This is a genomic window from Paenibacillus sp. SZ31, from assembly GCF_012912005.1.
Taxonomy (GTDB): Bacteria; Bacillota; Bacilli; order Paenibacillales; family Paenibacillaceae; genus Paenibacillus.
This window is the reverse complement of the sequence record NZ_JABBEA010000019.1, coordinates 1-112,225: the sequence shown is the minus strand read 5'-3', so window position 1 is coordinate 112,225 and position 112,225 is coordinate 1. Positions and strand designations below refer to the sequence as shown.

Below are 112,225 nucleotides of genomic sequence, written 5' to 3'. Positions count from 1 at the left end.
ATAGGCTGGGGGTGGAAGTGCAGCAATGCATGGAGCTGACCAGTACTAATCGGTCGAGGGCTTATCCAATAGCAAGTTGTAATTCGCGTGTTTCGTTTCGAATCTAGTTTTCAGGGAACAACACTCTGAAATGTAAGCACCGCGTTTGGTGGCGATAGCGGAGGGGTTCCACACGTACCCATCCCGAACACGACCGTTAAGCCCTCTAGCGCCGATGGTACTTGGACCGCAGGGTCCTGGGAGAGTAGGACGCCGCCAAGCAATATAAAGACACACTTGAATGATTTCGAGTGTGTCTTGTTGTGTTACTATTTTTCAGCGGAAAACAACTAACTTTATGGATGAGACGAAAATAAGATCCTTCACTTATTATGAAGACTTTCAATATTATTGATCAGACTATTAATACTGGTATGTATATTTCCATCTATTCGACTTCCAGCACTTGGTTTCGTTCAGCAACCTTTCAGTTGAATTTAACGTACATTTCAGTGGATTAGGGTATAGTGAAGCGAAGTAAAGAGGAGGAGAACCGCAATGAATATATCTTCTGCATCCAGTTCCACTACATCTTACATATCGACATCTTCAAGTTCAGATAATTCGAGTAGCTTGGAGAAACAAAAGACGAAGCTTGAGGCTCAATTGGAGAAAGTGCAATCCAGCAAGGACGATGAGAAGACCAAGGCGACTAAGACCAAACAGCTTGAACAGCAGATCAAGCAGATTGAGGCACAGATTGCACAGCAAAGCGCTCAAGGAGCCGGTACAACTGCTACTAAGGAAGCGCCACCTGCCCAACCACCATCCAATGGAATGGGCGTAGCTACCCCTAAGGAGATTGCAAACGCAACAACAGACAGCAATGGTCGATTTGATATACGTATCTAGTTACATCTAATTTAGGATAAAACAAAAGCCCTGACCGATCTATATTGATCGTGCAGGGCTTTTGTTTATTTGTTTGTTAGATTATTTATGAGGTCTACCTACATTCTATCTACGTTCCATTTATTTGCTATCTGTTGCCATTACGATCTGTTAACGTTACTCAGACTGCAACGCGTGTATTCGATCCGTTAGGGATCGTTTTCTATAGTACAAGGCTATGGTTGCGAGAACCAGCATTTCGGACAGCGGTACGGCAAGCCACACACCCGTGACACCAAAGAAGGAAGGGAGGATCGCAATCAACGCAATCATGATGATCATTTCACGCGCAGCTGTAATCCAGATGGCCATTTTGGCATTACCTACAGATTGGAAATAGGTGCTCATGACAAAGTTAACACCCATAAACACATAGGCAAATGTAAATATACGTAATCCGTAGACGGCATTATCTGTTACGCCGGTACTGAAGTTTCCGAAGATTTGCACGAAGTAAGGTGCACCAATTTGAACAACAATCAGTAATAGTAGACCGCATGCCAGAGCTGTTTTAGTAGCTAAACGTATCGTTTGTTGTACCCGTTGAATCTGTTTCGCACCGTGATAATAGCTGATCAGAGGTTGGGCAGCAGACGCCAGACCCAGGAACGCTAACAGTACCACACCATGAATATAGTTCAACACGGTAAAGGACGCTACACCATCCGTACCCGCAATGCGGTCCATGGAGATATTGTGAGAGACAGAGAAGACCGACATGCCGAGTTCAGCCAGAAAGCTGGGGAAACCAATGAGTAGCAGGGAAGCCAGCAATTTGTTGTTCCATTTGAACCGGGTGAACGTGAGATTATTTGTCTTTTTGAAAAAGTGAGTGAACAGGACAAGTAGCGCAAGAGACGCCGATACAATTGTACCGAGGGCCACACCGCGTACACCCCATTCGAGTACATATAATGTTATATAATTGATGATGATATTGGCTACAGCAAACGTAATCTGAGCGTACATGGATGTGTTGGGATTCCCATCGTTCCGAACAAAAACAGAGAGGGCATTTTCAATGGTGAAGACAAACCCGAACAACAACATGATATTCATATAGTCCGAAGCAAATGGGAAGGTCTCGGCGTTGGCACCGAGGGCGTATACCAGCTTGTCTTTGAACGTAAATGCAGTATATCCAATGGCCATCGTAACGAGCATAATGAGCATAATGGATTTGGTGAAAATTTGTTTGGCTGATGTGATATCTTTTCTACCCATAGCGTTGGAGTACAGGGTTGCCCCGCCCATACCAATCCACAGCGACATGGCAACAAAAAGCGTATAGACAGGTGAGGCAATGCCGATCCCGGCCATCGCGGTAGAACCCAGTTTGTGTCCAACCATAATGCCGTCGATAATAAAATTAAAAGCAACTACCAGCATCCCCAATACGGAAGGCACGAGGTAGCTCATAAAAGCTTTACCTACAGATTGCCCTTCCAATGGATGCGTCCAATTCGTATTCATAATGACCTCCGTTAGTAAACTGAATGTTCATTCTGTATTTATTAATACTGAACGTTCGTTCTGTATGATAACACGTCATGAATTCGCTTGGCAACTTTTACGTTTAAATATCGTTTATGTGGTAGAGTAGGTGGATATTTATAAGGCGGGAGGAATCTCTTGATGAAACAAAATAAGTACGATGAAGCTGAGTTTTTCCACAACTACAGTAAGATGGCTCGTTCCGTTCAAGGGTTGGATGCAGCCGGGGAGTGGCATGAATTGCAGACTCTTTTGCCTAATTTGAAGGACAAGCGTGTGCTGGATTTGGGATGTGGTTTTGGTTGGCACTGCCGGTATGCGCGTGAACAACAAGCGAGTTCAGTTATTGGTGTAGATCTGTCTGAAAATATGCTCCAGCGTGCTCGTGAAATGACGGACGACCCACAGATCCAGTACAAGCAGCTGGCGATTGAAGATATTGATTTTACAGCTGGACAATTTGATGTTGTGATCAGTTCGCTGGCTTTGCATTATATTGAACGGTTAGACACGGTGTACGCCAAAATCAATGACTGTCTTGTCCAAGGAGGCACGTTTGTCCTTTCCTCTGAACATCCCATCTTCACCGCTCGTGCTGCGCAGGATTGGCATTACGGACCCGAAGGTGAGATCCTGCACTGGCCCGTGGATGATTACCATGAGGAAGGGAAGCGTGTGGCAAACTTTCTGAATCAGGACGTAGTCAAATATCATCGTACACTGGCTACACATCTGAATGAACTGATTAAGGCAGGGTTTTCCATTCAACAGGTAGCTGAATCCAAGCCATCGCTGGAGATGATCGAACAGGTTCCAGGCATGAGAGACGAGAACCGGAGACCAATGTTTCTGATGATTGCTGCGGTGAAAGTATAACGATGAAAATGATTCGTTAGACCAGAGGGCAGAAAGAAACTGTTGAAGTGGAGCGTTCGCCTAAAAGCTTTCTGATAGAGATTACTAACTACGTAAACTTGAAGGAAAACAGCGTGTTCAGCGATGTAGAACATGCTGTTTTTTATTTTGCTACAATAATAAGAAATAATGTCCAAAATAGGGAACTAAACCACATTAGACTCAGTCATATTAAATGAGGTGAACAACAGTTGGATTATCAATTTCTGGCACAGGCTCAGACGATCGACAATTACACACTTAGCAGCATGATGGATGACTACGGAAATGACGTATGGAATTACGCTTATTTTCTAACTAAAAGTGCGGAACAGGCAGATGACTTGTCACAGGAGGTATTTATCCGAGCGTATTCGGGGATCGCTCATTATCGGGGAGAGTGCTCATTGAAGACGTGGCTACTGACAATTACTAGGAACACGACTTTTACATATCGAAAATCCAGATTTTTTCGCAGCAGTCTGTGGGGAGAGACATTATCTATTGAGACAGAGCGGGGGCTTTCGGGCCAGAGAGTCATGGTTCCATCTCAGTCTGCTCATCCTTCGGCAGAGATGGAAGTGATGCGCAAGGAGCATGTCCATGAAATCTGGGATATTGTTCTGACGTTGCCGAAGAAATTCCGGGAGATTCTTTTGCTGAATCTGAAGTATGAGCTTACGACAAGTGAGATTGCAGAGATGTTGAAAATCAGCTTAGGCACAGTGAAATCCAGACTATCCAGAGGTAAGGATAAGGTACGGAAACATTGGGAGGAGCGAAGCGAATGAGACACAAGGATGAGCAATGGGAAAAGGAAATCCGGAAGGGACCGTTTGCGTCGACTCCTTTTACAGAGGATCACAAGCGGAAGGTGCTTCAACAGGTGGAGTGGATGAAGAAGTCGGAAGTGGAAAGCAAGGGAGATAGGTCAGAAGGCATTTCCAGGTTGTCTAGACCGCAAGTAGGCAACGTTTCACACAAGCGTCGCTCTAGAAGAGGGCCTCTTGTTGCAGGCACGGCTGCGTTGGTTATTGCTGCTGGATTGTTCTTATGGATCTGGGATGATGGACAGCTGGTGAAGCCCGTGATCGAACAGGTCTATCCGACGGCAGCGTTACAGTTATCCGATGCTTTGAACACGAATCTGCTAACCGACAAGATGAAAAGAAATGTTGCGACTACCATGCGAGACGATTTGGGTAAACAGCTGAAGATTACGAAAGTGGAAGACTTGCCTGTGTCCGGCAGAATATATGTAGAGGCTGGAAAAGAAAATGAGAAGGAGTATGCGCAGATATGGCTTGATGCGGCAACAGGCAATCTGCGTGAAGTACAGATGAGAGGTGAGATGCTGGCGAGCGAGCTGGAGCACCGTTATCTGCGCCAGATCCCATCGCTTTTGCAAAGTATAGGCAGCACACCAACGCTTAAACCTGTATCAGTCCAACGTTATGTGAGTATGAAGCAAGGGGAATTGGAGCCGATATCGTATACGACATTAACATTAGTGGATGAGAATAATTATGGAGAGATTGTATGGCAGCAGGACCAACCCGTATCCATTTCAGGCGATCTTAGTCCTGATCAGGTATCTCATTCAGTATTGGCGGATGCCGAGGATGCCGTTAAGGCAGTATTCGGTGAAACATCTCTAAAACTTAGGGGTGTAAGTCGTACCAAAGATGATGAAATTGGGAGAGATATAATTAATCTTAGTTTCAATGATCATTACTTAGTTCAAATGACTGTAGGAGAAGAAACTAAGGTTTACTCTATTGTTGGGGAAAATTCTTATCGAAATGATTTTACCAATTGGGATGAAGTAGAGGTGTACCATCAGAAGATTTATAATGTGAAGGAATCTCTCCTTAGGGGAGAGGTAGAGCCGATGATTAAAGAAGTATTTAACGTCGACCTCCAAGGATACAGTCTTCATAGGGAAACTGATAACCCAGGGATGGCCATATTCGAACTAGAGTCGACTAAAGATGTTATACGGGTTCGCTACAATGAAGATGTAAAAATTACGATGATTACCAGAGGCGAGCTATAGGGCTTGATTTTATGTGTTACAATTTACTTCATAGATGGAATGGGCATAAGGAGATAACGATGAAATATTTGGTGAGTTCATGTCTGGCGGGGGTAGCCTGCCGTTACAATGGAACAGCGAGCCTGGATGAGAAGATTCAGGAACTTGTGGAGCAGGAGCAAGCGAAGATGGTGTGTCCGGAATTGCTCGGTGGATTCTCCACACCCCGTGAACCAGCTGAGATTATCGGTGGAACGGGCAAAGATGTGCTGGCAGGCACGGCGAAAGTGATCGAGAAAAGTGGCAAGGACGTCACAGAGATGTATATCAAGGGAGCCTATCAGACATTGGAATGGGCTAAAAAATTGAATGTGTCGTGTGTTGTGTTGAAGGAGTTCAGTCCGTCCTGTGGCACGAAAACTATTTACGATGGAAACTTTGCCAATCACAAAGTACAGGGTGAAGGTGTCACTTCCGCGTTGCTTCAGCAAGAAGGGTATTCCGTCATTTCGGAAAAAGAATTCATGGAACAATTATAAATTTTCTGTGTGAAAATATGCCGTCTAGGAGAAAATGTATGATCCTTCAGCGGCTATTTTCCTTGTCTGGACACAATACTTACTTTTAGAAACTGAGAAACAATAATGTGCGTACTTTTTATTTTCGGATATAGATTCTAAACTAATACTAAGCATATCAAAAATGAGAAACTAACGATTGAACATACAACAATACTATAAAGAGAAGGACGTGGAGCTTCATGGAAGATAAAACACAGGCAAAGAAAAAGGAAGATATCTTGAAGGCATATCATTTCCGGCATGCAACGAAGATCTTCGATGATACTCGCAAAATTGCGGATGAGGATTTCCAATTTATACTGGAAACAGGTAGATTATCTCCAAGTTCCATTGGGTTTGAGCCATGGAAATTCTTGATTGTTCAAAATTCGGATCTGCGCAAACGTCTGTCTGAATTCTCGTCTGGCGCTCAAAAGCAATTGGCAACGGCAAGCCACTTTGTTATTATTTTGGCCCGGTCGGACGCCAGTTTTAATTCCCCCTATGCCGAATACATGCTGAAAGAGATTAAGGATATGCCTGATGACGTATTTGAGCTAACAAGTGCGGCATATGGAAAGTTCCAAAATAACCAGAGAATTCTGGAGAATCCGCGATCACTATTCGACTGGGCATCCAAACAGACGTATATTGCACTCGGCAATATGATGACGGCAGCAGCTCAGATCGAAATTGATTCCTGTCCGATCGAAGGTTTTAGCCGTGAGGATGTCCATCGTATGTTGGAAGAAGAGGGTTTACTGGAGGATGGCGCATGGGACGTCTCGGTGATGGCAGCCTTCGGTTATCGGGCAGAGGAACCCAAACGTGAGAAATCCCGACAATCTGTTGAAAAAATCACCCAATGGATTAACTAAAATTAGTATGAATCCAACAACCGTGATCTAACCTTATAGGAATAGAATCAGATCGAAACAGCCCGATATTTTCCACATTAAAAGGATGGAAAGGGCTGTTTTTGTTTATTTAAAAAAGCACTTGAAATTACATAGATGTCTATGTATAATAAGGTCATGCCAAAATACAACGCAATTGCACTGATTGCAAGAATCAGAGATCATGTCAACAAACGGATTGTTCACGAATTGGAACAGCATGAAGTGACAGGCATTGTCCCATCTCATGGGGATGTATTAATGTTTTTGTACCGGGAAGAGACGCTCTCGATCAAGATGCTGGCGGAACGCGTTCAACGCACGCAACCAACAGTAACTGTACTGGTCAATAAGCTGGAGAAGCTTGGATATGTCGAGCGCAGTAAGAGTGCCGAAGATAGCCGAGTGACGATGATTCGCCTAACCGAACAGGGGAAGCGACTCGAACCGATCTTCCATCAGGTATCAGAGCAGATTAATGACATCATCTATAGTGGCCTGTCCGATGAACAGTCGGAGCAATTGGAGAGCTTGCTATCCATTATTGTCCGAAAGTTATAATGAATGAACTCTTCTGTCTGCAACCCTTCCAGATTTGACTAAGGTGGAGGCAGAGGAGATAAATATTTTTTTACCCATATACATAGATATCTATGTATATGGGAACGTATCAAAGTAACCCCATTTTCGCAACCTAACTCAAACCAAACCTGGAGGGATTAACACTATGAAACACCTTATCGTATATGCTCACCCGCACACAGACAGCTTCAATAACGCAATCCTCAATACTGCTGTAGAAGCTCTCGAAGCTCAAGGCCATGAAGTGGTCGTTCGTGACTTGTACAAACTTGGATTCCAACCCGTACTGACTGAAGCTGACACTGCTTCCATGCGTGCAGGACAGACACCACAGGATATCGCTACAGAGCAACAGTTTGTTACGGATGCAGAAGCCATTACATTCATCTATCCGATCTGGTGGACAGGTCTTCCTGCCATTCTGAAAGGGTATGTTGACCGTGTATTCGCCTATGGTTTTGCTTATGTAGCGGGTGAAGCGGGAATCGAGAAATTGCTGACAGGCAAAAAAGGCCTCATCATTAATACACATGGTACTCCTAGTGAAATCTACGATCAGATTGGCATGACTGCTGGACTGAAATTAACTTCAGACGTAGGTATCTTCAACTTTGTAGGCATTGAAGCCGTAGATCATCTGCTCTTTGGAAGTATTGGATACCTGGATGCACCAGCATATCAAGCGATGTTGGATCAGGTTAAACAAACGGTTACGACCAAATTCTAATATGGATTTAGATTCGCTATAAGAATTCCATATGATACCAGACCGACTCGATTATGAGTCGGTTTGTTTGTTTCATGTGTTTGCAAAATGGATGAAAGGGGGTATAATCGTACCCATGGAACCTATACTTATATTCAAAGCATTATCGAACGAGACACGTAGACAAATCTTGTTGTGGCTCAAAAACCCGGAGCAACACTTCCCACCGCTGGAACTATCTCAGCATCCGGATGGTGGCAAGAACGGAATCTGTGTCGGCACGATTCAAATGAAGGCTGGACTGGCTCAGTCGGTTATATCCAGTTATCTGCTGACTATGCTCAAAGCAGGGTTACTGCTCTCCGAGCGAAGAGGACAATGGACGTATTATCGGCGCAACGAAGAGACGATCCGTCAGTTTGCCGAGTACGTGCAGAACGAGTTATAAGCCGGATGCCGGAACGGAAGCTAGGATGCACATGCAGGCAAGGATTCCGTCCGGATGTAAACGGCTAGTTTATGATCACATCTTATCCAGTCGCGATTTAATTAATCTATATATCTGGATATACAAAAATATAATCATCGAGGAGATTAAACAATAATGACTACAGAAAATACGGCTTCATCCCATAAAGAACATATTCATGACGTTAAGCTTTCCATCCTGGATCTGGCTCCCGTCGTTGTAGGTGCAACGCCCGCTGATGCTTTGCGCAACAGTTTGGATCTGACACAGCATGCAGAGCGTTGGGGATATTACCGTTATTGGGTAGCTGAACATCACAACATGCCGGGTATTGCTTCTTCCGCAACTTCGGTCGTTATTGGATATCTGGCTGGTGGAACCAAGACGATTCGTCTGGGTTCAGGAGGCATCATGTTGCCCAACCATGCACCGCTAGTTATCGCAGAGCAGTTCGGTACATTAGAGTCCCTGTATCCTGGCAGAATTGATCTGGGACTGGGTCGGGCACCAGGCAGTGACCGCCGTACATCGCTGGCGCTGCGCAAAGATCTGAACAGCGGAGAAGATTTCCCGGAACTGCTGGCAGAACTCAGAGCATACTTTGATGCTTCGGCGACATCGTATCACGCGCCTGTTCGCGCTGTACCGGGAGAAGGACTGAATATTCCGATTTACCTGCTGGGTTCCAGTGATTTCAGCGCACGTCTGGCGGGTCAGCTGGGATTGCCATTTGCTTTTGCCAGCCACTTCTCGCCCGATTACACCCGAATTGCACTAGAAACATATCGAAATAACTTCCAACCATCTGACAGCTTGAAGGAGCCGCATGTGATTGTGGGTGTTAACGCTGTTGTTGCGGATACAGACGAGGAAGCAGCATGGCTGGGTACAACGATGCAACAGCAGTTCCTGAACATTATTCGCGGCACAACCGGGTTGGTACAGCCTCCGGCAGAGATGGAAGGCAAATGGACGGATCGTGAGAAAGCAGGTGTTGAGCAGACGCTGAAAGCAGCTGTTAACGGTTCACCAGAAACGGTACGTGGACAGCTGGAATCCTTCATTCGGCAGACGCAGGCAGATGAGCTGATTATTACGTCGATGATCTATGATCATAAGGCACGTCTGCACTCCTATGAATTGATCGCACAATTAGCGGGAAAAGCTTAATCTTCATTTTCAGCGTAAAAGCTGGTTTGATGGTAAGCTTATAGCTACAAATTAACGGTTCGTCTCCCAGTGAGGCGAGCCGTTTTTGAATAGGGAGAATTTGCAAATGATTGGTGTGGGGCAGAAGACTCATTTTGGGGTAAAATGACTTTACCGGTTTAATTTGAAACGGTTAAACAGCACCATACGTATAAATCCAGAGTGTTATACATATGTTGGCTTGTACAAGGTGATTTTTTACATGCAAGGGGCATTCATCTAGAGTTATAGTTTAGTTTTGATTAAGGATACATGAGAGAGGACGACACGCCTATGGAGCAACCTGAGCAATCCCGCGTTTGGCCGGATCGGTTCAAGCGATTTTTTCTTAACAACAAGTTTGTCCTATTTCTGCTAATTCTGCTGCTGGTAGGACTGAATGTGATGGTTCTGACCAAAGTATCTTTTGTTCTTCATCCGCTTGCAGTACTCATCAAGACCATTGTGCTACCTATTATTCTGTCGGGCATACTCTACTACCTGCTGAATCCGATTGTGGATGTGATGGAAAGGTGGAAAATCAAGCGTGGCTGGTCCATTCTGATCCTGTATCTTGCGATTGGAGGCATTCTGACCGTCGTCGTGCTGGCAGTCATTCCAGTGCTTCGCAATCAGATTATGGGGCTTATCGCGAATTTCCCCACGTACAGTGAGACGGTAAGACAGCAATTTGAGGAATTGACGGGTAGTCAGCTGTTCGGTCAGGTCCAGGAAACGCTCAACATGAACTGGCAGGATCTGTGGAGAACAGCTTCCCAGAAGGCCGCGGAAATTCTTGACTCAACCTGGAGCACATTGGGTGGGTTCCTTGGAGCTTTCACTGAGATCGTACTGTCCATCGTAACGGTTCCGTTCATTCTGTTCTATCTGCTGAAAGACGGCAAGAAGCTGCCATCGAAAATCCTGTCTTTCTTGCCGATTAAGAGCCGTACGGGTGCAATGCATGTGCTGGAAGACATCAATCACCAGATCAGTTCATTCATTCGTGGACAGATTATCGTCAGCTTCTGCATCGGTATTCTGCTCTACATCGGTTATATGATCATTGGTCTGGATTATGCCCTGATTCTTGCCATCATTGCATCGTTCACGAGTGTTGTTCCGTACTTGGGACCTGCAATTGCGATTACCCCTGCGTTGATCGTGGCTTTGGTCACTTCGCCGGTGATGCTGCTGAAGATGGTTGCCGTATGGACAATCGTGCAGTTAATTGAGGGTAAATTCATCTCGCCACAGATCATGGGTAAAACGCTGAAGATTCATCCGATCACGATTATCTTTGTCATTCTGACTTCGGGTAATCTGTTTGGAGTCGTGGGCATTCTGCTCGCTGTTCCAGGATACGCGGTGCTGAAAGTATGTGTATCGCATATCTTCAACTGGTTCAAGGACAGATCGGGCCTGTATGATCCGAACAAGAACAATCTTTTGTAATGGAGTGGCAAGCACCAATTGAACGGTAATCAGAAGGAGTAGTTACTTTATATCCATTCTGTACAAAACGGTATCCTTACCAAGAAGAACCCCCGTCCATCGGCATATAGCCGAGAGGCGGGGGTTCTTCTTCATGAACAAGCTTGGCTGCTGCCTAGCTGTGTTTAATATGCTGGAGCGTTTGCAGGAAGATCTGCTCAATATGAGTATCGTCAAGAGAGTAATACACAGTCTTGCCTTCCTTGCGCCGCTTGACGATCCGCATGTTGCGGAGTGAGCGTAGCTGGTGTGAAATGGCCGATTGACCCATATCCAGCAGAACCGTCAGGTCATGAACACATAATTCCTTCTGTAACAGCGCATCAATAATACGTAGACGTGTTGGATCACTGAATGCCTTAAACCAATCCGCCATCTCGGTAGAGGTCTCCCGATCTATGAGTGAAGTGCGAATCGTCTGCACGTCGGCTTCAGTACCCGAGCAGGCTGCATCACATTCGCTTGGTGCTTTAACCGGTTGTTCCATTTCCTATCACCGCCTATGTTAACAACTATACCTCTATTATATCCAAAACCCGCCTAAAGCGAAATGATTACTATTAGCATAATCTGTATGAAAAATCAACAACGATTGTTGACACTCATGTTTAGGCGCGCATATAATAGGGGTAACCAAACATATGAATGAGTGCTCATGTATTGAATACATTTGAAATATAACATCGTTTTTGTACTGCAAAGGGGAGAATTCACATGGGAACCGGACAGGAACAGGTGAAAAGGGAACTGCTGCTTGATGGATTGGATTGTGCGAACTGCGCATTGAAGATTGAAAATGGCGTCAAAAAAATTAAAGGCATCAGTGAATGCTCTGTCAATTTCGTTACCAAAACGTTATCGATGCACACCACTTCCGATATGGATGAGCAGGTAGTGGAAGAAGCCAAACGCAAAGTGCTGCGGCTAGAGCCGCATATACGCATCTCGGAAAAAGGAAAACATGTGAACGGACATGTGCACACTCATACAGGGAGTGCAGCTGGCACGCATAACCACAGTCATGACCATGCAGGACATCATCATGGACATTCACATGGCAAACACTCGCATACACATGATCACTCAGATTCAGAGGGACACACACATGGTCATGTGCATGAGCACGGAAGTCATGCTGGGCATGATCATAGCCATACGCATGAACATGGTGCTGGACAGACGAAAGTATTACTTGCTCGTCTTGCTGCTGGTTCTGTGTTGCTCGCAGCTGCCATCTGGTCGCCGCTGGAGGGCTGGGCGCAATTTGCTCTCTATGCGCTCGCTTATCTGATCGCCGGGGGAGATATTGTGCTCCAGGCTTTCAAAAACATCATCCGCGGTCAGGTATTCGATGAATACTTCCTGATGTCCGTTGCTACCTTGGGTGCCTTTGCTATTGGAGAGTATCCGGAAGGGGTAGCGGTCATGCTCTTCTATCAGCTTGGGGAGCTGTTTCAGGGTATGGCGGTTAATCGATCACGCAAGTCCATTCAAGCACTCATGGACATTCGGCCGGATTACGCGAATATCCTGACGGGTTCGGGTGACGAAACCCGGCGTGTATCTCCTGAAGAAGTACAGATTGGTGATCGAATTGTGGTGAAAGCAGGCGAGCGAGTACCGCTGGACGGTATCGTAAGAACTGGACGTTCTATGGTGGACACTTCTGCTCTGACAGGGGAATCGGTACCTCGTGAGTTGGAGCCAGGTAGTGATGTACTAAGCGGTTTTGTGAACAAAAACGGTATGTTGACGATTGAAGTGACCAAAACGTTTGGTGAATCAACGGTATCCAAAATTTTGGATCTGGTGCAGAACGCGAGTAGCCGGAAGGCGAAAACAGAACATTTTATTAGTAAATTCGCTCGTTATTACACACCGGTTGTTGTTATCCTTGCTGCCTTGATTGCATTTGTTCCGCCGTTGATACTTAGTGGTGCAACATTTGCTGATTGGATCTATCGAGCCTTGGTCTTCTTGGTTATCTCATGCCCTTGTGCGCTTGTGGTCTCTATTCCCCTTGGATTCTTTGGTGGCATCGGAGCGGCTTCACGTAACGGTATTCTCGTCAAAGGCAGTAACTACCTTGAAGCGTTGAACGATGTGAAAGTCGTTGTTTTCGATAAAACGGGTACACTAACCAAAGGTGTATTTAAAGTAACAGCCATACGTCCCGAAGGTGGACGTACGGAAGAAGAACTGATGAAGCTGGCGGCCATTGCCGAAGCGAATTCCAATCATCCGATTGCCGAATCCATTCGTGCAGCTTGGGCCAAAGATATCCCAACGCAAGGTGTGGAGGGCTATGATGAAGTTGCCGGACACGGGATCAAGGTGAGCGTCGATGGTCAGGAAGTGCTGGCAGGCAACGCCAAACTAATGGAGCAGGCGGGTATATCGTATAGCACACCAGAGACGGTAGGAACGATAGTCCACATTGCTCAGGCTGGGGTATATGTTGGTCATCTGATCATTGCCGATGAAGTGAAGGATGATGCAGCTGCTGCCATTCAGGCGCTGAAGAAACTCGGCATCCGCAAAACGGTCATGCTTACAGGTGATGCCAAAGCCGTGGGTGAAGCAGTAGGACGTGAGTTAGGTGTGGATGAGGTCTATGCTGAATTGCTGCCACAGGACAAAGTCGAACGGCTAGAGCAACTGGAAGCTGCCAAGTCTCCGAAGGAGAAGATGGTGTTTGTCGGTGACGGTATCAACGATACACCTGTGCTGGCACGCGCTGACGTGGGCGTAGCGATGGGGGGACTCGGCTCGGATGCCGCGATTGAAGCGGCAGACGTGGTCATCATGACAGATGAACCGTCAAAACTAGCGAGCGCTATCCGCATTGCAAAGCGTACACGAATGATTGTATGGCAAAATATCGCGTTCGCTCTGGGGGTTAAGGCGATCTTCCTGCTACTGGGTGTGTTCGGTATTGCCACCATGTGGGAAGCGGTATTCTCCGATGTCGGTGTTACGGTATTGGCTGTCCTGAACGCCATGCGTGTACTTCGTGTGAAGAATATCTAAGTTTACGAAACGAATTAGGCGGCTCTTCGTATATACGTAGAGCCGTTTTTATATTTTTCAAGGCATTATGTTGATGAGAAGTTATGTAGAGAAGGGGAGAATGTTTTGACAGGAGCAGTAGTAGGAATCATCATCGGGGTGTGTTATTTCATTCTGGGGTTAATGGTGTTCAAAAAACCACCGAAAATGATTAACGGAATATATGGGTACCGGACCCCGCGTGCAATGAGTAATCCCGAGCTATGGGACGAAGCGCAAAAGTATAGCGCCAATCTGATGATGCAGTTTGGTGTAATTATTACGATATTCGGCATAATCGGGTTCTGGCTTACGGATGTACGAGCTTTGGTTCTGAGTCTGGTTGCTACAGGATTCTATACGTTTAGACTTTTTACCAGAGTGGAAGGCCGTCTGAAGCAAATGCAGCGTGCACAACAGCAACAGAATGAGCAGAACGTTTAAGGTAAGATTAGTGAATAGGTTTAGAGAAGAGGACTCGCGTGCGAAGCGGGTCTTTTTGTGTTAAAGATAGCTATCGAAGCGATGTTAAATTCGCTAAGACTTCATATATAAAATCTAACGTTGACGTTAACGTTAATATTATATATAATTATGTACATAACATTATAGACATATAAAAAGAAGAAGAGGTGAAGGAAATGAGTTTATATAAAATCGACGACGTAGCCAAGGAGTGCGGTTTGACCAAGCGAACCATTCGGTATTATGAAGAGATTGGTGTCATGCCTTCACCTCAGCGGACAGATGGCGGGACGCGGTTGTACACTCGGGAGGATATAGATTACCTGAAAAAGGTGGTTCGCGCCAAAGAGGTACTTGGATTCTCCCTTCAGGAGCTACATACCTATGTGGCAACGGCAGATGCTTTGAACGAACAACGTTTTGACTACCGGCAGACGACCGAAGTGAGAGAGCGGATCGAGAAGCTCAACACGATCGAGACAACGCTGGATGGTCAGCTGCAACTGATTGAGCAGAAACTTCAGAGCATACATGCCGTACAGACTGAACTGGAAGAGCTACGTGAACGCGTTCGGAGCGGTATTCAGAAGTTACAGGCACATGATCGGCAGGGTGATGAAGACGGCTAACCGAATTAGCATCTAATGTTTAATAAACAAAACTGTATACACATAATCGCTACATGGAGTGAGTACTAGTACCTGTGGCGATCCTGTACAAACACCGGATGTTCCGGTGTCATTTGTGCCGTTTTGTTACCTCTATTCATGAAAATGAATGCAATTTTTCATCGTTTTCACGGTCATTTTCAAATATAAAGATTAACCATATAAATTATTCACAGGAGGAATTACGTATGAAAAGAGAGCCATCATTACCGGACGAATTGCCGGCATCACGTGGGGGCCTGTTATCCCAACCGCGAGCGGTATGGGCGGTCGCTTTTGCATGTATCATATCCTTTATGGGTCTGGGTCTGGTTGACCCGATTCTGCCTGCCATTGCAGATCAGCTGCATGCTTCGAAAAGCCAGGTGTCACTGCTATTTACCAGTTATAACGCTGTAACTGGGGTAGCGATGCTGATTACAGGTGTCGTATCCAGCCGGATTGGTGTGAAGTGGACGCTGCTCAGCGGTATACTGCTGATTATTATCTTCTCGTTCCTCGGCGGTACCTCAGACACGGTAGGTGCACTGGTCGGTTACCGTGGCGGTTGGGGACTCGGTAATGCCTTGTTCATCGCAACGGCGTTATCCGCCATTGTGGGACTGTCCACGTCGGGGACAGCCAAAGCGATTATTTTGTACGAAGCAGCGCTTGGTCTCGGAATTGCAGTTGGTCCACTGCTTGGTGGTGAGCTGGGTTCCATCTCTTGGCGCGGCCCGTTCTATGGGGTGGCTGTTCTGATGGCGATTGCCTTTATCAGCATTACATTTATGTTGCCCAAGATGGCCAAACCGAAAACACGCAGTTCTTTGTCCGATCCGTTCAAAGCATTAAGTTATCCTTCACTGAAAACATTGGCAATTACCGCCTTTCTGTATAACTTTGGTTTCTTTACCTTGATGGCCTATTCACCATATGTCATGAATCTGGATGAGCACGGCTTGGGTTATGTATTCTTTGGCTGGGGACTGATGCTGGCGATTACGTCGGTATTTGTCGCTCCAAGATTGCAACGCCGATTCGGATCGGTGCCGTCCATGAGTGTCATGCTTACATTGTTCGCGATTGATCTAGTTGTTATGGCAGTAGGTACTGTGATGGGTTCACCGACTACCGTCATTGTGGCGGTCATTGTGGCAGGGATCTTCCTTGGGATTAACAACACGTTGATTACAACGGCTGTTATGGAAGCTGCACCTGTGGAACGTTCTGTTGCTTCCGCTGCATACAGCTTTGTTCGTTTTCTGGGTGGCGCACTTGCTCCATGGCTTGCGGGTAAATTGTCCGAGTGGTTCCTGCCGGAAACGCCGTTTTATTTTGGCGCATTAATGGTTCTGGTTGGAGTCGTGGTACTGCTGGTGCGACGTCATCATCTGCGGGATATTGATTCCGCCATTACATCTCACTAATTCACAGGAGGAATTGCAATGCCGAAACGTATATTGGTTGCTGTTGATGGTTCGGATCATGCGCATAAGGCTTTGGAGCAAGCACTGATCCTGGCAGAAAATATGAAACAACCCGCAAGTCTGTTGATCGTGCATGTTAATCCTGCTATTTCTATTAATGAACCTGCATTGGGTGTTGAACTGGAAGCTCGGATTGCCGAAGAAGGGCAACATATTATAGAACCAGTGAACAGACAGTTGTCTGGACGGGACGTTGCGCATGAAACGCTGCTGATTGCAGGTGATCCCGTTCATGAGATCTGCCGTGTGGCGCGTGAACGAGATTGTGGAATGATTGTGATGGGGACAGGCGGGAAAGGCATGCTGGCAGAGATGATCGTGGGCAGTGTCAGTCATGGTGTGTTAAAACATGCAGAATGCCCCGTCCTGACGGTTAAATAAAACGGCAGATAAATTTAGCCTGTATGATATAGGCCGTATAAAAGCCTGTTTAACGACGTCTAATGGTGACGTCTGGAATCCTTTACTGGGTTGATGGCACGGAAATAGTGTATAAATAGATTATATAAATTGAACTGAACTTTTACATGAGACAGCGATTGGAAGATTGTTCTGTCATCAAAGTGGCGGTGTAACATTCTTTAGTTCAATAGGTTCGAAAAGAATGGAGGATGCAGCATATGAAAAAACAACATCTGTTTATCGGTGGCAAACCTACCGAATCCGTAGATTATAAATTACTTCAAGCACCATACTCCGGGGAAACGCTGGCAGAAGTCTCGTCCGCTTCAGCAGAGGAAGCGGAGGCTGCTGTTGCAGCTGCGGTGCAGGCTGGGAAGGAATTGCGCCAGATGCCTGCACATCAGCGTGCAGATATTCTGTACAAGTTGTCCTCCATGCTTGAAGAACGCAAAGAAGAAGCAGCGCGAATCATTGCGCTTGAGGCAGCGAAGCCGATTACCGCAGCGCTGGCCGAGGTTGACCGTACGGTGGAAACGTATCGTTTTGCCGCCGAAGAAGCCAAGCGACTGACCGGAGAGACGGTTCCGATGGATGCAGCCAAAGGTGGAGAAGGGCGCATCGGGTATACGATGCGGCAACCTCTAGGCGTCATTGGCGCAATCACGCCGTTTAATTTTCCCATGAACCTGGTAGCTCACAAGGTAGGTCCAGCGCTGGCAGCGGGCAATACGATTGTTCTCAAACCTGCGGAGCAGACGCCGCTGTCTTCCTATTACATCGCTAATCTGCTTCAGGAAGCCGGATTGCCGGATGGTGCACTGAACGTGGTGAGCGGTGATGGTAAAACGATTGGTGATGTGCTTGTCGAGCACCCCCGTGTTGCTCATATTACGTTTACAGGCAGTCCAGCGGTAGGCACGAGCATTCGTAGCAAAGCAGGACTGAAACGCGTGACATTGGAGCTTGGGTCGAATGCAGCGGTGATCGTGGATAAGGATGCAGATCTGGACAAAGTGGTTCCTCGATGTGTGACGGGAGCTTTCACGTATCAGGGACAGGTATGTATCTCACTACAGCGGATTTACGTACATCGTGATATTTCGGATGAATTCATCCGGCGTTTCGCTGAAGCGGCCAAACAAGTGGTGGTCGGAGACCCGCTCGAGCCGGATACGGTAGTCTCTGCGCTGATTACCTCCAAGGATGTACAGCGTACGCTTGACTGGATTGAAGAAGCCAAACAGGCTGGGGCCGAGGTAGCAGCAGGTGGTCAAGCTGAAGGAGGCGTTCTGCGTCCAACCGTGCTGGTTAACGTTCCACGTGATGCCAAGGTATCCTGTCAGGAAGTGTTTGCACCCATCGTGGTGATCAATACTGTGGATTCGGTTGAAGAGGGCATTGAATATGTCAACGATTCCATCTATGGACTTCAGGCGGGTGTGTTCACAAATGATATTCATACGGCCCTCCATGCTGTAGATCAGATCGAGGCAGGAGGAGTTATGATTAATGATATTCCAACGTTCCGGGTCGATCACATGCCTTATGGTGGTGTGAAGCAGAGTGGTATTGGGCGTGAAGGTGTAAAATATGCGGTAGAGGAAATGACGGAATTGAAGTTTGTCATGTTTAACAAAGGATGATTCACTTCATTTCTCGTGCTTAACATTTGGTATGCCAATGAAAACATAACAATATGATCCTGTGCCATGATCATGGTACAGGATTTTTTCATATGTAGATGTTGGAAAACTGTTTCAAAAATACATACCGATTCTTTATTGACTGCGGGTTCACATCTGATGAGACGGGTATAAATAGTTAACATATCGCAATTCATTTGATTAAATGCCGCTCATATCACCTAAGCATGATGTACCCATCCAGAGCGTGAGCGGAATGAAGCGGTACAGCATTGCCTAAGTCTTATAATCTCTCACTATTCAAATAAAATGCAGTATGAAATAAGCCTGAACTCTGGAGTTGCAGGACAGGCAGGAGGTGTATTCAAATGGCATATTCCATGGTTGATGTATCCGGAATGTCAGGCGTAAGTCTGAACGAGCTGAGCCAGTATGCGGAGACAGGTCTTCTGAATCCGGCTTTTGGGGATATAGATGAGGACATCTATTATGAAAAGCAGGAATTGCTGAGACTCCAGCAAATCCTTTTCTGTAAGGAAGTAGGTATGAAGGAGAATGAGATTGCCCCGATGCTCCGGGATAATCCTCAGGATGTCATACGCATCATGAAGCAGCATCGCATTGATATTCTGGAGAAGGCACTCCGTCTGCATGGATTGATTCAGACACTGGACAAAACGATCTCTCATTTGCAAGGTGAACAGGAAATTGATGAACATGATCTTTATATCGGTTTTGTAAATAAGGGGCGTCACCAGTTGCTGAATGAATCGGGTTCTGAAGCTGTAGTCACTAATGATATGAACCATGTGCAGACAGACGGTGCTCAGAGGTCCGACATCCAATCTTCCAATTCATCCACATTACCTGAAAATCAGGAGTTGAAGTCAAAAGAAGATTATCTGGATTCCCAGGCGAAAATTGATCAAGTTCATCTGGACTTGCAACAGGCCATTGAGGACGGATTGGAGCCCGGTAGTGCAAAAGTACAACAGATTATTGGCAGGCATCTTGAATGGATCAAAGGTTATTATACACCCACCGCTGAGATCTATCGGGATTTGGCCAATCTGTATGTAGAGCATAAAAATTTCCGTCAGATGTATGATGGTTACCACCCGAGGCTGGCTGAATTCCTGCGGGATGGGATGATGATTAAAGCGGAACATGATTTATCCTAGATGCATAAAGTAACATGGGCGAGCAAGAACATGGGTGTGAATCATAATGGATAACAAAGAGCGCAGACCTCTGAGAGGACTGCGCTCTTTGTTATTACGGGTTCTTCATCATCGTGTGTGATGAGACTCCGATCACCTTATTCATCATTTCCTAAAGGGGTATGGTTGCCTCCAACTGCTCTGTGAGCAGGCTTACGGCTTTCTCCAGGAAGACGCGGTCTTCGTCGTCAAAACGGTTTTTGATCGGGCTGTCGATATCCAGCACCCCGTACAGTTCGCCGTTTTTGATGATCGGTACGACAATCTCACTGTTGGATGCTGCGTCACAGGCAATATGGCCTGGGAAAGCATGAACATCGTCAACGACCATGGTACGTTTTTCGGCAGCAGATGTACCGCATACGCCACGTCCTAATGGAATTCGGATACAGGCAGGCAGTCCTTGGAATGGCCCGAGGACCAGTTCTTTTCCATCATACAGATAGAAGCCGACCCAATTGGTGTCGGTCATGAATACATTGAGCAGCGCAGCAGCGTTCGCCAGATTGGCAATCGCACTAGGTTCATCGCGGATCAGAGCACTTAACTGTCCCAAGACGGCGGTGTGCTGCTCACTTCGTGTTCCTTCATAGGAAACAGCTTGAAACATGGTAAATCACCCTCCCGAGCAAAATGGTACTTATTTTCAAGATAGTGCAGAGGATGCGGTTAGTCAAGCGGAGGATTTCGGAAAGGGAAGGGAATACCAGAAGAATCCTCCTGTTTCTCAGCTTCTTGGGTGGGGTAATTACTTACCAACCACGGAGGGCTATAACCCGGGAAGGAGCTTGGCTTATGCATGCAGAGGTACAGAATCTTTTTGTACGGATACATCTACTACATTTCGCGCAAAATCAGGATTTGAACGTTAGCGAGGCGCTGCCTTTATTGGAAGAGCGGGGATATCGCGTTGGAGAGCGGGAGATCAAGCAGGAGCTTGAACACCTGACACAGGAAAACTTCCTGACCGCCCACGGGGACCAATGGAGCCTGACCGGGACTGGCATTGAAGAGTTCAAGGAAATCACGGCTGTGTTTGGCCGGGTTAGCGATGAATTACTGGGAAAGGGCAAGAAAACGTCAAAAGCTTAAAGTTCATTCGGACAAGCCCTGATGTAACTCACTTAAACTTGAATTGATCCATACGTACAACAAGACCGGGAGCGACAATGGCCCGGTTTTTTGACGTGTGTTCATGACTGAATAGTTGCCATTCGGCGCAGGTTATGATTAGATGACTAGTGAATCTTATGGTCTGCAGAGATAGATCGGATCGGAGTGTCTTATATGTATAAATGCAAAGGGAGAATTCCCGAAATGGAGACTGCGCGGCTTCGTCTGCGCAAAATGCGTCGCCGGGATGCGGCCCAGATGTTCGCATGCTGGTCAGATCGCGAGGTGACCCGTTATATGAATCTTGCGCCCATGATTGGGACAAGCGAGGCGGCGGACATGATTGGACTGCTTAATCATATGGCAGGGGAAGAGGATGCGATTCGGTGGGGGATCGAACTCAAGGAGACAGGCAAGCTCATCGGCAGCTGTGGATTCAACACATGGCAGCTTGAAGGCGCATTCCGGGGTGAGATCGGTTATGAGCTGGGACGTGACTACTGGCGCCACGGTTATATGACGGAGGCTTTCTCGGCATTGTTGCCCTTCGGATATGAGACCATGGGACTTAATCGGATTGAAGCGCTGGTTGATCCGCGCAATCTCGCTTCCGGCGAGTTTCTGACGAACCGCGGTTTTACGCGGGAAGGGCTGCTGCGTCAGGTGCAGCATACATCCACCGGATACAAGGATATGGTGATGTATTCAATGTTGTATGATGAGTTCCTTCGCAAGAAAGGTAAATAAAAGAGAGAAACGAAGAGAGAAGGGTTTGTGTGAATGCAACCGGAGGTTTGAAGCGCAGTTTCATCTTGACGGGGCTGTTGCTCGCGACATTTCTGTCAGCGATTGAAGGTACCGTGATTGGCCCGGCGGGACCAACCATTGTCAGTGAATTGGGGAGTGTACAGCTGCTGAGCTGGATTTTCACCGCATACCTGCTGACGATGGCTGTGAGTACACCCATTTTCGGCAAAATCAGTGACCTGTATGGACGAAAGCCTGTATTTCTGATTGGCTGTGCCTTATTTTTATTGGGTTCACTCCTGTGCTGCCTATCGCAGAACATGGAGCAATTGATTATTTTTCGTGCCATTCAAGGGATTGGTGCGGGTGCGGTAGTTCCTGTTACGTTTACGATTATCGGGGACATCTACGCCATTGAAGAACGTGGCAAAATTCAGGGCTGGATTAGCTCCGTGTGGGGTATTTCCTCTCTGGCGGGTCCGCTGCTTGGTGGTTATTTTGTAGATAATCTGGGCTGGCAGTGGATCTTTGGTTTTAATGTGCCATTCGGCCTGCTCGCGATGTGGTTTGTATTTCGTTATTTGAAGGAAGATATCTCTCCGCGAACGGCCAAAATTGACTATGTCGGTGCGCTGACCTTCACGGTGGGCATTACCGCGTTGCTATTTGTTCTGTCAGCGGGTGGGCAATATTATGCCTGGAGTTCTCCGTTGATTGTAGGACTGAGTGTGGTTGCCGCTCTGTTTATCATTTTATTTTTCGTGGTGGAAAAAAGAGCTCAGGCCCCGATGGTTCCACTACATCTGTTCCGAATTCGTGACATCCGTGTGGCGAATATCGCCGGACTGCTAACCAGTACTCTGATGATCGGCCTGACCAGTTATTTGCCGCTCTGGGTGCAGGGGGTTCGGGGAGGTAATGCGACGGAATCCGGGCTGCTGCTCGCGCCGATGTCGGTGGGTTGGCTCATTGGTAGTGTGATGGCAGGCCGCCTGTTGATGAAAATTGGATCACGTATGACCGCATTGATTGGATTAACCGGAATTGCGATCGGATCGGGTGGACTCTTTCTGGTGGGCGGGACATCCCCGCAGGCTGTACTATTCATATTGACCTTTATATATGGTCTCGGTTTTGGATTTGCGTTCACGATCTTCACCATTATTGCGCAGTCTTCTGTAGGGTATAAGGAGCGTGGTTCCTCTACAGCACTGCATACGTTCATGCGTACGTTGGGACAGACGATTGGTGCAGCAGCTTTTGGTACTTGGTTGAACTATCGGATCTCCACGTTATCCAGTGAGCAGAATCTGGCGGATGCCGGAATTTCGGAGAATGATCTGAATGAACTGCTCGCACCACATACGGATGCTGCTCTATCGGATGACAAATGGGGGCTGTTGCGTAACGTGCTGGAAGGAAGTTTACATTCTCTGTTTGTGATTATGTTTGTTATTGCATTGGTGTCGTGGGTAACGACGCTTGCTTTACGCAAACGTTTAATTGTACCCGAAGATGCAGATGCTCCACCGCAGCCACAAGGCTCAAAGTAAAAAGAAGATATACGAATAACCGGATTCGCCGATGTCAGGCAAATCCGGTTATTTTTGTTGATGGCACGCGTGCAATGAATGGTCTAGCTACTCGCGGATAAACGGTCTGCACTGTGTGCTAGCCTTCCCAAGAGTTCGGATAGCAGTTCCTTGTCTTCCTCGCTCAGTCCACTGACAGCACGGTCGATCTTCACCGCATAACCTGGATAGATGTCATCCATGGTGCGCTGACCTTCTTCGGTCAGTTCCACAAAGATGATACGTCTGTCTTGCGGACAATGCTTACGGAGTAACAGTCCTTTTTGCTCCAGCTTATCAATCACATAGGTCACATTTCCGCTTTGCAGCAGAAGCTGTGCACCAACCTGTTGAATCGGCTGAGCTCCTTTCATATATAACACTTCAAGCACCCCATATGCGGTGGGGTTGAAGCCATGCACTTTGCTTCCGGATACAGCGTGTTCATTCACGCTCTTGAATGTCTGGGCCAAGGTGCGGTACAGATGAAGTGAACGTTCGGCTCCAATTTCTTGTAATTCCAGCATGCTGATCCCGCCTTTTCAGATTAGTTTTATAAGTTGAAATGATGAAGTTACAACCTACCACTACGAGGACAGAACAACCTTCCAATCACTGTTATCCCCAGATTTTTTGAATATTCTTCAAAGGTAAAATCCGGTGATAAAGGTGAACGCTACGCTTTTTCAGGTTATTTCTGTCCTCTCCGTTATGCTGTTCATGTAAAAGATAATTTCAACTTATATGAGTTGGGTTATTATGTGTGACGATTCAGGTTGTCGCCATGCTCTTATTGTAAACCTCTGTTTCCACGAAAAACATGCGATATGTCACAAGATCTGCATTTTTAGCATTTAAAATTTGATCATTCATCATGAATGAAAATCATCCTTCAGATGTCACTTCTTCTCCGCCTCTGGCAGGAGGTTGAGTCAAGCCTTGCTCTCTTATAATGAGTTCATATTATGAATTCGGAAAACAATGGAGGAGAAGAAGGATGACAAGTGAGTTAACGTTTGAAGCACAACGACCATTGAGGAATAACCGATCTTTTGTAACATTGATGGTGGCACAGGCCATCTCCAATCTGGGTGACTGGCTGCATCTGCTGGCGATCCTGACACTCGTAGGTATCCGCTGGAATGCAACGCCATGGGAGATTACGTTTGTGATGTTGTCCGCTGCATTACCCATGCTGGTGACTGGACCGTTTGCAGGTGCACTCGCGGATCGGATGAACCGCAAGTGGCTGATGATTACTGCTGATGGCGCGCGGATCGTCATCGTGGGTGCGTTAATTTTTGCCGACCAGATCTGGCACGTCTACATACTGCTTGTCCTCAAATCATTGTTTGATATCATCTTCTCTCCTGCCAAAAACGGAAAGCTGAAGGAAATTGTACCGCATGAACAGCTTGCGCAAGCGGTATCCATCAGCTCGGTGATCGAACAAATGTCCAAAATTATCGGTCCAGCGCTTGGTGGACTGCTGGTAGCCGCTTTTGGCATCACCTGGTGTTTCATTCTCGATTCAGCGTCTTTTCTGATCTCCGGCATCATTTTATTGTGGATTCCTGGAACTCGGGTGATCCAAACCGCAATTCATAACGTAACAGAAGTAGAAGAAGAGACAGCTGGGGATGTTCATAACCGTCCAAAAGACTCTTTTTGGAAAGAAACATTGGAGGGCATCCGCATGCTCGCATCTCTTCCTCACGTAGGAACGTCTCTGATCTTGCTTGCTTCAGCTATACTATTTTTGCAATTTGCCGATTCACAGACTGTGGTGTTATTTAGACAGCTTCCTGGAATTTCAAGTGATCTGCTGGGATGGTGCGTTGCGGCCAGTGGTGTAGGAACATTAATTGCAGCGATGAGTGTGCGGAAGTGGAAGCATGCTGGGCATGTTTTGAAAATGGGTCTGGGAACCTCGCTCACGGGTCTGGTGATTGGTGCAGCCGGGATCATTGTTGTGGTCTGGCCGTCTGCTGGACTTAGTGCGCACTTGCTGCTTATAACCTTGTTTGCCCTTGCAGGAATCGGAATCGGGTTTGCAGTGGTGCCTTTCCAAATTCTGTTGCAGGAACAGACACCTGAGGCGATGACAGGCAGGGTATTTGGAACGGTAGGCAGCGTGATGACAGCTAGTAATATTATGGGTCCGGTAGTAGGTGGATTCATGGTCACTTCATTCGGTGTAGTGCCGGCGTTTGTCTGTTCAGGCATTTTGCTGACCTTGCTTGGGTTGATTTATTTGATGAAACGTAGTAGGAAAAAAGTCGATCTGAATGACTCCATTGCGGCCAAAACAATGACTGCGGGCGACTGAAAACATGCCGGACCTGCTCAGGTTAGAACAGTTGAAATGAAGGTTTGAATTTACTTCAAATTTTAAGTTTTTGATGAAAAAGCGTTTGAGTAAACGCCTTCACGTTTAATGAGGAACAGGCAGGAATCCCTGTATTCTAATTATTCATAGGGGAAAACTCATATGCCTTGTCCCACCAACGCATTAGCGGAAAGGGGGTGAAGCAACTTGAATGTAAAGTTACCAAAATCGATCGTACGTCTTGGAAGCATACCAATGGCAATACTTGCCGGGACTTTGATGCTGGGGTTTGGATCGTCGCATGTATATGCGGATGATGCTCAGGTATCTTCTGAAAAACCGTCCAGCGGATTGTCGCTAAATCTGTTTTCACGCGATTCGGATGGCGGATTGAACCTGACTCCATCGGTATCGGTATCCACACCACTACTGGATGTTGAAGTTCCGTCGATCAAAGCGAATGAATCCACAGGTAAGCTGAGTGTATCTGAGCTGAAAGTAGATACACCGCTTGGATCAGCCGGAACATCAGAGATTGGTATTGATGCGAAGAAGGGAACCGTCGAACTGCCGTCTGTAAAGGCAGATACACCGGTGATCAAAGCCGATGTATCAAGCAGTCAGGTGAACCTGAGTGAAGGTGCAGCTTCCTTGCCTGGCATTACCGCAGAGGTACCCGAGGTCATCAAGGCAGAGACGTCTGCTGTGAAAACAGACCTTCGACAAGGTAAGGTTGAATTGCCTTCCGTGAAGGTGGATGTACCTGAAGTTACTTCGGTCAATATCTCCTCATCCCGTGGGGATCTGAGTAAGGGAAATGTCCAGCTGCCATCTGTGAAAGCAGAAGTTCCAGTTGTAGACGTATCCGCTGAACTCAATCCTGATCAGGAAAAGGTGGAGATTCCAAGTGTGAAGCCGGAACGGCCTGTAGTCACTCCGGAACAACCGGCGGTCGTCAAAACACCGAATGGTGAAACGTCCAATACGAGTGCACTCGCAGATCCTGTTTCATCTCAGAACAACGAGGAAGGACAGGACGCAGTACAGGTTACGGGCAAAGTGATTGAAGTCAACCCGGAATCAGAAGTACGTCCAGAACAACCTGTTGTTCCGCAGGCATTGCCTGTGGAAGGGACCGATGTGACGAAGGATTCCGATGTTAATGCAGGTTTGCCCGATAACGAGCTAGTCCTGGTAGATCAGCCATCTGCTGAACCATCTGTCACTGAACAAGTGCAGAGTAACCAGGAAGCCGATATGAAACAAGATGATGCTGATGCAGCATCTCCATTGCAGCCTCGCACAGAACGACCAACAAGTTGGTCTGTTGCAGCAACTTCTCCCGGAGTAGCTAATGCTTCTGCAGGGACAAGTTCCGGTGCATCCGGTGTAACTGGAGGTGGAGCAACCGCACCAGCCGCTGCACTTCCAGGAGCAACAACGGGTCTGGTTACGCCAGATTACGATTTTGCTTTCCGAATGGAACGATTGGATGGGTTCAGTCAATGGTCACAGGCACCGCCGGGGCGGCCGCCGCAATATACCTCTTTCTCTTAGGCAACAATGGCGTTAATTCAACCAAAATTGAGAAGGAGTGTATATAATCATGAAAAAAGTGAATCGTTGGGTAAAATTGTCGGTATTGTCGGGTACGTTGGTAGCTGGATTGCTGGGAGCTTCGCAGGCAACTTACGCAGATAGCTATAGCAATAACAGCAGTGGCAATCTGGATCTGAATGCAGGGTTGCGTCTGGAACTGGGATCTCTTCTGTCAGGACACCGTGACACAGGTTACGATAACCATGGTAGCTACGGAGGTTCATCCAGTGCAAGCGGAGCATTGAATTTGGATCTTGGACTCAATGCCGGCTTATCCTCAGAGAGCAAGAACCGATACAATGATCGTTCTTCCGATTACACTGCTGAGCGTAGCAGTTCTGGCAAGCTGGGCCTTGGCCTGAATGCCAATGTGTCGGGAGAAGGTACAACGATGAGCGATTATTCACGAGGCGGCGATCATCGGAACGTGAACAGCAGCTATGCGAGCGAAAGCCGTGGAGCACTGGGTCTCGGTCTGAACGTGAATGCGGAAGGAGAGAGTGCAACATGGACTCAATCTGAACGCAGCAATAGCGTGAAAGACAGCGAGCGTAACGTGAACAGCAGCTATGAGAGCGAAAGCCGCGGTGCACTAGATCTGGGTCTGAACGCAAAAGCTGAAGGAGAGAGTGCTACCGTGGCTCAATCCGAACGCAACAATAGCGTGAATGACCGTGAGCGTAACGTAAGCAGCAGCTACGCGAGTGAAAGCCGCGGAGCTTTGGGTCTTGGTCTGAACGCAAAAGCCGAAGGAGAGAGTGCAACGATGGCTCAATCCGAACGCAATAACAGCGTGAATGACGGTGAACGTACCGACAACAGCAGCTATGCGACCGAAAGCCGTGGAGCACTGGATCTGGGTCTGAACGTGAAAGCGGAGGGTGAGAGTGCAACGTGGACTCAATCTGAACGCAACAATAGCGTGAATGACCGTGAGCATAACGTGAACAGCAGCTATGCGACCGAAAGCCGTGGAGCACTGGATCTGGGTCTGAACGTGGATGCGGAAGGAGAGAGTGCAACGATGGCTCAATCCGAACGCAACAATAGCGTGAATGACCGTGAGCGTAACGTGAGCAACAGCTACGCAAACGAAAGCCGTGGCGCATTGGATCTGGGTCTGAACGCGAAAGCCGAAGGAGAGAGTGCAACCGTGGCTCAAACTGAACGCAACCACAGCGTGAAAGACAGTGAGCGTAACGTAAACAGCAGCTATGCAGGCGAAAGCCGTGGAGCACTGGATCTGGTTCTGAACGCGAAAGCGGAAGGAGAGAGTGCAACGTGGACTCAATCTGAACGCAACAACAGCGTGAATGACCATGAGAGTAACGTGAACAGCAGCACTGCGAGCGAAAGCCGTGGCGCATTGGATCTGGGTCTGAACGCGAAAGCGGAAGGAGAGAGTGCAACAGTAGCTCAATCCGAACGCAACAATAGCGTGAACAGCAGTTATGCAAACGAAAGTCGTGGCGCTTTGGATCTGGATCTGAATGTGAATGCAGATGCAGAGAGTGAAACTACTTCTGTGGTGGAGACAAATCGGTAATATGAGATTTTCATTGTAATATGAAGAAGCAGGGGATCCGGAACCCCTGCTTCTTTTTTACATTTTATGAGCTAGCGTTCTACTGAATGTTCTTCTAATAAGCGTACTATCTTTTCAAATGTATACTCGCCTTCGGCAATCTTGACCATAAATTCAACGGCATATTTACGTTCCATCTGCAAATGGTACCCATTCACTCGTAGAAAGGACTTGGTTACAAGATAAGCTGTACGTTTATTTCCGTTATAGAAACAGTGGTTTTTAACCAATGACTCTAATAAGGCAGTAGCTTTATCAAATATGGAAGGGTAGGCATCCTCTCCAAACAAACTTTGGAGAGGTCTATTTATCGCAGAATCCTTAACCCCAGCTTGTGCTGTATCATTCATCTTCTTCATCATAAAATGGTGAGCGGCTACTACTTCTTCAATGGTAAGGAATATGGTCATCTTAACGATCCCTTAAATCATTAAGGATATCCTCATCTTCTTCGAAAACGTCGAAGAAAGCTTCCAGTACTTCGGGTCTTACATTTTCGGGTATTTTCATTTGTTTCACCTTTTTTAGTACAATTTCTCCCTGACTGTTTTCAATAAATTCAATCTCATCGCCCTGAGAAACATGGAGCTTATCAATCAAAACTTTGGGCAAGCTAACGCCCAAGCTGTTTCCCATTTTGCCTATTTTGCGAGAAAGGATTTTTCTTTTGGAATGCTCCTCTTTCATCTGAGCCCCACCATTCATGATATATTCCTCCTATAGTATGATCCAACTTATGAAAGTAATACGTTAGTATGTATTAATGTTAGTATGTAATAACATTATAACATGATTTGTAATTCAAAATGCTTAAAATGATCAAACACACAGCCCGCAACTCGATTACAATAAAACTAAAGAATGAAATAAACGCCTGATTAGAACAGGGAGTGAATGATATGGGAACGGAATATAAAAGCACGGAAGTACACGAGTCTATATTAGACGTACATATTACCGAGGCAGGATACGAGCCAGGACAATCGACCATACGCAATATTCGAATGAACGTGGCGCGAGGAGAGCTGGTGGGTATTATCGGACCGAATGGTGCAGGCAAAAGTACCACGATTAAAACGCTGCTGGGTCTGCTGGAACATGCCAAGTATGAGGTGACGATTGGGGGAGAGGGTCGCTATGCCTATATCCCGGAGCAACCGGTTTTTTACGAATACATGACCTTGTGGGAACATCTTGATCTTGCCGCAGCGGCGTATGAAATGGAGGAAGAAGCTTTTGTTGCCAGAGCGGAGGAGCTGTTGGTTCGTTTCGGCATGGACCACGTTCGGAACGATCTTCCGGCCAGTTTTTCAAAGGGCATGCGGCAGAAAATGATGCTGATGATCGGATTTCTGTCTTCGCCGGATATCTATATTGTGGACGAGCCGTTCATCGGACTGGACCCTCGTGCAACCAAGGATTTTCTAAAATTACTTGATGATGAACGTCGCCGCGGCGCGGGTGTGCTCATGTCTACGCATGTACTGGATACCGCTGAACGAATTTGCGACCGGTTTATTCTGATTGCTTCGGGCAGATCGGCTGCCGAGGGAACATTGGATGAAATCCGTGAAGTGGCAGGATTACCGGAAGCCTCTTTGTTTGACTGTTTCGATATACTGACGTCTTAGATAGAGAAAGGGTGAGAAAGGATGGAAACTTCCCAGCGTTACACACCACTTCGTTTATACAGACGGAGACGCAAAGAGCATTTCAGGGAACAGATGAAAAATCTCAGACTCGTAGTGGATTGGACGGTATGGGTATACCTGCTTGTTCCGGGTCTACTCTATCTGATTGGGTGGTACGCGAGTCTGTGGACCAAACCGTTGCCTGCATGGGCGACAGGATTACCGCTTCCCGTACTGACCGGGCTGATTGACGTCGTTATGCTTACCGGGGGTGTGTTGATATTTGTGGAGGAAGCGGATGTATTGTTTCTGAAATCAAGGCCGTTGTGGATGCGCACGTTAATGAGGCAAGGGCTCTACCGCGCCTGTCTGCAACATCTGGGCAAAATGATCCTGATTACAGCGCTGACCGCACCCCTGTGGTCCCGTGTCTATGAGATGTCGAATCTCCAGATTGCACTATTGGCTGTCTGGTTCGGTGCTGTAGCTTCATTCCAAGCCATAACACTACATATGACGAAGGTTCGAATTACAGGATGGCGACGCTGGATTCAGATGATCCCTCTTGTCATTGGCATAGGTTACATGACCATTCATGCGACATCATGGATGCATGGGCAGACGTGGAAAATCATATTTGGTGTCGGGGTGATCATGCTTCTTCTGATTACAGTCGGACAGATGAGGCTGTTGATGAAAGGAACGTTTGAAGGGGATGTACGGGAGGATCTGCGGAGCAGGCTGCAGCTTACAGCTCTAATGTTAAGCCGGGCGGTGAGCAAGCCGAAAGCCCCGCGAACAAGGTCCATCATCTTCCGCAAACCGCGTAAACTGCTGCGTAATCGTTCCATCGCGAATCGGACAGCGGAGATTGCATTCAAGGCATTTTTCCGAAACTCAGCTACGATGAAATTGTATTTGCAACTTGGCGGACTATCCATCGCAGCAGTCGCATTACCGCCTTTTCCGGTCAATGTCATCGTGTGTGCGTTATTAATCATCATGTTGACGGTGATGTTTTATCGTTCTTGGGATGTTTTTGCAACGTCGGACTATGTTCAGCTCATAACGTATGACTCGGAGGCGCTGCATCGTGCAGGTTCGATGATGGTTCGGATGTTGTTCATCCCGATTGGTATTCTTATGGGATTCACGCTGGGATTGGCCTGGCTCGGTTGGGTCGTCGGTATTCTAACAGCCGCAGGTGCGGTGGCCTTCGGACTCTGTGTGTTATCTATTGCTGGATGGGTCCGGCTGACCCGGGCCTAAGCAATTCCTTTCTAAGTCAGAGCATATCGTGCGCTATATCTGCCCATGCTATAGAAGAAGAATCTCATCTATGGGTGATGAGAGATTAGCTGTAGCAAGGAGGAAAGAGACGATGATGGATAATAGCGAACTACAGGTGCATTTCTCAGACGGTTCAGCGTTGAATGCCGCAAGGGCAACCTTGGAGGAGTTGGGATACAAGCCGTATCAGTCCGGCCCGCTGGAGTTGTATATCCCCACAGATCGCCAAGATCCTCAGTCTGCCGTAGAGATTGTACAATCTCATGGAGGAAGTGCCGTATTTTCCTCGCAAACGGAAGAGCTGGATCAGTTTCAGAATATATCGATTCCGGCTCATCTCGTGAATGAGGATTGGAACGGTGGTTATACGAGCGGAAATCAAGGGAGACAGTCTGATCAAGGTGGACATAACTATAGCGAGGACCCGACATACGATGATTCGGCGGATGGATTCTCAGGCAGTGTCAAAGCATAGAACGCAAAATTACAAGCTTAAGGGTGGTTTGATCCGCCTTTTCTAAAATGGAACAATGCTGAAAACCCCGATACTCCACGGATAGTGGATATCGGGGTTTTTGACATCTGAAACAATTCATCATGTGTATGAAGTGAGTAATACCTACTAGTGAGAGTTCGAAAAGTTCGGTTTTCAGTACCGAGAAGATGGAATGAAGCTAGAAATGGAGTAGCGGAGCGTAGGAAAACTACGTGAGCAACTACAATGTTTCTGAAGGAAACATACTTCGTAAGCATCAACCTATTTCGGCTGAATTTCATATTCGATGCTGATGATGCCATTAGGCATGATTCGTAATCAAAAGCGGACTTTTTGAACAACCTCTATTGTGATGTAGCGTGTTTATATTCTGCTGCATGCATACCAGCCGTATATCCCGTGGAGAAAGCAGCGGTGATATTATATCCTCCGGTGTAGCCGTGAATATCCAAAACTTCACCGCAAAAGAATAGTCCAGGCAGCAGCTTGGATTCCATTGTTTTTGGGTATATCTCCTTTAAGTGGATTCCTCCCCCAGTAACGAAAGCTTCTTTGAGTGATCTTGTTCCGTCTGCACGGAAGGTAAAAGCCTTCATTAGCCCGCACAAATTGCTTAACATGCCTTTGGGGAAATGGTGGAACGTGAGATCATCGCTGATCTCCGCGCGTTTCATCATTAATGGAATCATGCGTTCGGGAACCCATGTTTTCAGTATGTTTTTGACAGCCTTGCGGGATTCTTGTTCCAATACCTGTTGGACCTGGGTTTCCAATGCACCAGCGGACAGCTCAGGAAACAGATCAATGCTCATGATGACCTGTGGATTTCCAGACTTCATTTGAACCTTGCGGATAAACTGGCTGCAACGCAGTGCAACTGGCCCAGACACCCCAAAGTGCGTGAAGATCATATCTCCCCGATGGGAGATGAGGGGTTTTCCTTTGGCATCGATAACAGATAAAGCGACATCCCTCAAGGATAAACCTTGTAGTTCTTTGGATTGTATCCAACTCTCCCCAGACACAATAGGCACTTCGGTTGGATATAACTCCGTAATCGTATGACCAGCAGCTTCAGCCCAGGGATAACCATCTCCCGTTGATCCGGTTTGGGGTACGGATTTACCGCCAGTAGCGATAATAACAGAGCGTCCAAGGATGGTTTTACCTGAGAGCAATTTAACACCCTGTACCTGCTGACCGTTCTGAATGAGTTCCTTGACCGGTTCTTTGGTGCGAATCTCAACGCCGAGGGAGACGATTTTGCCTACCAATGCATCCACGACCGTTTTCGCTTTATCGGTTACGGGGAACATTCTGCCGTTGTCTTCTTCTTTCAGGGCAATTCCGAGATTCTCGAAGAAACGCATGATCCCCAGGTTGTCCAGATTCTGAAATGAACTATATAAAAAGCGGCCATTACCCGGAATATGCCGGATGAGTTCATCCGTTTCCTTGGCATTGGTTACATTGCACCGACCTCCGCCAGAGATGCCGAGTTTACGACCCAGTTGGTCTCCTTTATCCAGCAGAAGCACGGAGGCTCCATGCTCGGCAGCTGCAACGCAAGCCATCAGGCCCGCAGATCCACCACCAATTACAATGACATCATACATACGTTATTACCCTCTTTTTTCATTGATTTTGTCTGTTTTACGTAAAACGTGTCTACTCCTGCCTTTTTCTGAAATATAATGGAGTTACGGGCAGTTCTATTATGCAGTCTTAAGGGATATATTGTAATATACTGTCGCCTATGTTTTAATCAGAAATACATGAGGGAATGTGCAGGCAGAGGAGGAGATGGCATTGTGGTTGCGTTAAAGGACATTCTTTTACAAGTACTGCTGGCAGGGTCGGCGGTATTCCTGATTCCCTTATTCCATCTGGGGCTCTCCAGGCGGGCTATTGCCAAAATGGAACATGCCGGAACAGTACAAACCAGTTTTGCTGTGACAAGTGTCGCGAGCATGCTGCTGTGTTTGCTGTTTGCGCTTTATGCGAGTCCAGTGGCCGTACCCATATCATTAAGCATCGTACCTGTGATACTTGTTATTTTGTATTGTAAGTCCGCTATAGGCTTAACGCTGTCCATTCTACATATTCTCTTCTATTTTCTTTTTGCGCATCCCTATGATCTGTACGGATTTCTCCTTCATACGGGCATTCTTCTCTATCCTATTGTATGGTTGTCTGCCAAACGATTCAAGCATAATACATCTTCGCGCAAAATGGTGATTCTAATCACCCTGATTGCAATGGAACTGATTGTAACGAGCCTGTTGTGGATCGCATCCCACCAGAATGACCCCACATACTCTGCGACCTACATGATACTTACGGCACTTGGATATACTGCTGGAGCCATTGTTGCGGGCAGTCTGAGTCTGCTATGGCTGGAACGGATGAAACATTATCGTGGGCTGGAGCAGCATCTCTCTGAAGTTCACCACCAATACATAACGGAAACGGAGAAACTTCATCAGATTCTGAATGCAGTTCCTCTCTCGATAGCCACTGTAGATAAAGAGGGCACGGTCATGTTCGTCAATGAGATGATGGAGCAAACAGCGAGAGAACAGTTACCTTGTACCTCCACGCCTGATCTCATTGGACAGCCTGCCAGTCAATTTGTTGAACAAGGTCAGGCGGACAAGATGGACAAAAGCATTCGCAGAGCCGTCATTCATGGTGAGATTAGTGGATTGACCGTTCGTTACGGTGCTCACGTATTTCAGTCCCGAACCGTGCCAATCTATGCCTTTTCAACAGAGCCTGCCAGAGAAGTTACAGGGGCCATGCTAATTATTCAGGATATCACGGAGCTTGAGATGTTGCGAAGTGAACTGGATAATGTGGATCGCCTCAGTCTGGTGGGCCAGATGGCTGCAAGCATTACGCATGAGGTGCGCAATCCAATGGCGGTTGTGCGTGGCTTTCTTCAACTTATGCAGGAAAAGAGTCCTGAATCCATGGATCACTATTACCGAATCGTCCTGGAAGAGCTGGACCGGGCGAACAGTATCATTAATGATTTTCTGTCTCTGGCTCAGAATCGCGTTGCGGAGAAAGAGGAATCCCAGCTGCATGATATCATACATGAACTGAGTCCATTGTTATGGGCGGATGCGAATCTGCGTGGTCAGAGCATTGAACTCATGCTGGCACATGATGTGCCAAAGCTGCATCTCAATTCAAAGGAAATTAAACAGGTGGTGTTAAACCTGGCCCGTAACGGGATGGAAGCCATGAGTGAGAAGGGCGTGCTCACGCTGGAGACGCGGATGGTAGATGATAAGGTGGAACTGTGTGTACGTGACACAGGACCTGGTCTACCCAGAGTGAAGAAGGAAAAGCTGTTTGAACCTTTCTATACGACAAAAGCCAAGGGAACCGGACTTGGATTGTCCATGTGCCTGAGTATTGTGGAACGACATAATGGAACCATTACTGTGGAATCGGAGGAAGGCCAGGGCACGACCTTCAAAGTGGCGTTTGAACAATAGGCATTCAGCATATTTTGCCAGACAATGAGACATAATATTATGGAAGAAGCCTTTCCGCAGGCGGTTTCTGAATCTTGCTTTCATTGCTTATGGATGTATAATAGGAATAGCACATCATTACATCCATAATTTTCGATATGAGTGTAACGTTGTTTTGGATAGCTATTCGCCTCTAATTCTAACGAGATTATAGAACAACCATTTATAAGGAGTGAAACCGAATGTCGATGTCATTTGATCAATACATGAAAGATATGGTTCAACCGATGCGGGATGATTTAACTCGTCTAGGAATCCAGGAGTTGCGTACTCCTGAAGAAGTGGAAGCAAGTCTTCCGGATGCAAAAGGAACAGCGCTGGTTGTCATTAACTCTGTATGCGGATGTGCCGCAGGTCAATGTCGCCCAGGTGTGTCCCAAGCACTGCAGCACGATATTACACCGGATCACCTGTACACTGTATTTGCTGGTCAGGACAAAGAAGCAACTGCAAAAGCACGTGAATTCTTTGCACCGTATCCTCCATCTTCACCGTCCATCGCTCTGATGAAAGACGGAGAACTCGTTCACTTTATCGAGCGTCATCAAGTGGAAGACCGTTCTGCAGAGGATATTGCGGCTGATCTCAAAAGTGCATTTGACCGTTACTGCCGTTAATTCGCTCCAATAGAACGCCCCGCCCTTCGGATCACCGATGCCGGGGCGTTTCATTTTGGATAGATAAGGTTATTGAACCATTCGGACCTTTCAAGCTGGACATCAAATTTCATTCATTTAGAAACGGGGTGTGTGAACGATGAGTTTGCAACAACAGATCATCGCTGAATTGAAGGTTAAACCAAGCATTAATGAAGAAGAGGAAGTACGCAAGCGTGTTGATTTTCTGAAGACGTATGTGAAAAATGCGGGTGCCAAGGGCTTGCTGATTGCGATCAGCGGCGGTATTGACAGTGCAGTGGCTACGGCGCTTTGCAAACAAGCGACGGACGAGCTTACGCAAGAGAACAACCAAGAGTACAAAACGCTTGGTGTGTTCCAACCTTATGGTGAACAATCCGATATCGATCACAGCTACGCTGTAGCCAAAGCATACGATCTGAAGCATGTCGTGGAAACCAATATTGAAGATGCAGTGAACGAGATTGCGCTGGAAGTGGAGCAAGGCTTCAAATCCTTGGGCAGTCCACGCCATATGACTCACCAAGGCAAAGGTAACGTTAAGGCGAGAACTCGTATGGTTATGCAATATGCGCTTTCGTTTGAAGAAAACCTGCTCGTTGTAGGTACGGATCACGCGTCCGAAGCCATCACGGGCTTTTATACCAAATGGGGCGATGGCGCTGTGGATATCACGCCACTGAGCACTTTGAACAAACGTCAGGTACGCCAACTGGCAGCATATCTGAACGTGCCACAAGCTATTTTGGACAAGGCACCATCTGCAGGACTATGGGAAGGTCAGACGGACGAAGATGAGCTGGGGATTTCGTATGAATCGAACAGCGACTATCTTGAAGGCAAGCAGATCGATCCGGCTGCACAAGAGCGCCTCGAAGCGTTCTATACGCGTACACATCACAAACGCAATGCCATCCCTGGTATCTAATACGGTTGGATGAGCATGAACGTTATAAGCTGTTAAAGCCAATATTGAAATACCGTCCCTCTTAGGGAATGCAAAAAGAGTCACTGCTCAGGCAGTGACTCTTTTTTTGTATGGATTGAGGAAAAACAAATCCAGATGACTAATATATTAAAGATAAGTTAGCTATTCCAGTCTTTGATCTGTTGCAGGGTTTGGGTGATGGCTTGCTCCAGTTGCGGAGTGGTTTCTGTAAATGGATGTACCGTATTAAAGGTGTGATTCCCTTCAGGTATCTGGTGCCATGGGATATCAGGGCGGGCTTGAACCAGTGCGGTAGAACCGTCACGCAGACGCTGTGGATCTTCTGTTCCCTGAATGAGTGCGGCTCGCACAGGTGAAGAAGCCAAGCGGTCAATGATCGCGTAACGTTCGCTATGCTTGTCCAGGTCTTCCAGAATAGACACGTCGAGTGGCATCTGCTGGCCTGTACGTCCGTTAACGACATGGCTACGGCCATGTGTACGCATTTCTTCTTTTTGCTCCGCTGTGAAGAGATCCAGATTGGTTACCCCATTCCAGGAGATTACACCGGCCACCTGCTCGGGATGATCTAGTGCATAGACGAGACTTACGCCCGCACCGCGGCTATGGCCAACCAGGTATACAGGAAGTCCTGTGAGTTCAGGTTGTGTAGCCACATGTTCCAGTACCAGGGCCAGATCGGCAAGCTCCCGGCTGTAGGTATTCACTGCGAACTTTTCAAGTTCAGAGAATTGCTCCAGATATTCGCCGATACCGTTGTGAGAGAAATTAAAGGTCAGCACATGATGCGTCTGGCTTAGCTGTGAAGCTGCATAGGGGAACATGCCCCAGTCTTTGAAGCCTTTGTATCCGTGAGACAGAACGATGACACCTTGAGCGGGTTGTTGGGCAGGGAAAAAGTCTCCGCGAATGATCGCATCTACGTCAGTGGGCAATTCAAAAGTTATGGGCATTATTCAGACCTCCTAAGAATTTCAGACGATTCCTGATTCATATTTTAGCATATATGGTAATGCGGATAGGTACTCGCTTCTGATCGCCCCTCCTGCTACAATAGAATACGTGTTCGGAGAGTTACGGATCATGTGATCGAATGGAGATCTTTTACAATGCATGTTCAAAAAGAGCGGTTTTCAGTACCAAGAAGATGGGACTTTTTGAATAACCTCTTACAGTATAAAAGATTAAGCGGGTGAAGCGTTGATGATATATGGCATAGGCAATGATGTGCTGGAGATTGGGCGTATGCGCAAGCTGCTGTCCGGTCGCCATGCGGAAGCTTTTGTAAAACGAATTTTAACACCAGCAGAGCGAGAGATCGCGGCTCAACGAGGGAAGCGGATGACGGAGTTTGTATCCGGGCGATTTGCAGCGAAAGAAGCGGTGTCTAAGGCATTTGGCTGCGGGATTGGTGGCATTATGGGTTTCACTGACATTGAAGTGCTGCCTGATGAGACAGGACGTCCAGTTGCTTCGCTGTCCAGCCAGGCTTGGGAACGTCTGCAGCTGCCATACGACAAGCAGTATGACATTCATTTGAGCATTACGCATCAGACGGAACTGGCGGCGGCCTTTGCGATCGTGGAGCAGTTGGAGAAGTAGTTAGCTTGGCAATAGGAGAGGACGGAAATATGGGTTTACAGGAACAGAAACAACATTTCAGCGTGAATTTGCTGGACTGGTATATGGTCAACCGACGGGATTTGCCGTGGCGTCGCCACAACAATCCGTATTTCACATGGGTATCGGAGATTATGCTCCAGCAGACTCGGGTCGATACGGTAATTCCGTATTTCAATCGTTTTATCGGGAATTTCCCGACTGTGCAGGCGTTGGCGGAAGCACCTGAAGAGGATGTCCTGAAAAATTGGGAGGGTCTCGGTTATTACTCCCGTGCCCGTAATCTTCAGGCAGCCGCTAGACAAGTCATGGAGCTGCACGGAGGCGAGATGCCGCAGGACAAGCCGGCTGTCTTTGCATTAAAAGGGGTTGGCCCCTACACGGCCGGGGCCATTCTCAGCATTGCCTTCAACCAGCCGCAGCCTGCGGTAGATGGCAATGTCATGCGGGTACTGTCCCGATACTTCCTCATCGATGAGGACATTATGAAGGGCAGCACCCGGGTATTGATGGAAGAGCTCGCAGGAGAGCTCATCCCGGAAGGGCGGGCGCGTGATTTCAATCAGGCGCTGATGGAGCTTGGCGCGTTGGTTTGCACACCCAAAGCGCCGCACTGCCTGACTTGCCCGGTCATGGAGCAATGTTCCGGCCGCATCGCCGGAAGAGAGCTTACACTGCCGGTCAAGACCAAGGCGAAGCCGCCGCGCCCTGAGCAGCGGCTGGTCGCGATTGTGGAGGGCCGCGGTGCTCATCGCGGCCAAGTGCTTGTGCGCCAGCGCCCAGAGACGGGCCTGCTGGCCCGCATGTGGGAGCTGCCGCATGTGCTCGCGGCGCCCGTCGCAGCCAGCAAGAAGGCGGCGCCGCTGGCGGATGAGCCGGCCATGGCTTTGCTGGCCGGCAGTCTGTGGGCGGAAGGCTTCGCTGCCCGCCCGGAAGGGCTGGCTACCCATGCGGAGCATGTGTTCAGCCATATTGTCTGGAGCCTGCAGGTGTACAAGTGTACCGAGCAGGACCAGAGCAGTGAGCTTCCGCTGATCGCAGCGGAAGCCAGAGCCGCCTATGATGCACAGGCGGCAACAAGGCAAGGCGCAGCCTCATCAGCGGCTGTGTCACCTGAGTCAGCGACAACGCATTCATCGGAGCCAGGCACTCCTCATGCGCAGAACATCTCAACATCGCTTAACGATGGAGAGATGTTGATGTCATCATCTGACGTTAGTGACCTAGCACTGAGTACTACGACACTGACAGGTAAAGGCGATGGCTTGACCTATCGCTGGATCGGTCCGGAAGATATGGATAAGATGGCATTCCCCAACATATTTCTGAAGCTGATCAGCAGTTATTTTGCCGGAGCTTATGATCAAGTGAATGATTAAATGGAGGAGCTAACGAACTCCAGAGGTCTTATCATGTGGATATACCACAATTATAAATTCTAACGAACCTGAGTGACGTTATCATAGCCAAATCAACCCAAAAGTGCGCATCAAAGCCCGTATTTGGGGAAATAGCTACTCTGAGATTCGTTAGGTTCGCGATAGGATGAATTATGGAGCAATAACGTGTCCTGGGTTCGTTAGAAACAAAACACCCATTAACTATAACTATAGCGATAGCACAAAGAGAGCCTGATCACGGTCACGACGACCGAATCAGGCTCTCTTTTATGTTAACTGTTGCATGCTAACAATCTTATTTTGCAGAAGCGTAACGTTTGTTCACTTCATCCCAGTTGATTACATTCCAGAAAGCGGCGATGTAGTCAGGACGTTTGTTTTGGTAGTTCAGGTAGTAAGCGTGCTCCCATACATCCAGACCCAGAACCGGAGTCAGACCTTCGAAGAGAGGGCTGTCTTGGTTAGGTGTGCTAGTGATGGACAGTTTACCATCTTTACCAACTACGAGCCAAGCCCAGCCGGAACCGAAGCGAGTTGTAGCTGCTTTAGCGAAATCTTCTTTGAATTTGTCATAGCCACCCAGTTCGCTATCGATAGCTGCTGCGATAGCGCCTGTAGGAGCGCCGCCGCCGTTAGGTCCGATGATTTCCCAGAACAAGCTGTGGTTAGCATGTCCGCCACCATTGTTGCGAACCGCTGTGCGGATGCCTTCAGGTACGCTGTCAAGGTTAGCAATCAGATCTTCCAAGCTTTTTTCTTGCAGTTCAGGAGCGCTTTCCAGAGCTGCGTTCAAGTTGGTTACATAAGTATTGTGATGGCGATCGTGGTGGATTTCCATCGTTTTTGCATCGATATGTGGTTCCAGTGCGTCGTTAGCGTAAGGAAGTGCTGGTAATTGAAAAGTCATAATGAAATACCTCCTGAGATTTTAAGTTTTTTGAACAGGTACATATGTAATAATACCCTTGCCACTAATATTAAACCGCATTCGGGCTAATTAAGCAACATTTTTGTTTATTAAGTCCCCCGAAGTGTTGATCTAATGATGGGGTAGAGATAACAAACATATTTTACCCTTTATGAATATTTTTATGTGATTTTAGTAGAAATAAAAGCGGAAATATGAAGGATTACATTGTAAACGGTTACAATTAAGCGCTTTCAAAAGAAAATGCGTGTTTTATGGAGTAAAGTATGGTTTAATTGACGAAGAAGCGGTATTTTCTCGTTTTTTGTCATTATATGAACATTGGGTTTTTGGTAAAAGGGAAATCCTTTTTGTAAAAAACCTCATCTAAGCTAACGAAAAGGGAGATTTAAGACATGCACGTTCGTTCCTTTCAGTTGAGTGATGCAAGCCAGATGACGGAGCTTCTCCAGGTTGCACTATCGGAAGAGTGTTATGAGAACACGATGGGCCCGTTTGCCCGTCAATTGTCATGGGATTCTGACCTGATCATGGTTGCGGAAGAAGAGGGAGACCTCGTCGGCGCTTTGATTGGTACGATTGATCACAATCAGGGTTGCATCTATCGTATTGCGGTCCATCCAGACTATCGTCGCCGCGGAGTCGGCAAAACACTTGTCGAAGCCATGGAACAACGGTTCCAGCAGCGTAAAGTCAGCCAAGTATGGGTGGCGGGTGATGAGCACAACAAAGTAGCCATGCCTCTATATGAAGCAATGGGTTACGGTGCCAATCAGATTATGAGCGCTTTCCAGACTCTTAGTATTTTGTCCAAAGCTTAGTTTGCATGTTTAAAAAAAGAAATAAAAAAAAGATTTTCATTTCATATTAGGCATATCTCTTAACGTGTAAGAACGTGAGGGATATGCCTTTCTATTTATATGAGCGTTCTTCGCGTAATATTCGGTGTCTCCGAATTCGATTCAATCACTGCGCCTAACCCTGCTATATTTCACGATACCCAAGGTATTGGTGCTCATAACCAATTGTTTCACTCTCCCAAATGAAGTAGACTGAAAGGGAGTATGAACATTCATTCTACACGTTTAATTCAACTAATTGATAAACGAGGTGTCCCTTTGAATTCCAATAACCTTTCAATGGAACATGTGACTTCCGAGGAACGTAACGAACCGCCAAAGCCTGAACAACCGGGGAAATCCTGGGTAGCCGAGCTGTGGGACTGGGTCAAAACGATAGTTGTTGCTTTTGTAATCATGATGCTGCTGAACCTGTTTGTGTTCAACCTGTCGATGGTTAAGGGACAGTCCATGCAACCGACATTGGTTGAGCGAGATCGCCTTTTCGTTAACAAAATTGTATATCATCTGGGTACACCTTCCCGATCCGATGTGATTGTACTTCGTGATCCAAGTGAAGGCGTGGAGAAGAAGGATTTTCTGGTGAAACGGATCGTTGGACTTCCGGGAGATACAATTGAAGTTAGGGATCACCATCTATATGTGAACGGCGAGCAGCAAGCGGAAACGTATACTGATATTGAAGTGCAAGACCCGGATTTTGGTCCAATAACACTTCCGCCGGATCATTTCTTCGTGATGGGGGATAATCGTCATGAAGGTAAAAGTAAGGATAGCCGAGTGTTTGGCAGTATTACATCTGATGAAATTGTAGGCAAGGCTGAATTTATTTTCTGGCCGTTTTCTGAATTGAAGAAATTGTAAAATGATTACAGGACAACAACTTCAGCGCGCATTTTGCGTTAAACCATATAGACTCGTTCCGTTTGAATTCAAGTATGCAAGGCATATATAGAAATTAACGCCTGTCCTCTTACCGTGAGGCGGGCGTTCACTATTTACGGAATAAGTGTCGGAAGAAAAGAGGAAAGAGAAATGACGAGCGTACAGACCGGGGCAGCAAATGCAGCCTCCGTATGGGAAAAGTTAAAGCAGGAGATTAAGGCAGCTGGCCCCGGACTGGGCATTGATGATATCGGATTTGCTTCGGCAGAGCCCTTCGTAACGCTAAAATCCATACTGGAACAGCATCGGGCTAAAGGATATGAATCCGGATTTGAAGAGCCTGATCTTGAGAAAAGGGTTCGTCCCGAGTTGAAGGATGGCGAGCCTGCTTCACTCATAGCGATAGCCGTGGCCTATCCATCGAAGATGGTCAATCCGCCGAAGTCGGAGCCGGGAGCCTACCGTGGGATTTTTGCCCGCTCCGCGTGGGGTCAGGATTATCATCAGGTTCTGCGTACAGCGATGGACAAGTTGGTTAATTTTATAAAGGAACGCGTACCTGAAGCCATGATCGAAAGTATGGTAGACACAGGTGCGTTGGTGGATCGTGCAGTTTCCCAGCGTGCGGGAATTGGTTTTAGCGCCAAAAACTGTGCTATTATCTCACCCAAATTCGGTTCATGGATTTTCCTCGGGGAACTGGTGACGAATATTCCTTTTCAACCGGATACACCTGTGACCGAAGATTGTGGTGAGTGTACGAAGTGTATCGATGCCTGTCCTACAGGAGCATTAGTGGGGCCTGGACAGTTGAATTCACAGCGGTGTATTTCTTTTGTAACCCAGACGAAAGGGTTCGTGGATGAAGAATTTATGCTGAAAATTGGCAACCGTCTATACGGTTGTGATACGTGTCAGATTGTTTGTCCGAAGAACCGGGGCAAGAACTGGGATCACCATCCCGAGTTTCATCCCGATCCGGAGATTGTGAAGCCACTGTTGCTACCACTACTGGACATCGGTAACCGGGAATTCAAGGAACGTTTCGGTCAGAGCTCCGCCGCCTGGCGGGGCAAGAAGCCGATTCAACGCAACGCCGTTATCGCCTTGGGCAATTTCAAAGACAAAAGTGCTGTACCCAAACTTACAGAAGTATTAAAACGTGATCCGCGCCCCGAGCTGCGGGGAACCGCAGCCTGGGCGTTAAGCAGAATTGGAGGAGAAGACGCCATGAGAGCAATTGGGGAAGCTGCCGCTAACGAACAAGATGGGAACGTACTAAGCATGCTGCAGAAGGCCGAGGAGCGACTGAGTTCGTCCGAGACCTTACCCAAACAGCCACAGGCTGGGCAAGTGAGTGAGAAGCAACCAGAGGAACAGAAGAACAACGAGCATAATCCTATACAGGCGTTACAGCAGGATTTGAAAATGGAAGCCGCGACCGAACCGGGGAATGAGCAGTCTGGACAGCCTGTCAAACCGGAAGCCGCAGCGTGGAAACCTTCAGCAGTTACAGGGCTTCATGGCAAGCCTGTATACTACGATGAGGTACTGACACCGATTGGTACACTCACGTTATGCGCTACTGATGAAGGACTGTGTCACATTGATTTTGGCGCCTTTCACGTACGCGAAGCCCACCTGCAACAATGGGCCCGTACCTGGATTGGTGAGTATCGATATGAGAAGAATGAAGAGAAGCTCAGCGAAGCTGCAAAGCAGTTACAGCAGTATTTTGCAGGGGAGAGAAAAACGTTCGATTTGCAGCTTGATCGGCTTGGAACACCATTCCAGCTACAAGTATGGCAAGTTCTGTCCGATATATCTTATGGAGAGGCCTCATCACACCAACAGGTTGCGGAAATTATCGGCAGGCCCAAGGCTGTTCGTGCAGTTCTGGACGCCATTAGCAAAAATCCGATTCCGATTATTATTCCCTGTCACCGCATCAGCGGTAAAGACGGCACCCTGGTGGGTTATGTAGGCGGGCTGCAAACCAAGGAGCAATTGCTCGCATTGGAGCAGCAATCGTAAGAGCGGGGGACGTTCATGAAGTATGTAAACGTGGAGAGCGTGGAAGCGGGGGAGCTTCTGGGCAAGACGGTATATTCCAGTAACGGTACGGTACTGTTATCTGCCGGAGTCCAGCTCACCGTATATATGGTCAATACGCTGAAGCGTATTGGCGTGACCATGCTATACATCCAGGATGAAGCGTACAAAGATGTGGATACAGAAGACATTCTGGATGAAACCACGAAACGAGCAATAATTAATGAAATGAGTGTTACACTTGAAGCGGTTCGTTCCGGGAAGGATTGGAGTCCCAGAAAAGTCGCCCTCAGTATAGATAAGTTGCTGAATGATGTACTGAACGGGCGTGAACTGCTAGTGCAGCTCACCGATATTCGCACCAAAGACAATGCGCAGTATGTTCATGCGATGAATGTGTGTTTGTTGTCTTCGGTCATCGGAATGAATATGGGACTCAACTATAATCAACTGAAGGATCTTGCTGTGGGAGCACTGTTACATGATATTGGCAAAGTGGGGGAACCTCCCGGCAGTAGTTCTGCCGCCAATTCTTCGCTGCATCATACGTGGCGTGGATTCGAAGTGATTAAGAACAAGCGAGAGTTTAGTCTGTTGGTCGCTCATACAGCCCTGCAACATCATGAGCATGTAGATGGTACAGGCATGCCGAGAGGGATCAAGGGGAGTGACATTCATCTGTTTGCTAGAATCGTTAGTGTGGCTAATATCTATGATAATCTCATTAATGGTTTATCCAAGGACAGTTTGATGCCACATGAGGCCTGTGAAGAGATGATGGCGTTGTCTGGTACGAAGCTGGATCGGGACATTCTGATTGAGTTCAACAAGAGTGTATCCGTGTATCCCAATGGTACAGCTGTGAGGCTGTCCACTAAAGAGACTGGAGTCATTGTTCGTCAGCATCGGGGATTGCCAGGCAGACCTGTAATCCGAGTGGCGCGCGGTAGTACGCGTTATTCACTGGATGTGGTTGAAATTGATCTGGCTCAGCATACAACCGTTTTCATTGAAGCTGTCATGACGTAGCTTGTGTGCGGTTCAACTGGAAAATCCGTTTGCTCAAGGCGTGCGGAAATGCTATGATACTTTCAGGAAATCCGCTCTGTGTCAGGTTTGCAACATGTGTGTCGAACATCATGAAGTGACACGGATTATCAGGCTTTTTAGAATGCATACAGAGGTGTCTAAGAGATGGATATTGTTATACCGATTATTACATTGATTGTTGGTCTGGTCGGGGGATTTTTCATCGGGGTGTTCTACTTGCGTAAACAACTTGAGAAAATGCAAAGCAATCCGGACATGCTTCAGAAAATGGCGAAGCAAATGGGCTACAACCTGAATGGCAAGCAAATGCAGCGTGCCCAGCAGATGATGAAGAATCAGCAGCCAGGAGCAAAAATGCCTCAGCCGCAACAGCATCCTGCGCGTAAAAGTTCGGGCCGCCGAAAATAATAGCAGTGAATAACTGCTTAAAGTGCGTGTTCAAAAAGTTGGGTTTTCAGTACCGAGAAGATGGGATGAAGCTAGAAATGGAGTAGCGGAGCGTAGTAAACTACGACGTGAGCAACGGACATTTCGGCTGAATTTCATATTCGACGTTGATGATGCCGTTAGGCATCAATCGTAATCAAAAGCGTACTTTTTGAACAACCTCTTAAAGTATGTGGTTCGAAAGGAGGCGTTCGGCAGTGGCTGGCGTTAAAGATTATTTGAATTCAAAAGTATCCGACAATCGGGAGAAGATCGAGTATCATGTAGAGCAGATCCTGAAATTGATCGGAGAAGATAGTACACGTGAAGGGCTGCTTGAAACGCCTGCACGTGTGACCCGAATGTATGAAGAGATTTTTGGCGGATATGAAGTAGACCCGCGCGATGTGCTCGGTGTTACTTTTGACGAGAATCATGAAGAACTGGTTATCGTCAAAGATATTGTCTATTACAGTCAATGTGAGCACCATATGGCGCCGTTCTTTGGCAAGGTGCACATTGGGTATGTACCAAGCGGCAAGATCGTCGGTCTGAGCAAAATGGCTCGTCTGGTCGAAGCGGTAACACGTCGCCTGCAGGTTCAGGAACGCATTACTTCACAGATCGCTGACATTCTGACAGAGGCCGTTGAGCCTCACGGAGTTATGGTCGTGGTGGAAGGCGAGCACTTGTGCATGTGTTCCCGCGGCGTGAAGAAACCGGGAAGTAAGACGGTAACGTCTGCTGTACGTGGTTCTTTCCGTGAGAATCCGGCACAACGTGCGGAGTTCTTGTCTTTGGTGAAAGATTAAGATCAGGTATGTCCACTCGTTGGACAAGCCGGATGAGCAGGTTCCTTTGGTTTTGGAAGCAGCAGTTTCTAAGCCAGAGGATGTGATATAAATAAGCCGTGTTCCCTGGGGAACCGGCTTATTTATATATGGCGTTTTTTTCACTCCTATATATACTGAATACATACGAATTCGTTAAGCCGGAGGTAATGGAACGATGAGTGCACCTTCCCATTCAGATCAACCGGTTCAGCCGGAAAAGGGACCACAAGCGGATAAACAAGCTACATTGCGTCTGCAAATCTGGGAGACACCGCTCATGCAACAAGGCAGTAGTGTGCTCGAAGCTTTTGCATGGGAAGAAGTCATGTGCAGGCGGGTTGGGGCAGGGCATTTGCCTGTTGCACATATATGGAGGCACCCAGATGCCTTTGTAGCGGGTCTGCGTGACCGCAGGTTGCCACAGGCTGTAGAAGCGATGGAACAGATAAGAAGCCAAGGCACAGCGGTCTGTGTTCGTCCTTCCGGTGGAGCGGCGGTACCCCTGAACCCAGGGGTAGTCAATGTGTCGCTGATTCTGCCTAACCCCGGACATGCCATCAATATTCGTGATGATTTCCGGGAGATGGCTTCGATTATTGCCGAGTCGCTAACGCCGTGGTCCAATCAGGCGCAGACAGGCGAAGTTCAGGGTGCATTTTGCCCGGGGGATTATGATGTCAGTGTAGGTGGCCTGAAATTCTGTGGTATTGCCCAGCGCAGGCAGGCCAAGGCGTATATCATTACGGCTTTTATCATCGTGGACGGTCAGGGTGATCAATTGGCAGCAGATGTGCGACAATTCTATCAGCATGCAGCAGGCGGGGCGAGTGAAGGATATCCCGATGTTCAGCCTGGCACGATGGCAAGTCTGAAAGAATTGGCAGGTGTACCTTCAGCTGCGGCATATACGGCGGCGTTGGTTCGAACACTGCGCGATCGCTATCCGCAGGCGGAGACCAGCAGGGTGCTTAGCGTTGGCTCTGAAGAAGTACGCCTGACAGCTGAGCAGATGAAGCTGCGCTACGATTAGCATTTTTTAATAGGGCTTGGAATTGGTTAATAGAGATGATATGATGTGATTTCGGAAGGAGAGTGTTAGGATGGACACATTGAGATATACGTATTTATATGAGGTTGTATCAACAGGCGAAAAATCCGAGTTCAGCCAAATGGCAACAAGCAAGGAAGAGGCTGCTGCACTGATCGTTGCACGTATAGCTGATCTGGAGTTTACAGATGAGTCTGATATCAAGCTGGGCGATCTGATCTCCATTAGCAAACAGGTTGGCGACAACTATGTGGCGTGCGAGGGCTGTGCTTCTTAAGTGAACATTTAGAAATATGAAGTCTCTCAAAATACAAGCAAGTCTCTTTTACAGGAGGCTTGCTTTTTTGTATGGCCAAAAAGAGATATCTTTCAGTCATTCGGCTGGAGATATCTCTTTTTTCTAAGCCATCTAATCCCAAGCTTAATAAGGCGGCCACAACAGCTTGCGTGCAGTTTCGTACCGCTCGGCCACAGCTGGCCAGTAGACCACATTCCACCAGTCTTCAATATACTTTTTGCGTTCGTTCTGATGCTTCAGATAGTAGGCGTGTTCCCACACATCCAGTGGCAGGAGAGGAACGATGTCGGACTGGGACAGGTTCTGGTGTTTTTCCGCCTGCAAAATCTCCAAACGGTGTGCTCTCGGGCTCCAGACAAGCATCGCCCAGCCACTGCCTTCCACTTTGTTCGCGGCTTCCGTGAATTGATTCTTGAAGGCTTCATAACTGCCGAAATCCCGCTTAATCTGCTCTGCGAGCATACCGGAAGGTTTACCCCCGCCAGCAGGGTTCATAATCGTCCAGAAGATCGTATGCAGATAGTGACCTGCCCCGTTAAAGGCGAGTTCACGTTCCCAGTGCTTGATGAGTTCAAAGTTATTCTTTTTTCGCGATTCCGCCAGCTTCTTCTCCGCTACATTTAGTCCGTCCACATAGGATTGATGGTGTTTGTCATGGTGGATACGCATCGTCAGCTCATCAATATGCGGCTCCAGCGCATTGTACGCATAGGGGAGGGGCGGCAGTGTGTGACCACCAATGGGAACCGGCTTTTCTTTGACGGGAGGTGAGGTAGAAACAGGCTGGCTCGAAGCACTTTCGCTGGGTGAAGGCTGAAGTGCTGCGGATTGGATCTGAGCTGAAGCAACAGGTGCATTTACATTTCCCTGTGGGGAAGTTGGAGTTTCTGAAGCTTGGCGATGGACGCTTCCTGACCCTGAGGCATGCAACGCATTTTCCAGCAAAAGTGATGGCTCGGAATCCGTTTCTCGCAAGATGCCAGGTTGACCGAGCGTATCCAATACCCCCAGAAAATACTCCGATTCGCGGATAAAATGCAGAATGAGTACTTTGGCAAGCGGAACAGCTTGCACAGCAGCACTTTGCTCCAGAAGAACATACAGCTGTTTGATGAACTCCCTCGATTGCTGACGAGCTGCCGCCACAAGTTGATCGATACAACGAATGATGTAAGGAGCGGGTGGATGGGTTGCGGGCAATAGTTGTTTTAAAATCTGATTCGCTACTCGCTCACTGTTTGCAAAGATAGCCTCCCATTCCTCCAATAGCTTGACGTATGCGGGCTCCAGATCAGGAACCAGTGCACGAATAACGAGCGTATGTTCTTTCTCCTGCTCTTTCCAGAAACGAATTTCCTCCAATATTCGCAGAGGCAGCAGGTGACCATATTCATACCAGTTCATATCGCGAGACCTCCTTCAGATGAAATTCAAAAATGCAAAAATAGTTCATACAGGTAACCTAATCCGACAGGTGATCTATGCGTTCAGACCGTCTGTTCATGCGTCCCAAGAGTATATTCCGATAGCCTGTTGTCCTATGAGTGCAAAAAAAAGAGCCCCTGAGGGCTCTGGAATCAACGAAAAATTCGATGATTGAAATTTGGTTATTGTCCACTATTCGTGTTTTGCACATCGTCACTGCTTGTCTTCGTTACATGACTCAGGAATGTAGAGACACGACGAAGGTATTCTTTTGGATGCTCCCGGAAAATAAGTTCATGATGCGCGTCCTGGACAATCCATACATCCGAGTACGGATTAGTCTGGTTGGCAGCGAGCTGCTCTGCAATCGGGTAAGGTGCCTTCTCGTCCTCCGTACCATGGATGAAGAAGATCGGGAATGGATAGTCCTCTTTCTTCACTTCCTGATACGGAATCTGTTGCAATCCGGTACCATTCAGAACAGGGAACAACAGTTTCATGATCTCCAGTGTAGGCTGACGCGGGAGATCGATCTGGTTGTGAATGTTGTGGTACAGCGTATCTGGCTCCAGCAGGAACGCACTGTCCAGAATCATTGCATCCACTTCCTTCGTAATAAGTCCGGTTTGTAACGCTGTACCGGCACCCATCGAGAAGCCCCAGACAACCAATTCCTGCGCACCGCGTTGCTTGGCAAACTGGATCGCGCCCAGCAATTGCTGTGACTCAGCTTTGCCACCTGTGGCTACAGCTTTATTCACCTGGGAGGCGAAGCCATAATCGAACATCACCACGTTGAATCCGAGTTGATGGGCATAGTGGGCCAGATCGTACATGGGTACCCATGTTTCTTCACGATTGGCACCATAGCCGTGACTGAAAATAATCGTTTTGCTCGCGGCATTGTCAGCAGGAATATACCATCCTTGCATCGTTCGACTGCCATCTGCTGCCGGGAACGTGATGTCTTCATACTTCATGTTCTTGGCTTGCATCGGATTGGAGAAGACGGGTGCTACCGTTGGATTGGATAATACCCATGCGATATAACCATGCAGTGCAATAAAACAAAACAGTAGAAAAAATACAACGGAGAGCAGCAACGCTACGATAATATGTTTGAACCGAATCAGCCTCGGTGATAGCGAAGAGGGCAGATCGGACACTTTTGTTTGCAGCGGGGCTTCGCTCTGGGATGTTGGATACATGAATGCCCCTCCTTTGAAGTTCAGTTGAAGATAACAACGACATGAAAAGAGAATTGTGTCTATTTCAGAACCTGCTTCAGAGCGATATCTTAATGTAATATATCTTTATCGTATGTTCCAATATAGTCAAAGTCAATTGATTGAGGGCATTTGTTACGCAATTGTTATATAGTTCTTAAGATATATGGGTAACATTACCTTAGTGTGTAAATTACAGGGGATTAAGTCTTATAAAAAGGAAAAATTTACACTATAACCTCTTCGGGTATTGGCTCTTTTTGGTTTACAGATGAGACCGTTTCTCATATAATTTATGTAACCAAGTTTCATGTGATGAAACATGAGGAGGGCATTATGCCATGGAAGATCGAAAGTTAACCGTCCGGGCTGTGGAACGGGCGCTGGATATATTATTATGTTTTACCACACGCAGTGATCTGGGACTCACCGAAATTGCCAGCCAGATTGGTTTGCACAAAAGTACAGTGCATCGCCTGATGGCGACGCTGGAGGATCGAGGATTTGTCATCCGGGATGCGGCAACGGAGAAGTACCGACTTGGCATCCGAATCTGGGAGCTTTCAGCTCATATGTCCCGCAGTGATGATCCGGCTATTCTATTGCTGCCTGCGATGGAACGACTGAGAGATCGATTGGGGGAGACGGTAAGTCTGTATCTGCGTGATGGCAGTGAACGGATTCGGATTCAGGCTGTGCAAAGTGATCAGGCGATCCGCCGTGTCGCTCCCGTCGGCGTTAGACTCCCGTTGTCTGTAGGAGCTTCCAGCAAAGTCTTGATGGCGTTTGCCACGGACGATGACCGTGAAGAACTGATGAACGGGCCAGAATGGCCGGTGTTTATTGATCCGGCGGTGTATTTGGCGCAGATGGGAGACATCCGGGATAACGGATATGCCACAAGTTATGAGGAACGTGAGCCGGGGGCTGCCGCGGTATCGGTACCGATTATGGATCGTAGAGGCAATATTGCAGCTGCCCTCTCGGTCTCAGGGCCTGTCAGTCGACTTTCGCAGGAAACATTGCATGAATATGCGCCTGTATTAAAGGAAGCAGCTACGCAGATGGGGCTCATGTTATCCTGATGTTGATGTAAGGTTCGTCTCCAATGGAGTTGATCATTTGGAATATAAAGGTTGTTTTTATGTTCCGGTTGCGCTACTCTGTTATGGACGGCCCAGCGGGGCCAGCTTCATTGAATATGAACGGCGGCATGTGTATGCCGCAACTTGTTAACGTTACTGGGGGAGTCCGAATTGTCCGGACTGAGACGGAATCGCATGAGATTCCGGACCCTTTGCACCTGATCTGGATCATACCAGCGTAGGGAAGTAATCGGCGATATGACCACAACCACCACATGATGTGACCCTTGTAGTCTCCGTTAAGGAGCTGCATGAAGGTGCATTATTGGTGATGGACATTAAAAGTCGGTTCCTTCGGGGACCGGCTTTTTTATATACAGTGAACGGGCGATATAGCGCGGATTTTATGGGCTTCTTTTTCAATAACCTGCGAAAGTGGGCTTGGATGAAGAGAGAAGTCACCATAGATCCATGATCTGTGGTAACCTCCGTTCTGTTGTTAACTGTACATGAATGATGTCTCCTCTGGTCTGGCGTAGGATCGCTCTTTCTTCTCTGCATTGCGCATGATTTGGAACGGGTAAGTAACCAAGCTAATGATGATACCAACCAAACCAAGCGAATGTACACTAAGGAGGAGACAAGGGAACATGAGTACAGGAAATCAAACGGGACAACAAGCGATGGAACAGGAACATAATGGTCAGCCGGTGGAAAAAGAAATAGGAGCGGCCGGACGGGTTCAGCCCTTTCCCGGTAGCCGCAAAGTCTACATTCAGGGCTCACGGCCGGACATTGCTGTTCCGGAGCGTGAGATAGCCCTTCATGACACGAATACTCCCCAAGGGGTGGAGCATAACGAACCGCTGCGTGTCTACGATACGAGCGGCCCCATGACCGATCCTGCATTTCATGCGGATATCCGTGCAGGTCTACCAGCTCTGCGCACCCGTTGGATCACTGAGCGTGGCGATGTCGAAGCTTACCAAGGCCGTACAGTTAAACCGGAGGATAACGGACTGAAGCCCGGAGGGAAGAGAGCTGGCGCTGAAGAGTACCCCGGATTACGAGGCAAACCGCTGCGGGCACAGCCAGAACGCTGCGTGACTCAGATGCACTACGCGAGGCAGGGAGTCATTACGGCAGAGATGGAATTCGCCGCCATTCGTGAAGGCGTGGAACCGGAATTTGTGCGGCAGGAGCTGGCGAGTGGACGGGCCATTCTGCCATCCAACATCAATCACCCGGAGAGTGAGCCGATGTTGATCGGTCGTCATTTTCACGTGAAGATCAATGCCAACATAGGTAACTCTGCCGTATCTTCCTCCATCGAGGAAGAGGTTGAGAAGATGACTTGGGCGGTACGCTGGGGATCGGATACGGTGATGGATCTGTCCACAGGCAAAAACATTCATACCACCCGGGAGTGGATTATCCGCAATTCACCTGTGCCGATTGGTACGGTGCCGCTCTATCAGGCGCTGGAGAAGGTGAATGGCGAAGCGGAAGCGCTGACCTGGGAGTTGTACCGTGACACGCTCATTGAGCAGGCAGAGCAGGGCGTGGACTACTTTACGATTCATGCAGGCGTGCTGTTGCGTTATATCCCGATGACCGCCAAGCGAATGACAGGCATTGTGTCTCGAGGCGGGTCCATTATGGCAGCATGGTGCCTTGCGCATCATCAGGAGAATTTTTTGTACACCCATTTTGAAGAAATCTGCGAGATTATGAAAAGGTATGATGTGGCGTTCTCACTGGGAGATGGACTTCGTCCAGGCAGTATCTACGATGCCAACGATGAAGCGCAGATGGCGGAACTGGCTACGCTCGGGGAGCTGACGCAGATCGCGTGGAAGCATGATGTGCAGGTGATGATCGAAGGTCCGGGGCATGTGCCGATGCATAAGATCAAGGAGAATGTGGACTTGCAGATGGAGATCTGCAAAGAAGCACCGTTCTACACACTTGGGCCGCTAACGACCGACATTGCGCCAGGATACGATCACATCACGTCCGCCATTGGGGCGGCCATGATTGGCTGGTTCGGCACGTCCATGCTCTGTTATGTTACGCCTAAAGAACATCTGGGCCTGCCCAACAAGGATGATGTGCGCGAAGGGGTTATCGCCTACAAGATCGCTGCTCATGCCGCCGATCTGGCGAAAGGCCATCCACGTGCTCAACGCCGAGATGATGCATTGTCCAAGGCGCGCTTCGAGTTCCGCTGGAGGGACCAATTCAATCTGTCTCTGGACCCGGAACGGGCATTATCCTACCATGATGAGACGCTGCCGGCAGAAGGGGCCAAAGAAGCTCATTTCTGTTCCATGTGCGGACCGAAGTTCTGTAGCATGCGCATTACGCAGGACATTCGTGCCTTTGCAGCGGACAAAGGATTGTCTGATCATGAGGCTGTAGCAGCGGGCATGCAGGAAAAGGCAGAGGAATATCGAACACGTTCCTAGGCGTCACTACAGCGTAAGCTGGGCAGTCTGAAATAGAGATAAAGCCGTCCCTCTCTGTCATTGCAGAGAAGAACGGCTTTTTTTGCTGTGACATGAGTTTATTTTAAACTAGGCTAGCGCTCTCCATGTTCTTCAGAATTAGCTTTATGATTGTTCTGTGTCCATATCTTATACAGAATACCTGCGATAACAAATAGGAGGGCGTCACTGAGTTTAGGAGCTCCTCCATATAGAAATGCAGAACAGGAAAAACCCACTATGAATAGTACTATAATATAGAGGAAACGCATATTAGTTCACCTCGTTAATTAGTGGTGTTAGTTAGTAAGTGGTTTCATTGCGGAGCCACGCCCAAATTCTTCTCCAAATACGTTGCAAGCAATGCCAGCGGGCTATGGATTGCCAAGCCCGTATCTGTTGCAACCTGTGCAGCAGCGGGAGCCATAGAAAGCTGGGCTGCGATTACCCTTTTACCCAGATACTGTTCAGCAATCTGTTGTAAGCCTTCACGTACCGCTTCGAGGTACCCTTTCTGATCTCCACGCATAATCAACTCAAATGTCCCCGGGATGCACACGGCCTCCGTCTTAGATACATTGGCAACGTAAAATTGCCCACTCTCATCCTCTTGCTGTAATGCCTCATTTACCCGTGCCATCGTTCCTTCAACGGTTGCAGGGTTGGTGAACATGATGATGTACTCTCCCGGTACTCGCCGCATCTCCTGCAATAACGGATCATCTATGCCGATCACAGGCACAGGGACCTGTGTGGCTTCCTGCTCCAGTACTGTCGCAAAGAGGGTACACGTGACCAGAATGGCATCTGCATGACACTCGGCGATCCAGTGGAGCGTCTGGGCTACTTTCTCGTGAATGACGACATCGGAAAAGTCGGCGTCATGTTTAAGACGATCCAGACCTGGATCGACGTAATGGACCAATTCAACGTCATAAGGAGCAAGCGCCTCCTCAATCAATGCGATGTTGGAATAGTGAGCGTGAAAACAACCAATGGTGATCATAGGCTAATTCCCCTTTTACAGTTCGGATATGTCATGGATCTCAGTAGATATTGTAATCATTATAGAAACATGGCTGAGGACTGTACAGTCGTTTATTGCTCAACGCCAATAACCGCCCTTCCGCCAAGCTGCGGAAAGACGGTCGATAACCGGACTGGCAATCGGCCGGTGTTCATTTTTTATCGAAGGGAAGGAGAAGCGTTTTTCTTCGCCATTTTTTGCTGTAAAATTTCATGAAAGGATAGACCTTGAGTGTTCTCATTCTCCTTTTTAGGAGCAGTGGTCGCCGTGTTGCGCGGATATTGGTGATGGTACGGGATCATTTGCTGAATAGGCATGCGGATCATCTTGGTTCCTCCTTTGATGCGTTTTTTTGAATTATGTATTTCGACTGGTTATGTTGCCAGGTGCGCATATAGGTACATATGACTTGTTAGACGAAATAGATGACTTTAGAATGTAATTCCAATTGGATTGTAGTGATTTTACCCGGTTTTAAGGAGATGTAAACGTTTTTAGGGAAATTCAGGAGGAAAGGACCTGATATGAGAGGTTTGATATGGGAGGATCGAATCGGTTGTTATGCGAATAGTCCCAATTCTAAGGAAGTCAATGGTACCGGCATATGAGGCATATTATCTGGTTAAATGATGCAAAGCATGCTAACTAACTTGGTACCATGGTCGGGTTGTTTCGATGGTAATATAGTTCCGGATATAACAAAAAACCGCCGAGCAAACTCGGCAGCTGATGTGATATGAAGAAGGATGCGAATTAACTTTGATTCTGTCTGAGATGTATATCTTACTCTTTATCTAGTTTGGCGAACAGCGATGTATATATCCACTTGTACACTTTCGGGATTCAAGCTGCGTTCATCATACAACTCAAAATCTCCTGTGAAGGTCCTGTCGCTTTGTTTGTCCCATGCCCACACGGTTCCCCAAGCTTCGCCAACAACTTCTGCCATCGGTCCTTTTCTGGAAGTGAATACGGCGTAAGTTGCAGGAGGGAGCAGAATGTCATTCAATCCTTCAGGTAATGTTTCATCAGAGCTGGCCTCATGCCCCACTAGTATGGTGTACTCTCCGGTAATGCCATCGGTGTAATCTGCGTAACAGCCATAGCGAGCAGCTTCCGGTGCAGGGAGGTGCTCTGAGGCAAAATAATTGTTCCAGAGTCCCTGAATACAGCCTTTGCCACTGATCTCAATGGCATTGGTTGTGCGGGCAGATACGCCGGCAAGACGTTTGCCGGGGAGTGTGACATAACGAATGGGCTGGGTCGAGAACGAACGATCTGTTGTTACCTGACCCGGATGAGTAGCAGCAGCTGAGTTCTCCGTCAGAGAATTTGCATGCTGATCTGTTGTATTCGTGCGCCAACGTTTCAAAAAAGGAAGCTGGTTACGCAGCATCGAACGAGCCGATTCTTCATCCATGCCCTCGTCCTTCAGAATGGCAGTGCACATCTCTGTCATGCCTTCGAGTGAAATACCGGGCTGCTCGAACTTGCCCTCTTTGTAACAATAGATACAGTACTCACGGGTTGTGCTTCCATCTGCTTCCATTCCGAATTGGGCAGGGGTTGTGAGCGGCATGCCGCAGCTTTGACATACAGTGACGTTCATGATTAATTCCTCCTTGTATATGTACAGATTGAATATATCTGAAGTATACGGGGAGGAACTGGACAGCTGTCTGTCAGGTTTGAGTCTGAGGCATATAATTTTGTACAATTTGCTCGGCGATACGGCAGATCTCGTCTCGAATATGCTGCGGTTCCAATACCTCAACATCTGCGCCGAAGCCCAGAATGAACCCATATAACCACGCATCCTCTGGAAAAGCAGCCTGGCTGATATAATACCCAGTCCCATCAGGCATGACGTTCTCGATCCCAAACCATTCTTCCGCAATATGACGGACGCGAGCATGGAATTTCATGGTTAACCCAGCCTGATTGTCTGGACGGGTCCATTCTTGTTGCCAGGGTCTGTCCTGTGGGTTAATTATTTTACGCTCGAAGCGCTCATCAGCAAGTGTGACATCTTGCATGCGCACAAGCTTGAACATGCGAAATTGATTCCGCTCGTGGCAAAAGGCATACAGGTACCAGGAATGCTTCTTGAGTACTATGGTATGAGGGTCGGCAGTTCGGTGAGTATGGATACCTTCCGCACTGCAGTAGGTAAAGGTGACGGGGCGTAATTGATCCATGCCCTGCTCGATAAGCTGAAGCTTGATTTGTAGGGCTTCGGGATGCGTCCAGGTTGAATAATCAACGATGAAACGATTGGTATTGGCCTGGAAATCATCATTCTTGGCTTCAGGCACGATACTGCTGAGTTTTTCCACCAGAAGCTCACGTGCCGCATTGGCATGAGAGGTGGATACACTGCGCAGCGCCGTGACGATGGAAGCGAGGTCCTTGTCTGTTAATACGTTTCGATCCAGACGATAGCCCTCAGCCAAACCAATGCCACCACTTGCCCCTTGATACGTCACCACCGGAATGCCAGCTTGGCCCAATGTGTCGATGTCCCGATAGATGGTCCGAATGGATACTTCAAACGTATCTGCCAAGTCTTTGGCTTGTACTCGTCCACGATTGATCAGCAGCACTACAATGGCTAACAAACGCTCAAGTTTCATATCTATGTATTCCTTTCATTGGTTTATCTGTTGGATTCAAATATGTTATAATGCCCAGCATCACACATAGGAGTGGAATAAGCAATGAAGCGAATTACGATTCTGATCGCAGACGATGAAGTTGAGATCGCTGATCTGGTTGCTTTACATTTACAAAAAGAAGGATATCACATCGTTAAGGCCTTTGACGGGAAGGCGGCGGTACAAGCTGTTCAGACCCAAGCGATAGATTTGGCGATTCTGGACATTATGATGCCTGGCATGGATGGGTATGAGGTGACCCGTAAAATTCGGGAGCAGCATCATTTACCGATCATTTTCCTGAGTGCCAAAACGTCAGATATGGACAAAATTACGGGACTCGTGATGGGTGCGGATGATTATATGACCAAACCGTTTAATCCGATGGAACTTGTTGCCCGTGTTAACTCTCAATTACGTCGTTCACTGCAATTCAGCCAGTCTGCGCCTGTTCAGCGCTCCATTCTGGAGAAGGGCGGGCTCATCATCACGCCAGATCAACATCGCGTTACACTCTATGGCAAACCAGTGGAACTAACACCGAAGGAGTTCGACATTCTGTATCTGCTCGCGAGCCACCCCAAGCAGGTGTTCAGTGCAGAAAATATTTTTGAACAGGTATGGGGAGAAGCCTATTATGAGAGTGGGAATACCGTGATGGTCCATATTCGCACCCTGCGCAAAAAGTTGGGAGAAGATGTGAATAAGAACAAGTTTATTAAAACCATCTGGGGCGTGGGGTACACGTTTAATGACTAAACGAAGAAGTTTTCGCACAACCATGATTATGTTGTTAGGGTTAAGCATGCTTGCCTCTGGAGCAATCACTTATGGGATTTATAAGCTTATGCAAGCCTATTATTCGGGTGTCCGTGCAGAAGATCAGCTCGCTGAATATCGTCATTTTATGAGAAGTATCGGGGATATCTATTTCTTCCTGATCTTATTTATCCCTCTTGCCATTCTATTTTTCTTCTGGTTTACCAAACCCTACGCGACGTATTTCAAGGACATTTCCACAGGGATCAGGCATTTGGCCAATGGGGACTTTCAGCATCGTGTGCAGATCTCCTCGAAGGACGAGTTAGGCACGATTGCGGAGGATGTGAATCTGGCAAGTGAGAAGCTGAGGGAAGCGGTGAAACGAGGGGATTTTGCTGAAAATAGTAAGGACCAGCTTGTCGTCAATCTGGCGCATGACCTGCGGACACCGCTGACGTCTGTGCTTGGATATTTGGATCTGCTCATGAAGGATGATCAGCTGACAGAGGAGCAGGTTCGGCATTTTACAGCGATTGCATTCACCAAATCACAACGTCTGGAGAAACTGATTGATGATTTGTTTGAAATTACTCGCATGAACTATGGCATGTTGCCTATAAACAAGATACAGTTGGATCTTAGTGAGCTGCTGAAGCAGATGAACGAGGAACTCTATCCTGTATTTGAAAAGAACCAACTAGTCGCCCGATTAAAAATAGACACTGACCTTACGGTCTCTGGTGATGGCGAGTTGCTGGCACGTGTGTTCGAGAATCTGCTGATTAACGCTGCACGACACGGCAAGGATGGCATGTATGTGGATATTAACGGATATCGGGATGCAGAACAGATCATCATTCAGGTGATTAACTATGGTGGACATATTCGTCCGGAAGAATTACCGCATATCTTCGATATGTATTACACCGGAGATCGTGCCAGGACCCCTCAGGAGGGTGGGACAGGCCTCGGCCTGTTTATCGCTCGCAATATAGTGGAGCAGCATGACGGTACGATCTCGGCTCAGAGCGATGTGGTAAGGACGTTATTCGAAGTTCGTTTGCCCGTATTCCAATAAGGTTCGACGTCAAATTTAAGAAAAACTTTAAAATTGCCCTGCTTTTTCTTTAACTTGTGTTGTCTATCCTTGATGTATGAGGTAAAAGGAGGAACAAGCATGAAGAAGTGGGGCTTTTTGATATGTATCATTTTGATCGGATATATCGTTACGCAATCACCGGGAGGGCTTCAGCAGAAGAATGAATTGCCGATCGAGATTCAGAATACGCGTGAAAATCCTGCAGGTTATACCGTATCTGTCACGGGAAATATTCAGGATCAGGTACATAAAGGAAACTTGTTACTGGTTGATAAGCAGTACCCCGTTCACCCGGAAGGGGTTAAATCCGATATTGTATATGTGGCACATGAGGATGATCTGCTTCGTGGATATGGGATACTGGATCAGAAAATCATGTTATCACGACAGGTGGCGCAGGAGTTTCGGAAGATGGTTGAAGCAGCAGGCGAAGAGGGAGTCCGATATTTTCTCGTCAGCAGCGGGTACAGGGACTTTGAAAAGCAGGATGAGTTATTTCGTGAAAAGGGTTCAGACTACGCACTTCCTGCGGGTCACAGTGAGCACAATCTCGGCTTATCCCTGGATGTTGGTTCAAGCTTGGCTGCCATGAATGAAGCACCAGAGGGAGCCTGGCTGGAGAAGAATGCATGGAAATACGGATTTATTTTGCGTTACCCGAAGGATAAAGTGCGCATCACGGGTATACAGTATGAACCATGGCATTTTCGATATGTAGGGCTGCCGCACAGTGCTGTCATGTATAAAAATAATCTGGTGCTGGAACAGTATCTGGATTTGCTAAAAGAGAAAGAGAACATTACTGTGGAAGTAGAGGGTGAGGAGTATCACATCCGCTATTATAGGGTCACCCAAGATACGACCGTTTACATACCTGAGCAAGGCCACACTGAAATATCGGGAGATAACATGGATGGCGTCATTGTCACCGTAAAGAAATAACAAGGCAACGCAAAGGAGGCAAAACAACATGAAGCACAACAACCAGAAGAAAAGCAAACATTACATCCTTTGGATTGCCGTTTTCATTATCTATTTATATCTGTTGACGAAGCTAATCCTGTTCAAAGGAAGCTCAGTCGACTTTGGCATCGTGAAGGATCGACTTATGGCGTTCTTGCAACAACCTGATCTGATCCATACGCGAACCGTCAACCTGACGCCATTTCAGGAAATCTCACGAGATTGGAACAGCCTGTCTTTACATCGTCCAGGTACCGCAATCCACCTGGTAGGCAATATACTGGCTTTTATCCCACTCGGCATCTTCATTCCTGTGTTAACAGGCAACAAGTTATTCTCTGGCGTAAAGGTACTCTTGCTGTCTCTGCTGCTCAGTCTGGGCTATGAAGTGACACAGTTAGTGACGGGCATGGGCATATTTGATGTGGATGATCTGATGCTCAATACGCTCGGCGGCTTGATTGGATATATTGTTTTCACTATGGCTATGGGTCTGAAAAAGGTGCTGGTGGGAGGAGGATCCCGCGTGACGACGAAGAAGTTAAATTCTAAGGAAAGTCACGTGTAAGAAATGGCATTGGGCATTAAAAGGAAGTTGAATTTTAAGCAAAAACGAGCATTTTTATACTGAAACTAAAGGCTCTCCATCACTGTGCAGATTGCACGTTACGGGGAGTTTTTTTGCTGTTTCGTAAGGTGTAATATTTAGGATAGAATCAGTGAACTTTGCGAGGAACATCGCCAATAAGGTAGAGTAGAGATGATGCGTTAGTACCTATTCCTTACAAAAAAGGAGGACATACATTGTATTCATTAGCTAAAAAACTAGCAGGAACAATGAAAGCCATTATACAAATTGAAAGCGAAATTGTTAAGGCTAAGATTGATCAACAGGGTGAAGAGATCATACTTGGTATGGAACAGAGAAGATCCGGTTTAATAAATAGTGTCACGCGTGATGAATTAATGGTCATCCAAACAGTGATGAACGTAGGAAGGTCAGAAAGAGGGTATCGGTATCATTTTAATTCGGAAGACGTTGAGATTATTAACCTTCCCATTGAGTTAAACGAGCATGAGTTGATGCAGAAATATTCCTACTATCTGATACATAAAACCAAAGAGGAATTAGCACATGGAATTGAATATCATACGCTTGTCTCATCATTTCTAAAAGAAGGTATAGAGATCTTAAAACTCTAGACCGTTACCCGACAAGCTGATAGGAGGCCTTTCAGATGATAATGAAGATATCGCACTATACGCCAGATGGTTTCTACTATTATGTCCCCGATCAATATGCAGAGAAGATGGAAGAGTGGAGAATTGAATTTTCAGATTTTTTGCAGAGTATAGAGGGGAAACATCCATTCACAGAATACATGGAGTCCATTAATTATGAGGGTGAGCTGGAATATGCCGTTTTTGTAAGATGCTACGGAGGAGATGAGTTTGTAGACTGGATTAACGTAGAGAAATTAAACTGCAGAGGTATATATCGCATTGCTGAGCCACCTGATGATTCGGAAGTTGGCTTGAAGATTGATTTTTAAACATATCCCCATTATGAAAAGCAAAGTCAAAAAGCTCCCCGCCACGTGCTGATTACACGTAACTGGGAGCTTTTTGTATAACTTCATCACATTAATGATTCATGTCATTAAGCTTTTTTCATCATTTGACGCAATACGGTTTGCAGGATACCGCCGTTATGGTAGTAATCCACGTCAACCATGCTGTCCAGACGAGCGATAACAGGGAAGTCGAACTGTGTACCGTCTTCACGAGTTACAGTTACTTTCAACTCTTGTCCTGGCTTCACATCATTGCTGAGGCCAGTAATGTCATACGTTTCACGTCCGTTCAGGCCGAGGCTGGACCAACCGTGACCTTCCTGGAATTGCAATGGCATTACACCCATGCCGACCAGGTTACTACGGTGAATCCGCTCGAAGCTTTCTGCGATAACGGCTTTGACGCCGAGCAGGAATGTTCCTTTTGCCGCCCAGTCACGGGAGCTTCCTGTACCATACTCTTTACCAGCGATGACGATCAGGTTCTGTCCTTCATCCTGATACTTCATGGAAGCATCGTAGATGGACATTTCTTCGTCTGTTGGCAGGTACTTCGTAATACCACCCTCGGTGCCCGGAGCCACCTGGTTACGAATACGAATATTGGCGAACGTACCTCGCATCATGACTTCATGGTTACCACGGCGTGAACCGTAGGAGTTGAAGTCTTTGCGCTCAACACCATGCTCTTTCAGGTACAGTCCAGCCGGGCTGGATGCTGCAATATTACCTGCTGGCGAGATGTGGTCCGTTGTTACGGAATCCGCAAGCAATGCCATAACACGTGCAGAACGGATATCTGCGATATCGTTCAACGTGTCGCCAAGCTCTTGGAAGAACGGAGGATTCTGAATGTACGTGGAGTTCGGATCCCACTCGTACAATTCACCTTCCGGTACAGAAATCGCATTCCAACGCTCATTAGCTGTAAATACGTTCTCGTACTTGTTGCGGAACATCTGAGCGTTCAGGGAACTAGCGATGGTATCCTTGATTTCCTCAGAGGTAGGCCAGAGGTCTTTCAGGAACACAGGCTCATTGTTCGTATCATAACCGATTGGATCGGTTTCAAAGTCAATATTCACTGTACCCGCAAGTGCATATGCCACAACGAGTGGTGGAGATGCCAGGTAGTTGGCTTTAACTTGTGCATGCACACGGCCTTCGAAGTTACGGTTACCGGACAATACAGCCGCTACGGTCATATCGTTCTCAGCAATAGCCTCGCTCACTTCGTCCGGCAGTGGGCCGGAGTTACCGATGCATGTTGCACAACCGTAGCCGGCAACGTTGAATCCGAGTTTGTCGAGATACGTGATCAGGCCTGCTTTTTCCAGATACTCGGTAACAACAAGGGAACCTGGTGTCAGACTGCTTTTCACATATCCTGGTTTGGTCAGGCCGCGTTCAACTGCTTTTTTCGCCAGCAGTCCCGCTCCGACCATAACGCTTGGATTCGAAGTGTTCGTACAACTTGTGATCGCTGCGATCACAACAGCGCCTGCTTTCAGTTCACTGTTGGAACCGTTCGGGTGCTTCACAGGTACGCTTTGTTCAATTTTCTCATCGCTCAGACCGTAGCCGCCTTTATCTACAGGTGTGCGGATGATGCTGTTGAAGCTTTCTTTCATTTGTGTCAGCTCAATGCGATCCTGTGGACGTTTTGGTCCTGCAAGACTTGGTACAACAGAGCCGAGATCCAGTTCAATCACATCTGTGAATTCAGGATCAACGGTGCTGGAAGTACGGAACATGCCTTGAGCTTTGTAGTAAGCTTCAACCAATTCTACCTGTTCGTCAGGACGACCCGTGCTGCGCAGATAGTTCAATGTTTCACTATCGACAGGGAAGAAACCGATGGTAGCGCCGTACTCAGGTGCCATGTTGGCTACTGTTGCACGGTCAGCCAGACCGATGTTGGCAAGGCCTGGTCCATAGAACTCAACGAATTTACCAACAACGCCTTTTTTACGAAGCAATTGGGTAACGGTGAGTGCCAGATCCGTTGCTGTTGCGCCTTCGCTCAGGCTGCCTGTCAGTTTGAAACCGATAACGTCTGGTGTTACAAAATAAAGCGGTTGACCCAACATGCCTGCTTCGGCCTCGATTCCACCTACACCCCAACCAACAACGCCAAGTCCGTTGATCATGGTAGTGTGGGAGTCTGTACCTACGAGGGAATCCGGGAATACAACGGTCTCGCCGTCCACTGTTTTCGTTGCCGCCACGGAAGCCAGATACTCCAAGTTAACCTGGTGAACGATCCCTGTGGATGGTGGAACTGCACGGAAGTTGTTGAATGCCGTTTGTGCCCAACGCAAGAAGCGGTAACGCTCTTCATTACGCTCGAACTCGACTTGGATATTGTAATCAAGTGCATCGTTGGTACCGAATGCATCAACCATGACGGAGTGGTCGATAACGAGATCGACAGGTACGAGTGGGTTGATTTGTTTCGGGTCGCCGCCTGCTTTTTTCACGGTATCACGCATTGCAGCGAGGTCAACGACAACCGGTACACCGGTGAAATCCTGCAGAACGATACGTGCAGGGATGAATGGAATTTCCTTGTTATTGTCACGGCCATCTGCCCAGCCGGTCAGTTGTTTTACGTGTTCTTCGGTAATGGCACGTCCGTCGAATTGACGAATTGCTGCTTCAAGCAACACTTTAATGGAGAAAGGGAGCCTGGAAAGATCGCCGTGGCCGCCTTCTTGAAGAGCATCGAGACTGTAGTAGCGGTAAGACTTGCCTCCAACCTCAAGACTGCGAGCGGCGGAGAAATGATTCTTTGCTGACATACATGTACCTCCTTGGAATGTGTCGGTGAGATGAAGAAAACGTTCATTTAGGTGAAGAACAGGCCTTCATCGTTCCGTGTTCTCGTTCGTTAGTTTCATCAGGTGAAACGTAATTTCATAATCATAACTTTAGTTTTAAGTATACCGTTTTCACCTTCGTACGTAAAGGGCTTTTTACCTGTTCAATCAAGCTTTTGAACCAATGAAGGCGTTTTCGTGAAGCGAGAAGGAATAAGATATATCATGCACCTGTATTTGCCGAATTTAGAGTCTTCATCCCGAGCTATGTACATACAACCGAAGACCCTCTCATATGAATAGTAGGAGTTTATATATGCAATGAAATATTCCAGACAGAACTCATGACAAAGGGGGACATAGGCTTGGAACGGGAATGGAAGAGTGCCTTATATACTTACGTGAACCAGTACAATCGCTGTGAGATCGACTACCGTCCACAGACCAGCGAACGGATCGTTACTGATCCTGACTTCGTGGTGGAACGGGGAGAGCGTATGGCAAGGCTGGACGAATGGTACCGTAAGCGGCGCGCCGTGCCTCTTCGCAGCGAGACCAGCGCCAAGCTTGTGCGCACGCTTATGGATGGACAGGAAGAAGCGGTGGTGGATGTACAATTGTACAGCAGACTGTTCTACGAGAAGAGCGGGATCACCCACCGCGAGGACCGGATTGAGCGGGAGCGGTTAACCTTTATGAGGCAGAGTGGTGGATGGATCATTGGACGGGTCGAGCGAGAAGTGCCGGAGCGTCGCCCCGCTGGGGAAGGACGTCCATTTCAACAGGCCGATTTTGTACAGGCGATGAATCGGCCGCTGCTGAATCGGGAAGTTTTGGGTCAAGGCAGAAGCTCACGTCAGCAAGCATATCGCAGGGATCTGGCGGTTGCCTATGCGGATCGATGGTGGAATGCGGGGAATCCCGCCTTTGAGGAATTTGATGTGGATTGCACCAATTACGTGTCCCAATGTCTCTTTGCAGGGGGCGCACCCATCCACTATACTGGTAGAAGAGAAGCTGGTTGGTGGTATAAAGGGTATGTGAATGGCTCCGAAATGTGGAGTTACAGCTGGGCAGTCTCCAATAGTCTGGAGCGTTATTTATCAGGCAGCAGCTGGGGTCTGACTGCGACAGTCGTAGATCGTCCGGAGCAGCTGATGCTGGGAGATGTTATTCTCTATGATTGGGACGGAGATGGGCGATTTCAGCATAGCACCGTTGTAACCGCGTTTGATGCGGGTGGTATGCCTCTTGTTAACGCACATACGGTTAGCAGCCGTCACCGATATTGGGATTACCGGGATTCATACGCTTGGACGGAGCGGACGGTATACCGGCTTTTTCATATTGCAGACGAGTTTTAATGACGAAAGATTTTCGGGATGCGGTGACGCAGACATCCAGTTCCGTGTAAAATAAGATCAGGTAACGCAAGTAGAATAACAAGGGTGCTGAGCATGCAAGGATGACAGCATCAGGCACAGATAATCGGAGGTTACGCATGAGTATGGATAAATTAAAAGTAGGCGTCGTGTACGGCGGAAAATCGGGCGAGCATGAGGTTTCGCTGCAAACGGCGTTTGCTGTAACGAACGCATTTGATTATGAGAAGTATGAATTAGTTCCTTTTTATATCTCCAAGCAGGGTACGTGGAAAAAAGGACCTGTCATGCATGCGCCGTTCGCGCAGATTGAAGATTTGAAGTTGGAGCAATCGGCAGGCGGAACTCAGGATGCACTGAACGCACTGTTTGGCCGTTTGTATGGCGGAGCGGAAGCGCTGGACGTCATGTTCCCTCTGCTGCATGGTACGTTTGGAGAAGATGGTACCATTCAGGGCATGTTCGAGATGGCGGATATGCCATATGTAGGTGCAGGTGTACTCGCTTCAGCTGGTGGCATGGACAAAGTGGTCATGAAGAAGCTGTTCGCACAGGCTGGCATTGATCAATGTGCCTTTACGTATTTTAATGTGACACAATGGAAGCAGACAGAGCATGAAATGATCGTGCAAGTTGAAGACCAGCTGGGATATCCTTGTTTTATCAAACCGGCTAATCTGGGCTCCAGCGTGGGCATCTCCAAAGCGCGTAACCGCGATGAGCTGAAAACAGCTGTCGAGTTCGCACTTCGGTACGATACGAAGGTTGTTATTGAGGAGTTCGTTGAAGCACGCGAGGTTGAAGTCAGCGTTCTTGGCAATGACGAGCCAATGGCTTCCGTTCCAGGCGAGATCGTATCCTCAGGTGAGTACTATGACTATGCAGCCAAGTATATTGATGGTCAATCACAGATGCTGATTCCGGCTCCACTGGACCCTGAGGCCGCAGATCGCATTCGCGAGGCAGCATTACAGGCGTTCCGTGCGATTGAAGGTAACGGCATTTCCCGTGCGGATTTCTTCATTCGGAAAAATGACGGCGCATTACTTATTAATGAAGTCAACACCATGCCTGGTTTCACACCGTATAGCATGTATCCACTGCTGTGGCGCGAGACAGGTGTATCTTATGCTGAACTGCTCGACCGCATGATTGAGCTGGCGCTGGAGCGTTACAACCGCAAGCAGGCACTGAATTACGAGAACGGTGTACAGGCGTAGACTGAGACGACAAGATCAGGAGGGGTATGCATGGGATTTCAGACTGAATTCAATTCCGTATGCAAATTCAAGAGTGAGCAAGAGTTATTCGAACTGCTTGAATACGGTCGCGGCAAAATGGTTAAACAGGGCTTCCGGGTATTTCCTACCGGGCAGAAAGTCATTGCTTATACACCGGATAACGTGGCTGTAGCCATCGTGAAGATTGTGGTTTCCATTGCAGAAATCAACTTCCAGGGGCAAGAGGTAACCGAAGTGGAGATGCAACTGATCCGCAAGTTGACCGAGGAAGAATCACGTATCCAGACCGCGCTTGCGGATGAGATGTTCTTTGGAGAGCAGGCTCAGGAATAGTTATTGATTGTGAGTGTGGGTCAGATTGACTGATTTGCGAAAATACGATTATGGTCACTCTTTTAGGGTAAAACTTGGTTATATACAGTGACGGTACATCCTGACGGTTGAATATGCCGAGCAGGTTTTCCGCCCTAACAGAGAGGAAGAAATTCATGCTTGTACGTTTTGGTTATGTGGCGATGTCCGTGCTTGTTGAGAATGCCTCACCTTCCCGGACCATGACCATGTCCAGTTTTAACAAAATCGATGACAGGGAAGCAGCCATCCGCAAGCTCGAACGGATTGCAGCCGAGAACCTGCATAATACACTACGATTGCTCCGGCACAACAAGGGTAGTCATATTCATGTATATCGCTTTTCATCCAAATTGATTCCACTGGCGACACACGAGGACTTGAATGATTGGGACCCGTTTCCGGCACTGAAGCAGGACTTTGCGGCCATTGGTGATTTTGTGAAGGAGAATCATATGCGTGTATCCTTTCATCCGGATCATTTTACCGTACTTAGTACACCCCGTGAGCAAGTTTTGCACAATTCAATTCGCGACCTTCGTCATCATGTTCGGATGCTGGATGCTATGGGTCTGAATGCGACTGCCAAGAACAATATACATATTGGTGGTGCATACGGGGACAAGCCTTCGGCGGCGCTTCGTTTTGAAGAAAACTTTTTGAAGCTGGATCGGGACATTCAGGAGCGGCTGACACTCGAAAATGATGACAAAACGTTCAATGCGCCTGAGACACTCGCTGTAAGCCAGCATTTGGGATTGCCCATGGTGCTGGATATTCATCACCAGTGGGTCAATAATGAGGGTGAACAGCCATGGGATCTGTGGCCTGATATCCTGAAGACTTGGGAGTCACCGCTCGCGCAGGCAGACTCACCAGCTGATCAGCCATTGCCACCCAAAATCCATGTGTCCAGTCCGAAGAGCGAGAAGGATCTGCGAGGTCATGCTGATGGTGTAGAGGTAGAGCCTGTGCTCGACTTCTTGCGTCATATCGCAGCAGATACCCCAAGGCTGGACGTGATGATCGAGGCTAAACGCAAAGATGAGGCACTTGTGCAACTGATGCAGAAGCTGGCATTCTATCACGAAGAGGGTGTGGAGTGGGTGGACGAGTCTACCGTCATCATTCATCCGTAGTGCCAAAAGGGGCCTGGGCAACGAGAAACTTTACGACCTGTCGGGCGTATACTTTTAACAAGAATTTCAACTTTTCGTAGATTGATATAGAAAGTAGAGTGAACGCTTTGAATGAGAAGGAAAAGATACCTTATGTCGTGACAAGCAAAAGCTATACTGCCGTTGCCATTAATGCAGCTTCCAAAGCTGGAGAATGGATCAAAAGCCGTCTTGGGACGGTAACTGAACCTGGAACCAAATATTCACCCCAGGATCTGGTGACCGAAGTGGATAAAGGAGCGGAGCAGATGATCCGCCGTCTGATTCTCACGCATTTTCCCCACCATGCCATTCTGGGTGAAGAAGGCGTCGAACCGGGACCGGAAGCTTCGGCAAAAGCACTGAAAGAGGCAGAGGAAGAAGAGTTTCTCTGGATTGTTGATCCTGTGGATGGAACGACGAACTTTGTGCACGGATTTCCGTTTTATTCGGTATCCATCGCATTGGCTCACAATGGTGAAGTCATTGTCGGCGTAATATACGACCCTTCCCGTGATGAACTGTTTGTTGCGGAAAAAGGGAAAGGAGCCTATGTCCACGGAAACCGGATGCTTGTATCTGGTGAAAAGGAACTGGCTCAGAGCCTGATTGCGGTTGGATTTCCGGCAGACACAACCTTTGCGTTGCCACTGAATATGGCTGCTGTGCAGGCTCTTGCTCCGCAAGTTCGTAACTTGCGTGCAGGCGGATCTGCCGCCCTTCATCTGGCATATGTCGCGGCAGGACGTCTCAGCGCATACACCGAAGTTGGACTGAAACCTTGGGATATTGCCGCAGGTGCGCTGCTGGTTGAGGAATCCGGCGGCAAGATAACGGATACGATCGGAACGCCTTATCAACTGTCTGTGAATCATGTCGTTGCCAGCAATGGTAAAATCCATGATGCACTGACGGGTGTGCTGAAGGAAGCGAAGGCGACGGGTTTGGAGTGAGTTTATTCAACTCATCCATGCTTTAATAACCTGTAATTGTACATTAACGGAGGGGACAGAAAGCATCTGAAGAAGCGGAGCGCTCGCCTTTATCACCGGATTTCTCCCTTGGAAAAGGGAATCAAAGAAATCAGGGGATAACAGCGATCGAAAGATGATTCTGTACACGAAGTGAAAGTACAATAGTATAGGTAAAGCAGGTATGACTTTAATTAAAGGAGCGAGAACAATGGATGAATCCAAAGAACTGGAACGACGGCTCAGTGATATGCTGACGGAAGGGGACATGGAAGAGTCCGGCGACACCGATCAGCGTGAACGCCAGCTGATTCCTCCCAAATATGAAGTGCGGATTCAGACGGAACGTGATCCAATCGTCGAGGAAACGTTAAAGTACCAGAAGATGGCACGCGAAGTGGACGATCGTTATGATCGCTATCTGGAGCGAACTACCGGGAACAAACCGGAGAGCGACACGGATCATTCGAATTCTAAGGACCCGGATAAGCCGCAATCTTAATTATCACTGAACGTCATAGCTGAGCTTAACCAATAGCAGGCTCCCCATCAGGGAGTCTGTTATTTCATGCGTGCTTCTTACAGAGAGGACAACGCCTACTTTAAAATGATAGAATAGAGTAACACGAACTGATGTCATTGGAATGAGCGATGTACTATATATTAGTGTAAATTATTATAGATTCACGAAAAGGAGTGTTACCCCGAATGAAGCGTAAACGTATATGGGAAAATACAGCTGCAGGTTTAACGGCCAGCATGCTGGCAGGAATGCTGCTCTTCACATCATCTGCATTGCCTGCACATGCTGCAGACGTTAAGACTGGCGGATTGCCTGCGGGTACTAACGAGGCATCACTGACTGCCAAGAAAGATGCCGTTGCCGTAACGAAGGAGTTCCGCATCGTTACATTGGGAGACTCTATTACCGTAGGTTATGAGCCCAACACAAAAGAGCTGCCTTATGGTTATGTAGAGCGTTTGCAGGAGCAGGGATTGCTGCATGGACGTACACAGGTGGACAACTATGGGATTGCTGGATTGAAAACCAGTGGCCTGAAAAACTTCACCACTGCAATTAAGGATGGCAACACACTAACATCTGAAGCCATTCAACCAAGTCTTCCCGATCCAAGAGCGGGACAGATTGGAGCCAATACAGATGCAATTCGCGAGAGTATAGCGCAGGCGAATCTGGTTGCAATCACCATTGGGGGGAATGATGTATCGGAGTTGCTCGGTACAGCAGACAAACTGAGTGATCAGGAGCTCCAAGAGAAAGTAAAAGAATTACTCGCAACCTACACAGCCAATATCAGTGCAACGATTAATGATATCCATGAGATTAACCCGACAGCTAAAATTGTCATCGCTGACCAGTATCAACCGATGCCAGAAGTAGCGGGCAAGGCCCTCTATGCCAAACTTATGGAGGCATCCCAAGGTTTCACACAGACTATTGATGGTATTGCAGCACAATTCACTGCTCAGGGTACCGATGTCAAAGTCGCACACGTGGCTAAGGAATTTGTTGGCGGCGAAGGCACCATGACACATATGATCAAAAATCGTGATTTCCACCCGAATCAATTCGGATATGCAGCCATTGCCGAAGTATTTGCCAAAACGATCTGGGGCGACTACACCAAGCTGACTGCACCTGCGATAGGTGAGCCGATGAACATTATTGTGAGTGGCAAAACATTGAATACACCGTACAAACCGATTATCCGTAACGGCAAAAACTTTGTGGCGATCCAGGACATCGTGAACGCGGTCGGTGCTACTACCGTGTGGGATAACAAAACTTCAACCGCAACGATTACATACGGAGACCGTAAGGTAGCCGTGACGATTGGTGCCAATGCGGTGAAGGTCAACGGAGCATCCGTTACTGTGGATACACCTGCCTTCCTGAACAAGGTAGGCAAAGAGTCCAAAACATATGTACCGCTTGCGATGGTAGCTGAAGGTCTTGGCTTTGACGTGCAGTATGTAGCGAAGCTGAAAACGGTTTTTGTTAATCCGTAAAATGCATTTCGTGCTCTAACATAATATGTTATTCATTAGCCAGAATTCCTTGATCTGTTCAAGGCGTTCTGGCTATTTTACGTTCTATGAGAGTTCCTTACATAGGTGTATACCTTCTCTAATGACCTCAAATGTTGCATAAATATATCTTGTCAGATGACCATGGATGTGTAAATATGAAAATAACTGACAATAAAACCACTAACCCATAGCACGATAGCACCCTTCGCAAGCCAAAGGAGCGCTTAGGATGAGTAAAATTAAGAACGCTTTCACAACACTGCCGATTCATCACAAAACGATTCTTCTCATCGGACTGTTGATGCTAATCAGCTTTACGTTTTATGCGTCCGTACTCCGATATGTGTTCAGTATCTACGACCGCCAGATTTATGAGAAATCCTCACAGGTCCTTAATATGTCTTCGGTAGGTATTGAGAATCAACTGCGTGAAATTTCCAATCTCTCCTTCAAGGTGATGTCGGACGAGCCGCTGCAACAATATCTGCTCCAACTGAAAAAGGTCGAAACGGGTTATGAGAAAAATGGATTACGCAAAAAGATTACCAACAGGCTAGTCGCTTACGCGGGTTCCGAAAAATACGTCTATTCCATGCTATTTATCGATAATGATAATAACGTTATGGCCGCAGGAAATCGGGAGGGAATTTCGGAGTCGAAGCAGAAGGAACTGGTTGCACTGGGACAGCAATACTCGGGCTCCAATGCCTGGCATACCAGTGGGGATAAACAGTCCCGACTTTTGTCCGTCCGACAGGTGAAATCCTTTATTGGCGGAGCGTTTACATTGGAAGACCTCGGGACATTGATCATCCGCGTACGTCTGGACCGAATTGTACAGGATCAGATGCAAGAACCAGCCGAGGACTCTCAACTACTGATTACGGATGGAAAAGAAGTGATCTACCCAACAGAATCAACAGTCAGTGAAGCTGAGATTGAGTCTGAATTGAAGCGCACCCAGCCCTACGGAATTGCGATGTTGGAGCAGGGAAGGCACTTTGTTGCCCGGGCCCATTCTTCCTATTCGGATTGGACTTATTTGTACACAACCCCGTTTGACCAGATGTTCAAACAGGTCCAATTTGTCAAACAGTTGGTCACGGTCATCTTTATCATGATTTTTCTCGCAGCGCTTATTATTGGAGCGAGATTCTCTCGCAGCATTACCCACCCGATTGCACAGTTGATCAAAAAGATGCGTAATATCGAAAAAGGTGATCTGGATAAACTGGAGGAGGCAGCCCTTGGCAATGTTCCGATATCTCCACAGAATGAGGTCGGACTGCTACATCGCACATTCAAGATGATGCTTCAACGGATACGTGAATTAATTGATGAGAATTATGCGAAGCAATTGGTGATTCGTGAGACCGAATTGAAAGCGCTTCAGGCGCAGATTAATCCTCATTTTCTGTACAACACGCTTGAATCCATTAACTGGCTAGCCAAAGTACAGAAGCAACGACAGATCTCGGAAATGGTTGAGGCGCTTGGATTCCTGCTGCGCAGTTCTGTGAATATGACCGAGAAGTGGATCACGCTGGAAAGAGAGCTGGATATTGTCCGCAGTTACGTGACGATTCAGCGCACTCGTTTTGAGGAAAGACTGGATTTCGACATGGAGATTGCCCCAGAGGTTGGGACGGCGCGAATTCCGAAGTTAACATTACAGCCTTTGGTGGAGAACGCCATACACTATGCACTCGAACCAAGCATTGACCCTTGCCGGATTCGGATCCGGGCGAGAGCAGATGGAGATAAGGTGATTATTGAAGTCGAGGACGATGGTCCGGGGATGACACCGGAATTCCTGGAACAACTACACGAAGGACGTATTCAGACAAGAGGACAGGGCATTGGGTTATCTAACATCCAGGAACGAATCAGACTGACCTTCGGTGATGAAGGTGGAATGGTGATGAGCAGCAAGCCCGGATCAGGAACTGTAGTATCGATCAGCATACCTTGGATTAGAGAGGACGATGACGATGTACAAAGTGATGCTCGTAGATGATGAACGTGTCATTCTGGAAGGGATTTCTCAAGTGGTCGATTGGGCCGCGGCAGGTACGGAATTGGTGGGCACGGCGAGGAATGGAATTGAAGCATTGGACAAAATCGGGCAGTCGAGACCCGATATTATCATTACGGATATTTCCATGCCGGGCCTGGATGGTCTCGGGCTCATAGAGAAGGCATCCGAAGCATATCCGGGTGTACGCTTCATTATGTTATCCGGCTATAAAGAGTTCGAATATGCCCGCAGAGCGATGCAATATGGTGTGAAGCATTATTTGCTCAAGCCTTGTAACGAGAATCAGATCCATGATGCACTGACTGAACTGTTGCAGGAGCATCAGGATGCTCAGGTGAAAGAGCATGTTGCTGGTGAGATGAAACAGCGGCTGCAACGGGTGCTTCCGCATGTGAAGGAGCAGTTTCTGCTGGAGTTCATGACCAACCGAACCTATGGTCCGGTTGATCTGGAGTATTATCAGGAGCTGTTCGATCTGGAGCTTGAAGAGAACGCGGTTCGATTACTGCTGTTCCGAATTGTGGATGAACATGATTACAGTCACTTATTTGCGATTAAAAATATTGCCAGCGACCTGCTCCCGCATGTACTGTTAAGCACAACCATTGAAGGCAAACTCCTGATTCTGCTGGCTGATTCAGCTGATTCGGCCGGACTGAAAGAAAGTATTGAAGAGGTTCGGGCTGCATTTACCAGACTATATAAATTGGAAGTGACCGCTGCGCTGAGTGAAGCAGATCGAATGATTCAGTCCCGGCGGTTGTTTCGTGAGGCGTTGCAGTATCTGAACCATCGCTTTTTTATCGGTGAAGGCAAGCTGATTACGAAGAATGATCTGATACTGGCCGGAGAATGCGATGGGGTGCATGTAGAACAGGATGCGGAGCAACTGTGTCAGTTGATCAAATCGGGCAATACCGAGGAAACAGCGGTAGAAGTGGATCGTCTGTTTGATCTATTATCGCGTCAGCAGCTGGAAATTGAGGTGACTCGCTCTTACGTAGTGCAGCTCTACTCGGCGATGGTTCATGTCTGTCCGCCTGAGGAGGCAACGGAATTCACCCAACGTATGGCAGAATTGCCTCATATCGATACGTTATCTGGTTTGAAGTCTTTTGTAGCAAGCAGTACAGCCCGATTAACGTCCGGTTATTACAAAAATCATATCAGTCGCCAGTCTTCTGCCGTGGAGAAGATGATGGATATCGTGGATCGTCATTATGGAGAGGCAGATCTCTCGCTCAATGGAGTCGCCCATCAGATGCTGTATATGAATCCAGATTATTTGGGCAAAATTTTCAAAAAAGTCACAGGCGAGAATTTCTCCAACTACGTGAATCGTCTGCGCATTGAACGCGCATGTGACCATATTCGCAGAGGCGGGGATGTGAAAGTATTCGAGCTTGCTGAATTGTTCGGATTCGGCGGGAATTCACAATATTTCAGTCAGGTGTTCAAAAAGTGGACTGGTATGACACCTACGGAATTCCGTAGGATAGGCATATAACAATGGACTACCAATCATGGGATTCATGTCTGAGGAGGACGAACAGCGCCGAGAGGGGGACTGTTGTCCTCCTCTGTTTTTTGAACCAACAAGACGGTTTTGTGTATTCAACTATGGTCGTACATTTGCGAAAATGACATTAACAAGTTTGTGAAAGCGTTATCAGTAACGGAGGGATAACTCGTTCACACAACCATATCAACATAAAAGGGGAGATTGACATGGTGAAAAAGGCAATATTCCTGATGATGGCTGCTTTGCTCGTGTTTACAGCGGCATGTAGCTCAGGTGGAGGAACTGAAGGAGCATCTGGAGATGACTCAGTTACCCTGCGGATCGCTTGGTGGGGCTCGGATGCAAGGCATGAATATACACAGAAGGTCATCGACCTGTACAAAACGAAAAACCCGAATGTCAAAATCGACGTTGAATATGCTTCATTTGATGACTACTGGAAAAAGCTCGCACCACAAGCAGCGGCAAATCAGTTGCCTGACATCGTTCAGATGGATATTTCCTACATCAGCCAATATGCACAGAATGGTCAGCTTGAGGATCTTGCACCATATCTGGGTAACCAGATCAAAGTGGACGATGTGTCCGAGAATGTTATCAGCACAGGTGTAATTAACGGTAAACAATACGGTGTACCTGCCGGTGTTAACGTTCTGGGCTTCCAGTATGATCCAGCGTTGCTTAAAACAGCAGGCGTGGATGCAATCCCTGACAATATGACTTGGGAATCGTACGAAGCACTGGGTAAACAAACCGCAGATAAAGGTCTGTATTTGGATGGAGGGATAGCTCCGGATATTTTCTTCCACTACTTCCTGCGTACCAAAGGATTGTCGCTTTACAATGCAGAAGGAACAGGTCTTGGCTATGATGATAATCAATTGTTTGTGGAGTTCTTCGGGCTCATGCGCCGCATGATCGAGCAGGGCGCAGCACCTACACCGGATGTAGCTAACCAAACCAAAGGCATTATTGAGGAATCGGATCTGGTGAAGGAAAAAGGAATTGGCGTATGGCAATGGTCCAACCAGTTCGTAGCCTTGCAACAAGTAGCGAACCGTCCACTCGAAATCGCTCCAATGCCAGGACCGGATATGGAAAAAGGACTTTATATGCAGCCAAGTATGTACTGGGGTGTGACGTCCAACTCCAAAGTGAAGGAAGAAGCAGCTAAATTCATCGATTTCTGGGTGAATGATGTGGAAGCCAACAAACTGATCAAAGGTGAGCGCGGTGTACCAATCTCAGGAGCAATCAAAGAAGCCATCGCACCTGAGCTGAGTGATGCAACGAAACAGGTCTTTGAATTCGTAGCAGCGATGGAGCCTAAGGCTTCACCAATGAGCCCTCCGCCACCGGTTGGTTCACCTGAAGTAATCTCTTCCCTGGCAGATGTGGTTGAAGAATTGAACTTTGGCAAAATTACACCCGAACAGGCAGCAGAAACTTTCCGCAAGAACGCCGAATCTGTACTTGCGAACAATAAATAACAGTTGAATGATAGCTTGCTCGTCCCACTGCAGGGATGGTCGGGAAAGGGGCTACTCGCTAATGCGAGGGCCTTTCCCCGTCCAGATAACCCGAAGCAAGGATTGAGGGAGCAAGCTGATCCATGAAGGAGGTTCGTTCCATTGAGGCAGTATTCATCGCTACGTAGAAACTTAACCGGATATGCGTTCATCAGCCCGTTTATTATTGGATTCCTGGGCTTCACGCTCATCCCCATGTTTGTTTCCCTGTATATGTCGTTCACGAGTTATAACTTGTTCACTTCTCCGCGGTGGATTGGGCTCGATAACTACACCAAAATGTTTTTTGATGACCCGAAATACTGGAATTCGGTCAGAGTGACGTTTCTGTATGTATTCATTGGGGTACCGTTAAGATTGATCTTTGCTCTCTTCGTAGCGATGGTCCTGAACACTGGCTCTCGTATGATTGGAACGTACCGGACACTGTACTACCTGCCATCCATTATCGGTGGTAGTGTGGCCGTATCCATTATGTGGCGTAACCTTTTCAGTAATGAGGGTGTTGTTAACAGCGCACTGACGGCAATCGGGATTGGGCCTATAAGCTGGTTTGGTGACCCAAATGCGTCCCTCGTTATGCTTATCTCTCTGTCTGTGTGGCAGTTCGGTTCGTCCATGCTGATCTTCCTCGCTGGTCTCAAAAATATCCCCACTGAGATGTACGAGGCAGCAGGTGTAGATGGTGCGAATCCTATTCGAAAATTTTTCAGCATTACCTTGCCGCTCCTTAGCCCGATCGTTCTATTCAATATGATTATGCAAACGATTGGTGCATTCATGACGTTCGTACCAGCCTACATTATCTCCAAAGGAGAAGGCGGTCCAATGGATGGTACGATGTTGTACTCCCTGTATCTGTTCCGTCAGGCATTTATGTTTAACAACATGGGTTATGCTTCGGCCATGGCCTGGATCATGCTTCTTATGATTGGTGGACTTACAGTAGCAGTATTCTTAACATCCAAGTACTGGGTGTTCTACGAATCTGAAGGAGGGAAGTAACGATGGTTTGGAGAAATGTAAAATGGCCCATTTATCACCTGTTCGTTGCAGCGCTTGCCCTCCTGATGTTGTATCCTGTACTCTGGATGCTCTTCAGTTCATTCAAGGAAAGCCGTACGATATTCGTCACTGCCGATACCCTGTTCCCTACCGAGTGGATTTGGAGTAACTATGTGGATGGTTGGAAAGGCACCGCTGGAAGACCGTTTATGGATTACATCACCAATTCACTTGTTATCGTAATTATTTCGACCATCGGTGCCGTGATATCGTCATCGCTGATCGCTTTCGGATTTGCCAGACTTAACTTCAAGGGACGTACATTCTGGTTCTCCTTGATGATGTTAACACTGATGTTGCCACATGACGTGGTATTGGTTCCTCAATACATTATCTTCACGAAGCTGGGCTGGCTAAATACGATTCTGCCAATCGTTGTCCCTACATTCTTCGGAATGCCTTTCTTTATCTTCCTGATGGTACAGTTCATTCGAACGATTCCGAAGGAGCTGGATGAGGCTGCGACCATCGACGGATGTAACAAATTCAGATTGTATATTCAGATTATTATGCCACTGATCAAGTCTTCTCTGGCGACTGCAGCCATCTTCTCCTTCTACTGGAGATGGGAGGATCTGCTCGGTCCGGTATTGTACCTGAATTCACCTGATAAATACACCGTGTCGATGGCGCTGAAAATGTTCCTAGATAGCGAATCTGCTTCCAACTGGGGCGCGATGTTCGCGATGTCCATCGTCAGTCTGGTTCCAGTTGTAGCGGTGTTCTTCATCTTCCAGAAACAGATTGTTCAAGGAATGAGCACCAGTGGATTGAAAGGATAAGTTGGATTCACTTCATCTTCATATCTTCGCCGGAATGAACGTTACGAAAGTTAAACAAGGAGGTTGTCGCTTTTGAATAAAGCTCAGGGTAGTCAGGCCGTTGCCATGGAGGCAGCGGCAGAGGGCCAGGCAGTGTCCGTGACCAGCTGGAAGTTTAACTTTGGACCGGACTCGGGAAGAGAAGAAGAGACAGGAGATTATCTGAATGTGGCAGCAACAACCACATATGAGGACCGTGGAGGGTATGGATTCGAAGCAGGTTCTCTGGTGTATGAAAAACAACGCATTAGTGATGACGATGTGTCGGATTCCACGAATCAAACTCATAGCAATCAGGGGCAGACGACCATGTCTGCCCGATTGCGTTCGAGCTTCTGTATTCCGCTCAAAGCATCTTTCATCGTAGATCTTCCCGATGGAACCTATCAGGTATTACTTGTTGCAGGTGATGAATTGGCCGAGACAGTGACCCGCGTGAAAGCTAGTGAGGGTAGGCTTGTACTGCCAACCATTCGTACACTTCCAGGGCAATGCGCAGAGCTTCGATTCTCAGTGGTTGTTCGCGGCGGCAGACTTCGTCTGTCATTTTCTGGTCCTGCACCAAGAATCAATGCGTTGGAGATCACCCTTGCGAATCAGACCATGACCGTATTTCTTGCCGGGGATTCTACCGTAACGGATCAGCCGGAAAGTGGGTATCCGTATTGTGGTTGGGGCCAGCTGTTGCCTGCACAGTTCAAACATGATGTTGCAGTGGATAATCACGCCCAGTCAGGGCGCAGTTCCCGCAGCTTTATTAACGAAGGCAGATTAAGCGCCATTCTGGAGCGAATCAAGCCTGAAGATTTTCTGTTTATTCAATTTGGACATAACGATGAGAAGCCGGACCCTGAACGTGGGACGGACCCATTCACAACATATAAGGAATATTTGAAAAAGTATATCGACGCTGCACGCGAAGCCAAGGCTCGTCCGGTGCTCATCACCCCGGTGCATCGTCGCTATTTTGCGGATGATGGCACATTGACCGATACGCACGGCGATTATATCATCGCCGTGCGTGAGCTGGCGCAAGAGGAAGATGTTCCACTGATCGATCTGGCTGAGCGTAGCCGTCTTCTGTTCGAGCAGGCAGGCGTGGAAGGCACCAAGGACGACTTTATGTGGGTGCTACCAGGCGAGTATGTGAACTTCCCGTCAGGCGTGGAGGATAACACACATTTTCAGGAACGCGGTGCCCGCCGCCTTGCCCAGCAGGTGGCAGAAGCCATCCGCGAGTTGCAATTGCAACCGTTGCAGATGTATCTGCGGTAGGTTCATGCCCTTAATTATTAAGCGAGTTAAACAAAGTAACGAGCGAAACAAAGTTGCCCAGCGAGTAGCGAAGGCAATAATCTTTTAAAAAAGAAAAGGCGAGCGTTGCAGCGGAGGAGGGCGGAATCGGGTAGAGGGAGCGAAGCGTCCGCCTTTGGAGTGGGATTTCCCCTGCTGAGGGGGAATGAATAGAAATCCCGAGCCAACAGCGGCCCACGGCCCGATCCGCCCGCCGAAGCGTCTGCCCCGCGAGCCCACGGATTTTTTAAGAGTTGGCCCCGCGAATGAGCCGAAGAAATCCCGAGCCAACAGCGGCCCACGGCCCGATCCGCCCGCCGAAGCGACCGCCCCGCGAGCCGCCCCCACGTTTTTAATTTAATTATTGGAGGATATACTCAAATGACATTGGACCCGACGAAACAAGGCACTTCAGCCCATCAGACGGCTTCAGCAGCTACAGGTCACACCTATTGGGTAATTCCGGATGGCTACATCCCACCGGAGAGTAGCGGAACGCTGGAGAGTCATGAGAGCATCTGTGTATTAAACACAGGTACAACGGATGCGGAGCTGCACATCACAATCTATTTTGAAGACAGAGATCCACTTGAAGATATCGTTGCTGAAGTGCCAGCAAGAAGAACAAAACACATTCGTACCGCATCGCTCCGATCGGGAGAGCAGTCTATCCCGTCAGGCGTACCTTATGCCATCACTGTTTCGAGCAACATCCCTGTTATCATTCAGTACAGCCGCTTGGACACGACCCAGCCTGAATTGGCATTGATGAGTGTCATGGCGTATCCATTGGGATAACATGGCGACTGGGCATCAAAAGCAAGCCCAAAAAAAAGAAGACCCGTAATCTTGCATGTAATGCAGGTTTACGGGTCTTCTTTCATTACAATCACTTACTGTATTTATACGTGCTCGCATTAAGGATATCCACATGAACCTCCACTTTACCAAGCTTAAAACGCTCGAGGGGATCAGCACGTTGGGATACCTCTTGTTGCCATAAAGGCAGATTGTGGCGATAGAGGTGTTCCACCAGACCGTATGAATCGATCTTGCGTGACTTGGTTTTTTCGAACGTATCTCGGATTTGGGCTTCGATTTGTTTCTCTGCTTCCTGTTCCATGGCATGAGGAGACCGAGGAGCCCCATGATCTTCGGTGATGGAGCTTTTGACCGAGGTAACCAGATCGAATGTGATGCCATCTCCTTGTTTCCTCGCCTTGATTCTTGTCTTGGGATGACGAAGCATAAGGGTTAAATCAGGAGTTTTTCCACCATTCCCATATACGTATAGCGGGTACTGATGTACGCGCTCATAATTTACGTATCGTGTACCATCTGCGTCTGCTCCTGCAACTCTACCCTGACTTGTGCCTTTGGAAATGACATAAAACCCATCCATTCTAACAAGGGGTGGCGTTTTATCGCCGTTGAACCAGGTCTCGTTCCTCGTTGAAACCGAGGGTAAAAGAACGACGGAAGCCGGTTCCCGTAGTCCATCGAGAAGCTGATGGAGCCGGATAGGTTCGTACCCGGAATGTTGTTTGTATAGCCTCATGGGCTCAAATAACTCAATGGTCTGAGCGGATTGGTTCAACAATGCAGAGGGAGAGAGTATATCCGGAATATTATGCTCTGTAGCGTAGATCCAGGGTGTATATCTCAATTGGCCTGAATGAAGAAGTGTATTAAAGATATCCTCCAGTCGACCATCCAGTGCTTTTTTGGATAAGACAATAGCTTTAACATGAGTCCAGAGTGTTTGCTGCTGTGACGTTTCATACAAGTCGTTAATAGCCATGCTCAGAGTTGTACCTTCGCCACGTCCAGTCCAGATATCCCTTGTCTCCCGGGAAGTTGGCGTTTCCTGTTTTGCAATACTGGAAAAGTCAATCAGTTGGGCATAAGCAATGTACTGGTTGTCCACGTAATCTATTCCAATGGCCGTGATGAAGTTAATACTTTGCACCTCTTTGGAATCCCAGCACCCCGTTAGCAGGATCAAGCACCCCACAAGTAGGCCAATCATGGACGTGCATCTGGTCATGGCCCTTTTCTCCGACGAGTGGAATCTTGGGTGTGAAGTGCTTCTGGACGTTTGGTTCTTTTCATGGAAGGCGGCATGGATACGGCCTGAGTAAAGTCTCCGGGAATGTAGGGAGATACGGGAGCCAGATAGGATACGCCGTAACACTCTAAGGATACGAGGTGCACCAACAGGGCGAATAGTCCAATCATAAATCCGAATAATCCAAGAATGGAAGAGATAAGAAGCATCCCGATCCGGATATGGGCAGTAGCCCCGCTCAGCACGGTGTTCACGAGAATATAGCTGGAGATGACGGAGATCGCTACCGTGACAATGATGGTGGGAGACGTAATCCCGGCACGAATGGCTGCATCCCCAATGATAAGCCCGCCGACCACGCTGACGGTCTGGCCCAATGCACGGGGTAACCTGCGACCGGCTTCGTTAAATAGCTCGAACATAAAAATCATCAGAAATGCTTCCAGCGTCACCGGCATGGGTAGGCCCATCCGAGTACCCGCAATCGTAGCCAAGAGAGGCAGCGGGATCTGTTCCACATTGAAACTGGTCAGGCCGATATAGAAGGCAGGGAAGAAACAGGCAATCAGCAGTCCGGATATGCGTAAGATTCGTTCAAAGGTAACGATGAAAAAGGGTGTGCTTTCGTCTTCCGGAGATTTCAATTGATTGAAAAGTGTAGTTGGAGCGATTACCGCTACAGGAGAACCATCAATGAGAACGGCAAAACGTCCATTTAGCAAGGAATCAACGACAAAATCAGGACGCTCGGTATTATCTGTGAGCGGAAAGATACTCCGAACGCCTCCCATGACAGCCCTTTCCATGATCGAGGTACCCAGAATGCCATCAATCTCAATCTGATCCAGATTGTGTCGTGCTTCTTTCAGAATGTCTGGATTGATAATATCTTTTACATATAAAAGGCCAATAACAGTCTGGGTACGACCACCTTTGACATATTTCTCATAACACATCGAAGAGGTTTTCATTCGTTTACGAATAAGGGCAACGTTCGTGGTGAGTTCTTCGGTAAATCCATCACGCGGCCCTTTAACTGATGTCTCAATGGCTGATTCTTCTGGACTACGTCCCGGTATATCAGCGATATCCAGACTGCAGGACTGTACCCCATTGCCGAAAATGATCAGTAGTTGTCCACTAAAAATCAACAGATTAAGTTTCTTGGAATCCGTGAGATCCTCAATCGGATTTAAGGTTAATCCCAGTTCTTTGGGATGTGATTCCTCAATGATCAGGGAGTGCTGTTCCAGACGGGGAATAATAAATTGGTTAATTTGTTTACCGTCGACCAGACCATCGCAATAGAGCAAAATTACGGGTTGATCAGATTCATCTTTGACAGGAAAGGTCTGAATAACGACATCTGCACATGGATTGAACTGCTCTTTCAAAGAGGCAAGCAGTGTTTCATGGGACGTGGTGTCAATCGCTTGATGCTCCATGATGTTTCCTCCTCTGATGGCGTGAATGGATAAAGGCAACTGTTGTTGCGATAATCGCAAATCCGCTCAGATACACGAGATTGAACGGGAATATGTATTCGACCAGAACCTTTTCGAAGGTCATATCATCCAGAGGGAACAACATAGTTAGAATAAAGAAGACACCTAACGAGATACAACTGATGAGCCTTCTGGTAGAATTCTTAATATTCCATATTTCTACTACAATATACATAGCCAGACTGATTCGGGTGAACGAGCCTGCGAGCCACTGGTAGATGGAAAAGAAGTCGGTTTGAGCGATGTATTTGCCTAAGGAGGCAATACGCCATTCTTCAAAGGCGGGATATCGCATTTTGGCAGCCTCAAAAGGATCGAATTCCACAATCGCCCCAATGAGTGGGCCTACAGTCAGTCCCACAATAATGAGTGCGAGCAATAGATACTGCCATACACGTATACGTTTGGTGAGATGAGGCTGGATGTACCAGATGAACAGCAGTTCAAACATGCCTGAAAGACTGTAAACCATGCCTTTAAGAACGGGGTGCCAACCATGTTCAAGCAGAGGTAACAGACGACTGTAATCCTTGTATTGGGTATTCACGATAGCAACATAGAAGCCCAGCAGTACCACCAGTGGAAGGATCAATCCTGCCGTAAATGCCAGCGAGCGAATACCTTTATACGCAGCGTAGGCACAGAGCGACATCAAAGCAATGCTGGTTACCAATATTGGCGTTTCGGTCAAATAGTTTGTTTTGGCCCAAGTGGTGGTATCGTGCAGGGTAAAATAGATGACGCATAGAAAAAAGAGACTGTTCCCAACTCGAAAGAACAGGCCAATGGGCTTGCCGAGACGGGATGTCAGCCATTCATGTAGGGTTTGATGCTGGAGGAAACGAGAGACATAAGCGAGCATTAGCGCAAATACGAGAAATGGTCCGGCTGATAACAGGACGGAAATCCAAGAATCCCTTTTGGCCGCAGCCAAAAGGGCAGGAATAATCAGAACATGGCTGATCAAGCCAACGGACAACATGATCAACATCATAGCTTGTAAAAAAGAAGGCTGTGTTCGTTTCATGCTGAGGGGTCCCCTTTTCCCAGTAGACTGTCCTCAGCAGTGTTAACGGGATTGGAGCGCTTCATACCGTCAGTCGAAATAACGAATACCCATGGCTTCTCTTACCTGTAGCATCGTTTCCCGAGCCGCTTTCCTGGCCTGTCGTGTCCCCTCAATAAGAATTTCTTTCAACTATCCGTATCACGCTTTGATCCCACTGACCAGCCTGTGTTTGCGGCCGCTCATATTGGTGCCAAGTACACCGGCGATGATCAGTAATGCTCCGATAAAGTGATAGCCACTAACAGGTTCGTTCAGTATCCATGCGCCCCCTACGATGGAGATGAGTGTGGACAGATTGCTGAATACACTCATTTGAGAAGCCTCCAAATGGGTCAGGGCATAGCTAGCGAGCAGAGTGGAGATCATGGTGGAGAGGATCGCCAGATAAGCGAGTGCACCCAGATAGGATGCATCACCAAGTGGTTTGATGTAGTCCATCAGGGAACCACTGGACGCATGTCGGATCAGGGAAGCAGCGTTAAACACAATACAGCCAACCATCAGTGTGACCCATGTTAATTCCATCGGTTTATACTTCTGGGCTAATGGTCTCGCAAGCACACCATAACCTGCAAAACAAACTGTGGATAGCAGCAATAATGCAATGCCTTTCAGGTTACCCACTGACATGACACTTCCTTGCATCATGAAAATAAAAACCACTCCAGCGACAGACAGAAGCAGGAACAGCTTCTGCATCGTGGATGTGCGTTCCTTCAGGAAGAGTGAAGCGAGAACGAGTGTGAATACAGGAGCCATAGCCTGAATAATACCGGCTTCCGATGAGTTGGAAGATACGAGTCCAAAGGCTTGAAAGGCAAAAAATAAAACGGGAGACAGCAGCCCGAGTGGAATGATTCGCCACAGATCACGAAGGCTCAGTCGTATTTTGATCCAGCCAAAAATGACAGGAATGCTGACAACGATCAGCGACAGGGCGAATCGGTGGGCAAGCACATCAATCGGATGTGCAACAGTGACGGTCATTTTAACAAATAGAAAGGATAGCCCTATAATAGCCGCGTACAGTATTGCTGCGATATAAGCGTATCCCCGAGAGTGGGTTGTGTTCATGAATGCTCCTCCAATACAGTAGTCATAGCGTTTTTATCTTTTATTATCCTGAAATATGTCAGGTTCGAGGCACATGCTGGCCTTATTCAATATACTGCCGGGTGCATCGTGCTACAATAGATAAAAGGTTGAACTGTATCGGTACAGTTGTTGGAGAGGGATGAGTACATTGAGAAAATACGAAGTGATTGCCGAAGCATTAAAGCAGTGGATTCAGGAACAGATGCAGCAGCAGGATCGGCGCCAGTGGGCAGATAAGGGCATTCGACTGCCAGCCGTTCGAGTTGTAGCAGAACAATATCAATGCAGTGTAAGTACGGCGATTCGTGCATATGAGTGGCTGGAGCAGCGGCATTTGGTGTATGCCATACCTCAATCTGGCTATTATGCTGTACAGAACGGGACAGGTGCTCAGGACATGGACTGGCAGGGAGCATTGGACTTCGCTTCGGCTGCTCCCGATCCAAGGGTGTTCCCTTATGCAGACTTTCGTCATTGTGTGGATCAGGCAATGGAGAAGAAGCAGGCAGAGTTATTCATGTATGGAACGGATCAGGGATTACCTTCGCTTATTCTGCTGTTGCAGAAGCAGTTTGCGGATTATCAGGTGTTTGCGAGAACGGAGCAGTTCTTTATCACATCAGGTGTGCAACAGGCACTGGCTGTACTTGCATTGATGCCTTTTCCCAATGGAAAGAGAAAAGTATTGGTGGAACTACCGACCTATCACAATATGCCCTCCCTGCTGAGTGGGTTGAATGTGCCGATTGCCGGTGTGAGACGTGCCCTGGATGGACTGGACTGGGCCTCGCTTGAACGTCAGTTTGCTGAGGGAGATATCAAGTTTTTTTATGTCATGCCGCGTTTTCACAATCCGATTGGCACTTCGTTAACTGTTGCTGAGAAGAAGAGACTAATCCGGCTAGCACAGCGGTACGATGTCTATCTGGTGGAGGACGATTATTTGGCCGATCTGGAGGACAACACGAAACAGGACCCGCTATGGTCTTATGATACGGAAGGTCGGGTCATCTATCTGAAGAGTTACTCCAAAATTTTGTTTCCAGGCTTACGCATTGGTGTAGCTGTTCTGCCCACACCTTTAATCCAGTCCTTTGGTGCGTACAAAAAAATGCTCGATATCGACACTTCCGTCCTGTCTCAAGCTGCTCTGGAAATCTATGTGCACAGCGGTATGTTTGCTCATCACAGGAAAGTGATCCGTAACCGGTATGCTACCCGGATGAACGCGGTGCATGAGCAACTGGACTCATATCCAGACTTTGCTCCGTTTATGGAGGCTCCTCGAACAGGAGGGGAGCATACCGTATTACCTTTGGCGGGTGATGTGCCGCTTCGTGTTCTGGTGTCCCGGCTCCAAAAGCGCGGAGTCATCGTTGATACGACTGAACGGTATTATCCGGAGGGAACATATCAGGCGAATCAGAATCAGATGCTGCGCTTGAACATCTCCAATGTGCCGAAGCAGCGAATCGAAGAAGGGATACAGAAGATCCGGGAGGAAATTTTGAAACTTCAGATCAGGCAGAGATAACGTGAAGAATCGCAGTGTTGTCCGTAAATAACAAAAGGCGTCCACACAAGTTAATCACTTGTTGGACGCCTTTTCCATGAGTTGCTATCCATCAATCATACAGCTTGTACGCTACATGTGAATGAAATTAATCCGATTTATTCCTGAGCCATTGCCTTGAAGGAAGCTTCTGCGGCTTCCAAAGTAGCTTGAACATCCTCGTCTGTATGAGCCGTGGTCAGGAACCATGCTTCATATTTGGACGGAGCGAGGTTAATCCCACGGTCCAGCATGTGACGGAAGAAGGAAGCAAACAGCTCTCCATCCGTGTCTTGAGCATGATCGTAGTTCGTAACTGGGTGGTCACAGAAGTGGGTGGAGAATGCACCACGAATCCGGTTGATCGTTAGTGCAATCCCATGACGGTCAGCAGAAGCTTGCAGGCCTGCTGTCAGGTCGATAGCAAGACGTTCCATCTCTTCATATACACCCGCACCTTGCAGGACCTCCAGACAAGCGATACCAGCCGAGATGGATGCAGGGTTACCAGCCATCGTTCCCGCCTGATAAGCCGGGCCGAGCGGAGCAACCTGCTCCATAACGTGTTTACGGCCGCCGTACGCACCGATTGGCAGGCCGCCACCAATAATTTTACCAAGAGCCGTCAGATCCGGTTCAATCTCTGCATGATTATCGAGTCCGGCATACGTCTGTGTAGAACCGTAATGGAAACGGAAAGCCGTAATGACCTCGTCATAGATAACCAGTGCACCGTTAGCCCGTGTCATGGCACAGAGGCCTTCCAGGAAGCCAGGCTCCGGCATAACCATACCGAAGTTACCAACGATCGGTTCAACCATGACCGCGGCAACATCATCACCCCAGCGCTCCAAAGCATCTTTCAGGGCTTCCAGGTCATTGTAAGGCACAGTAATGACTTCTTGTGCAATACTGGCTGGAACTCCCGCACTGTCGGGAATTCCGAGCGTAGACGGGCCAGAACCGGCAGCAACAAGCACCAGATCCGAGTGGCCGTGGTAACATCCGGCGAATTTTACGATCTTGTTGCGCTTGGTGTAGGCACGAGCTACCCGAATTGTAGTCATAACCGCCTCTGTACCGGAGTTTACAAAACGAACTTTATCCATGGAAGGAATAGCTTCCTTCAGCATTTTGGCGAGCTTGATCTCAAGCTCTGTCGGGGTACCGTACAGCACGCCATTTGCTGCTGCTTCCGTAATGGCCTGCGTGATATGCGGGTGGGCATGTCCTGTAACAATCGGACCATAAGCGGCCAGATAATCAATATAACGGTTGTCATCGACATCCCAGAAGTGGGCGCCTTGGGCTTTTTTCATAAATACAGGTGCTCCACCACCAACGGCTTTGAACGAGCGTGAAGGGCTGTTAACACCCCCAACAATATGTTCGAGTGCTTCTGCGTATAAAAGTTCGGAACGGGAACGTGATGTATTCATAAGATAACTTCCTTTCGTAATTCAAAATATAATAAAATAACAAGCTACAGAAAGATATGATGATTTTCTCATAAAGATATAGCCGGGCACAACGAGAGGGCAGCGTAATGGCTGCCCTCTGCATGTTTACATTACTGAGCCGGTTGCTGTGACTTTTGATCGTCACCACTGGCTGTTTTATCTTCGGTGCTGGTCGTACTATCATCCGTTGTAGCAGGTGGATGAATAATATCCTGAATATGCTGCTTCAGCTTCTCTTCATTCGTAACCGTCAATACTTGTGCTCCGCCTGCTGTACGTTCTTCTTTCAACAGGTTCATTGGCGGAATTTGCTCACTGCCATTCATGCTGCTTTGGTATCCAAGTCCTCCGAGCTTCCACATATCGGAAAGCGTCAGATTCGTATCCACATACGGATTGACCTGTTCCAGAATGGCAGGTAGCTTGGCAATGGTAGTCGTTGACTGCATTTTCGCCGTTACAGCTTTCAGCAATTCACGCTGACGCTCGGAACGAGCGAAATCCGACATCGCATCATGACGGAAACGAACGTACATGAGCGCAGTCTCGCCATCCAGATGCTGATACCCTTTTTTGAGATCAATATCGTATTCATTATTGTCTGCTTTACTTGTATAGTGCATGTCCTTCTCCACATCAAAATCGACACCGCCAACGGCATCCACCAATTTGATGAATCCTTGGAAATCCGTATACACATAATACTGTACAGGAATGCCAAGCAGGTCACCGGCAGCTTGCATTGCTGCGTTAGGGCCATGGGTGATGGCAGTGTTGATCCGCTCCTTGCCATACCCGTCAATATCGACGTATGTGTCGCGCAGAATGGAGAACAGATTAATTTTTTTGGTAAGGGGGTCAAGCGATACGACCATCATGCTGTCGGAGCGGGGAACTTCGCCTTTTTTCAATCCACGTGCATCGACACCCATAACGAGAATATTTACTGTTTCTGTGCCTTCCCATTTTGGTGGGTCAGGAGTATTTACTTTCTCCACATTTTCGATACCTGCGAAGGGTGAATCGTCACCGTCCTTTGCCAAACCGTCCAACTGATTGAGAATAGAACCGAAATAGTATGCCGCTGCTCCTCCGATAATTAACACGAAGGCGGCAAGAGAAATCCAGATGGTTCTCTTCGTCTTTCTGGTCATGCTAGCTCTCCTTTGTATTTGAGATGAAATAAAAAACGAGTTCGGGTATTGCTGAATTTTGACTGATACCATTATAATTTCTTTTTGGGCTACAAGCAATTTCAACAAAATCCAAGTGAGGTATAATCATGCTGGCGATTGATGTCAAAGATTTGCGCAAGTCGTTTAGCGTCCAGAAAAGCCGAGGTGGGCTGAAGGGCGCATTCCAAGACCTGTTTGCACGTCAATACCAGGAGGTATTGGCTGTAAATGATATTTCATTTCAGATTCCGCAAGGCGAAATATGCGGATATATTGGGGAGAACGGTGCCGGTAAATCAACAACAATTAAGATGTTGACCGGCATTTTGGTGCCTACTTCAGGGCAAATATCGGTTGGTGGATATGTTCCGTATCAGGAACGAGAGAAGTTTGTACAGAATATTGGTGTTGTTTTTGGTCAGCGCAGTCAATTATGGTGGGATATTGGCGTTATCGAATCTTTCCATTTATTGCGCAAAGTATATCGTGTAGGAGAAGCCGATTTCCGCAAACGACTGGATGAACTGGTTGAGCGGCTGCAATTGCAGGACCTGTTAAGTCGTCCGGTACGGAAGCTCAGTCTCGGTCAGCGTATGCGCTGTGAGTTGGTGGCAGCCTTGTTGCATAACCCGAGTATTGTTTTCCTGGACGAGCCAACCATTGGCTTGGATATTGTCGTGAAGTCGGAGATTCGGGATTTCCTGAAAGACATGAACAAGGAGCATGGAACGACTATTTTGCTCACAACCCATGATTTGCAGGATATTGAGGCCTTGTGTTCCCGGGTCATCATGCTTGATGCAGGCAACATCATCTATGATGGAGGTCTGGATCATCTGAAGTCCCAATGGGGCAAAGAACGGGAAATCCGCTTCAAATTCGGTTCAGCGCACAACATTAGTCAGATGCAGGAATGGACTGCGGCATTGCCTGTACGTTGGACAGTTGAGAATGAATTGTCCGCATCCGTATGGATTCCGCTGGAACTGAACGTTTCGGATGTACTCGGACGTGTCGTTGGACAAGCTGATATTACCGATATTCAGATTATCGAGATCAACACGGATGAGATTGTGCGCAGTATATACCAATCCGGTTCCGCAGAGCGTCCCGAGATTGTGGGAGCAGGGAAAGAAGCGGTGGGTGTATCCTGAGATGAATAGTGCATTTATTGATTTTATGCGCATCCGTTTTCTAACGATGCTGGCATACCGGGTGAATTATTACTCCGGCATTTTGATATATACGCTGAATATCGGCGTGTATTACTTTACCTGGCAAGCCATTTACGGTAGCAGTGGTGAACTTGGCGGCTTCACGGCAGCGCAGATGACCACGTATATCGCCGTATCCTGGATGGCACGTGCTTTTTACTTTAACAACCTGGATCGGGAGATTGCCGCAGACATACGGGATGGCTCCATTGCGATTCAATTCATCAGGCCGATCAATTACGTTATGGTCAAAATGATGCAGGGTCTTGGCGAAGGCATTTTCCGCTTCCTGCTGCTCATGATTCCGGGGATGCTCATTGCCATTCTGCTATTCCCGGTTGAATTGCCTACGGCTCCATCGGCGTGGATTGGCTTTCTCGTCATGCTGTTCTTCAGTTTCCTCATTAATTCCCAGATTAATGTGATAACGGGACTGGCGGCATTCTTTGTGGAAAACAATGAAGGCATGATGCGTATGAAACGCGTCGTGGTGGATCTGTTCTCCGGTCTAATCATCCCGATCAGCCTGTATCCAGGCTGGATGTCCGCGGTGATGAAGGTATTGCCTTTTCAGGCCATTACGTATCTGCCCGGTTCCGTGTTCACTGGAAGAGTGGAAGGTACCGCCATCTGGAGTGTACTCGGTATTCAGGTGTTCTGGTTTGCCGTGTTACTGCTTCCGATGGTACTGATCTGGCGTAAGGCGCGCAAGCGTCTGTTCGTGCAAGGGGGATAACAGATATGTACTATATGGGTCTGATCTGGGAATATTTGAAGAACTACATGAAAACACGTCTTACGTACCGTGCCGACTTCTGGGTGGAGATCTTATCGGATCTGCTGTTCCAGGCGACCAACCTGATCTTTATCTTCGTGGTCTTCCGTCATACGGATAACCTGGGCGGCTGGAGTGAGAGTGAAGTTCTCTTTGTTTATGGATATTTTATGGTGCCATATGGGATATTTAGTTGCTTTATTAATCTGTGGGGATTCAGTGAGCGGTACATCGTCAAAGGCGAGATGGATCGGATCCTGACACGCCCTGCACATAATCTGTTCCAGATCTTGCTTGAAAATGTAGACCCGCCTGCACTCGTGGGCTCATTTATCGGCTTGATCATCATGATCTTCAGCGGAGCAGAGATGGGTCTGATGCTGGAATGGTGGCATATCCCTGCATTGATTATTTTGGCACTCAGCTCAGTCATGATCTATGCCGGCATCTATACCACATTGACTTCGTTGTCCTTTTACTCGGATGCGCCAACAGGTATTCTGCCGTTGATGTATAACATTCAAGGATACGGACGCTACCCGGTAACGATCTATAACCGTGCCATTCAGGTGTTGTTAACCTGGATCATTCCGTTTGCCTTCGTGGGGATCTATCCCGCAGCCTTATTCTTGGAAAGGTCCGAGATGCATCGCATGGCGCTGCTTACACCTGTGATGGGATTGGTGTTTGGTTCGATGGGCTTGCTTCTGTGGAATTATGGCGTGAAGCGGTATCGCGGAGCAGGTTCATAATAACGCCCTATAGCAATTCATGGGGGAGATTAAGGAGGAACTGACATGACGTTAAATATAGGCGAATTGGCACCGGATTTTGAGCTTCCGTCCAGTACGGGAGAATCGGTAAAGCTTTCGGATTACCGCGGACAGCGGGTACTGCTTTATTTTTACCCCAAGGATATGACTTCGTCCTGTACGCAACAGGCTTGTGATTTTCGGGATCGACATGCTGAATTTGAAGGGCTGAACACGGTCATTCTCGGAATCAGCACCGATCCGATGAAACAACATGACAAGTTTATTGCCAAGTATGGACTGCCGTTCACCTTGTTGTCGGATGAAGAGCACGTTGTAGCCGAGCAATATGGTGTATGGCAGCTGAAGAAAATGTATGGCAAAGAGTACATGGGGATGGTTCGCTCTACATTTCTAATTGATGAAGAGGGAACGTTGATCAAGGATTGGTCCAAAGTTCGGGTCAAAGGACATATCGAGGCTGCACTTGAAGCGCTGAAGGCCATATAGGCTACCCTGTAAAATATTCACCAATAATATAAAGGCTGTGCTCGCGGAAGTTGCCGTGAACACAGCCTTTTGCATATTCGGATTTTTCAATCAGAGGGAATTGTTTTGCTTCCTTTTGTTGGAACGAATGCGATGAACCAGCAGGAGGAACAGCGGGATAATGAAGCTGACGGTGATATCCCAGTCTACCCAAGCAGGCATGATCGTAGTGGTGTAGAAAATAACATTTGGAGCAATCAGGACACCGAGGGCGAATAATAACAGAGCCGAAGGCAGAATGAGAGGTTTATACGTCTTTAATCGAAATAATTGTGCTGTTCCCAGCACAAAGGCGAATAGATATAGCAGACTTTTGAAATAGGTAGATATTAACCAGGCGATAGCCATGAACGCTTCGATACGTTCGAAGAAATTACCTATATTAATTTTCTGCGAAAGGGCGTATGAGATATAGATGCTATGCTGCGTCAGTATAGGTCCCATCACCATGAGCGAAATGAGCAATAGCAAGCTTAACAGTAATCCTCCGAAGAAAGTAGCTAACAGAAAATCCCGCTTAAAATGAGGTCCTGAATTTACATATGGGAGAAACACGGAGAGAACGACAAGCTCGCCAAAGGAAGTAAACGCTGCGCGGATGATTGATTCCACAAGATGTATCCAGGGTGTGTTAAAGTACGGCTGCAGATTTGCGATTTCAGCTTGAGGCATGAGTCCCAAATAGAGAGAAATGATAAACAACAAAACGACAGGGGTCAACAGTTCGGAGCTTAACCCAATAGTCCGAAAACCATGAATAAGCCCCCAGGCAAGGGTGCAAATGATCATCAGAATAATGACCCGAATTGGGGTCTTTAGATAAATTTGGGTAGTCAAGAAGTCACCGACCTCACGGACACATATGGATGCACCTATGGCAAAATAAAATAGATAAGCAATTGAAAGCACGGAACCAGCCCATGTCCCGAGTATTTTTTTACAAATTTCAAAAAGACTCAACTGAGGATGTGTTCGATGGAGTTTGTACAGAATCCACATGATACCAACACCGATCGGCAGACTAACTAGAGAACAAAACCATGCGTCCTGCTTGCCTACTGCGGTAACGAGTGAAGGATAGATGAGAACCATATCTCCAACCATGACCAGGAAAGTGAGCAGGGTGAACTGCCGAATCGTGAGTTTTTCTTTCATCAACATGTTCTATACTCCTTCCCGTGGATTAATACTTTAGCATCTTTCAAAATTATCCTTCCGTTGTTGGTTGGGGTTGTGAATTGGATTTTCTGCGCGACTTCACTAAGGTTATTAGAACCAGCATACCCGGAAGTATGATGCCTAACGTGGTATCCCAATCTACCCAGTACGGAACGATGGTAATGATGATAAACGTCAGACTAGGCGCGATGAGATTGGCCATTCCATATACGAGCATGGTCGATGGCAGAATGAGCATCTTGAACTGCTTTAGCTTGAAGAGTTCTGCACATCCAACAATAAAGGCATACAAGTAGATCATTGCTTTGAAATAGGTGGATATGAGCCACGAGCAAGCCATGATCACCTCGATTCGCTCAAAGAATCCGCCAATGCTAATCTTCTGAGACAAAATAAAGGAAGCGTATATATTGTGTTGGGTAAGAAAAGGTCCGAGTACGAGCATGGATATCGTAACCAGAACAGCAAGGATCAGGTTGCCCAGCCCCGCAGAAATAATGATGTCACGCATACGATGGCGACTTCTTGCAACGTAGGGCAGGATCATCAAAATGGGAATGGTTTCGCCGATGGGGTATATGATACTCACCAGAATACCCTGAGCTATGGATACAACGCCCGTATCTGTTACGGGCTCCAGATTACTGGTGTCCACCTGTGGCAGAAGACAGAAGGCGAGTACCACGATGAACAATATAGCGATGGGCATGAGCAGTTCACTAGTTCTCGCGATGGTCTCCAAGCCATGGTATACACCCCATCCGATAGCAATAACAAACATGAGAATGATGACACGAATAGGGGTATACTGAAAAATTTGGGAGGTCATAAAATCACCAACCTCCCGGGTATGTGTGGATGTACCAATCAAGAAGAAGAACAGGTAGAAGCATGAAAAAAGGGTGCCAGGCCAAAAACCCAAAGTACTCCGGGCAATCTGCACCAGATTTTTCCCCGGATGCATACTGGCCAATTTCATAATCAGGGCCATGAGAGCCATCCCGAGTGGAACGCCAATAAGGGCACATATCCAAGCATCTTGCTTGGCATAGGACGTGATGACGGAGGGGTAGATCAGCATCATATCTCCAATCACTAACATAAATGTTAGGGTGGACAATTGTCTTGTTCCGATCCTTCCCTTTTCAAGCATGATGTACCCTCCCTCCTCGTCTAAGTTCCAGTCAAACGTGCTAATAAATGGTTCACGGGCTCATAGATCCACATAATGATATAGAGTGGGCTGGGAAATTCCCATAAATTGGACGCTATGACACCGAAGACTGTAGCCGTAAGAAGCATTGCACTATATACGGCGGTTTCTCTCCACTCCTTCCGGCGAATGAGACCAGGCAGATCAACCCAGCCAATAATCACTGCTACGATGAGAACCGCGAGTGTAAGCAGCACTTCTCTCACTCCTTCATTTCATTTTTGAATGAATCGTCCAGTGTACCTACACGTTTAATCTGCACATTGGCTTTGTATTCGATATCCAGATCTTCAAAATGTTTGTCCCAGTCACTTTCCATCGTTTTGAAAAGTTTGGGATCAGCATGGAACACTTCCTGTCCAAAACCAAATATATCGACATGGAATTTGCGTCTTACTGAATTGATAGATTTCTGCATCAGTTCAATTAACCGCTCTTCACTATCGGATTCCAACTCTTTGAGAACTTTCATGGAACCAATTTTGATGTCACATTCGACTGCACCGATGGAAGAGACATTCTTGATATCAATGTTGATTACAGGCTTGCCGTTTACGATTTTGGCTTTTCTCTTCGTTGTTGTGCGGAGTGCCTTAAATGTCACGTTGCCCTTCTTGCGACAAGGCAGGTGACTGACGGTAGACTGCACATTGTCACGAATGTAATTGTATCCTTTGGATTCATCCTCCGTTAACCAGCCAATCAGCTTGTCTTTCCTGAAAACACTCAGTCCTGTTGAATTAAGACGGGCAGGGGATCGGATGGTGGCTATATTCTCTTTATGACCACTTTGTTCTTGGTTACCGAGAACCTCTATTCCCGTAATGACAGGCTGAATGCCGGGAGATAACATGAACTCAATTAATTGATCCCCTGTTACCGTGGTGGTGGGGGACCAGGTCTTGGAGGATACATCCAGAGAATTAAACAACTTCTCCGCAGGAATATTTTCTAAAGGTGTAAGTACATCAAGTACATGGGAGGCCGTTGTATTCTTTGCCACCATAACGTAATAATCAGGTCGAACCGTAGGTTCGCGCATCAATGCTTCCATAACATCGTAAATGCCCTCTTTACGGGCATATTCTTCGCCAAATACCAGCACGCGGATATGCGCCATGAATATGCGGCGTGGACTGGTCTCCGTTAATTTCTGAATCGCTTCAAACAAAGTGGTAGCGGATGCTTGATACTGGGTAACCGGCGTACCTTTCCCTCCGCCTGCCTTGGAAGATACCTCATTCGGAACAACGACTTGAGCACTTACTTTGATCATGTCGCCATCTTTGTCCACGCCGAGACCAAGCATAATGCCAAGTTCATTCAATTCCTGGCGATCCCAGCATCCGGTAAGGAGAGGAAGCAGAATGGCACAGGATAAAATTAAGCGTAAGCATCTGTTCATTGATGTGCACTCCTTACCGAATTACCGCTTCGTTTTTTTGGTGGACTGTCTGACTTCATTCGTTGTGTTAGTAGAGAGCGGTCGTGTTTTCATATGGGACCAGGGCACACGAAAGATCGTGTCTTTGAGATCTTTCTGAATAAAAGGTGCAAAGGGAGACATGTAGGACACCCCGAAGGAACGCAAGCTACATAGGTGGGTCACGGTAATTAACAGCACAATCAGGATGCCATAGAATCCAAAGGCAGCTGCCAGAATCATTAATACGAATCGTAAAATACGGACAGAAATAGATAATCCATTTTCAGGGATGACATAGCTGGATATCGCAGTAATCGATACGATAATAACCATTGCAGCGGATACAACCCCCGCATCTACCGCGGCTTGACCTATAACAAGCGTTCCGACAATGGACACGGCCTGACCGACCGTTTTCGGTATCCGAATGCCCGCTTCCCGCAAAATTTCATATGTTAGCTCCATAAGTATGGCTTCAATGAAGGCGGGAAAAGGTACGCCTTCTCGCTGTGCTGCCAGACTAATAAGCAGGTTGGTAGGCAACATCTCCTGATGGAAAGTGGTAATGGCAATATAAAAGGATGGGGCGAGCAGGGCGATAAAAAAGGCCAGATATCGGATCATTCGAATCAGCGTACTGATATCGGCTCGTTGATAGTAGTCTTCTGGAGACTGAAAGAAATGAACAAACAAAGCGGGAACAAGCAATACAAAAGGTGTCCCGTCCACAATGATTGCAACACGCCCTTCAAGCAAAGCGGCCGACACGGTATCGGGTCTTTCACTGTTATAGACCGTGGGAAAGATCGTTCCCGTCTTGTCCTGTACCAGTTCCTCGATATAGCCACTCTCAAGGATACTGTCGATATCGATCTCATCGAGCCTTCGACCCAGTTCTTCTACAATTTCCTGATCCACGATATGTTCCAGATAGAGCACAGCAACTCGGGTCTTGGTAACCTTACCGATTTCTCTTTCTTCGATCCAGAGATGAGGATTGCGGATTCGTTTGCGAATTAATGAGGTGTTGGTCCGCAGGTTTTCGTTGAAGCCCTCCATCGGTCCCCGAACGACGGTTTGGGAGACCGGCTCTCCAACGGATCGATCTTCCCAGCCTGCTGCACCAATCTTCAATCCTCGTACAGATCCTTCAAGCAGTAAGATAGCTGATCCCGAAAGAAGTGCATTCATTACATCCTGCATATCATCCACCAGTAATACATCACTGGCGATCAGAATATCATTCTGAAGGTAGCTGAGATGTTCATCGTCTGCGGAGAATTCAGGGAGATCACGCTTTTGCAATAATGATTCCATGATGGAATGATTCAGAATCTGCACGTCCACCAATCCATCGATGTATAACATGACGGCAGGAAATTTATGTAGACACTGGAGAGGGCGCATCATTAAGTCGTTGCTGTTCCCCATCACCTGCTTGCAGTATTCCATATTTTCGTGCAGATCCGGAGAGATTTGCCTGTGATCTTGACCGTCCAGCTTGGATTCTCGCATACCTTCACCTCCCTATACACCCTATATTTGCAAGTTAGTATGACCTGGATGAATTCGGATTATCACAAAAAAGAATGATGGATGCTCCTTCCGTTTGGATAAACGCAAAAAAAGGAGCCGCGATGACACGCAGCTCCTTACTTATAGATAGACGTTGGATTAAATTTATTTTTGTCGTTGTCGAACAGGGGTAGGCTTGGATACGGATCTCGCTGCCAACGCTTTGCGGTAACGGTAAAGTACGGCTGCGATGAGCAATAAGCCGATTCCTCCCACGATATATGCTGCATATTGATGTGCCAGATGGAATACGGCATTCCACTGGGGGCCAAATATTTTGCCAATACCTAGAAATAGCACGACCCAGAACAACGCGCCTGAATAGGCGTAGAGAGCGAATTTACGAAAAGGAACAGCGGCTATGCCCGCGAAATATCCGGTGAAATGCCTTACTCCCGGAATGAAATAACCGATGAAGATCAAGGCATTACCATACTTGGCAAACCACTTTTGTGTTTTATCGAGCTTGTCCTGCTTCAGTAGAAACCACTTTCCGTATCGTGTTATGAAGGGCAGGCCTGCTTTGGCACCAATAAAATAAGTGATGGTCATGCCAATTGTTGTTCCTAGAAACGCCAGTATGGTGAGGATTCCGAAATCGAGATGTCCCTTGTACGAGAGAAACCCTGCGTAAGCCATCGTCGTTTCACCCGGAAAGGGAAGTGCGATGAATTCAAGCAACAAGCCAAAAAACAAGACGCTGTATCCGTAGGACCCAAACAGATGTTGGATCTTCTCAAGCAATTCCAATAGATTTCACTCTCCTGAAGACGGGGTGGGAGCCTAATTCCTCTCCAAGGTGTTTTGAATACGTTCTGCCTGTCCATTATGCTACCTAATCCGAGGCGAAGAATCAATCACGCTTCATACCAAATTGTGAAAAATTATTAAACAAAATCGCGTCTTTTTTCAATGAAGCCCCCATATAATTCTAACAAATCTGCTGAAGTCTATCAGCAAATTACTAGAGACGGTGGAGGTCGATTCGTAAATGGTACAGAGACCGGAATTCAGAATCAAGGAAAAAGGGGAAATCTCCGCAACACCTATACATATGTTTTTATCTGGACAATGGTCTGTCATTCTAGTACGAATTGCGATATTACTATGTGCATTTGCTGCATATATAGGCACGGCTAACGTATCTTCTGCTTTCGGCTCAGATGAGCCTGTCTCGGCAGAGAAGAATACCCAAGATAAGGTGGTCTATCTGAGTTTTGACGACGGACCGGGTAACCATACCCGTGAAGTATTGGATATTTTACGCAAGGAGCAGGTTCCGGCTACATTTTTCGTACTGGGTGAGCAGGCTGAGCGTTATCCCGAGTTAATCCGGGCGCTTGTGGAGGATGGACATGCTCTGGGCAATCATACGTTCAATCATCAATACGAACAGCTGTACAGTGATTTCAAAGTGTTCTGGAAACAGATCAAGCAGACAGAGGAAGTGCTGGAGCGTATAACCGGTTTCCGTCCGGATCTGGTGCGAGCACCTGGCGGCACCTATGGACATTTTGACCAGAGTTATTTTGATTTGCTCCAACTGGGCGGATACACGGTTATGGACTGGAACGTCGACAGTGGGGATTCCAAGCGCAAAGGTGTTCCGGCCAAAGAAATTCTCAGCAATTCGACCAAAGTACCTGCGGGAGCACGTTCGGTCATTGTTCTGATGCATGACGGAGGTGCACATGCGGAAACGGTCAAAGCACTTCCGGGTATTATCAAATATTATCGTGATCACGGATATCGTTTTGACACGATGAAGAGTACGGATCAACCGGTTCAATTCCGTGTACATCCAGATGGTAAGTATAAGGCCCGCAAGGCACCAGGAAAGGCCTGGATCACAGAACATGTAGAAGCGAATGCGACGTTGTGGCTCGAAAGCAAGAAGCTGAAGGTAGAGGTGGGATTGGCTGCGGCTACCTTGCAACCGGGTGAGTTCCGCATGGAGGGTCAGCGAATCATGGTGCCTTTGCGTACGTTTATGAAAAAATTCGGGGGCAGCACTCGCTGGGACCCTGAAACAAGGACAGCCACAGCTGTATGGAAGGAAAGAACGATTCATGCAGACAGTGTGAGTGGAACGCTGACAACGACCGGGGCAATGGAAACGGGAGCGGTACAGAGTCAGGGGGGAACCATCTGGGTTCCGTTACGTGAGTTACTGGAGCAGATGGGATTACGGGTGAATTCCTTAACCAGTAATGAAGCAGAGTGGACGGTGAAGGCAGGCTCTTCCATATCCATTTCGGCAATGAATCTCATATTTAAGTATAAAATGATCTGAAGAAAGTCATTCTTGCAGGACTATTCTCTCTACTTCCGGGCAACACTGAATCATAGATTAATATGGCTCAGGAATGCCGATGGATGGAAGGAGATTGAGAGAAATGTCTTATATTCGAATGGAACATGAACATGCGGTTGAATTGTTAAACAGGGTCATGAAGCGTGTTGAAAGTGTGATTGTTGGCAAAAAACAAGAGATTCGTTATGTCCTCACTGCAATGCTTAGTGGGGGTCATGTCCTTCTGGAAGATGTGCCGGGTACCGGGAAAACGATGCTGGTTCGTGCTGTTGCTTCTGCGCTGGATTGCTCTATGGGGCGGATTCAGTTCACGTCCGATGTGATGCCGGCAGATGTAACGGGCACTTCAATCTATCAACCCCATACAGCTGAATTCAAGTTTCGGCCCGGGCCCGTCATGTCCAATATCGTCCTCGCTGATGAAATAAATCGGGCTTCACCCCGTACCCAGTCTGCCCTCCTGGAGGCAATGGAGGAACGACGTATTACGGTTGATGGCACAACCTATGCCTTGCCACGTCCCTTCTTTCTGTTGGCGACACAGAATCCGTTACAGTTCGAGGGTACGTACCGTCTGCCTGAAGCGCAGTTGGATCGATTTATCATGAGGATTGGACTGGGGTATCCCGATCCGGAACAGGAATTGGAATTGTTAACCCGCATGCAAAATAGAGAAGCGCTTGATGATCTTCGCCCCGTCCTGCTTGCGGAAGAGGTCGTAGCTATGCAGCGTGAAGTCAAACAGGTACATGTTGATCCGGTCGTCAAACAGTATCTGGTGGCAGTTGCTGTGGCCTCTCGCAGCCTTCCGGCGGTAAGACTGGGCATCAGCCCGCGTGGAACACTGGCCTGGATGGCTGCGGCGCAGTCATATGCTTATCTTCAAGGACGCAGTTATGTCATTCCGGATGATGTGAAAGAGGTGGCTGTGCCTGTTCTTTCTCATCGTATTCAATTGAAGGCTCAGAACAGAGCGGAGATTTGGGGGCAAGTACAAGTCATTGAAGAAGCATTGTCATCGGTCCCGGTACCTGTACAAATGGCATCACAGGGAAGGGGACGTAGGCAATGAATGCGCTGGGACAACGGATTTTGAGTGCAGTCTTGGTGGTGGCTTTCGCTTCCTTGTATCAGTGGCGTGGGGGCAAAGCGGCGTTATTTCTATCCATTATGGTTTTCTTGATGTTCGCAGGAGGTCTGCTTCTTCATTGGTTCAGACCACGGCGTATTAATATCCGTCGGAAAATGCACGCGAGCCGGATTGAGGCAGGTGAGCGGGTACAGGTTCTGGTCGAGCTGGAATTCGAATGCCGTATTCCATTGTTATGGATCGTTCTGTGTGAAAACACCCCTGCAGGTGTTCATCGCAAATTGATTTTTCCGGGAACACGGCGTCAATTTACCTATCAATATGAATGTTCTGGTTTACGTAGAGGAGTCTATAGATGGGATACAGGAAGATTGTACTGGGGGGATATATTCGGTTGGAATACGCTCTCCGCAGAGACCACAGGCGACACGCCCTTGATTGTTGTTCCTCAAGCAACGGCTTGGGGGAAGGGGGATTCGGTAGAATCCGCAGCCATGATCGAAGGGACGCTGTCTGAACGGAGAAACAGCCAGGCAAAACGTAGTCCTGAATTCCGTGAATATCAGCCGGGGGACCCGCTGGGACGTGTTCATTGGAAAAGCACAGCCAAAACGGGTCGACTTCAGACCTTTTTGCCCGAAACCACGGATTTAGCTTCGCTGGGCATCCTTGTGTATGAAGCCGCGTCGGGTTATGACGTGAAACAGGCGGAGATCATGGATTCACCTGCTTTTGAACGTGTGGTTTGTGCAGCTGCCCGCTGGATTCATACCGCTGAACGGGATGATATTCCTTATCATCTTTGGATGGAAGACGGCAACGAGAGCTACGCTGCACAAGATCATTGGCAACAGGGATCATTCCATGTAGATGATGAGAATCATGGACTGGACAAGCTTGCGGGGGCACGAATATCCAAGGCACAGTCTGTTTCTATTTCGCTTCGGACGGAGATGTTGGATAGACTGGCGAGCGGGTCGCAAATTGTAGTTCTCACAGGTAAGCTGGATCAGGCTCTGGCGGAATGGATCATGTCTGCAATGGGGTTGGGTTACCGCGTAGAGGTGCAGCTGACTGAAGCGACTCAGTTAAGATCAACGGATCGACTGATGAATGGATTGGAATATGACAGTTTGAGCGTGGAGCAGCTTCGTCACAGCGGGGTGTCGATCCATTCGGTTACAGACCATGCGTTATCTTCAATGGGAAAGGCGGAGGTAACGGATGTGGGAGCGTAATGGAAATGATCGACCGAATTCTACTGTGGCTGACAAAGAGTCGACAGCCCGTCTGAGAATAGAATCGGCCCATTCTGTATATGAAGCTGTGAACAAGACATTGGTAACCGATTTGAAGGATGAAAAACATGTTGCAGTACCTGTGCTGTACAACATTTTTATTTCGGCCATTTTACTCATACTGTCTCTGGAATGGATATATCCTGTTACGTCATCGAATCAGCAGGGCAGTGAACGGTTCTTGTCCGTGATGGCGGGATTAACGGGAGCTTTGCTGCTCGCGGGGTTAATTCGTACAGGCTGGGTCACGGGAGTACTGATCCGATTGGTCATTGCACTCGCTGCTCTATGTCTGATGTACGGAGGAAGTGATCCTGCCCGTTGGGCAGTTGCATACCCGGGAATACTTTCAACGGATATGCACACTTATATGAATAACTGGCGATTCCATTCGATTAGTACAGAAACAAGAGGTTTGTTCATGATGTGCGGCTGGAGCATGCTCATGGCTTCGGTGCAATCCCTTGTATTGCACCGTCGAAGCGTTATGCTGTTTTGCAGTGCAACGCTGCTCTATTTGCTTCTGCTCGAATCCTTTGCTGGGCTGGATGTGTATGCTTCAGTGATACGGTCTGTCCTATGGATTTTTCTTATTCAGGCTCTGCTTCAGCTACTTCGTCTTAACGGGGGAGTTACTACCCCGAGTTATCGCAGCAGTCCCTATGGCCGTTGGAGTGTGGTAACCATTGTGGCTTCCGCAGGTATGGTACTTTTCTCTGCATTACCCGGTCAGTTCGCTTCCATACCTCAACCGGAACGCATTTCCCTAGAACAGATGGGTGAACGCTTAGCTCGCTGGGCAGGTTATACGCAGAACAATAGTATCCCTGCTGCAACGGCGGTCACGGGATATAGCACAGCGGATGCGCCCATGGGAGCACCTTTGGTGCAGGGGAATTCCATCTTTTTTACGGCGAAAAGTCCGGAAGTGACGTATTGGCGAGGAGAGACTCGTTCATATTATAACGGTAGTACCTGGAGTGATCCTGGTCAAAGCTTCGAGGCGGCGAGTCCGTCCGGATTGCTGCGCACAGATGGATGGGAGAATCCAACCTTTTGGAATCGCATTCGCCAAACCGTTACGATGCAGCGAGAGTGGAAAGGACCGAATCCACTCTTTACCGGTGGCATACCGGTTAATGTATCGTTCCAGGACAAGAACAAGGATAATCAGGAAAATATGCTCTCTTTGCTGTCTAATCGTGAGTCGGCAACATTGTGGCTCGCAGGCTCCGGAAACGATAAGATGGTTAAAAATTATTCTGCAGACGTCATGGTTTCTGTGGCATCCCCGGAACAGTTACGTCTGATTGGGGAAACGAATAAAGAGAAAGATCCGGCAGCCATTCGTAGGACATATCTGCAATTGCCCGCGACACTCCCGGGTCGAGTGAAGAGTCTCGCCAAAGAAATCATGCAAGGAAGTGATACGCGTTATGACGCTGTGCAAGCCGTGAAAACTTATCTGGCTGCTCATGCGGAATACACGTTAGATACCCGTATGCCACCGCGAGGAACAGATTTTGTGGACGATTTTCTATTCGTCACACGGCAGGGGTATTGTAATCATTTCTCGACAGCCATGATTGTGCTGCTGCGTGCAGAGGGCATCCCCGCACGTTGGGTTAAAGGCTTTGGCCCGGGCGTAGCTGACCCAGAAATGCCCGGTCAGTACATCATTTCCCAGGGAGATGCACATTCCTGGGTAGAGGTGTATTTTCCGGGTGCAGGCTGGATGCCGTTCGAGGCTACGCCGGGCTTCACCATGGCGCAAGGCGCGGGCGAAGATGTCGCGGCGCTCGCCGGGCCGCAGCCTGTTGCGGAGACTCCGCCGCACATGGGCGGCGGAGTGGGTTACGCGGGCGCATGGCTGCTCGCCCGCGCACGGGCCCTTGCCGCGGAGCCATGGCTCGCGGCAGCCCTTGTGGCAGCGGCCCTGCTGGGCGCCGCTGCTCTGGTTCGCATGCGGCGGCTACGCCCCGCGCTGCGGATCAAGCTGCTGCTGGCGTGGTCACGCAGCAGCTTCCCGGACCGCGAGCGGCTGCTGGGCGCCGCCGCTCCGGTCTGGTCCGCGCTCGCGCGCCGGTACGGCCCGCGGCCGCCGGGCATGACGCTGCGTGAATATGCAGCGTCACCGGCATTGGCCGCAGGCGCGGACGGCGCGGACATCGCGCGGTTTGCAGCCGACTGGGAACGGCTGCTGTACGGGCCAGACCGTCCGCTGCGCGCGGACAGTCTGGACTTCCTGCGCCGGGCACTTCGTTTGGCCCAGCGCTTACAGGCGTTGTAACACAAGGATGTTACAACAAGGGCGTCACACAACCTGCCGTGATTTAACTCTCGCTATCGCTTTCCGAGACAGTTTGGCGGGTTGTTGACGGATGATGATTATCACTGGCACCTCTATTCTATTGTTTACTGTGCCGTGTTTGTTGATCGCTGCATGCCATACATAAGACGCCTTTCTCGCTATGCTGAGAACGAGGCGTCTTTCCACGATCATACACTTGAACCATCATCTTGCTGCCAAGCTTTCTATTCGAAATTTCATATTCAGAGGTATTCGGTAACCCTTGTTTTGAAATGTCGAAAAAAGGAGTTTCGCCTTTCCTTGACGGTATGTTTTGTCGTTGCGTATAATTAGCTTCATTGAATTGAGGGAGGCACGGTTATGAATAAGCAGAATGAAATTGTGGTTGTCCTTGACTTCGGGGGCCAATACAACCAGTTAATCGCCAGAAGAATCCGGGATCTTGGCGTATACAGCGAGCTTTTGCCGTATAATACACCGGCGGAAAAGATCGCAGAAATAGCACCAAAAGGAATCGTATTTTCGGGTGGTCCATCGAGCGTATATGCTGAGAACGCTCCGCACGTGGACCCGGCTGTCTATGACCTAGGCTTGCCGATCTTCGGTATCTGCTACGGAATGCAGCTTATGGCCCAGCAACTCGAAGGTAAAGTAGAACGTTCCGAGAAGCGAGAGTACGGTAAAGCAGACCTTGAGTTTGCCGCTGGCTCTACACTGGCAAAAGGCATTGAAGGCGAACATACCGTATGGATGAGTCACGGTGACCACGTGGTTACACTTCCTCCAGGTTTCAAACTGGATGCAGGCACGGAAAGTGCGCCAATTGCTGCCATGAGCGACGATGAGCGTAAATTGTATGCTGTTCAGTTCCATCCGGAAGTACGTCACTCTGTTCGCGGTAACGACATGATTCGTAACTTCCTGTTCGAAGTATGTGGTTGCGAAGGCAACTGGACGATGGAGACATTCATCGATGACACGATCAAAGACATTCGTGAAAAAGTTGGCGACAGTAAAGTACTGTGTGCGCTTAGCGGCGGTGTAGATTCTTCCGTTGTAGCTGCATTGCTTCACAAAGCCATTGGTGATCAACTGACATGTATGTTTATCGACCACGGTCTGTTGCGTAAAGGCGAAGCGGAAAGTGTAATGGAGACGTTTGTCGGCAAATTCGACATGAAAGTTGTCAAAATTGATGCACAAGAGCGCTTTATGTCCAAACTGGCTGGCGTGGATGATCCAGAACAAAAACGTAAAATCATCGGTAACGAGTTTATTTACGTATTTGATGAAGAGTCCAAGCAGTTCGATGACTTTGCATTCCTGGCGCAAGGTACACTGTATACGGACATCGTAGAAAGTGGTACAGCAACTGCACAGACGATCAAATCCCACCACAACGTGGGAGGTCTGCCTGAGGACATGAACTTCAAACTGATTGAGCCACTGAACACGCTGTTCAAGGATGAAGTGCGTAAAGTGGGTACCGAGTGTGGCCTGCCGGACGAAATTGTTCACCGTCAGCCGTTCCCTGGTCCGGGTCTTGCGATCCGTGTTCTAGGTGAGGTTACTGAAGAGAAACTTACCATCGTTCGTGATTCCGACTACATCCTGCGTGAAGAGATTGCCAAAGCCGGTCTCGACCGCGAAATCTGGCAGTACTTCACAGCCCTGCCGAACATGAAGAGTGTCGGCGTGATGGGTGACGCGCGTACGTATTCCTACACAGTAGGTATTCGTGCCGTAACGTCCATCGACGGTATGACAGCGGACTGGGCACGTATCCCTTGGGATGTGCTGGAGAAAATCTCCGTACGGATCGTTAACGAAGTCGATAACGTAAACCGTATCGTGTATGACGTAACTTCGAAACCGCCTGCAACAATCGAGTGGGAGTAGGGTATACAGCATTAACAATAGATTGAAAAATGACTCTCTTTTATCTGCGTTGTTTCGCAAATAGAAGGGAGTTTTTTTATTGTTTATATTATGATTAAACTTTTATTGGGGAACTGCTCTCCAGTCATAAACTCTCGAATTTCATCCCATTTTAAAGCTCACTTCATGATCCTTTCAGGTCCGGCCTGTACACTAAGTACATACTAAAGGCTATATGGCTACTGAAGGGAGAATTGAATGTATGCGTAAAACCGACTATATGAGCAAATGGAAGATGGGCATTGGAAGTGCGTTTCTGATGGTGATGCTGGCAGGATGCGGTTCGGGTATGCAAGATCTGGCTTCCGGTTCGGGGGACTTTCCATTTGTGAATTTAGAGGCAGCGGATGCTTCTTCCGATCAGACCAGAAACCAAGAGTTATCCTCTGACTTAACAACGAACACGAATCAGGAACAACAAGAGATACAGGATGCTTCGCAGACAGAGATTTAATTAACATAGGACTGATCCGGTAAAAAGTAGTTCCGGAACATGTCGCAAGTTGCTCCATATACCTAGTCCTTATATGATTTAGGAATACCAGACATCGTTATTCCTATAACATCATTTACCTGATTGCTAAAACGCATCAGAAACATAAGCTACCCTGATCAGAGCGCTTCATGGCCTTTGATCAGGGTAGTTTTTTATATTAATCTGCTGATCTTTCAGTCTGACAGAATGAACATATTCCCTTGAGAATTCATCCAAAAAAGCGTATTCAATTGGGTTGTAAACCGCTGAACTGGTTCAATCTGTTAAATAATACGAACGATATTATAAAAGGGTAAGATTAATATTCGTTTTTCTCATTGACAAAAACATACTGCCCTCCTAAAATAGTGATGGGAAACAAACAAATAGCGCATACTTATTCGTATAATCCTGGGGATTGGCCCGGGAGTCTCTACGAGATCACCCTAATGATCTGGCTACGAAGAGGAGAAGGCTAAGCACATGAATTCTACATGATTGCGGGGACATCACGCACATTAGAATTTTTTTTGTTCTTAGTAAAGGCATCGTGCCTCTCCTTGTCAGCTGAACCCTGGGTGAAGAATCTTCTTCAGGGTCATTTGTCGTTTTTCAATATGGCTTCAACATCTCTAAGGGGGAGTTAGTGAATTATGGATCGTTTTTTTAAACTAAAAGAAAACGGAACAAACGTTAGAACGGAGATTGTTGCGGGTCTCACTACCTTTATGACAATGGCTTACATTCTTTTTGTGAATACGTTGTTCTTGGGTCAAGCCGGGGCGGGGATGTCAGATAATGCAGTATTCTTTGCAACAGCCGTCGGCGCTGGATTAATGACTATTATTATGGGATTGTTCGTGAATATTCCGATTGCGCTCGCACCAGGTATGGGATTGAATGCGTACTTCATGACTGTCGTTCTAAGCTCGAATGGAGCGATTACTTGGCAGGCTGCTCTCGGAGCGGTATTCCTTTCCGGTATTGTGTTCATTATTTTGACCGTGACGAAGATTCGGCAAATGCTGCTTGTTGCAGTTCCGCAATCGATCAAAATGGCCATTACGGTGGGTATCGGTCTCTTTATTACCATTATCGGTTTCAAACTTGCTAATCTCGTGGCTGTAACAGTTAATGTTGCACCAGACGCAGATCTGAGTCAGCCGATTCCGGGTAGCAGCTTTAATCTATCGTTGGGTAACTTTATAACGCACCACGATGCTTTGCTTGCACTGATTGGTTTGCTCCTTATTGCTATATTGATGGTTATGCGCGTCAAAGGCGCTCTGCTGATCGGGATCGTAGCAACAACACTGATTGGTATTCCAATGGGCGTTACGAATCTGAGTGGTCTTTCAGGCGCAAGCTGGTTGCCTAACTTCAGTGATCTGGCGGTTGGACAGCTGGATTTGAAAGGTGCTATCAGTCTCGGATTGTTCGAGATCATCTTCATCTTTACCTTCGTTGAATTGTTCGACACGTTCGGTACGATGGTAGGTACTGCAACACGTATGGGCATTATGAAGGATAAGAAAAAAGGCGAGAAAACGATCGGTAAAGCAATGCTCGTCGATGCAGTTGGTGTCAGCGCAGGTGCTGCACTGGGTACAAGTACCATTACGGCATACGTTGAAAGTGCTTCAGGTGTTGAGGCAGGTGGACGTACAGGACTGACTTCGGTGACGACGGGTTTGCTGTTCATTTTGGCCCTGTTTATCGCTCCGCTTGCGTTGGTTGTTCCATCCGCTGCGACTGCTCCGGCTTTGATCATCGTGGGTGTACTTATGATGAGTCAAGTGCGCAGCATCGAGTGGGATGATTTCCTGCAAGCTTTCCCTGCTTTCCTTACGATTGTATTGATGCCTTTCACAGGCGGAATCGCGAACGGAATCTCTGCTGGTATCGTATCTTATGTGATTCTGGCGGTGTTCAGTAACTTGGTGACAGAGCGCAAAGTGAAAATTCACTGGCTCATGTGGATCTTGGCGATCATCGTAATCTGCCGATACGTATTTATTGGCGGGGAGTAGGGTTCGTTAGGTGTAACGAAGAATTATCTGAGATACGTTTGTTATCTTATAAATGAAGAAGCGGAAGCCACGGGATTTAGACCCTGAGCTTTCGCTTTTTTTGTATTCTTTTCTTGGGAAAAATGAATTTCAAAAATGTTTTCCTTCTATATAGAAGGAAAGAATATAATGATCTATGATTTGTTGGTTGTTTATCCAATGAAATCATCGGTTAATAAGTTTCTATAACGCGAAGAATCTGTACTGTATACAACATGAGTTTCTCTATAATTGATTAGGAATCATACGGGAAACCTTTTGCGAATGTAAGTTAATTAATCCGATTCATTAAAGTTAGTGCGCAGATGTATCATTTGGCCGACTATAAGGAGATACTTGTTAAAAGGACTAAAGGATACTTGTTTTATAGAGGATTAATGTTTTTTGAAAAAAGACTTGCGTTCCTTATCTGTACATGGTATATTCTAAGTCCGGCCAAGAAAACACGGTTTACACGGTGCGGCAAGCGAATGAAATAAGCTTCGAAAGAAACTTAAAAAAAGAGCTTGCAAAGTTGGTTCGGAC

102 protein-coding genes, 1 rRNA gene and 2 riboswitches are annotated in these 112,225 nt (G+C 47.6%); of the genes, 75 read left to right on the top strand and 28 right to left on the bottom strand.

Translation table 11 applies throughout. The features are described from left to right. Positions 1–144 precede the first annotated feature (144 nt). A 5S ribosomal RNA gene (gene rrf, locus HF638_RS25525) occupies positions 145–261 on the top strand. Between the two features lie 276 nt (positions 262–537). Beyond that, positions 538–891, top strand: coding sequence for a FlxA-like family protein (locus HF638_RS25520; protein ID WP_169482792.1), 354 nt, complete (start codon positions 538–540; stop codon positions 889–891). Between the two features lie 156 nt (positions 892–1,047). On the opposite strand, the gene HF638_RS25515 is transcribed toward HF638_RS25520, so the two are convergent. Further along, on the bottom strand, positions 1,048–2,403 hold the full coding sequence (locus tag HF638_RS25515; RefSeq protein WP_169482791.1) for an MATE family efflux transporter: 1,356 nt from the start codon (positions 2,401–2,403) through the stop codon (positions 1,048–1,050). 162 nt (positions 2,404–2,565) lie between these two features. Here HF638_RS25515 and HF638_RS25510 point away from each other — a divergent pair, with 162 nt between their 5' ends. The 10 genes from HF638_RS25510 (at position 2,566) to HF638_RS25465 (ending at position 11,209) form a co-directional block, all read left to right on the top strand. Then, a complete protein-coding gene (locus HF638_RS25510) occupies positions 2,566–3,300 on the top strand; it encodes a class I SAM-dependent methyltransferase (protein ID WP_169482790.1) in 735 nt (244 codons plus the stop codon). A 230-nt stretch (positions 3,301–3,530) separates the two neighbouring features. Beyond that, positions 3,531–4,109: an RNA polymerase sigma factor gene (locus tag HF638_RS25505; protein ID WP_169482789.1), complete on the top strand. Its 579-nt coding sequence runs from the start codon at positions 3,531–3,533 to the stop codon at positions 4,107–4,109. After that, complete coding sequence (locus HF638_RS25500; protein WP_169482788.1) at positions 4,106–5,374, top strand: hypothetical protein; 1,269 nt, start codon at positions 4,106–4,108, stop codon at positions 5,372–5,374. Before HF638_RS25505 ends, HF638_RS25500 begins: the two co-directional genes overlap by 4 nt. Positions 5,375–5,433: 59 nt before the next feature. Next, positions 5,434–5,892 carry a 2-thiouracil desulfurase family protein gene (locus tag HF638_RS25495; RefSeq protein ID WP_169482787.1) on the top strand — a complete coding sequence of 153 codons (459 nt, stop codon included), beginning with the start codon at positions 5,434–5,436 and terminating at the stop codon, positions 5,890–5,892. A 221-nt stretch (positions 5,893–6,113) separates the two neighbouring features. Then, positions 6,114–6,791 carry an NAD(P)H-dependent oxidoreductase gene (locus HF638_RS25490; protein WP_169482786.1) on the top strand — a complete coding sequence of 226 codons (678 nt, stop codon included), beginning with the start codon at positions 6,114–6,116 and terminating at the stop codon, positions 6,789–6,791. A 135-nt stretch (positions 6,792–6,926) separates the two neighbouring features. Further along, complete coding sequence (locus HF638_RS25485) at positions 6,927–7,370, top strand: MarR family winged helix-turn-helix transcriptional regulator (protein WP_340400362.1); 444 nt, start codon at positions 6,927–6,929, stop codon at positions 7,368–7,370. A 166-nt stretch (positions 7,371–7,536) separates the two neighbouring features. Further along, complete coding sequence (locus HF638_RS25480; protein ID WP_169482785.1) at positions 7,537–8,118, top strand: NAD(P)H-dependent oxidoreductase; 582 nt, start codon at positions 7,537–7,539, stop codon at positions 8,116–8,118. A 115-nt stretch (positions 8,119–8,233) separates the two neighbouring features. Then, entirely contained in the window at positions 8,234–8,545 is a 312-nt protein-coding gene (locus tag HF638_RS25475; protein WP_062837657.1) for an ArsR/SmtB family transcription factor, read from the top strand. A gap of 156 nt (positions 8,546–8,701) precedes the next feature. After that, positions 8,702–9,736 carry an LLM class flavin-dependent oxidoreductase gene (locus HF638_RS25470; protein WP_169482784.1) on the top strand — a complete coding sequence of 345 codons (1,035 nt, stop codon included), beginning with the start codon at positions 8,702–8,704 and terminating at the stop codon, positions 9,734–9,736. A 312-nt stretch (positions 9,737–10,048) separates the two neighbouring features. After that, positions 10,049–11,209 (top strand): AI-2E family transporter, encoded by a 1,161-nt coding sequence (locus HF638_RS25465; protein ID WP_169482783.1) that lies wholly within the window; start codon positions 10,049–10,051, stop codon positions 11,207–11,209. A gap of 154 nt (positions 11,210–11,363) precedes the next feature. Here HF638_RS25465 and HF638_RS25460 read toward each other — a convergent pair whose 3' ends face one another. Next, positions 11,364–11,735 (bottom strand): ArsR/SmtB family transcription factor, encoded by a 372-nt coding sequence (locus HF638_RS25460; protein ID WP_169482782.1) that lies wholly within the window; start codon positions 11,733–11,735, stop codon positions 11,364–11,366. A 227-nt stretch (positions 11,736–11,962) separates the two neighbouring features. Here HF638_RS25460 and HF638_RS25455 point away from each other — a divergent pair, with 227 nt between their 5' ends. The 7 genes from HF638_RS25455 to HF638_RS25425 all read left to right on the top strand — a co-directional run bounded on the left by HF638_RS25455 (position 11,963) and on the right by HF638_RS25425 (position 20,124). Continuing rightward, entirely contained in the window at positions 11,963–14,278 is a 2,316-nt protein-coding gene (locus tag HF638_RS25455; RefSeq protein WP_169482781.1) for a heavy metal translocating P-type ATPase, read from the top strand. Between the two features lie 105 nt (positions 14,279–14,383). Continuing rightward, the gene (locus tag HF638_RS25450) at positions 14,384–14,740 is read left to right on the top strand and encodes an SdpI family protein (RefSeq protein WP_169482780.1); all 357 of its coding nucleotides are present in this window, start codon (positions 14,384–14,386) and stop codon (positions 14,738–14,740) included. Between the two features lie 197 nt (positions 14,741–14,937). After that, a complete protein-coding gene (locus HF638_RS25445; RefSeq protein WP_169482779.1) occupies positions 14,938–15,390 on the top strand; it encodes a MerR family transcriptional regulator in 453 nt (150 codons plus the stop codon). A gap of 227 nt (positions 15,391–15,617) precedes the next feature. Continuing rightward, entirely contained in the window at positions 15,618–16,838 is a 1,221-nt protein-coding gene (locus HF638_RS25440; RefSeq protein ID WP_169482778.1) for an MFS transporter, read from the top strand. 18 nt (positions 16,839–16,856) lie between these two features. Further along, complete coding sequence (locus HF638_RS25435; RefSeq protein WP_169482777.1) at positions 16,857–17,279, top strand: universal stress protein; 423 nt, start codon at positions 16,857–16,859, stop codon at positions 17,277–17,279. Between the two features lie 239 nt (positions 17,280–17,518). After that, positions 17,519–18,943: an aldehyde dehydrogenase family protein gene (locus HF638_RS25430; RefSeq protein WP_169482776.1), complete on the top strand. Its 1,425-nt coding sequence runs from the start codon at positions 17,519–17,521 to the stop codon at positions 18,941–18,943. A 368-nt stretch (positions 18,944–19,311) separates the two neighbouring features. After that, entirely contained in the window at positions 19,312–20,124 is an 813-nt protein-coding gene (locus HF638_RS25425; RefSeq protein ID WP_169482775.1) for a MerR family transcriptional regulator, read from the top strand. A 151-nt stretch (positions 20,125–20,275) separates the two neighbouring features. On the opposite strand, the gene HF638_RS25420 is transcribed toward HF638_RS25425, so the two are convergent. Then, complete coding sequence (locus HF638_RS25420) at positions 20,276–20,773, bottom strand: GAF domain-containing protein (protein ID WP_076320214.1); 498 nt, start codon at positions 20,771–20,773, stop codon at positions 20,276–20,278. Between the two features lie 185 nt (positions 20,774–20,958). Between HF638_RS25420 and HF638_RS25415 the strand changes: the two genes are divergently transcribed. From HF638_RS25415 to HF638_RS25405, 3 genes are all read left to right on the top strand, one after another. Next, positions 20,959–21,255 (top strand): hypothetical protein, encoded by a 297-nt coding sequence (locus HF638_RS25415; protein ID WP_076254765.1) that lies wholly within the window; start codon positions 20,959–20,961, stop codon positions 21,253–21,255. Between the two features lie 225 nt (positions 21,256–21,480). Further along, positions 21,481–22,023: a GNAT family N-acetyltransferase gene (locus HF638_RS25410; RefSeq protein WP_248278267.1), complete on the top strand. Its 543-nt coding sequence runs from the start codon at positions 21,481–21,483 to the stop codon at positions 22,021–22,023. 47 nt (positions 22,024–22,070) lie between these two features. Further along, complete coding sequence (locus HF638_RS25405; protein ID WP_211175789.1) at positions 22,071–23,576, top strand: MDR family MFS transporter; 1,506 nt, start codon at positions 22,071–22,073, stop codon at positions 23,574–23,576. Positions 23,577–23,659: 83 nt separating this feature from the next. Here the strand turns inward: HF638_RS25405 and HF638_RS25400 are convergent, their stop codons facing one another. Beyond that, positions 23,660–24,121, bottom strand: coding sequence for a MarR family winged helix-turn-helix transcriptional regulator (locus HF638_RS25400; protein ID WP_062837645.1), 462 nt, complete (start codon positions 24,119–24,121; stop codon positions 23,660–23,662). 470 nt (positions 24,122–24,591) lie between these two features. Between HF638_RS25400 and HF638_RS25395 the strand changes: the two genes are divergently transcribed. The 3 genes from HF638_RS25395 (at position 24,592) to HF638_RS25385 (ending at position 29,068) form a co-directional block, all read left to right on the top strand. Continuing rightward, positions 24,592–25,923, top strand: a complete 1,332-nt coding sequence (locus HF638_RS25395; protein WP_169482773.1) for an MFS transporter — start codon at positions 24,592–24,594, stop codon at positions 25,921–25,923. Positions 25,924–26,130: 207 nt separating this feature from the next. Continuing rightward, complete coding sequence (locus HF638_RS25390) at positions 26,131–27,480, top strand: hypothetical protein (protein ID WP_169482772.1); 1,350 nt, start codon at positions 26,131–26,133, stop codon at positions 27,478–27,480. Between the two features lie 49 nt (positions 27,481–27,529). Next, complete coding sequence (locus HF638_RS25385) at positions 27,530–29,068, top strand: hypothetical protein (protein ID WP_169482771.1); 1,539 nt, start codon at positions 27,530–27,532, stop codon at positions 29,066–29,068. 71 nt (positions 29,069–29,139) lie between these two features. Here the strand turns inward: HF638_RS25385 and HF638_RS25380 are convergent, their stop codons facing one another. Continuing rightward, complete coding sequence (locus HF638_RS25380) at positions 29,140–29,517, bottom strand: type II toxin-antitoxin system death-on-curing family toxin (protein ID WP_169482770.1); 378 nt, start codon at positions 29,515–29,517, stop codon at positions 29,140–29,142. A gap of 1 nt (position 29,518) precedes the next feature. Further along, positions 29,519–29,812 (bottom strand): AbrB/MazE/SpoVT family DNA-binding domain-containing protein, encoded by a 294-nt coding sequence (locus tag HF638_RS25375; protein WP_175623818.1) that lies wholly within the window; start codon positions 29,810–29,812, stop codon positions 29,519–29,521. A gap of 194 nt (positions 29,813–30,006) precedes the next feature. On the opposite strand from HF638_RS25375, the gene HF638_RS25370 reads away from it, so the two are divergent. The 3 genes from HF638_RS25370 to HF638_RS25360 all read left to right on the top strand — a co-directional run bounded on the left by HF638_RS25370 (position 30,007) and on the right by HF638_RS25360 (position 32,503). Continuing rightward, the gene (locus HF638_RS25370) at positions 30,007–30,738 is read left to right on the top strand and encodes an ABC transporter ATP-binding protein (RefSeq protein ID WP_169482769.1); all 732 of its coding nucleotides are present in this window, start codon (positions 30,007–30,009) and stop codon (positions 30,736–30,738) included. 21 nt (positions 30,739–30,759) lie between these two features. Further along, positions 30,760–32,007, top strand: coding sequence for an ABC transporter permease (locus tag HF638_RS25365; protein WP_169482768.1), 1,248 nt, complete (start codon positions 30,760–30,762; stop codon positions 32,005–32,007). A gap of 112 nt (positions 32,008–32,119) precedes the next feature. Beyond that, positions 32,120–32,503 carry a hypothetical protein gene (locus HF638_RS25360; protein WP_169482767.1) on the top strand — a complete coding sequence of 128 codons (384 nt, stop codon included), beginning with the start codon at positions 32,120–32,122 and terminating at the stop codon, positions 32,501–32,503. A 365-nt stretch (positions 32,504–32,868) separates the two neighbouring features. Here HF638_RS25360 and HF638_RS25355 read toward each other — a convergent pair whose 3' ends face one another. Beyond that, the gene (locus HF638_RS25355) at positions 32,869–34,140 is read right to left on the bottom strand and encodes a BaiN/RdsA family NAD(P)/FAD-dependent oxidoreductase (RefSeq protein WP_169482766.1); all 1,272 of its coding nucleotides are present in this window, start codon (positions 34,138–34,140) and stop codon (positions 32,869–32,871) included. Positions 34,141–34,335: 195 nt separating this feature from the next. Here HF638_RS25355 and HF638_RS28940 point away from each other — a divergent pair, with 195 nt between their 5' ends. The 3 genes from HF638_RS28940 to nadE all read left to right on the top strand — a co-directional run bounded on the left by HF638_RS28940 (position 34,336) and on the right by nadE (position 37,635). Then, on the top strand, positions 34,336–36,030 hold the full coding sequence (locus HF638_RS28940) for an ATP-binding protein (RefSeq protein WP_169482765.1): 1,695 nt from the start codon (positions 34,336–34,338) through the stop codon (positions 36,028–36,030). A 221-nt stretch (positions 36,031–36,251) separates the two neighbouring features. After that, a complete protein-coding gene (locus HF638_RS25345) occupies positions 36,252–36,686 on the top strand; it encodes a BrxA/BrxB family bacilliredoxin (protein ID WP_017690788.1) in 435 nt (144 codons plus the stop codon). A gap of 139 nt (positions 36,687–36,825) precedes the next feature. Next, positions 36,826–37,635, top strand: coding sequence for an ammonia-dependent NAD(+) synthetase (nadE, locus tag HF638_RS25340; protein WP_169482764.1), 810 nt, complete (start codon positions 36,826–36,828; stop codon positions 37,633–37,635). A 158-nt stretch (positions 37,636–37,793) separates the two neighbouring features. Here the strand turns inward: nadE and HF638_RS25335 are convergent, their stop codons facing one another. Beyond that, positions 37,794–38,609 (bottom strand): alpha/beta hydrolase family protein, encoded by an 816-nt coding sequence (locus HF638_RS25335; RefSeq protein ID WP_169482763.1) that lies wholly within the window; start codon positions 38,607–38,609, stop codon positions 37,794–37,796. A gap of 250 nt (positions 38,610–38,859) precedes the next feature. On the opposite strand from HF638_RS25335, the gene acpS reads away from it, so the two are divergent. Together acpS and mutY are read left to right on the top strand one after the other, a co-directional pair. Next, complete coding sequence (gene acpS, locus HF638_RS25330; RefSeq protein ID WP_169482762.1) at positions 38,860–39,258, top strand: holo-ACP synthase; 399 nt, start codon at positions 38,860–38,862, stop codon at positions 39,256–39,258. Between the two features lie 29 nt (positions 39,259–39,287). Next, positions 39,288–40,655 (top strand): A/G-specific adenine glycosylase, encoded by a 1,368-nt coding sequence (gene mutY, locus HF638_RS25325; protein ID WP_169482761.1) that lies wholly within the window; start codon positions 39,288–39,290, stop codon positions 40,653–40,655. A gap of 316 nt (positions 40,656–40,971) precedes the next feature. Here the strand turns inward: mutY and HF638_RS25320 are convergent, their stop codons facing one another. Continuing rightward, a complete protein-coding gene (locus tag HF638_RS25320; RefSeq protein ID WP_169482760.1) occupies positions 40,972–41,583 on the bottom strand; it encodes a superoxide dismutase in 612 nt (203 codons plus the stop codon). 416 nt (positions 41,584–41,999) lie between these two features. Here HF638_RS25320 and HF638_RS25315 point away from each other — a divergent pair, with 416 nt between their 5' ends. The 8 genes from HF638_RS25315 (at position 42,000) to HF638_RS25280 (ending at position 49,035) form a co-directional block, all read left to right on the top strand. Then, a complete protein-coding gene (locus HF638_RS25315; RefSeq protein WP_017690782.1) occupies positions 42,000–42,425 on the top strand; it encodes a GNAT family N-acetyltransferase in 426 nt (141 codons plus the stop codon). A gap of 318 nt (positions 42,426–42,743) precedes the next feature. Next, positions 42,744–43,328: a signal peptidase I gene (gene lepB, locus HF638_RS25310; protein WP_169482795.1), complete on the top strand. Its 585-nt coding sequence runs from the start codon at positions 42,744–42,746 to the stop codon at positions 43,326–43,328. 171 nt (positions 43,329–43,499) lie between these two features. Then, positions 43,500–45,383 (top strand): tRNA epoxyqueuosine(34) reductase QueG, encoded by a 1,884-nt coding sequence (gene queG, locus HF638_RS25305; protein ID WP_169482759.1) that lies wholly within the window; start codon positions 43,500–43,502, stop codon positions 45,381–45,383. A gap of 15 nt (positions 45,384–45,398) precedes the next feature. Then, complete coding sequence (locus HF638_RS25300; RefSeq protein ID WP_169482758.1) at positions 45,399–46,430, top strand: HD-GYP domain-containing protein; 1,032 nt, start codon at positions 45,399–45,401, stop codon at positions 46,428–46,430. Positions 46,431–46,595: 165 nt separating this feature from the next. Then, a complete protein-coding gene (locus HF638_RS25295) occupies positions 46,596–46,859 on the top strand; it encodes a YneF family protein (protein WP_017690778.1) in 264 nt (87 codons plus the stop codon). 236 nt (positions 46,860–47,095) lie between these two features. Continuing rightward, complete coding sequence (gene folE, locus HF638_RS25290) at positions 47,096–47,689, top strand: GTP cyclohydrolase I FolE (protein ID WP_036668229.1); 594 nt, start codon at positions 47,096–47,098, stop codon at positions 47,687–47,689. 196 nt (positions 47,690–47,885) lie between these two features. After that, the gene (locus HF638_RS25285) at positions 47,886–48,740 is read left to right on the top strand and encodes a lipoate--protein ligase family protein (RefSeq protein WP_169482757.1); all 855 of its coding nucleotides are present in this window, start codon (positions 47,886–47,888) and stop codon (positions 48,738–48,740) included. Positions 48,741–48,810: 70 nt separating this feature from the next. After that, positions 48,811–49,035, top strand: a complete 225-nt coding sequence (locus HF638_RS25280) for a hypothetical protein (protein WP_036614132.1) — start codon at positions 48,811–48,813, stop codon at positions 49,033–49,035. Positions 49,036–49,179: 144 nt separating this feature from the next. Here the strand turns inward: HF638_RS25280 and HF638_RS25275 are convergent, their stop codons facing one another. Continuing rightward, the gene (locus tag HF638_RS25275; RefSeq protein WP_169482756.1) at positions 49,180–50,460 is read right to left on the bottom strand and encodes a Fe-Mn family superoxide dismutase; all 1,281 of its coding nucleotides are present in this window, start codon (positions 50,458–50,460) and stop codon (positions 49,180–49,182) included. Between the two features lie 203 nt (positions 50,461–50,663). Further along, a complete protein-coding gene (locus HF638_RS25270) occupies positions 50,664–51,689 on the bottom strand; it encodes an alpha/beta hydrolase (protein ID WP_169482755.1) in 1,026 nt (341 codons plus the stop codon). Positions 51,690–52,048: 359 nt separating this feature from the next. On the opposite strand from HF638_RS25270, the gene HF638_RS25265 reads away from it, so the two are divergent. Beyond that, positions 52,049–52,792 (top strand): IclR family transcriptional regulator, encoded by a 744-nt coding sequence (locus HF638_RS25265; protein ID WP_169482754.1) that lies wholly within the window; start codon positions 52,049–52,051, stop codon positions 52,790–52,792. A gap of 148 nt (positions 52,793–52,940) precedes the next feature. After that, positions 52,941–53,054: riboswitch (TPP riboswitch) on the top strand. A 421-nt stretch (positions 53,055–53,475) separates the two neighbouring features. Next, positions 53,476–55,260 (top strand): phosphomethylpyrimidine synthase ThiC, encoded by a 1,785-nt coding sequence (gene thiC / locus HF638_RS25260; protein ID WP_248278268.1) that lies wholly within the window; start codon positions 53,476–53,478, stop codon positions 55,258–55,260. A gap of 334 nt (positions 55,261–55,594) precedes the next feature. On the opposite strand, the gene HF638_RS25255 is transcribed toward thiC, so the two are convergent. The 4 genes from HF638_RS25255 to HF638_RS25240 all read right to left on the bottom strand — a co-directional run bounded on the left by HF638_RS25255 (position 55,595) and on the right by HF638_RS25240 (position 58,938). Further along, positions 55,595–56,284 (bottom strand): aspartate/glutamate racemase family protein, encoded by a 690-nt coding sequence (locus HF638_RS25255; protein ID WP_169482753.1) that lies wholly within the window; start codon positions 56,282–56,284, stop codon positions 55,595–55,597. Positions 56,285–56,463: 179 nt separating this feature from the next. Continuing rightward, a complete protein-coding gene (locus tag HF638_RS25250) occupies positions 56,464–56,631 on the bottom strand; it encodes a hypothetical protein (protein WP_017690769.1) in 168 nt (55 codons plus the stop codon). Between the two features lie 464 nt (positions 56,632–57,095). Next, positions 57,096–57,914, bottom strand: a complete 819-nt coding sequence (locus HF638_RS25245; protein WP_169482752.1) for a zinc ribbon domain-containing protein — start codon at positions 57,912–57,914, stop codon at positions 57,096–57,098. 73 nt (positions 57,915–57,987) lie between these two features. Beyond that, positions 57,988–58,938 (bottom strand): helix-turn-helix transcriptional regulator, encoded by a 951-nt coding sequence (locus HF638_RS25240; RefSeq protein WP_169482751.1) that lies wholly within the window; start codon positions 58,936–58,938, stop codon positions 57,988–57,990. Between the two features lie 84 nt (positions 58,939–59,022). Here HF638_RS25240 and HF638_RS25235 point away from each other — a divergent pair, with 84 nt between their 5' ends. The 6 genes from HF638_RS25235 (at position 59,023) to HF638_RS25210 (ending at position 63,336) form a co-directional block, all read left to right on the top strand. Beyond that, a complete protein-coding gene (locus HF638_RS25235; RefSeq protein ID WP_169482750.1) occupies positions 59,023–59,718 on the top strand; it encodes a response regulator transcription factor in 696 nt (231 codons plus the stop codon). Next, the gene (locus HF638_RS25230; protein WP_169482749.1) at positions 59,711–60,799 is read left to right on the top strand and encodes a HAMP domain-containing sensor histidine kinase; all 1,089 of its coding nucleotides are present in this window, start codon (positions 59,711–59,713) and stop codon (positions 60,797–60,799) included. Before HF638_RS25235 ends, HF638_RS25230 begins: the two co-directional genes overlap by 8 nt. A gap of 99 nt (positions 60,800–60,898) precedes the next feature. Then, the gene (locus tag HF638_RS25225; RefSeq protein WP_169482748.1) at positions 60,899–61,762 is read left to right on the top strand and encodes a M15 family metallopeptidase; all 864 of its coding nucleotides are present in this window, start codon (positions 60,899–60,901) and stop codon (positions 61,760–61,762) included. A gap of 28 nt (positions 61,763–61,790) precedes the next feature. Beyond that, positions 61,791–62,351, top strand: coding sequence for a VanZ family protein (locus HF638_RS25220; RefSeq protein ID WP_169482747.1), 561 nt, complete (start codon positions 61,791–61,793; stop codon positions 62,349–62,351). Positions 62,352–62,587: 236 nt separating this feature from the next. Continuing rightward, positions 62,588–62,986: a hypothetical protein gene (locus tag HF638_RS25215; RefSeq protein WP_169482746.1), complete on the top strand. Its 399-nt coding sequence runs from the start codon at positions 62,588–62,590 to the stop codon at positions 62,984–62,986. 35 nt (positions 62,987–63,021) lie between these two features. Beyond that, positions 63,022–63,336 (top strand): hypothetical protein, encoded by a 315-nt coding sequence (locus tag HF638_RS25210; protein WP_169482745.1) that lies wholly within the window; start codon positions 63,022–63,024, stop codon positions 63,334–63,336. 107 nt (positions 63,337–63,443) lie between these two features. Here the strand turns inward: HF638_RS25210 and acnA are convergent, their stop codons facing one another. Continuing rightward, a complete protein-coding gene (gene acnA, locus HF638_RS25205; RefSeq protein WP_169482744.1) occupies positions 63,444–66,158 on the bottom strand; it encodes an aconitate hydratase AcnA in 2,715 nt (904 codons plus the stop codon). Positions 66,159–66,541: 383 nt separating this feature from the next. Here acnA and HF638_RS25200 point away from each other — a divergent pair, with 383 nt between their 5' ends. The 14 genes from HF638_RS25200 to HF638_RS25135 all read left to right on the top strand — a co-directional run bounded on the left by HF638_RS25200 (position 66,542) and on the right by HF638_RS25135 (position 82,396). Then, positions 66,542–67,540: an amidase domain-containing protein gene (locus HF638_RS25200; RefSeq protein WP_481856175.1), complete on the top strand. Its 999-nt coding sequence runs from the start codon at positions 66,542–66,544 to the stop codon at positions 67,538–67,540. Between the two features lie 137 nt (positions 67,541–67,677). Next, complete coding sequence (locus tag HF638_RS25195) at positions 67,678–68,778, top strand: D-alanine--D-alanine ligase (RefSeq protein ID WP_169482743.1); 1,101 nt, start codon at positions 67,678–67,680, stop codon at positions 68,776–68,778. A 30-nt stretch (positions 68,779–68,808) separates the two neighbouring features. Next, complete coding sequence (locus HF638_RS25190; protein ID WP_062837611.1) at positions 68,809–69,132, top strand: hypothetical protein; 324 nt, start codon at positions 68,809–68,811, stop codon at positions 69,130–69,132. Positions 69,133–69,287: 155 nt separating this feature from the next. Continuing rightward, positions 69,288–70,289: a UV DNA damage repair endonuclease UvsE gene (gene uvsE / locus HF638_RS25185; RefSeq protein WP_169482742.1), complete on the top strand. Its 1,002-nt coding sequence runs from the start codon at positions 69,288–69,290 to the stop codon at positions 70,287–70,289. Positions 70,290–70,396: 107 nt separating this feature from the next. Beyond that, positions 70,397–71,260 (top strand): inositol monophosphatase family protein, encoded by an 864-nt coding sequence (locus HF638_RS25180; RefSeq protein ID WP_211175785.1) that lies wholly within the window; start codon positions 70,397–70,399, stop codon positions 71,258–71,260. Between the two features lie 229 nt (positions 71,261–71,489). Then, positions 71,490–71,780 (top strand): hypothetical protein, encoded by a 291-nt coding sequence (locus HF638_RS25175; RefSeq protein ID WP_169482740.1) that lies wholly within the window; start codon positions 71,490–71,492, stop codon positions 71,778–71,780. A gap of 206 nt (positions 71,781–71,986) precedes the next feature. Beyond that, positions 71,987–73,309, top strand: a complete 1,323-nt coding sequence (locus HF638_RS25170) for an SGNH/GDSL hydrolase family protein (RefSeq protein ID WP_169482739.1) — start codon at positions 71,987–71,989, stop codon at positions 73,307–73,309. A 250-nt stretch (positions 73,310–73,559) separates the two neighbouring features. Beyond that, positions 73,560–75,347 (top strand): sensor histidine kinase, encoded by a 1,788-nt coding sequence (locus tag HF638_RS25165; protein WP_169482738.1) that lies wholly within the window; start codon positions 73,560–73,562, stop codon positions 75,345–75,347. Beyond that, a complete protein-coding gene (locus tag HF638_RS25160; protein ID WP_169482737.1) occupies positions 75,322–76,875 on the top strand; it encodes a response regulator transcription factor in 1,554 nt (517 codons plus the stop codon). The genes HF638_RS25165 and HF638_RS25160 overlap by 26 nt, the downstream gene beginning before the upstream one ends. 221 nt (positions 76,876–77,096) lie before the next feature. After that, positions 77,097–78,380 carry an ABC transporter substrate-binding protein gene (locus tag HF638_RS25155; protein ID WP_169482736.1) on the top strand — a complete coding sequence of 428 codons (1,284 nt, stop codon included), beginning with the start codon at positions 77,097–77,099 and terminating at the stop codon, positions 78,378–78,380. Positions 78,381–78,521: 141 nt separating this feature from the next. Then, positions 78,522–79,424: a carbohydrate ABC transporter permease gene (locus HF638_RS25150; protein WP_169482735.1), complete on the top strand. Its 903-nt coding sequence runs from the start codon at positions 78,522–78,524 to the stop codon at positions 79,422–79,424. Between the two features lie 2 nt (positions 79,425–79,426). Further along, positions 79,427–80,266 (top strand): carbohydrate ABC transporter permease, encoded by an 840-nt coding sequence (locus tag HF638_RS25145; protein ID WP_169482734.1) that lies wholly within the window; start codon positions 79,427–79,429, stop codon positions 80,264–80,266. 105 nt (positions 80,267–80,371) lie between these two features. Beyond that, positions 80,372–81,580 (top strand): rhamnogalacturonan acetylesterase, encoded by a 1,209-nt coding sequence (locus tag HF638_RS25140; protein ID WP_481856177.1) that lies wholly within the window; start codon positions 80,372–80,374, stop codon positions 81,578–81,580. A 399-nt stretch (positions 81,581–81,979) separates the two neighbouring features. Beyond that, on the top strand, positions 81,980–82,396 hold the full coding sequence (locus HF638_RS25135) for a sensory rhodopsin transducer (RefSeq protein ID WP_169482732.1): 417 nt from the start codon (positions 81,980–81,982) through the stop codon (positions 82,394–82,396). Between the two features lie 91 nt (positions 82,397–82,487). Here HF638_RS25135 and HF638_RS25130 read toward each other — a convergent pair whose 3' ends face one another. The 4 genes from HF638_RS25130 to HF638_RS25115 form a co-directional block, all read right to left on the bottom strand. After that, positions 82,488–83,645, bottom strand: a complete 1,158-nt coding sequence (locus HF638_RS25130) for a Ger(x)C family spore germination protein (RefSeq protein ID WP_169482731.1) — start codon at positions 83,643–83,645, stop codon at positions 82,488–82,490. Then, complete coding sequence (locus HF638_RS25125) at positions 83,642–85,111, bottom strand: spore germination protein (RefSeq protein WP_169482730.1); 1,470 nt, start codon at positions 85,109–85,111, stop codon at positions 83,642–83,644. The genes HF638_RS25130 and HF638_RS25125 overlap by 4 nt, the downstream gene beginning before the upstream one ends. Next, complete coding sequence (locus HF638_RS25120) at positions 85,092–86,198, bottom strand: GerAB/ArcD/ProY family transporter (RefSeq protein ID WP_169482729.1); 1,107 nt, start codon at positions 86,196–86,198, stop codon at positions 85,092–85,094. The genes HF638_RS25125 and HF638_RS25120 overlap by 20 nt, the downstream gene beginning before the upstream one ends. A gap of 180 nt (positions 86,199–86,378) precedes the next feature. Beyond that, positions 86,379–87,314, bottom strand: a complete 936-nt coding sequence (locus HF638_RS25115) for a DMT family transporter (protein ID WP_169482728.1) — start codon at positions 87,312–87,314, stop codon at positions 86,379–86,381. A gap of 160 nt (positions 87,315–87,474) precedes the next feature. On the opposite strand from HF638_RS25115, the gene HF638_RS25110 reads away from it, so the two are divergent. Further along, the gene (locus HF638_RS25110; RefSeq protein ID WP_169482727.1) at positions 87,475–88,869 is read left to right on the top strand and encodes an aminotransferase-like domain-containing protein; all 1,395 of its coding nucleotides are present in this window, start codon (positions 87,475–87,477) and stop codon (positions 88,867–88,869) included. Between the two features lie 137 nt (positions 88,870–89,006). On the opposite strand, the gene HF638_RS25105 is transcribed toward HF638_RS25110, so the two are convergent. Next, a complete protein-coding gene (locus tag HF638_RS25105) occupies positions 89,007–90,326 on the bottom strand; it encodes a glutamate-1-semialdehyde 2,1-aminomutase (RefSeq protein WP_169482726.1) in 1,320 nt (439 codons plus the stop codon). 131 nt (positions 90,327–90,457) lie between these two features. Next, positions 90,458–91,501 (bottom strand): LCP family protein, encoded by a 1,044-nt coding sequence (locus HF638_RS25100; protein WP_169482725.1) that lies wholly within the window; start codon positions 91,499–91,501, stop codon positions 90,458–90,460. A gap of 128 nt (positions 91,502–91,629) precedes the next feature. Between HF638_RS25100 and HF638_RS25095 the strand changes: the two genes are divergently transcribed. Genes HF638_RS25095 through bcp form a run of 4 tightly spaced genes read left to right on the top strand, consistent with a single transcriptional unit; the run spans position 91,630 to position 94,773 of the window. Next, positions 91,630–92,676 (top strand): ABC transporter ATP-binding protein, encoded by a 1,047-nt coding sequence (locus tag HF638_RS25095; protein WP_062837593.1) that lies wholly within the window; start codon positions 91,630–91,632, stop codon positions 92,674–92,676. Between the two features lies 1 nt (position 92,677). Beyond that, a complete protein-coding gene (locus HF638_RS25090; protein ID WP_036614077.1) occupies positions 92,678–93,472 on the top strand; it encodes an ABC transporter permease in 795 nt (264 codons plus the stop codon). 5 nt (positions 93,473–93,477) lie between these two features. After that, on the top strand, positions 93,478–94,263 hold the full coding sequence (locus HF638_RS25085) for an ABC transporter permease (RefSeq protein WP_076333833.1): 786 nt from the start codon (positions 93,478–93,480) through the stop codon (positions 94,261–94,263). Between the two features lie 45 nt (positions 94,264–94,308). Beyond that, complete coding sequence (gene bcp, locus HF638_RS25080; RefSeq protein ID WP_169482724.1) at positions 94,309–94,773, top strand: thioredoxin-dependent thiol peroxidase; 465 nt, start codon at positions 94,309–94,311, stop codon at positions 94,771–94,773. Between the two features lie 90 nt (positions 94,774–94,863). On the opposite strand, the gene HF638_RS25075 is transcribed toward bcp, so the two are convergent. The 6 genes from HF638_RS25075 to HF638_RS25050 all read right to left on the bottom strand — a co-directional run bounded on the left by HF638_RS25075 (position 94,864) and on the right by HF638_RS25050 (position 100,955). Then, positions 94,864–95,973: a GerAB/ArcD/ProY family transporter gene (locus HF638_RS25075; RefSeq protein ID WP_169482723.1), complete on the bottom strand. Its 1,110-nt coding sequence runs from the start codon at positions 95,971–95,973 to the stop codon at positions 94,864–94,866. 46 nt (positions 95,974–96,019) lie between these two features. Continuing rightward, entirely contained in the window at positions 96,020–97,144 is a 1,125-nt protein-coding gene (locus tag HF638_RS25070) for a GerAB/ArcD/ProY family transporter (RefSeq protein ID WP_169482722.1), read from the bottom strand. A 20-nt stretch (positions 97,145–97,164) separates the two neighbouring features. Then, a complete protein-coding gene (locus HF638_RS25065; RefSeq protein ID WP_169482721.1) occupies positions 97,165–97,401 on the bottom strand; it encodes a hypothetical protein in 237 nt (78 codons plus the stop codon). Positions 97,402–97,406: 5 nt separating this feature from the next. Beyond that, positions 97,407–98,609: a Ger(x)C family spore germination protein gene (locus HF638_RS25060; RefSeq protein ID WP_169482720.1), complete on the bottom strand. Its 1,203-nt coding sequence runs from the start codon at positions 98,607–98,609 to the stop codon at positions 97,407–97,409. A gap of 21 nt (positions 98,610–98,630) precedes the next feature. Beyond that, on the bottom strand, positions 98,631–100,145 hold the full coding sequence (locus HF638_RS25055) for a spore germination protein (RefSeq protein WP_169482719.1): 1,515 nt from the start codon (positions 100,143–100,145) through the stop codon (positions 98,631–98,633). Between the two features lie 165 nt (positions 100,146–100,310). Then, complete coding sequence (locus HF638_RS25050) at positions 100,311–100,955, bottom strand: DedA family protein (protein WP_169482718.1); 645 nt, start codon at positions 100,953–100,955, stop codon at positions 100,311–100,313. Between the two features lie 241 nt (positions 100,956–101,196). On the opposite strand from HF638_RS25050, the gene HF638_RS25045 reads away from it, so the two are divergent. The 7 genes from HF638_RS25045 (at position 101,197) to HF638_RS25015 (ending at position 111,661) form a co-directional block, all read left to right on the top strand. After that, positions 101,197–102,498 carry a polysaccharide deacetylase family protein gene (locus tag HF638_RS25045; RefSeq protein WP_169482717.1) on the top strand — a complete coding sequence of 434 codons (1,302 nt, stop codon included), beginning with the start codon at positions 101,197–101,199 and terminating at the stop codon, positions 102,496–102,498. Between the two features lie 103 nt (positions 102,499–102,601). After that, a complete protein-coding gene (locus HF638_RS25040) occupies positions 102,602–103,591 on the top strand; it encodes an AAA family ATPase (RefSeq protein ID WP_169482716.1) in 990 nt (329 codons plus the stop codon). Next, positions 103,588–104,847: a DUF58 domain-containing protein gene (locus tag HF638_RS25035; protein ID WP_169482715.1), complete on the top strand. Its 1,260-nt coding sequence runs from the start codon at positions 103,588–103,590 to the stop codon at positions 104,845–104,847. The genes HF638_RS25040 and HF638_RS25035 overlap by 4 nt, the downstream gene beginning before the upstream one ends. After that, entirely contained in the window at positions 104,834–107,197 is a 2,364-nt protein-coding gene (locus HF638_RS25030) for a DUF4129 domain-containing transglutaminase family protein (protein WP_169482714.1), read from the top strand. The genes HF638_RS25035 and HF638_RS25030 overlap by 14 nt, the downstream gene beginning before the upstream one ends. A 381-nt stretch (positions 107,198–107,578) precedes the next feature. Next, entirely contained in the window at positions 107,579–109,117 is a 1,539-nt protein-coding gene (gene guaA / locus HF638_RS25025) for a glutamine-hydrolyzing GMP synthase (RefSeq protein ID WP_169482713.1), read from the top strand. Positions 109,118–109,358: 241 nt separating this feature from the next. Then, a complete protein-coding gene (locus tag HF638_RS25020) occupies positions 109,359–109,610 on the top strand; it encodes a hypothetical protein (protein WP_169482712.1) in 252 nt (83 codons plus the stop codon). Positions 109,611–110,012: 402 nt separating this feature from the next. Then, positions 110,013–110,112, top strand: a riboswitch (purine riboswitch). A gap of 172 nt (positions 110,113–110,284) precedes the next feature. Continuing rightward, complete coding sequence (locus HF638_RS25015; RefSeq protein ID WP_169482711.1) at positions 110,285–111,661, top strand: NCS2 family permease; 1,377 nt, start codon at positions 110,285–110,287, stop codon at positions 111,659–111,661. Positions 111,662–112,225 lie beyond the last annotated feature (564 nt).

Coding starts and splice junctions, on each gene's coding strand:
- HF638_RS25520 (WP_169482792.1), top strand. CDS start 538: ATGAATATATCTTCTGCATCCAGTTCCACTACATCTTACATATCGACA.
- HF638_RS25515 (WP_169482791.1), bottom strand. CDS start 2,403: ATGAATACGAATTGGACGCATCCATTGGAAGGGCAATCTGTAGGTAAA.
- HF638_RS25510 (WP_169482790.1), top strand. CDS start 2,566: ATGAAACAAAATAAGTACGATGAAGCTGAGTTTTTCCACAACTACAGT.
- HF638_RS25500 (WP_169482788.1), top strand. CDS start 4,106: ATGAGACACAAGGATGAGCAATGGGAAAAGGAAATCCGGAAGGGACCG.
- HF638_RS25495 (WP_169482787.1), top strand. CDS start 5,434: ATGAAATATTTGGTGAGTTCATGTCTGGCGGGGGTAGCCTGCCGTTAC.
- HF638_RS25490 (WP_169482786.1), top strand. CDS start 6,114: ATGGAAGATAAAACACAGGCAAAGAAAAAGGAAGATATCTTGAAGGCA.
- HF638_RS25485 (WP_340400362.1), top strand. CDS start 6,927: ATGTCTATGTATAATAAGGTCATGCCAAAATACAACGCAATTGCACTG.
- HF638_RS25480 (WP_169482785.1), top strand. CDS start 7,537: ATGAAACACCTTATCGTATATGCTCACCCGCACACAGACAGCTTCAAT.
- HF638_RS25475 (WP_062837657.1), top strand. CDS start 8,234: ATGGAACCTATACTTATATTCAAAGCATTATCGAACGAGACACGTAGA.
- HF638_RS25470 (WP_169482784.1), top strand. CDS start 8,702: ATGACTACAGAAAATACGGCTTCATCCCATAAAGAACATATTCATGAC.
- HF638_RS25465 (WP_169482783.1), top strand. CDS start 10,049: ATGGAGCAACCTGAGCAATCCCGCGTTTGGCCGGATCGGTTCAAGCGA.
- HF638_RS25460 (WP_169482782.1), bottom strand. CDS start 11,735: ATGGAACAACCGGTTAAAGCACCAAGCGAATGTGATGCAGCCTGCTCG.
- HF638_RS25455 (WP_169482781.1), top strand. CDS start 11,963: ATGGGAACCGGACAGGAACAGGTGAAAAGGGAACTGCTGCTTGATGGA.
- HF638_RS25445 (WP_169482779.1), top strand. CDS start 14,938: ATGAGTTTATATAAAATCGACGACGTAGCCAAGGAGTGCGGTTTGACC.
- HF638_RS25440 (WP_169482778.1), top strand. CDS start 15,618: ATGAAAAGAGAGCCATCATTACCGGACGAATTGCCGGCATCACGTGGG.
- HF638_RS25435 (WP_169482777.1), top strand. CDS start 16,857: ATGCCGAAACGTATATTGGTTGCTGTTGATGGTTCGGATCATGCGCAT.
- HF638_RS25430 (WP_169482776.1), top strand. CDS start 17,519: ATGAAAAAACAACATCTGTTTATCGGTGGCAAACCTACCGAATCCGTA.
- HF638_RS25425 (WP_169482775.1), top strand. CDS start 19,312: ATGGCATATTCCATGGTTGATGTATCCGGAATGTCAGGCGTAAGTCTG.
- HF638_RS25420 (WP_076320214.1), bottom strand. CDS start 20,773: ATGTTTCAAGCTGTTTCCTATGAAGGAACACGAAGTGAGCAGCACACC.
- HF638_RS25415 (WP_076254765.1), top strand. CDS start 20,959: ATGCATGCAGAGGTACAGAATCTTTTTGTACGGATACATCTACTACAT.
- HF638_RS25410 (WP_248278267.1), top strand. CDS start 21,481: ATGGAGACTGCGCGGCTTCGTCTGCGCAAAATGCGTCGCCGGGATGCG.
- HF638_RS25400 (WP_062837645.1), bottom strand. CDS start 24,121: ATGCTGGAATTACAAGAAATTGGAGCCGAACGTTCACTTCATCTGTAC.
- HF638_RS25395 (WP_169482773.1), top strand. CDS start 24,592: ATGACAAGTGAGTTAACGTTTGAAGCACAACGACCATTGAGGAATAAC.
- HF638_RS25385 (WP_169482771.1), top strand. CDS start 27,530: ATGAAAAAAGTGAATCGTTGGGTAAAATTGTCGGTATTGTCGGGTACG.
- HF638_RS25380 (WP_169482770.1), bottom strand. CDS start 29,517: ATGACCATATTCCTTACCATTGAAGAAGTAGTAGCCGCTCACCATTTT.
- HF638_RS25375 (WP_175623818.1), bottom strand. CDS start 29,812: ATGAATGGTGGGGCTCAGATGAAAGAGGAGCATTCCAAAAGAAAAATC.
- HF638_RS25370 (WP_169482769.1), top strand. CDS start 30,007: ATGGGAACGGAATATAAAAGCACGGAAGTACACGAGTCTATATTAGAC.
- HF638_RS25365 (WP_169482768.1), top strand. CDS start 30,760: ATGGAAACTTCCCAGCGTTACACACCACTTCGTTTATACAGACGGAGA.
- HF638_RS25360 (WP_169482767.1), top strand. CDS start 32,120: ATGATGGATAATAGCGAACTACAGGTGCATTTCTCAGACGGTTCAGCG.
- HF638_RS25355 (WP_169482766.1), bottom strand. CDS start 34,140: ATGTATGATGTCATTGTAATTGGTGGTGGATCTGCGGGCCTGATGGCT.
- HF638_RS25345 (WP_017690788.1), top strand. CDS start 36,252: ATGTCGATGTCATTTGATCAATACATGAAAGATATGGTTCAACCGATG.
- nadE (WP_169482764.1), top strand. CDS start 36,826: ATGAGTTTGCAACAACAGATCATCGCTGAATTGAAGGTTAAACCAAGC.
- HF638_RS25335 (WP_169482763.1), bottom strand. CDS start 38,609: ATGCCCATAACTTTTGAATTGCCCACTGACGTAGATGCGATCATTCGC.
- acpS (WP_169482762.1), top strand. CDS start 38,860: ATGATATATGGCATAGGCAATGATGTGCTGGAGATTGGGCGTATGCGC.
- mutY (WP_169482761.1), top strand. CDS start 39,288: ATGGGTTTACAGGAACAGAAACAACATTTCAGCGTGAATTTGCTGGAC.
- HF638_RS25320 (WP_169482760.1), bottom strand. CDS start 41,583: ATGACTTTTCAATTACCAGCACTTCCTTACGCTAACGACGCACTGGAA.
- HF638_RS25315 (WP_017690782.1), top strand. CDS start 42,000: ATGCACGTTCGTTCCTTTCAGTTGAGTGATGCAAGCCAGATGACGGAG.
- lepB (WP_169482795.1), top strand. CDS start 42,744: ATGGAACATGTGACTTCCGAGGAACGTAACGAACCGCCAAAGCCTGAA.
- queG (WP_169482759.1), top strand. CDS start 43,500: ATGACGAGCGTACAGACCGGGGCAGCAAATGCAGCCTCCGTATGGGAA.
- HF638_RS25300 (WP_169482758.1), top strand. CDS start 45,399: ATGAAGTATGTAAACGTGGAGAGCGTGGAAGCGGGGGAGCTTCTGGGC.
- HF638_RS25295 (WP_017690778.1), top strand. CDS start 46,596: ATGGATATTGTTATACCGATTATTACATTGATTGTTGGTCTGGTCGGG.
- HF638_RS25285 (WP_169482757.1), top strand. CDS start 47,886: ATGAGTGCACCTTCCCATTCAGATCAACCGGTTCAGCCGGAAAAGGGA.
- HF638_RS25280 (WP_036614132.1), top strand. CDS start 48,811: ATGGACACATTGAGATATACGTATTTATATGAGGTTGTATCAACAGGC.
- HF638_RS25275 (WP_169482756.1), bottom strand. CDS start 50,460: ATGAACTGGTATGAATATGGTCACCTGCTGCCTCTGCGAATATTGGAG.
- HF638_RS25270 (WP_169482755.1), bottom strand. CDS start 51,689: ATGTATCCAACATCCCAGAGCGAAGCCCCGCTGCAAACAAAAGTGTCC.
- HF638_RS25265 (WP_169482754.1), top strand. CDS start 52,049: ATGGAAGATCGAAAGTTAACCGTCCGGGCTGTGGAACGGGCGCTGGAT.
- thiC (WP_248278268.1), top strand. CDS start 53,476: ATGGAACAGGAACATAATGGTCAGCCGGTGGAAAAAGAAATAGGAGCG.
- HF638_RS25255 (WP_169482753.1), bottom strand. CDS start 56,284: ATGATCACCATTGGTTGTTTTCACGCTCACTATTCCAACATCGCATTG.
- HF638_RS25250 (WP_017690769.1), bottom strand. CDS start 56,631: ATGATCCGCATGCCTATTCAGCAAATGATCCCGTACCATCACCAATAT.
- HF638_RS25245 (WP_169482752.1), bottom strand. CDS start 57,914: ATGAACGTCACTGTATGTCAAAGCTGCGGCATGCCGCTCACAACCCCT.
- HF638_RS25240 (WP_169482751.1), bottom strand. CDS start 58,938: ATGAAACTTGAGCGTTTGTTAGCCATTGTAGTGCTGCTGATCAATCGT.
- HF638_RS25235 (WP_169482750.1), top strand. CDS start 59,023: ATGAAGCGAATTACGATTCTGATCGCAGACGATGAAGTTGAGATCGCT.
- HF638_RS25230 (WP_169482749.1), top strand. CDS start 59,711: ATGACTAAACGAAGAAGTTTTCGCACAACCATGATTATGTTGTTAGGG.
- HF638_RS25225 (WP_169482748.1), top strand. CDS start 60,899: ATGAAGAAGTGGGGCTTTTTGATATGTATCATTTTGATCGGATATATC.
- HF638_RS25220 (WP_169482747.1), top strand. CDS start 61,791: ATGAAGCACAACAACCAGAAGAAAAGCAAACATTACATCCTTTGGATT.
- HF638_RS25210 (WP_169482745.1), top strand. CDS start 63,022: ATGATAATGAAGATATCGCACTATACGCCAGATGGTTTCTACTATTAT.
- acnA (WP_169482744.1), bottom strand. CDS start 66,158: ATGTCAGCAAAGAATCATTTCTCCGCCGCTCGCAGTCTTGAGGTTGGA.
- HF638_RS25195 (WP_169482743.1), top strand. CDS start 67,678: ATGAGTATGGATAAATTAAAAGTAGGCGTCGTGTACGGCGGAAAATCG.
- HF638_RS25190 (WP_062837611.1), top strand. CDS start 68,809: ATGGGATTTCAGACTGAATTCAATTCCGTATGCAAATTCAAGAGTGAG.
- uvsE (WP_169482742.1), top strand. CDS start 69,288: ATGCTTGTACGTTTTGGTTATGTGGCGATGTCCGTGCTTGTTGAGAAT.
- HF638_RS25175 (WP_169482740.1), top strand. CDS start 71,490: ATGGATGAATCCAAAGAACTGGAACGACGGCTCAGTGATATGCTGACG.
- HF638_RS25170 (WP_169482739.1), top strand. CDS start 71,987: ATGAAGCGTAAACGTATATGGGAAAATACAGCTGCAGGTTTAACGGCC.
- HF638_RS25165 (WP_169482738.1), top strand. CDS start 73,560: ATGAGTAAAATTAAGAACGCTTTCACAACACTGCCGATTCATCACAAA.
- HF638_RS25160 (WP_169482737.1), top strand. CDS start 75,322: ATGTACAAAGTGATGCTCGTAGATGATGAACGTGTCATTCTGGAAGGG.
- HF638_RS25155 (WP_169482736.1), top strand. CDS start 77,097: ATGGTGAAAAAGGCAATATTCCTGATGATGGCTGCTTTGCTCGTGTTT.
- HF638_RS25145 (WP_169482734.1), top strand. CDS start 79,427: ATGGTTTGGAGAAATGTAAAATGGCCCATTTATCACCTGTTCGTTGCA.
- HF638_RS25140 (WP_481856177.1), top strand. CDS start 80,372: ATGGAGGCAGCGGCAGAGGGCCAGGCAGTGTCCGTGACCAGCTGGAAG.
- HF638_RS25135 (WP_169482732.1), top strand. CDS start 81,980: ATGACATTGGACCCGACGAAACAAGGCACTTCAGCCCATCAGACGGCT.
- HF638_RS25130 (WP_169482731.1), bottom strand. CDS start 83,645: ATGACCAGATGCACGTCCATGATTGGCCTACTTGTGGGGTGCTTGATC.
- HF638_RS25125 (WP_169482730.1), bottom strand. CDS start 85,111: ATGGAGCATCAAGCGATTGACACCACGTCCCATGAAACACTGCTTGCC.
- HF638_RS25120 (WP_169482729.1), bottom strand. CDS start 86,198: ATGAAACGAACACAGCCTTCTTTTTTACAAGCTATGATGTTGATCATG.
- HF638_RS25115 (WP_169482728.1), bottom strand. CDS start 87,314: ATGAACACAACCCACTCTCGGGGATACGCTTATATCGCAGCAATACTG.
- HF638_RS25110 (WP_169482727.1), top strand. CDS start 87,475: ATGAGTACATTGAGAAAATACGAAGTGATTGCCGAAGCATTAAAGCAG.
- HF638_RS25105 (WP_169482726.1), bottom strand. CDS start 90,326: ATGAATACATCACGTTCCCGTTCCGAACTTTTATACGCAGAAGCACTC.
- HF638_RS25100 (WP_169482725.1), bottom strand. CDS start 91,501: ATGACCAGAAAGACGAAGAGAACCATCTGGATTTCTCTTGCCGCCTTC.
- HF638_RS25095 (WP_062837593.1), top strand. CDS start 91,630: ATGCTGGCGATTGATGTCAAAGATTTGCGCAAGTCGTTTAGCGTCCAG.
- HF638_RS25090 (WP_036614077.1), top strand. CDS start 92,678: ATGAATAGTGCATTTATTGATTTTATGCGCATCCGTTTTCTAACGATG.
- HF638_RS25085 (WP_076333833.1), top strand. CDS start 93,478: ATGTACTATATGGGTCTGATCTGGGAATATTTGAAGAACTACATGAAA.
- bcp (WP_169482724.1), top strand. CDS start 94,309: ATGACGTTAAATATAGGCGAATTGGCACCGGATTTTGAGCTTCCGTCC.
- HF638_RS25075 (WP_169482723.1), bottom strand. CDS start 95,973: ATGTTGATGAAAGAAAAACTCACGATTCGGCAGTTCACCCTGCTCACT.
- HF638_RS25070 (WP_169482722.1), bottom strand. CDS start 97,144: ATGCTTGAAAAGGGAAGGATCGGAACAAGACAATTGTCCACCCTAACA.
- HF638_RS25060 (WP_169482720.1), bottom strand. CDS start 98,609: ATGAACAGATGCTTACGCTTAATTTTATCCTGTGCCATTCTGCTTCCT.
- HF638_RS25055 (WP_169482719.1), bottom strand. CDS start 100,145: ATGCGAGAATCCAAGCTGGACGGTCAAGATCACAGGCAAATCTCTCCG.
- HF638_RS25045 (WP_169482717.1), top strand. CDS start 101,197: ATGGTACAGAGACCGGAATTCAGAATCAAGGAAAAAGGGGAAATCTCC.
- HF638_RS25040 (WP_169482716.1), top strand. CDS start 102,602: ATGTCTTATATTCGAATGGAACATGAACATGCGGTTGAATTGTTAAAC.
- HF638_RS25035 (WP_169482715.1), top strand. CDS start 103,588: ATGAATGCGCTGGGACAACGGATTTTGAGTGCAGTCTTGGTGGTGGCT.
- HF638_RS25030 (WP_169482714.1), top strand. CDS start 104,834: ATGTGGGAGCGTAATGGAAATGATCGACCGAATTCTACTGTGGCTGAC.
- guaA (WP_169482713.1), top strand. CDS start 107,579: ATGAATAAGCAGAATGAAATTGTGGTTGTCCTTGACTTCGGGGGCCAA.
- HF638_RS25020 (WP_169482712.1), top strand. CDS start 109,359: ATGCGTAAAACCGACTATATGAGCAAATGGAAGATGGGCATTGGAAGT.
- HF638_RS25015 (WP_169482711.1), top strand. CDS start 110,285: ATGGATCGTTTTTTTAAACTAAAAGAAAACGGAACAAACGTTAGAACG.